This is a genomic window from Bacillus sp. SN32 (assembly GCF_002837495.1).
Taxonomy (GTDB): Bacteria; Bacillota; Bacilli; order Bacillales; family Bacillaceae; genus Bacillus; species Bacillus subtilis.
Genome location: NZ_PJCT01000003.1, coordinates 288,358 through 403,700, shown reverse-complemented (window position 1 = coordinate 403,700; position 115,343 = coordinate 288,358). Strand labels below are relative to the sequence as shown.

General features: G+C 44.6%; 114 protein-coding genes and 2 other annotated features (2 of these 116 only partly in view). Of the genes, 89 read left to right on the top strand and 25 right to left on the bottom strand.

Annotated elements, in window-relative coordinates; genetic code table 11:
* The 5 genes from ytrF to bceB all read left to right on the top strand — a co-directional run.
* A protein-coding gene (gene ytrF, locus CW370_RS15570) for an ABC transporter permease YtrF (RefSeq protein ID WP_024573097.1) crosses the window boundary here: on the top strand, window positions 1-193 show its 3' portion. It extends 1,118 nt beyond the left edge of the window; 193 of the gene's 1,311 nt are visible here — the last part of the coding sequence; the start codon falls outside the window, past its left edge; its stop codon occupies window positions 191-193.
* Between the two features lie 96 nt (window positions 194-289).
* Entirely contained in the window at window positions 290-985 is a 696-nt protein-coding gene (gene bceR, locus CW370_RS15565; protein ID WP_024573098.1) for a two-component response regulator BceR, read from the top strand.
* Complete coding sequence (gene bceS, locus CW370_RS15560; protein ID WP_024573099.1) at window positions 978-1,982, top strand: two-component sensor histidine kinase BceS; 1,005 nt, start codon at window positions 978-980, stop codon at window positions 1,980-1,982. The genes bceR and bceS overlap by 8 nt, the downstream gene beginning before the upstream one ends.
* A 101-nt stretch (window positions 1,983-2,083) precedes the next feature.
* On the top strand, window positions 2,084-2,845 hold the full coding sequence (gene bceA, locus CW370_RS15555) for a bacitracin ABC transporter ATP-binding protein BceA (protein WP_029946123.1): 762 nt from the start codon (window positions 2,084-2,086) through the stop codon (window positions 2,843-2,845).
* A complete protein-coding gene (bceB, locus tag CW370_RS15550) occupies window positions 2,835-4,775 on the top strand; it encodes a bacitracin ABC transporter permease BceB (RefSeq protein ID WP_101169793.1) in 1,941 nt (646 codons plus the stop codon). The genes bceA and bceB overlap by 11 nt, the downstream gene beginning before the upstream one ends.
* A gap of 36 nt (window positions 4,776-4,811) precedes the next feature.
* On the opposite strand, the gene CW370_RS15545 is transcribed toward bceB, so the two are convergent.
* Window positions 4,812-5,558: an LMBR1 domain-containing protein gene (locus tag CW370_RS15545; RefSeq protein ID WP_024572131.1), complete on the bottom strand. Its 747-nt coding sequence runs from the start codon at window positions 5,556-5,558 to the stop codon at window positions 4,812-4,814.
* Window positions 5,559-5,746: 188 nt separating this feature from the next.
* On the opposite strand from CW370_RS15545, the gene CW370_RS15540 reads away from it, so the two are divergent.
* The gene (locus CW370_RS15540) at window positions 5,747-6,940 is read left to right on the top strand and encodes an MDR family MFS transporter (protein ID WP_024572130.1); all 1,194 of its coding nucleotides are present in this window, start codon (window positions 5,747-5,749) and stop codon (window positions 6,938-6,940) included.
* Window positions 6,941-7,176: 236 nt separating this feature from the next.
* Here the strand turns inward: CW370_RS15540 and CW370_RS15535 are convergent, their stop codons facing one another.
* A complete protein-coding gene (locus tag CW370_RS15535; protein WP_004399022.1) occupies window positions 7,177-7,962 on the bottom strand; it encodes a blue-light photoreceptor in 786 nt (261 codons plus the stop codon).
* A gap of 404 nt (window positions 7,963-8,366) precedes the next feature.
* Between CW370_RS15535 and CW370_RS15530 the strand changes: the two genes are divergently transcribed.
* The 3 genes from CW370_RS15530 (at window position 8,367) to CW370_RS15520 (ending at window position 11,970) form a co-directional block, all read left to right on the top strand.
* Entirely contained in the window at window positions 8,367-8,702 is a 336-nt protein-coding gene (locus tag CW370_RS15530; protein ID WP_003246114.1) for a DUF4257 domain-containing protein, read from the top strand.
* Window positions 8,703-8,804: 102 nt separating this feature from the next.
* Window positions 8,805-9,019, top strand: a binding site (T-box leader).
* Window positions 9,020-9,128: 109 nt separating this feature from the next.
* Window positions 9,129-11,543 carry a leucine--tRNA ligase gene (gene leuS / locus CW370_RS15525; RefSeq protein ID WP_003246072.1) on the top strand — a complete coding sequence of 805 codons (2,415 nt, stop codon included), beginning with the start codon at window positions 9,129-9,131 and terminating at the stop codon, window positions 11,541-11,543.
* Between the two features lie 115 nt (window positions 11,544-11,658).
* Entirely contained in the window at window positions 11,659-11,970 is a 312-nt protein-coding gene (locus CW370_RS15520; RefSeq protein ID WP_004398993.1) for a rhodanese-like domain-containing protein, read from the top strand.
* A 21-nt stretch (window positions 11,971-11,991) separates the two neighbouring features.
* On the opposite strand, the gene melA is transcribed toward CW370_RS15520, so the two are convergent.
* Genes melA through CW370_RS15495 form a run of 5 tightly spaced genes read right to left on the bottom strand, consistent with a single transcriptional unit; the run spans window position 11,992 to window position 17,389 of the window.
* Window positions 11,992-13,290 carry an alpha-galactosidase MelA gene (gene melA, locus CW370_RS15515; RefSeq protein WP_024572927.1) on the bottom strand — a complete coding sequence of 433 codons (1,299 nt, stop codon included), beginning with the start codon at window positions 13,288-13,290 and terminating at the stop codon, window positions 11,992-11,994.
* 19 nt (window positions 13,291-13,309) lie between these two features.
* Window positions 13,310-14,140, bottom strand: coding sequence for a carbohydrate ABC transporter permease (locus CW370_RS15510; protein ID WP_024572928.1), 831 nt, complete (start codon window positions 14,138-14,140; stop codon window positions 13,310-13,312).
* Window positions 14,137-15,048, bottom strand: coding sequence for a carbohydrate ABC transporter permease (locus CW370_RS15505; protein ID WP_015251409.1), 912 nt, complete (start codon window positions 15,046-15,048; stop codon window positions 14,137-14,139). Before CW370_RS15505 ends, CW370_RS15510 begins: the two co-directional genes overlap by 4 nt.
* Complete coding sequence (locus tag CW370_RS15500) at window positions 15,041-16,321, bottom strand: ABC transporter substrate-binding protein (RefSeq protein WP_029946335.1); 1,281 nt, start codon at window positions 16,319-16,321, stop codon at window positions 15,041-15,043. Before CW370_RS15500 ends, CW370_RS15505 begins: the two co-directional genes overlap by 8 nt.
* A gap of 33 nt (window positions 16,322-16,354) precedes the next feature.
* On the bottom strand, window positions 16,355-17,389 hold the full coding sequence (locus CW370_RS15495) for a LacI family DNA-binding transcriptional regulator (protein ID WP_024572199.1): 1,035 nt from the start codon (window positions 17,387-17,389) through the stop codon (window positions 16,355-16,357).
* A gap of 216 nt (window positions 17,390-17,605) precedes the next feature.
* Here CW370_RS15495 and CW370_RS15490 point away from each other — a divergent pair, with 216 nt between their 5' ends.
* The 10 genes from CW370_RS15490 (at window position 17,606) to CW370_RS15445 (ending at window position 28,370) form a co-directional block, all read left to right on the top strand.
* Window positions 17,606-18,505, top strand: a complete 900-nt coding sequence (locus tag CW370_RS15490; protein ID WP_024572198.1) for a dienelactone hydrolase family protein — start codon at window positions 17,606-17,608, stop codon at window positions 18,503-18,505.
* A gap of 209 nt (window positions 18,506-18,714) precedes the next feature.
* Window positions 18,715-19,491 (top strand): 6-carboxyhexanoate--CoA ligase, encoded by a 777-nt coding sequence (gene bioW / locus CW370_RS15485; RefSeq protein ID WP_029946336.1) that lies wholly within the window; start codon window positions 18,715-18,717, stop codon window positions 19,489-19,491.
* Window positions 19,481-20,827: an adenosylmethionine--8-amino-7-oxononanoate transaminase gene (gene bioA, locus CW370_RS15480; RefSeq protein ID WP_024572244.1), complete on the top strand. Its 1,347-nt coding sequence runs from the start codon at window positions 19,481-19,483 to the stop codon at window positions 20,825-20,827. Before bioW ends, bioA begins: the two co-directional genes overlap by 11 nt.
* On the top strand, window positions 20,817-21,986 hold the full coding sequence (bioF, locus tag CW370_RS15475) for an 8-amino-7-oxononanoate synthase (protein ID WP_024572243.1): 1,170 nt from the start codon (window positions 20,817-20,819) through the stop codon (window positions 21,984-21,986). Before bioA ends, bioF begins: the two co-directional genes overlap by 11 nt.
* Complete coding sequence (bioD, locus tag CW370_RS15470; protein WP_024572242.1) at window positions 21,983-22,678, top strand: dethiobiotin synthase; 696 nt, start codon at window positions 21,983-21,985, stop codon at window positions 22,676-22,678. The genes bioF and bioD overlap by 4 nt, the downstream gene beginning before the upstream one ends.
* A 2-nt stretch (window positions 22,679-22,680) precedes the next feature.
* Entirely contained in the window at window positions 22,681-23,688 is a 1,008-nt protein-coding gene (gene bioB, locus CW370_RS15465; RefSeq protein ID WP_024572241.1) for a biotin synthase BioB, read from the top strand.
* A gap of 68 nt (window positions 23,689-23,756) precedes the next feature.
* A complete protein-coding gene (bioI, locus tag CW370_RS15460; protein WP_029946337.1) occupies window positions 23,757-24,944 on the top strand; it encodes a biotin biosynthesis cytochrome P450 in 1,188 nt (395 codons plus the stop codon).
* 76 nt (window positions 24,945-25,020) lie between these two features.
* Window positions 25,021-25,782 (top strand): NAD-dependent epimerase/dehydratase family protein, encoded by a 762-nt coding sequence (locus CW370_RS15455; RefSeq protein WP_024573268.1) that lies wholly within the window; start codon window positions 25,021-25,023, stop codon window positions 25,780-25,782.
* 206 nt (window positions 25,783-25,988) lie between these two features.
* The gene (locus tag CW370_RS15450) at window positions 25,989-26,849 is read left to right on the top strand and encodes a carbohydrate ABC transporter permease (protein ID WP_015251420.1); all 861 of its coding nucleotides are present in this window, start codon (window positions 25,989-25,991) and stop codon (window positions 26,847-26,849) included.
* A 24-nt stretch (window positions 26,850-26,873) separates the two neighbouring features.
* Window positions 26,874-28,370, top strand: a complete 1,497-nt coding sequence (locus tag CW370_RS15445; protein ID WP_024573266.1) for an extracellular solute-binding protein — start codon at window positions 26,874-26,876, stop codon at window positions 28,368-28,370.
* A gap of 40 nt (window positions 28,371-28,410) precedes the next feature.
* On the opposite strand, the gene CW370_RS15440 is transcribed toward CW370_RS15445, so the two are convergent.
* Window positions 28,411-30,729 (bottom strand): helix-turn-helix domain-containing protein, encoded by a 2,319-nt coding sequence (locus tag CW370_RS15440; RefSeq protein ID WP_101169792.1) that lies wholly within the window; start codon window positions 30,727-30,729, stop codon window positions 28,411-28,413.
* Window positions 30,730-30,944: 215 nt separating this feature from the next.
* Between CW370_RS15440 and rmgP the strand changes: the two genes are divergently transcribed.
* The 6 genes from rmgP (at window position 30,945) to CW370_RS15410 (ending at window position 35,777) form a co-directional block, all read left to right on the top strand.
* On the top strand, window positions 30,945-31,910 hold the full coding sequence (gene rmgP, locus CW370_RS15435) for a polygalacturonan/rhamnogalacturonan ABC transporter permease (protein WP_029946384.1): 966 nt from the start codon (window positions 30,945-30,947) through the stop codon (window positions 31,908-31,910).
* Window positions 31,911-31,917: 7 nt separating this feature from the next.
* Complete coding sequence (rmgQ, locus tag CW370_RS15430; RefSeq protein ID WP_154217999.1) at window positions 31,918-33,039, top strand: unsaturated rhamnogalacturonyl hydrolase; 1,122 nt, start codon at window positions 31,918-31,920, stop codon at window positions 33,037-33,039.
* Window positions 33,036-33,539, top strand: coding sequence for a rhamnogalaturonan transport/degradation protein RmgS (gene rmgS, locus CW370_RS15425; protein ID WP_080262669.1), 504 nt, complete (start codon window positions 33,036-33,038; stop codon window positions 33,537-33,539). Before rmgQ ends, rmgS begins: the two co-directional genes overlap by 4 nt.
* Before the next feature lie 11 nt (window positions 33,540-33,550).
* Window positions 33,551-34,837 (top strand): Gfo/Idh/MocA family protein, encoded by a 1,287-nt coding sequence (locus tag CW370_RS15420; protein ID WP_024573187.1) that lies wholly within the window; start codon window positions 33,551-33,553, stop codon window positions 34,835-34,837.
* A 21-nt stretch (window positions 34,838-34,858) separates the two neighbouring features.
* The gene (locus CW370_RS15415; protein WP_015251427.1) at window positions 34,859-35,527 is read left to right on the top strand and encodes a YesL family protein; all 669 of its coding nucleotides are present in this window, start codon (window positions 34,859-34,861) and stop codon (window positions 35,525-35,527) included.
* A gap of 67 nt (window positions 35,528-35,594) precedes the next feature.
* A complete protein-coding gene (locus tag CW370_RS15410; protein WP_003223398.1) occupies window positions 35,595-35,777 on the top strand; it encodes a sporulation protein Cse60 in 183 nt (60 codons plus the stop codon).
* 36 nt (window positions 35,778-35,813) lie between these two features.
* Here CW370_RS15410 and opuD read toward each other — a convergent pair whose 3' ends face one another.
* Together opuD and CW370_RS15400 are read right to left on the bottom strand one after the other, a co-directional pair.
* Window positions 35,814-37,352 carry a glycine betaine transporter OpuD gene (gene opuD / locus CW370_RS15405; RefSeq protein ID WP_003229220.1) on the bottom strand — a complete coding sequence of 513 codons (1,539 nt, stop codon included), beginning with the start codon at window positions 37,350-37,352 and terminating at the stop codon, window positions 35,814-35,816.
* A 188-nt stretch (window positions 37,353-37,540) separates the two neighbouring features.
* Window positions 37,541-38,803, bottom strand: coding sequence for an NAD(P)/FAD-dependent oxidoreductase (locus CW370_RS15400; protein WP_029946380.1), 1,263 nt, complete (start codon window positions 38,801-38,803; stop codon window positions 37,541-37,543).
* Between the two features lie 202 nt (window positions 38,804-39,005).
* Between CW370_RS15400 and murJ the strand changes: the two genes are divergently transcribed.
* A complete protein-coding gene (gene murJ / locus CW370_RS15395) occupies window positions 39,006-40,640 on the top strand; it encodes a lipid II flippase MurJ (RefSeq protein ID WP_014480588.1) in 1,635 nt (544 codons plus the stop codon).
* 68 nt (window positions 40,641-40,708) lie between these two features.
* Window positions 40,709-41,428 carry a pseudouridine synthase gene (locus tag CW370_RS15390; RefSeq protein ID WP_017695479.1) on the top strand — a complete coding sequence of 240 codons (720 nt, stop codon included), beginning with the start codon at window positions 40,709-40,711 and terminating at the stop codon, window positions 41,426-41,428.
* A 122-nt stretch (window positions 41,429-41,550) separates the two neighbouring features.
* Here CW370_RS15390 and CW370_RS15385 read toward each other — a convergent pair whose 3' ends face one another.
* Complete coding sequence (locus CW370_RS15385) at window positions 41,551-41,772, bottom strand: DeoR family transcriptional regulator (RefSeq protein WP_003152337.1); 222 nt, start codon at window positions 41,770-41,772, stop codon at window positions 41,551-41,553.
* 290 nt (window positions 41,773-42,062) lie between these two features.
* Here CW370_RS15385 and CW370_RS15380 point away from each other — a divergent pair, with 290 nt between their 5' ends.
* Both CW370_RS15380 and CW370_RS15375 read left to right on the top strand, forming a co-directional pair.
* Window positions 42,063-42,773 carry an ABC transporter ATP-binding protein gene (locus CW370_RS15380; protein ID WP_101169791.1) on the top strand — a complete coding sequence of 237 codons (711 nt, stop codon included), beginning with the start codon at window positions 42,063-42,065 and terminating at the stop codon, window positions 42,771-42,773.
* A complete protein-coding gene (locus tag CW370_RS15375) occupies window positions 42,770-43,927 on the top strand; it encodes an ABC transporter permease (RefSeq protein ID WP_042977617.1) in 1,158 nt (385 codons plus the stop codon). The genes CW370_RS15380 and CW370_RS15375 overlap by 4 nt, the downstream gene beginning before the upstream one ends.
* A gap of 39 nt (window positions 43,928-43,966) precedes the next feature.
* On the opposite strand, the gene pbuO is transcribed toward CW370_RS15375, so the two are convergent.
* On the bottom strand, window positions 43,967-45,265 hold the full coding sequence (gene pbuO, locus CW370_RS15370) for a hypoxanthine/guanine permease PbuO (protein ID WP_003229234.1): 1,299 nt from the start codon (window positions 45,263-45,265) through the stop codon (window positions 43,967-43,969).
* Window positions 45,266-45,361: 96 nt separating this feature from the next.
* Between pbuO and pepV the strand changes: the two genes are divergently transcribed.
* Complete coding sequence (pepV, locus tag CW370_RS15365) at window positions 45,362-46,753, top strand: dipeptidase PepV (protein ID WP_004399126.1); 1,392 nt, start codon at window positions 45,362-45,364, stop codon at window positions 46,751-46,753.
* A gap of 33 nt (window positions 46,754-46,786) precedes the next feature.
* Here the strand turns inward: pepV and cysK are convergent, their stop codons facing one another.
* Complete coding sequence (gene cysK / locus CW370_RS15360; RefSeq protein WP_003229237.1) at window positions 46,787-47,722, bottom strand: cysteine synthase A; 936 nt, start codon at window positions 47,720-47,722, stop codon at window positions 46,787-46,789.
* A gap of 148 nt (window positions 47,723-47,870) precedes the next feature.
* Between cysK and thpR the strand changes: the two genes are divergently transcribed.
* From thpR to CW370_RS15335, 5 genes are all read left to right on the top strand, one after another.
* Window positions 47,871-48,422, top strand: coding sequence for an RNA 2',3'-cyclic phosphodiesterase (thpR, locus tag CW370_RS15355; protein ID WP_101169790.1), 552 nt, complete (start codon window positions 47,871-47,873; stop codon window positions 48,420-48,422).
* A 25-nt stretch (window positions 48,423-48,447) separates the two neighbouring features.
* Window positions 48,448-49,362 (top strand): hypothetical protein, encoded by a 915-nt coding sequence (locus CW370_RS15350; protein ID WP_003229241.1) that lies wholly within the window; start codon window positions 48,448-48,450, stop codon window positions 49,360-49,362.
* A 48-nt stretch (window positions 49,363-49,410) separates the two neighbouring features.
* On the top strand, window positions 49,411-50,340 hold the full coding sequence (locus CW370_RS15345) for a YegS/Rv2252/BmrU family lipid kinase (RefSeq protein ID WP_101169789.1): 930 nt from the start codon (window positions 49,411-49,413) through the stop codon (window positions 50,338-50,340).
* A 25-nt stretch (window positions 50,341-50,365) separates the two neighbouring features.
* The gene (gene pulA, locus CW370_RS15340) at window positions 50,366-52,522 is read left to right on the top strand and encodes a type I pullulanase (protein ID WP_029946244.1); all 2,157 of its coding nucleotides are present in this window, start codon (window positions 50,366-50,368) and stop codon (window positions 52,520-52,522) included.
* A gap of 179 nt (window positions 52,523-52,701) precedes the next feature.
* Complete coding sequence (locus CW370_RS15335) at window positions 52,702-53,499, top strand: phosphotransferase family protein (RefSeq protein ID WP_009967993.1); 798 nt, start codon at window positions 52,702-52,704, stop codon at window positions 53,497-53,499.
* On the opposite strand, the gene CW370_RS15330 is transcribed toward CW370_RS15335, so the two are convergent.
* Window positions 53,500-53,778 carry a YtzH-like family protein gene (locus CW370_RS15330; protein WP_003237926.1) on the bottom strand — a complete coding sequence of 93 codons (279 nt, stop codon included), beginning with the start codon at window positions 53,776-53,778 and terminating at the stop codon, window positions 53,500-53,502.
* Between the two features lie 206 nt (window positions 53,779-53,984).
* On the opposite strand from CW370_RS15330, the gene trmB reads away from it, so the two are divergent.
* The 3 genes from trmB to CW370_RS15315 all read left to right on the top strand — a co-directional run bounded on the left by trmB (window position 53,985) and on the right by CW370_RS15315 (window position 57,324).
* Entirely contained in the window at window positions 53,985-54,626 is a 642-nt protein-coding gene (gene trmB / locus CW370_RS15325) for a tRNA (guanosine(46)-N7)-methyltransferase TrmB (RefSeq protein WP_021480321.1), read from the top strand.
* A gap of 69 nt (window positions 54,627-54,695) precedes the next feature.
* Window positions 54,696-55,541, top strand: coding sequence for a YtnP family quorum-quenching lactonase (locus CW370_RS15320; RefSeq protein WP_024572201.1), 846 nt, complete (start codon window positions 54,696-54,698; stop codon window positions 55,539-55,541).
* A gap of 82 nt (window positions 55,542-55,623) precedes the next feature.
* On the top strand, window positions 55,624-57,324 hold the full coding sequence (locus tag CW370_RS15315; protein ID WP_024572202.1) for an NAD-dependent malic enzyme: 1,701 nt from the start codon (window positions 55,624-55,626) through the stop codon (window positions 57,322-57,324).
* Window positions 57,325-57,376: 52 nt separating this feature from the next.
* Here the strand turns inward: CW370_RS15315 and CW370_RS15310 are convergent, their stop codons facing one another.
* Window positions 57,377-57,694, bottom strand: a complete 318-nt coding sequence (locus CW370_RS15310) for a PepSY domain-containing protein (protein WP_014477682.1) — start codon at window positions 57,692-57,694, stop codon at window positions 57,377-57,379.
* A 158-nt stretch (window positions 57,695-57,852) separates the two neighbouring features.
* Between CW370_RS15310 and CW370_RS15305 the strand changes: the two genes are divergently transcribed.
* Complete coding sequence (locus CW370_RS15305) at window positions 57,853-58,926, top strand: M42 family metallopeptidase (RefSeq protein ID WP_014480574.1); 1,074 nt, start codon at window positions 57,853-57,855, stop codon at window positions 58,924-58,926.
* Window positions 58,927-58,980: 54 nt separating this feature from the next.
* Here the strand turns inward: CW370_RS15305 and CW370_RS15300 are convergent, their stop codons facing one another.
* Window positions 58,981-59,427, bottom strand: coding sequence for a YtoQ family protein (locus tag CW370_RS15300; protein WP_003229263.1), 447 nt, complete (start codon window positions 59,425-59,427; stop codon window positions 58,981-58,983).
* 78 nt (window positions 59,428-59,505) lie between these two features.
* Here CW370_RS15300 and CW370_RS21330 point away from each other — a divergent pair, with 78 nt between their 5' ends.
* From CW370_RS21330 to motS, 13 genes are all read left to right on the top strand, one after another.
* A complete protein-coding gene (locus CW370_RS21330) occupies window positions 59,506-59,622 on the top strand; it encodes a hypothetical protein (RefSeq protein ID WP_154217724.1) in 117 nt (38 codons plus the stop codon).
* Window positions 59,623-59,660: 38 nt separating this feature from the next.
* Window positions 59,661-59,984 (top strand): thioredoxin family protein, encoded by a 324-nt coding sequence (locus tag CW370_RS15295; RefSeq protein WP_024572891.1) that lies wholly within the window; start codon window positions 59,661-59,663, stop codon window positions 59,982-59,984.
* 14 nt (window positions 59,985-59,998) lie between these two features.
* Window positions 59,999-60,808 (top strand): DUF1444 domain-containing protein, encoded by an 810-nt coding sequence (locus tag CW370_RS15290; RefSeq protein WP_009967991.1) that lies wholly within the window; start codon window positions 59,999-60,001, stop codon window positions 60,806-60,808.
* 15 nt (window positions 60,809-60,823) lie between these two features.
* Window positions 60,824-61,429: a YtpR family tRNA-binding protein gene (gene ytpR, locus CW370_RS15285; RefSeq protein ID WP_024572892.1), complete on the top strand. Its 606-nt coding sequence runs from the start codon at window positions 60,824-60,826 to the stop codon at window positions 61,427-61,429.
* A gap of 159 nt (window positions 61,430-61,588) precedes the next feature.
* Window positions 61,589-64,447: a DNA translocase SftA gene (gene sftA / locus CW370_RS15280; protein WP_024572893.1), complete on the top strand. Its 2,859-nt coding sequence runs from the start codon at window positions 61,589-61,591 to the stop codon at window positions 64,445-64,447.
* A 249-nt stretch (window positions 64,448-64,696) separates the two neighbouring features.
* Window positions 64,697-65,995 carry a UDP-N-acetylmuramate--L-alanine ligase gene (murC, locus tag CW370_RS15275; protein ID WP_003229274.1) on the top strand — a complete coding sequence of 433 codons (1,299 nt, stop codon included), beginning with the start codon at window positions 64,697-64,699 and terminating at the stop codon, window positions 65,993-65,995.
* Window positions 65,996-66,156: 161 nt separating this feature from the next.
* Window positions 66,157-66,579 (top strand): DUF948 domain-containing protein, encoded by a 423-nt coding sequence (locus CW370_RS15270; RefSeq protein ID WP_024572894.1) that lies wholly within the window; start codon window positions 66,157-66,159, stop codon window positions 66,577-66,579.
* A gap of 30 nt (window positions 66,580-66,609) precedes the next feature.
* A complete protein-coding gene (locus CW370_RS15265) occupies window positions 66,610-67,065 on the top strand; it encodes a YtxH domain-containing protein (protein WP_004398549.1) in 456 nt (151 codons plus the stop codon).
* Window positions 67,066-67,088: 23 nt separating this feature from the next.
* On the top strand, window positions 67,089-67,415 hold the full coding sequence (gene ytxJ, locus CW370_RS15260; protein ID WP_014480571.1) for a bacillithiol system redox-active protein YtxJ: 327 nt from the start codon (window positions 67,089-67,091) through the stop codon (window positions 67,413-67,415).
* 235 nt (window positions 67,416-67,650) lie between these two features.
* The gene (locus tag CW370_RS15255) at window positions 67,651-68,727 is read left to right on the top strand and encodes a bifunctional 3-deoxy-7-phosphoheptulonate synthase/chorismate mutase (RefSeq protein ID WP_003223454.1); all 1,077 of its coding nucleotides are present in this window, start codon (window positions 67,651-67,653) and stop codon (window positions 68,725-68,727) included.
* A 275-nt stretch (window positions 68,728-69,002) separates the two neighbouring features.
* Window positions 69,003-70,007 (top strand): catabolite control protein A, encoded by a 1,005-nt coding sequence (gene ccpA / locus CW370_RS15250; protein ID WP_017695488.1) that lies wholly within the window; start codon window positions 69,003-69,005, stop codon window positions 70,005-70,007.
* A gap of 62 nt (window positions 70,008-70,069) precedes the next feature.
* Entirely contained in the window at window positions 70,070-70,888 is an 819-nt protein-coding gene (motP, locus tag CW370_RS15245; protein WP_014477672.1) for a flagellar motor protein MotP, read from the top strand.
* A complete protein-coding gene (gene motS / locus CW370_RS15240) occupies window positions 70,878-71,606 on the top strand; it encodes a flagellar motor protein MotS (protein WP_003229290.1) in 729 nt (242 codons plus the stop codon). Before motP ends, motS begins: the two co-directional genes overlap by 11 nt.
* A 10-nt stretch (window positions 71,607-71,616) precedes the next feature.
* On the opposite strand, the gene CW370_RS15235 is transcribed toward motS, so the two are convergent.
* The 3 genes from CW370_RS15235 to acuA are packed head-to-tail and all read right to left on the bottom strand — an operon-like array spanning window position 71,617 to window position 74,080.
* Entirely contained in the window at window positions 71,617-72,780 is a 1,164-nt protein-coding gene (locus CW370_RS15235; protein ID WP_024572896.1) for an acetoin utilization protein AcuC, read from the bottom strand.
* Window positions 72,777-73,421 carry an acetoin utilization AcuB family protein gene (locus tag CW370_RS15230; protein ID WP_003229294.1) on the bottom strand — a complete coding sequence of 215 codons (645 nt, stop codon included), beginning with the start codon at window positions 73,419-73,421 and terminating at the stop codon, window positions 72,777-72,779. The genes CW370_RS15235 and CW370_RS15230 overlap by 4 nt, the downstream gene beginning before the upstream one ends.
* A gap of 26 nt (window positions 73,422-73,447) precedes the next feature.
* Window positions 73,448-74,080 carry an acetoin utilization protein acetyltransferase AcuA gene (gene acuA, locus CW370_RS15225; RefSeq protein ID WP_003229296.1) on the bottom strand — a complete coding sequence of 211 codons (633 nt, stop codon included), beginning with the start codon at window positions 74,078-74,080 and terminating at the stop codon, window positions 73,448-73,450.
* A gap of 159 nt (window positions 74,081-74,239) precedes the next feature.
* On the opposite strand from acuA, the gene acsA reads away from it, so the two are divergent.
* The 3 genes from acsA (at window position 74,240) to sr7p (ending at window position 77,826) form a co-directional block, all read left to right on the top strand.
* Window positions 74,240-75,958, top strand: a complete 1,719-nt coding sequence (gene acsA / locus CW370_RS15220; protein ID WP_029318255.1) for an acetate--CoA ligase — start codon at window positions 74,240-74,242, stop codon at window positions 75,956-75,958.
* Between the two features lie 54 nt (window positions 75,959-76,012).
* Window positions 76,013-76,249, top strand: a binding site (T-box leader).
* 50 nt (window positions 76,250-76,299) lie between these two features.
* Window positions 76,300-77,568 carry a tyrosine--tRNA ligase gene (tyrS, locus tag CW370_RS15210; RefSeq protein WP_024571561.1) on the top strand — a complete coding sequence of 423 codons (1,269 nt, stop codon included), beginning with the start codon at window positions 76,300-76,302 and terminating at the stop codon, window positions 77,566-77,568.
* Between the two features lie 129 nt (window positions 77,569-77,697).
* Entirely contained in the window at window positions 77,698-77,826 is a 129-nt protein-coding gene (sr7p, locus tag CW370_RS21730) for a small protein SR7P (protein ID WP_015483566.1), read from the top strand.
* 21 nt (window positions 77,827-77,847) lie between these two features.
* On the opposite strand, the gene rpsD is transcribed toward sr7p, so the two are convergent.
* Window positions 77,848-78,450 carry a 30S ribosomal protein S4 gene (gene rpsD, locus CW370_RS15205; RefSeq protein ID WP_003223474.1) on the bottom strand — a complete coding sequence of 201 codons (603 nt, stop codon included), beginning with the start codon at window positions 78,448-78,450 and terminating at the stop codon, window positions 77,848-77,850.
* A gap of 294 nt (window positions 78,451-78,744) precedes the next feature.
* Here rpsD and CW370_RS15195 point away from each other — a divergent pair, with 294 nt between their 5' ends.
* Window positions 78,745-80,484 (top strand): diguanylate cyclase domain-containing protein, encoded by a 1,740-nt coding sequence (locus CW370_RS15195; protein ID WP_024571562.1) that lies wholly within the window; start codon window positions 78,745-78,747, stop codon window positions 80,482-80,484.
* A gap of 37 nt (window positions 80,485-80,521) precedes the next feature.
* Here CW370_RS15195 and CW370_RS15190 read toward each other — a convergent pair whose 3' ends face one another.
* The gene (locus CW370_RS15190) at window positions 80,522-81,013 is read right to left on the bottom strand and encodes a GAF domain-containing protein (protein WP_014477664.1); all 492 of its coding nucleotides are present in this window, start codon (window positions 81,011-81,013) and stop codon (window positions 80,522-80,524) included.
* Window positions 81,014-81,139: 126 nt separating this feature from the next.
* Here CW370_RS15190 and refZ point away from each other — a divergent pair, with 126 nt between their 5' ends.
* Complete coding sequence (gene refZ / locus CW370_RS15185; RefSeq protein ID WP_014477663.1) at window positions 81,140-81,763, top strand: transcriptional regulator RefZ; 624 nt, start codon at window positions 81,140-81,142, stop codon at window positions 81,761-81,763.
* On the opposite strand, the gene hisJ is transcribed toward refZ, so the two are convergent.
* A complete protein-coding gene (hisJ, locus tag CW370_RS15180; protein ID WP_003229318.1) occupies window positions 81,760-82,566 on the bottom strand; it encodes a histidinol-phosphatase HisJ in 807 nt (268 codons plus the stop codon). The genes refZ and hisJ overlap by 4 nt on opposite strands.
* A 196-nt stretch (window positions 82,567-82,762) precedes the next feature.
* Between hisJ and ezrA the strand changes: the two genes are divergently transcribed.
* Window positions 82,763-84,451 carry a septation ring formation regulator EzrA gene (gene ezrA / locus CW370_RS15175; protein ID WP_014480561.1) on the top strand — a complete coding sequence of 563 codons (1,689 nt, stop codon included), beginning with the start codon at window positions 82,763-82,765 and terminating at the stop codon, window positions 84,449-84,451.
* A gap of 96 nt (window positions 84,452-84,547) precedes the next feature.
* On the opposite strand, the gene brnQ is transcribed toward ezrA, so the two are convergent.
* A complete protein-coding gene (gene brnQ, locus CW370_RS15170) occupies window positions 84,548-85,885 on the bottom strand; it encodes a branched-chain amino acid transport system II carrier protein (protein WP_003229322.1) in 1,338 nt (445 codons plus the stop codon).
* Window positions 85,886-86,079: 194 nt separating this feature from the next.
* Between brnQ and CW370_RS15165 the strand changes: the two genes are divergently transcribed.
* The 5 genes from CW370_RS15165 to CW370_RS15145 all read left to right on the top strand — a co-directional run bounded on the left by CW370_RS15165 (window position 86,080) and on the right by CW370_RS15145 (window position 92,114).
* Entirely contained in the window at window positions 86,080-87,225 is a 1,146-nt protein-coding gene (locus tag CW370_RS15165) for a cysteine desulfurase family protein (protein WP_024571563.1), read from the top strand.
* A gap of 3 nt (window positions 87,226-87,228) precedes the next feature.
* Complete coding sequence (thiI, locus tag CW370_RS15160; RefSeq protein WP_024571564.1) at window positions 87,229-88,434, top strand: tRNA uracil 4-sulfurtransferase ThiI; 1,206 nt, start codon at window positions 87,229-87,231, stop codon at window positions 88,432-88,434.
* Between the two features lie 93 nt (window positions 88,435-88,527).
* The gene (sspA, locus tag CW370_RS15155; protein WP_003223491.1) at window positions 88,528-88,737 is read left to right on the top strand and encodes an alpha type acid-soluble spore protein SspA; all 210 of its coding nucleotides are present in this window, start codon (window positions 88,528-88,530) and stop codon (window positions 88,735-88,737) included.
* Between the two features lie 178 nt (window positions 88,738-88,915).
* Window positions 88,916-90,505: an acyl-CoA synthetase MbcS gene (gene mbcS, locus CW370_RS15150; protein ID WP_015714519.1), complete on the top strand. Its 1,590-nt coding sequence runs from the start codon at window positions 88,916-88,918 to the stop codon at window positions 90,503-90,505.
* Between the two features lie 19 nt (window positions 90,506-90,524).
* Window positions 90,525-92,114 (top strand): amidohydrolase, encoded by a 1,590-nt coding sequence (locus CW370_RS15145; RefSeq protein WP_029945962.1) that lies wholly within the window; start codon window positions 90,525-90,527, stop codon window positions 92,112-92,114.
* A gap of 31 nt (window positions 92,115-92,145) precedes the next feature.
* Here the strand turns inward: CW370_RS15145 and CW370_RS15140 are convergent, their stop codons facing one another.
* On the bottom strand, window positions 92,146-92,949 hold the full coding sequence (locus CW370_RS15140) for an NAD kinase (RefSeq protein ID WP_024572158.1): 804 nt from the start codon (window positions 92,947-92,949) through the stop codon (window positions 92,146-92,148).
* Window positions 92,950-93,134: 185 nt separating this feature from the next.
* On the opposite strand from CW370_RS15140, the gene sppA reads away from it, so the two are divergent.
* The 14 genes from sppA to CW370_RS15070 all read left to right on the top strand — a co-directional run bounded on the left by sppA (window position 93,135) and on the right by CW370_RS15070 (window position 104,267).
* Window positions 93,135-94,142: a signal peptide peptidase SppA gene (gene sppA, locus CW370_RS15135; protein WP_024572159.1), complete on the top strand. Its 1,008-nt coding sequence runs from the start codon at window positions 93,135-93,137 to the stop codon at window positions 94,140-94,142.
* 12 nt (window positions 94,143-94,154) lie between these two features.
* Window positions 94,155-94,649, top strand: a complete 495-nt coding sequence (locus CW370_RS15130) for an RDD family protein (protein ID WP_024572160.1) — start codon at window positions 94,155-94,157, stop codon at window positions 94,647-94,649.
* Between the two features lie 74 nt (window positions 94,650-94,723).
* Complete coding sequence (locus CW370_RS15125; RefSeq protein WP_024572161.1) at window positions 94,724-95,404, top strand: DUF2953 domain-containing protein; 681 nt, start codon at window positions 94,724-94,726, stop codon at window positions 95,402-95,404.
* Window positions 95,405-95,417: 13 nt separating this feature from the next.
* Window positions 95,418-95,873: a GerW family sporulation protein gene (ytfJ, locus tag CW370_RS15120; protein ID WP_003223504.1), complete on the top strand. Its 456-nt coding sequence runs from the start codon at window positions 95,418-95,420 to the stop codon at window positions 95,871-95,873.
* Window positions 95,874-95,982: 109 nt separating this feature from the next.
* The gene (tpx, locus tag CW370_RS15115) at window positions 95,983-96,486 is read left to right on the top strand and encodes a thiol peroxidase (RefSeq protein ID WP_003223506.1); all 504 of its coding nucleotides are present in this window, start codon (window positions 95,983-95,985) and stop codon (window positions 96,484-96,486) included.
* 60 nt (window positions 96,487-96,546) lie between these two features.
* The gene (locus CW370_RS15110; protein ID WP_024572162.1) at window positions 96,547-97,536 is read left to right on the top strand and encodes a class I SAM-dependent methyltransferase; all 990 of its coding nucleotides are present in this window, start codon (window positions 96,547-96,549) and stop codon (window positions 97,534-97,536) included.
* Complete coding sequence (locus CW370_RS15105; RefSeq protein WP_154217711.1) at window positions 97,508-97,711, top strand: hypothetical protein; 204 nt, start codon at window positions 97,508-97,510, stop codon at window positions 97,709-97,711. Before CW370_RS15110 ends, CW370_RS15105 begins: the two co-directional genes overlap by 29 nt.
* A 172-nt stretch (window positions 97,712-97,883) precedes the next feature.
* On the top strand, window positions 97,884-99,071 hold the full coding sequence (locus CW370_RS15100) for an acetate kinase (RefSeq protein WP_003223511.1): 1,188 nt from the start codon (window positions 97,884-97,886) through the stop codon (window positions 99,069-99,071).
* A gap of 84 nt (window positions 99,072-99,155) precedes the next feature.
* The gene (locus tag CW370_RS15095; RefSeq protein WP_003229354.1) at window positions 99,156-99,668 is read left to right on the top strand and encodes a MogA/MoaB family molybdenum cofactor biosynthesis protein; all 513 of its coding nucleotides are present in this window, start codon (window positions 99,156-99,158) and stop codon (window positions 99,666-99,668) included.
* Between the two features lie 169 nt (window positions 99,669-99,837).
* The gene (locus tag CW370_RS15090) at window positions 99,838-101,049 is read left to right on the top strand and encodes an argininosuccinate synthase (RefSeq protein WP_003229357.1); all 1,212 of its coding nucleotides are present in this window, start codon (window positions 99,838-99,840) and stop codon (window positions 101,047-101,049) included.
* Complete coding sequence (argH, locus tag CW370_RS15085; RefSeq protein ID WP_024572163.1) at window positions 101,046-102,431, top strand: argininosuccinate lyase; 1,386 nt, start codon at window positions 101,046-101,048, stop codon at window positions 102,429-102,431. The genes CW370_RS15090 and argH overlap by 4 nt, the downstream gene beginning before the upstream one ends.
* Before the next feature lie 64 nt (window positions 102,432-102,495).
* Window positions 102,496-102,627: a hypothetical protein gene (locus tag CW370_RS21725; RefSeq protein WP_009967976.1), complete on the top strand. Its 132-nt coding sequence runs from the start codon at window positions 102,496-102,498 to the stop codon at window positions 102,625-102,627.
* 126 nt (window positions 102,628-102,753) lie between these two features.
* Window positions 102,754-103,521 (top strand): SDR family oxidoreductase, encoded by a 768-nt coding sequence (locus CW370_RS15075; protein ID WP_004398521.1) that lies wholly within the window; start codon window positions 102,754-102,756, stop codon window positions 103,519-103,521.
* A 62-nt stretch (window positions 103,522-103,583) separates the two neighbouring features.
* Complete coding sequence (locus CW370_RS15070; RefSeq protein WP_003245964.1) at window positions 103,584-104,267, top strand: metal-dependent hydrolase; 684 nt, start codon at window positions 103,584-103,586, stop codon at window positions 104,265-104,267.
* A 50-nt stretch (window positions 104,268-104,317) separates the two neighbouring features.
* Here CW370_RS15070 and ytlI read toward each other — a convergent pair whose 3' ends face one another.
* Window positions 104,318-105,244, bottom strand: a complete 927-nt coding sequence (gene ytlI, locus CW370_RS15065; protein ID WP_024572164.1) for a LysR family transcriptional regulator YtlI — start codon at window positions 105,242-105,244, stop codon at window positions 104,318-104,320.
* Window positions 105,245-105,396: 152 nt separating this feature from the next.
* Between ytlI and snaA the strand changes: the two genes are divergently transcribed.
* The 12 genes in view from snaA to CW370_RS15005 are tightly spaced (at most 46 nt apart) and all read left to right on the top strand, a layout consistent with a single transcriptional unit that may run on beyond the window.
* Window positions 105,397-105,933, top strand: a complete 537-nt coding sequence (snaA, locus tag CW370_RS15060; RefSeq protein WP_101169787.1) for an N-acetyltransferase SnaA — start codon at window positions 105,397-105,399, stop codon at window positions 105,931-105,933.
* A gap of 13 nt (window positions 105,934-105,946) precedes the next feature.
* On the top strand, window positions 105,947-106,756 hold the full coding sequence (tcyJ, locus tag CW370_RS15055) for a sulfur-containing amino acid ABC transporter substrate-binding protein TcyJ (protein ID WP_032722341.1): 810 nt from the start codon (window positions 105,947-105,949) through the stop codon (window positions 106,754-106,756).
* Between the two features lie 13 nt (window positions 106,757-106,769).
* Entirely contained in the window at window positions 106,770-107,582 is an 813-nt protein-coding gene (tcyK, locus tag CW370_RS15050) for a sulfur-containing amino acid ABC transporter substrate-binding protein TcyK (protein ID WP_024572165.1), read from the top strand.
* 21 nt (window positions 107,583-107,603) lie between these two features.
* Window positions 107,604-108,323, top strand: a complete 720-nt coding sequence (gene tcyL / locus CW370_RS15045; protein WP_004399112.1) for a sulfur-containing amino acid ABC transporter permease TcyL — start codon at window positions 107,604-107,606, stop codon at window positions 108,321-108,323.
* Between the two features lie 29 nt (window positions 108,324-108,352).
* Entirely contained in the window at window positions 108,353-109,060 is a 708-nt protein-coding gene (gene tcyM / locus CW370_RS15040; RefSeq protein ID WP_101169786.1) for a sulfur-containing amino acid ABC transporter permease TcyM, read from the top strand.
* A complete protein-coding gene (tcyN, locus tag CW370_RS15035) occupies window positions 109,057-109,836 on the top strand; it encodes a sulfur-containing amino-acid ABC transporter ATP-binding protein TcyN (protein WP_003229383.1) in 780 nt (259 codons plus the stop codon). The genes tcyM and tcyN overlap by 4 nt, the downstream gene beginning before the upstream one ends.
* Window positions 109,833-110,837, top strand: coding sequence for an LLM class flavin-dependent oxidoreductase (locus CW370_RS15030; protein WP_086344193.1), 1,005 nt, complete (start codon window positions 109,833-109,835; stop codon window positions 110,835-110,837). The genes tcyN and CW370_RS15030 overlap by 4 nt, the downstream gene beginning before the upstream one ends.
* 14 nt (window positions 110,838-110,851) lie before the next feature.
* Window positions 110,852-111,133 (top strand): glutaredoxin family protein, encoded by a 282-nt coding sequence (locus CW370_RS15025; protein ID WP_032726390.1) that lies wholly within the window; start codon window positions 110,852-110,854, stop codon window positions 111,131-111,133.
* Complete coding sequence (locus tag CW370_RS15020; RefSeq protein ID WP_024572706.1) at window positions 111,130-112,458, top strand: LLM class flavin-dependent oxidoreductase; 1,329 nt, start codon at window positions 111,130-111,132, stop codon at window positions 112,456-112,458. The genes CW370_RS15025 and CW370_RS15020 overlap by 4 nt, the downstream gene beginning before the upstream one ends.
* Before the next feature lie 46 nt (window positions 112,459-112,504).
* Window positions 112,505-113,197 (top strand): RNA-binding riboflavin kinase RibR, encoded by a 693-nt coding sequence (gene ribR, locus CW370_RS15015; RefSeq protein WP_024572707.1) that lies wholly within the window; start codon window positions 112,505-112,507, stop codon window positions 113,195-113,197.
* A 17-nt stretch (window positions 113,198-113,214) separates the two neighbouring features.
* On the top strand, window positions 113,215-114,465 hold the full coding sequence (gene sndA / locus CW370_RS15010) for an S-alkyl-N-acetyl-metabolite deacetylase SndA (RefSeq protein ID WP_024572708.1): 1,251 nt from the start codon (window positions 113,215-113,217) through the stop codon (window positions 114,463-114,465).
* An 18-nt stretch (window positions 114,466-114,483) separates the two neighbouring features.
* A protein-coding gene (locus CW370_RS15005) for a sulfite exporter TauE/SafE family protein (protein WP_029946073.1) crosses the window boundary here: on the top strand, window positions 114,484-115,343 show its 5' portion. It continues 43 nt past the right edge of the window; only the first 860 of its 903 coding nucleotides appear in the window; it begins with the start codon at window positions 114,484-114,486; its stop codon lies off the right edge, out of view.

The window sequence follows — 115,343 nt, the reverse complement described above, 5'->3', positions numbered from 1 at the left end:
CGTTCCGATGATTCTCGCGGCCACAAGCGGAGGCGATGCGGGCGACTTGAATTACACATTCTCCTACATCCCGGCGAGCCTTGTGATCATTGCCGTTGTGATTTGCGGAGGGGTCGCAGTCATTTCCGGAATGAACCCGGCGAGAAAAGCTACCAAAACCAACGTGCTGACAGCGTTGAGAAGAGAATTATAATGCGAACGAGCCGGCTGAGACAGCCGGCTTTTTCTATAGCGCATGCTGGCGTTTTGCTATACACTTGATAAAAAAGGAAAAAGTGCGGTGAATTGATTGTTTAAACTTTTGCTGATTGAAGATGATGAATCACTGTTTCATGAAATCAAGGATCGTTTAACGGGATGGTCCTATGATGTATACGGCATTCAGGATTTCAGTCAGGTGCTGCAGGAATTTGCGGCGGTTAATCCTGATTGTGTCATTATTGATGTACAGCTGCCTAAATTTGACGGTTTTCATTGGTGCCGGCTGATCCGCTCCCGGTCAAATGTTCCGATTCTCTTTTTATCCTCCCGGGATCATCCTGCTGATATGGTGATGTCCATGCAGCTCGGGGCAGATGACTTTATTCAAAAGCCATTTCATTTTGAAGTGCTGATCGCGAAAATCCAAGCGATGTTCCGGCGTGTGCACCATTATAATACGGAGCCGAATACGATTAAAACGTGGTGCGGCGCTGCTGTAGACGCGGAGCAGAACCTCGTCAGCAATGACAAAGGATCTGTTGAACTGACCAAAAATGAAATGTTCATTCTAAAACAATTAATAGAGCAAAAAAACAAGATCGTCAGCCGGGAAGAGCTGATCAGAAGCTTGTGGAACGATGAGCGTTTTGTTAGTGATAATACGCTGACCGTCAATGTCAATCGCCTGCGAAAAAAACTGGACGTCCTGCAGCTTGGCGCATATATCGAGACAAAGGTGGGCCAGGGCTACATCGCGAAGGAAGAGGACAAGTTCTATGATTAAAGCATTCCTTATAGAAAGGCGGAGCTGGATTGCCGCGTTTTTGTTTCAGCAGGCTTTGATGCTGTTCATTGCTTTTGTCGATCCTTCCATATCATTCGGGAATGTACTTTATATGGTGTATTTGTGCATCTTGTTTTTTATCATATTCCTTTGGTTCCGCTATCGGAAAGAAACAGCGTTTTATAAAAGCTTGAAAACATGGGAGAACAATCTCGATGTGACAGCCATAAATGAACCGGAAACGCCGTTTGAAGCAATGGTTGAAAGAAGCATTGCCGGGCAAACAGAACACTTGAAGCAGACCGCAGCACGGCATCGCTTAGCATTGGAAAATGAAAAAGATGAGCTGATGGCATGGATCCATGAGGTTAAAACTCCATTAACAGCGATGCATTTAATCATTGATAGAATGGAAGAAAAAGCACTGAAATCCCAGCTGTCATATGAATGGCTGCGTATTCACCTGCTTCTTGATCAGCAGCTTCATCAAAAACGCATTTCATTTATTGAAAACGACCTGTCAGTAGAATTCATTCAGCTTCAGCCTTTGATCTTTAAAGAAATCAAAGATTTACAATCGTGGTGTATCCAAAAAGGGATCGGTTTTGACATACAGCTCGATGCAAAAGAAGTGCTGAGCGATGCAAAATGGCTGGCGTTTATCATCAGGCAGCTGCTGACAAACGCGGTGAAATACAGCGAAGCCTCTGAAATCGAGATCAAAAGCTTTCAAAAAGGGGAACAGACGCAGCTCCAAGTGAAAGACTGTGGCAGGGGCATTGATCCAAAAGATGTACCGCGTATTTTTGATAAAGGGTTTACATCCACAACGGATCACCATGATCAAGCGTCAACTGGCATGGGGCTGTACTTGGCAAAAAAAGCAGCGGCGCCGTTATTGATCCATATTGATGTTGAGTCGGAGTTTGGTGCGGGGACAGTTTTTACATTAACCTTTCCAATACGGAATCAATTTGAACATGTCATAAGCGTGTGACGAAAATGTCACATGCTTTTCTTTTTTGTTCGCCGTATCGAAGGAAAAGCCCGGCATTCCTTTTTATAATGAGATTATCCAATATAAAGGAGACTGCGTAAATGGTGATTTTAGAAGCGAATAAAATTCGAAAAAGTTATGGAAACAAGCTGAATAAACAGGAAGTGCTGAAGGGCATCGATATTCACATTGAAAAGGGCGAATTCGTCAGTATTATGGGTGCTTCCGGGTCGGGAAAAACCACTTTGCTCAACGTTCTGTCCTCAATCGATCAGGTCAGTCACGGAACCATTCATATTAATGGAAATGACATGACAGCTATGAAGGAAAAGCAGCTGGCTGAATTTAGAAAACAGCATTTAGGCTTTATCTTTCAGGATTACAATTTGTTAGACACATTGACAGTGAAAGAGAATATCCTTCTGCCTTTATCGATCACGAAACTATCAAAAAAGGAAGCCAATCGCAAGTTTGAGGAAGTTGCAAAGGAACTGGGAATATATGAATTGCGGGATAAGTACCCGAATGAAATTTCCGGCGGCCAGAAGCAGAGAACATCCGCCGGAAGAGCGTTTATTCATGACCCGAGCATTATTTTCGCTGATGAACCGACCGGCGCGCTTGATTCGAAATCGGCCTCTGATCTATTAAATAAGCTGAGCCAGCTCAATCAAAAACGAAACGCCACGATTATTATGGTTACCCATGATCCCGTCGCTGCCAGCTACTGCAGCAGAGTCATTTTTATTAAGGACGGGCAAATGTATACACAGCTGAATAAAGGGGGCCAGGACAGGCAGACGTTTTTCCAGGATATTATGAAAACGCAAGGCGTGTTAGGCGGGGTGCAGCATGAACATTAATCAGCTCATCCTGCGAAATTTGAAAAAGAATCTTCGTAATTACTATCTGTATGTGTTTGCGCTCATCTTTAGTGTGGCGCTTTATTTCGCCTTTGTCACGCTGCAGTATGATCCAGCAATTAACGAAGTGAAGGCTTCAATCAAGGGAGCCGCGGCTATTAAAACCGCTTCGATTTTGCTTGTGGCTGTAGTGGCGATCTTCATTTTATATGCCAATACGATTTTTATTAAGAGACGGAGCAAAGAAATCGGGCTTTTTCAATTAATTGGAATGACGAAGCATAAAATTTTTCGCATCTTAAGTGCAGAAAATGTCATGCTGTATTTCGGTTCATTAGCGATCGGGGTAGCGGCCGGGTTTTCGATATCGAAGCTGGTCTTGATGATTCTGTTCAAAATTGTCGATGTCAAAGCGGATGCGAAACTGCATTTTTCTGAGCAGGCCTTGGTCCAAACGGTCATTGTGTTCTGCGGCATTTACCTTTTGATCATGATCATGAATTATACGTTTATCAAAAAACAGAGTATTTTATCTTTGTTTAAAGTAACGTCCTCCACTGAAGACAAAGTAAAGAAAATATCATTTTTCCAAATGCTGATCGGCGCTTTAGGCATCGTGTTGATTTTGACAGGATACTATGTGTCTTCTGAGCTGTTTGGCGGAAAATTTAAGACCATTAATGAACTGTTTGGTGCGATGAGCTTCATTCTGGGGAGCGTCATTATCGGGACGTTTTTGTTTTATAAAGGATCAGTTACGTTTATCTCGAATATCATTCGAAAAAGCAAGGGCGGCTACTTAAATATTTCTGAGGTCCTGTCACTGTCATCGATCATGTTCAGAATGAAATCGAACGCATTGCTGCTGACGATTATTACAACCGTTTCAGCGCTCGCCATCGGGCTGTTATCTCTTGCTTACATCTCGTATTACTCGTCGGAAAAGACCGCTGAACAAAATGTAGCGGCTGATTTTTCATTCATGAATGAGAAAGATGCCAAGTTATTTGAAAACAGATTGAGGGAAAGCAACATCTCGTTTGTAAAAAAGGCAACACCTGTCCTGCAAGCAAATGTTGACATTGCAAATATCATGGATGGAACTCCGAAAGAGATGCAGGGCGATCCCGGCAATATGCAGCTTGCTGTTGTTAGCGACAAAGATGTAAAAGGAGTCGATGTGGCGGCTGGAGAAGCCGTTTTCTCAGGATACACCGACTTGCTGCAAAAAATAATGGTTTTCAAGGACTCTGGTGTTATTAAAGTAAAAAGCAAGCATGAGGCGCAGCCATTAAAATATAAAGGATTAAGAGAAGAGTTTCTTGTATCCTACACGTTTACAAGCGGGGGCATGCCCGCTGTCATTGTGGATGACAGCCTGTTTAAACAGCTGGACAAGGATAAAGACCCCCGCATTCAGCTGGCGCAATCTACATTTATCGGCATCAATGTGAAACATGAAGATCAAATGGAAAAAGCAAATGAGCTTTTTCAACAGGTGAACAAGAAAAACGAGCATTTATCAAGACTGGATACAAGCGCTGCGCAAAAATCACTGTTTGGTATGGTGATGTTCATCGTCGGCTTCTTAGGGTTAACGTTCCTGATTACATCAGGTTGTATCCTTTATTTTAAACAAATGGGAGAAAGTGAAGATGAAAAACCGAGCTATACGATTTTAAGAAAACTCGGTTTTACGCAGGGCGACCTGATAAAGGGGATACGCATCAAACAAATGTACAACTTCGGCATTCCGCTCGTTGTCGGCCTCTTCCACAGTTACTTTGCCGTCCAATCCGGCTGGTTCTTATTCGGATCAGAGGTATGGGCGCCTATGATTATGGTGATGGTGTTATATACTGCGCTCTACTCCATTTTTGGTTTTCTGTCAGTTCTTTATTATAAGAAGGTCATTAAATCGTCGTTGTGAAACAGAAAAAGCTCCAGACATTCTGGAGCTTTTTGTTTATCGTTTTGGCGCCCGATAACCGGCGGCTTCAGCTTCTTCAACTGAGCAAAACATTTCAGCCGGATCGGTTGTCCGGTCGTAGTATGTACTGCCTGGCGTGTGGTAGATGCCGTTTTTGCTTCCTTTGATATTACAGCCTTCTGCTTTGTCAGCTGTTTTGGTTTCATCACTTTTACTCGTATTGTTTGAAGAACTTCCAGTGTCTTCATGAGAACTGGCGGTTTGGCTTTCCGTCTCTTTTAATTGATTTTCAAGCTTTGTTTTATCTTGTCGAAGTGTTTCGTTTTCAGCCTTTGCCGTTTTTGCATCTTCTTTGAGCTGCTTTTGATTTTCTTGAAGCTCTTTAATCTCAGCTTTTAATGATTTCTGAGTCTTTTTTAGATCGCTATTTTCGTTTTTAAGCTTCTCAAGCTTGTCTTGATCTTCTTTGTTGTCTTTTAATTTCTTTGCTTCGAAGCTGACAGATTTATATTCTTTCTCAAGTTCTTCGTGCTCTTTTGTGAGGTTTTTATATTCGGCGTTTAGCGCTGAATATTTTTTCTCGGCATTTGCTGCGGAAGTGTCAGGTTCTGCCAATTCTGCCCCGGTAAAGAGCAGCACAAGGCCTCCAATGAAAAGCGGCCAAAAAAGTCTCTTGGAGAAACGTTTTTCCTTTTTCAGTACATATCTGACAAGGTGATATAATCCATAGCCCAGTGAAATGAGACATGCCAGAAAACCTAAGAATGCTAATACCATTTCCATAATATGACCCCTTTTTCTATTTATTTTACATTTTTCAAACAATATTTGTTAGATTTTTTCACGTTCATCAGTTGAAAAATGTGAGAGAGACAGATAGAATGAATGTGCTATGATAACTGGATTCGTACGGAGCCGTTTTAGGTTTCGTTTTTTTCATGAGCTTTTTTAAGTAAGAAAGGGGGATGAGTATGCCGCGTGCTCTTAAAATTTTAGTCATTGGAATGTTTATCAATGTGACGGGTGCTTCTTTTTTATGGCCGCTGAATACGATTTATATCCATAATCATTTAGGAAAGTCGTTAACAGTAGCCGGACTTGTCCTGATGCTGAATTCCGGCGCCAGTGTGGCTGGTAATTTATGCGGAGGTTTTTTGTTTGATAAAATCGGCGGTTTTAAATCGATTATGCTTGGGATAGCCATTACGTTAGCAAGCCTGATGGGCCTTGTCTTTTTTCATGATTGGCCAGCCTATATTGTGCTGCTGACGATTGTGGGCTTTGGCTCCGGTGTTGTTTTTCCGGCCAGCTACGCAATGGCAGGATCGGTATGGCCTGAAGGGGGAAGGAAGGCATTTAATGCGATATATGTCGCGCAAAACGCAGGTGTGGCTGTCGGTTCAGCGCTTGGCGGTGTCGTGGCGTCTTTCTCGTTTTCATATGTATTTTTGGCGAATGCCGCGCTGTATCTGGTCTTTTTCTTTATTGTATATTTCGGATTTCGAAATATTCAGACGGGAGATGCGTCCCAAACATCCGTGCTTGATTACGATGCTGTGAACAGCAAAGCAAAATTTGCCGCACTGATCATTTTAAGCGGAGGCTATGTACTGGGATGGCTGGCTTATTCTCAATGGTCAACCACAATTGCTTCGTACACACAAAGCATTGGAATATCTCTTTCCTTATACAGCGTGCTGTGGACGGTTAACGGAATTCTCATTGTGCTCGGCCAGCCGCTCGTCAGTTTTGTGGTGAAAAAATGGGCCGAGTCGCTAAAAGCGCAAATGGTCATCGGCTTTATCATTTTTATTGTGTCTTTCAGCATGCTGCTGACTGCAAAGCAATTTCCGATGTTTCTCGCTGCGATGGTGATCCTGACTATCGGAGAAATGCTTGTTTGGCCTGCTGTGCCGACTATTGCCAATCAGCTTGCCCCTAAAGGGAAAGAAGGCTTTTATCAAGGCTTTGTCAACAGTGCGGCGACAGGCGGCAGAATGATTGGTCCCCTGTTCGGAGGAGTGCTTGTCGATCATTACGGCATTAGGGCTCTTGTTTTATCTCTGTTGGTATTGCTGCTGATCAGTATTGCCACAACGCTTCTATATGACAAACGGCTAAAATCAGCTAAAGAAACAAATAAGCAGGCATCAATCTCTTCATAATAAAAGATCCCGCTGGGTGAGCGGGATTTTTCAGCGTGTCGACAAACCCTCGCATTCGTTGTCAGGCCTGCGCTTCGGTGCTCACGAATTAGAACATTCGCTCCGCTCCTATGCCCGTCCTTCCTAGACTTCAAGGGTTTTCAATCACGCTGAAAAGATGACAAAATCCTAAAATGAAAACCATTTTAGGATTTTGTCAACAATCTGAAAGATCCCGCCGGATGAGCGGGATCTTTTTACATAATCGGAAGCACTTTAACGGCATCCTTTACATTTGAATATGTTTTCAGCGACGAAAAATTGGCATCCAGTTTATTCATTTTCATAGCCAATTCAGGTTTAATGCCGGTAATGATTAACTCAGTTCCGGTCAATTTCAGCAAATGGCTCAGCTTGAAAATTTGGTCGGCCGTTTGTTCGTTCACTTGGGCCAATCCGGATAAATCAATGATCAAATAATCATCTTTGGATGTTGATAAGATATTCGTCAATGTGCAAACGATGGAATTAAATCGCTCCTCTGTCAGGTTTCCGACTAGCGGAAGAGCCGAAATACCATTGCGAATCGGGACAATAGGAGTTGAAAGTGCAGTAATTTCCGTGAGGGAATCCTCGAGAAGCTTTTCATATTCTTTTTGCTTGGTGATATCATTCTGAATTCCGACAAAATACGTTTTATCCTCTATTTCCATTGGATCAATATTTAATTCATTCCAGAACATCGTTCCGTCTTTTTTGTAGTTTTGGATCTGAACGGTGACCGGTTCTTTATTTTGTAAAGCGGTTCTGATGTTGTCCACTTCTGCAGGATCTGTGTGTTTCCCCTGTAAGAAGCGGCAGTTCTTTCCTAAAATTTCCTCGGTCTCGTAGCCGGTCATTTGAACAAAGCCTTGATTTACGTAGACAATAGGATTATCTTCAAGTGCGGGATCTGTAATTACCACACCGACTCGCACGTGATCAAGCGCTTTTTTGATGACTTCCAGCTGTCCTGGTATCCCAAATGATTGAAAACTAGCCATATAAATCCCCCTTAGGCCGTCAGCTTGCTATGCGAAAGCCTGATATTCCCCTTTTTAAAAATGAATTCTACAGTAACCGTAGCACAACACTTGTTCTGATTCAAGCAAGTGCAGTTTGTTGTTTGTCATTAGGGCTTGTCCTCGTATACACTAAAAATAAGAACAGAATTTGAACATATGAACGGAAAGGTTTTCTGCATGCTAAATAGGTGACTAGGTCAATGTCACTGGGTGAAAAATGAATCCAATGCATCAAGCTTACCGATCATGTGTTCACATATAATGGAAGAAACAAGCTTTTTACAGATTTGCCGGTATGTAGATATCGAAAATCATCGGAATCGTTTAAGGGGGCTGGATGGCCTGAAGTCGCTTTACGAAATAAGGGCTTTAGGAAGGTGATGATGAAGATGCTGCATCAGGTACTTATTGCTTGTGTAATTGGAGGAATCATGGGGATTCTCGGTCATGTGAAAAAGAGAGGCAGACTGGAGAAGCCCAGAATGACGAAGCGGTTTATCTACCTTGGATTTTTGGAAGATTGGTTTATCGGCATGACGGCTTCCATTTTACTTGTATTATCCGCTGACCCCGATTCAGGAATTCAACTTGTCATCTTATCCATTATCTCAGGCTACGGCGGTGAAGCTGTTCTCAGAAGTTTTGACTTTGTGAGAGAACTGAACAGCGGCGGCGAACCGGCCGAGTCCAAACGTCAAACCAAAACTCCACCCGAATAATTGTCCTCAATCTCCGCCCGTTCAGGGTACATTCCCATTGTATACAAACCTGCTTGCACTTATGAACAGAATTCTATAAAATACAGTTAGATTACGGTTGCGATAAGAACAATGAAGAGGAGCAGTAAGAAACAGATATTGTTGCAGAGAGTTGACGGCTGGTGAAAGTCAATCAAGTTTGTTTCCGAACTCACCTCAGAGTTGCAGCGGTGAAAAGCCGCTGACGCATAACTGCGTTAAAAGTATCAAGTGAGTGCGGCGTATGCCGCGCTAACGAGGGTGGTACCGCGGGAAAACGAAAGTCTCTCGTCCCTTTTTGGGATGAGGGAGTTTTTTTTAGTTTGGGAATATTCTGAATATAATCCTCTCCTTCCCGTCAATACTTGAACCATACACGCCGTATTCAATCAGAAGGAGGTTTTTACTTTGAGTTTTCAGCACAAAGAGATAGAAAAGAAATGGCAGACATATTGGCTTGAAAACAAAACATTTGCCACTCTTGATAATAATGAAAAACAAAAATTCTACGCGCTGGACATGTTTCCTTATCCGTCTGGAGCTGGGTTGCACGTCGGCCATCCTGAAGGATACACAGCTACGGATATTCTGTCCCGCATGAAGCGCATGCAGGGCTATGATGTCCTTCATCCAATGGGCTGGGACGCATTCGGCCTGCCAGCTGAACAATATGCGCTTGACACAGGGAACGACCCCGCTGTGTTTACGAAGCAGAATATTGATAACTTCCGCCGCCAAATTCAAGCGCTTGGCTTCTCATATGACTGGGATCGCGAAATCAATACGACTGACCCTGAATACTATAAATGGACGCAATGGATTTTCTTAAAGCTATACGAAAAAGGCCTTGCTTACGTTGACGAAGTGCCTGTAAATTGGTGCCCTGCGCTCGGTACTGTTCTTGCCAACGAAGAAGTCATTGACGGCAAGAGCGAACGCGGCGGCCATCCGGTAGAGAGACGCCCAATGAAGCAGTGGATGCTGAAAATCACCGCTTATGCGGACAGGCTCCTTGAGGACTTGGAAGAGCTTGATTGGCCGGAAAGCATTAAAGATATGCAGCGCAATTGGATCGGCCGTTCGGAAGGCGCTCACGTTCATTTTGCTATAGATGGACATGATGATTCCTTTACGGTGTTTACAACAAGACCAGATACGCTGTTTGGCGCTACATACACTGTCCTTGCCCCGGAACACGCATTGGTGGAAAACATCACAACGGCTGAGCAAAAAGAAGCTGTTGAAGCTTATATCAAAGAAATTCAATCAAAGAGTGACCTAGAACGTACAGATCTTGCGAAAACAAAGACAGGCGTATTTACAGGAGCGTATGCGATCAATCCTGTAAACGGAGAAAAACTGCCGATTTGGATTGCGGATTATGTTCTTGCATCATACGGAACAGGTGCTGTCATGGCAGTTCCTGGACACGATGAGCGTGATTTTGAATTCGCCAAAACATTCGGCCTTCCGGTGAAGGAAGTCGTAAAAGGCGGGAACGTTGAGGAAGCAGCCTATACTGGCGACGGCGAGCACGTGAACTCTGATTTCCTGAACGGCCTTCACAAACAGGAAGCGATTGAAAAAGTGATCGCTTGGCTGGAAGAAACGAAAAACGGTGAGAAGAAAGTGACATACCGTCTTCGTGACTGGCTCTTCAGCCGCCAGCGTTATTGGGGCGAGCCGATTCCGGTCATTCATTGGGAAGACGGAACGTCAACAGCTGTCCCGGAAGAGGAGCTGCCGCTGATTTTGCCAAAAACGGATGAAATCAAACCGAGCGGAACGGGCGAATCACCGCTTGCGAACATTAAAGAGTGGGTGGAAGTCACAGACCCTGAGACAGGGAAAAAAGGAAGAAGAGAAACGAATACAATGCCGCAATGGGCGGGAAGCTGCTGGTATTTCTTGCGCTATATTGATCCGCACAATCCGGATCAGCTGGCATCACCAGAAAAATTGGAAAAATGGCTTCCGGTCGATATGTATATCGGCGGTGCAGAACATGCCGTGCTTCACCTTCTGTATGCCCGCTTCTGGCATAAGTTCCTTTATGATATCGGCGTAGTGCCGACGAAAGAACCGTTCCAAAAGCTGTACAACCAAGGAATGATTCTCGGCGAAAACAACGAAAAAATGAGTAAATCTAAAGGGAACGTTGTCAATCCTGACGAAATCGTGGCCTCTCACGGTGCTGATACGCTGAGATTGTACGAAATGTTCATGGGACCTCTTGATGCTTCAATCGCCTGGTCTGAATCAGGATTAGACGGTGCGCGCCGTTTCCTTGACCGTGTATGGCGCCTATTTATTGAAGACAGCGGTGAGCTTAATGGCAAAATCGTTGAAGGCGCGGGTGAAACATTGGAGCGCGTCTATCATGAAACGGTCATGAAAGTCACAGACCATTATGAAGGCCTTCGTTTCAACACGGGTATTTCCCAGCTGATGGTCTTTATTAATGAAGCTTATAAAGCAACAGAACTGCCGAAAGAATATATGGAAGGCTTCGTGAAGCTTCTTTCTCCTGTCGCGCCACACTTAGCGGAAGAGCTATGGGAGAAGCTTGGCCATTCTGGCACAATTGCCTACGAAGCTTGGCCTGTATATGATGAAACAAAACTTGTGGATGATGAAGTTGAAATCGTTGTTCAGCTGAACGGAAAAGTAAAAGCGAAATTACAGGTTCCTGCCGATGCAACAAAAGAACAGCTGGAACAGCTTGCTCAAGCAGATGAAAAGGTCAAAGAGCAGCTTGAAGGCAAAACGATTCGGAAAATCATCGCGGTGCCTGGGAAGCTTGTCAATATTGTGGCAAACTAAGCCTGGAAAAAATCCCCTTTGCCAAAAGGGGATTTTTTTCATCAGTCTCAGAATAGCAATCGTTCAGCTGACTTTGATATACTGAACATGATCACTGTGAATAGGAGTGTTTTCTTTGGAAATAAAAGAAATCAGCACAGCCGCTTTGAAAGAAAAAATTGAGGCGGACGAAGAATTATATTTAATTGATGTCAGAGAAGATGAAGAGGTAGCGGAAGGCATGATCCCGCAAGCCGTTCATATTCGCATGGGGGATATTCCTGAAAAAATGGAAACCCTTGATAAAGACAAAGAGTACGTATTTATCTGCCGCTCAGGAATGCGCAGCATGAACGTCTGCAAGTACCTGGATGAGCAAGGCTTTAAAACAGTCAATGTTGAAGGCGGCATGATGGCCTGGGAAGGCGAAACAAAACCAAAAAACTAGGGGAGAGCGGTCCCCTAGTTTTTATTTGTATTCCGGAAGCCAATCGCCGTGTGCTGCAAATAAATCGTCGCACATGGAGATGATGTCCTTCATGGAAAGCTCCGCGCTTGTATGCGGATCAAGCATTGCAGCTTGGTAAACCGCTTCTTTTTTCCGTGTGACAGCCGCTTCGATTGTCATCAGCTGTGTATTAATATTCGTCCGGTTTAAGGCGGCAAGCTGCTCAGGCAGTTCTCCGGCGAAGCACGGTGTAATTTTTTTTCTGTCGGCGACGCATGTCACTTCCACAACCGCTTTTGAAGGAAGGTTGGTGATCAGCCCTGTATTCAAGACGTTTCCTCCGAAGGTGAATGATTCGTTTGTTTCCATTGCTTCTATAATTCTTGAACCATATTCCTTTGAGCGTTCGTGCGTAAGGTGTTTATTATTGACGATATCATCCCGCATTTTCTCCCAATTTTCAATTTGCTTGACGCACCTTCTCGGATATTCGTCGAGCGGGATTTGCAGCTCGCTGATCAGTTCAGGGTAATTCCGTTTAATAAAGTATGGGTGATACTCTGCGTTATGTTCGGACGATTCCGTGACATAATAGCCGAACTTATCCATTAATTCAAACCGCACCATATCATGATGCTTTGTTTTTTGTTTTTCTTTCGCTCTCCTTTTGATTTCTGGATATAAATCTGTGCCGTCTTTTTTGACTTCCAAAAGCCAAGCCATATGATTAATGCCTGCGATGCGTTCCTCAATTCCGTCATGCTCCATTCCGAGAGCTTTAAATAAATCCTTCGTGCACACTTGAACACTGTGGCAGAGCCCGATTGTTTTGATATTGGTATAGCGGAGCATGGCGCCTGTAAGAGTGGCCATTGGATTTGTATAGTTTAAGAACCATGCGTCAGGGCACATTTCCTCCATATCTTTTGCGATATCAAATAAGACCGGGATTGTTCTGAGAGATCTGAATATCCCGCCGATGCCTACTGTATCGGCGATCGTCTGGCGCAGCCCATACCGTTTAGGAATCTCGAAATCGATGACTGTGCTCGGTTTGTATCCTCCAACCTGAATCGCATTGATGACATAGCCTGCGTTTTGCAAGGCGAGTTTTCTGTCATCATAGCTGTTGATGGCCACACTTGGGTTATAACGGTCTCTTAGATTTTCGAGCATGAGCTGGGATTCCTGCAGGCGTTTGGGATCAATGTCGTAAAGAGCGAACTCAAATCCATTCAGTGCCTCTGTTAACAGGCAGTCTCCCAAAACATTTTTGGCGAAAATCGTGCTCCCTGCACCGATAAATGTAATCTTTTTCATATTGCTTCCCCCTTTAATGTTAACCCTTTACCGCTCCGGAAGACAGGCCGGCAATAAAGTATTTTTGCAGCGCCAAAAACAGAACAACCATCGGCAGCATTGCCATAAGTGCCGCTGCGGCAACTAAATGAAGGTTGTTTGCGTTTTCTCCGAAAAAACCTGCCATGGCTACTGTTAATGTCTGAACCTTTTGATCTTGTAAAAAGAAAATGGCAAATTGATAGTCGTTCCAAATAAAGACACAAGAAATAATACAGATGGTCGCAGTGATCGGCTTCAGCAGAGGAAACACAATCGTAAAAAAGATTTTCAGCATGCCTGCGCCGTCAATTCTTGCGGCTTCTTCAAGCTCTTTTGGAATGGTCGATCGGATAAAGCCTGAATATAAGAATACGGTTAACGGCATGTAAGCCGCTGTATTGATGAAAATGGCGATTGCGTGTGTATTGACCATTCCGGCGTCCACGACCATTCGGTACAAAGGAACCATGGACGTTAACGGAGGGATGATCATAATGGAAATCAGCAAGGCAAAAACGGTTTTATTCAGTTTCGTTTCCCGCCGGGCAAGCGGGTAGGCGGCAAGTGAGCCGAATATAATTAATAACAAGGCAGAAAAACCTGTGATGATCATGGTGTTTATAAAAGAGTTTCCTAGCGAAGCGCGCTCCCACGCCTCTGAAAAATTATGAAAGGAGATGTCGGCTGGAAATATCCATTTCGAACTGTAGTCTCCTTTTGCTTTCAATGAAGTGGTCAGCAGGATATAAAAAGGAATAAAATGCGCACAGGCCACAATGGCTGCAAGAAGCGTAATGATCCGCATGCTTTTTGTACGGGCGGCTCTCATGACATTTCCGTCTCCTTTCTTTTAAAGTACGCAAGCGCGCAAAAGCTGATGATCAAAATGACAAATGCCATAAATATGCCTTGCGTTGCGGCATAGCCGGCATCCTGCCGTTTGAAATACAAATCATACATAAACGTGGACATGGATTGTGACGCATTTCCGGGGCCGCCTGCGGTGAGTGCAATGATCACGTCAAACAGCTTTAAGCCTCCGATAATGTTGATGACCATATTAATGGTAATGGAGGGCATTAACAGAGGCAGCGTGATGGTAAAAAACTGCTGGCCTTGTTTCGCGCCATCCATTTGCGCCGCTTCATAGTAGTCTTTCGGAATGCTTTGCAGACCGGCTAAGTAGACAACCATAGCGATCCCGACATATTGATAGGTGTTAATCATGACAATGATCCATGGATTGAGTGATGGACTGGCGAGCGCATTAATAGGGCTGATGCCGAAGACCCCGAGCAAATCATTGAGCGCGCCTCCGTCATAGGAGAAGAAAAAGTACCAAATGTAGCCCATAATGAGCGGGCTGATCATCACCGGCAAATACACAATTGTTCTTGTTACCGCTTTCGTTTTAATGCTTTGATTTAAGAGCAGAGCGTATAGAAGCCCGACCACATTTTGAAAAAAAGTGCTGCCAAGCCCGTAAAGCAGAGTGTTTTTTAAGATATGCCAAGTGTCAGGATCAGAAAACAGCCTTTCATATTGCGCGAATCCAACCCATTGGTAGACTTGTGAAAAGCCGTTCCAGTTTGTAAAGGTAATCAATGTGCCTTTCACAAACGGATAAATCATAAAGACCAGAACGGAGAGCAAAGCAGGAATGTACATCCACCAAAGTGAGGACTGCTTTTTTGGCTTAACCTGTTTCACATGAACGTCCCTTGCGATCTCACTCATTGTTTTCAGCTCCCTGTGTTTCCGATTGCTCCCGGAGTCGTTTATATTCTCTTCCCAGCTTCTGCGAAATGTCTTGAGGCGCCAAAATGTCAGCCGCGAGCTCCTGCCCAACCGTGCCCAGGACATCCCACATTCCGTTTGGCAAGTATAACCGGTCGAAGTAAGGCTCGACTTTGACATCTTGATAATGCTCATAATCGTTTGCGTAGAAAATATCAGCTTTCACATTGGTCAGCCCTGAAGGAAGCGATGTGGCTTCAGCCATTTGTTTGGCATTGGCCGGGCGGGCCATAAATGCGATAAAATCTTTTGCCTCTTTTAATTGAGGCGAATCTTTCCATGCTGCAAGCGTGTAGCGTTCACCGCCGATCCATATCGGGTCATCACCGGGATGTATGGCAGGTGTCGGGATAATGCCGACCTCGACGTTAGAGTTGATCTGGGCAACGTCTTGGCCGAGTGTGCCGCCTTGCATTGTAAAGGCGATTTTGTTTTGGGCCATTAATTCAATGAGCTGTGATTTTTTTGCCGTGACGGCGTCGATGTTAATCAATTTTTCTTTCTGCATTTGTTTGAGGATTTTCGATAAGTAAGTAAATTTATTCCATTTGAAAGTACCATTGGTGAGCTGTTTTTTTTCATTATGGGCAGGGTCTGTGATGAGAAGAGGTGTAGCGAATTGGTCGTAATATTGAGCGAATGAGCTTTTGTCATAGCCGGCAAACCAGAAGGGAACAATGCTTCCCTTGCTCTTTTCTTTAATCGTTCTCAGTGCTTTGATAAAGTCATCCATGGTTTCCGGCGGAGCAATGCCGTAACGGTCTAAAATATTGCGATTATACGCCAGACCGTCTTTTGCCTGATTGATTGGATAGGCATACACCTTTCCGCTTTTATTTTTGAGGATGCTGTTTAAATTAGGATCAAGATCTTGAGTCCATTTCATATCCCGGAGATCCGCTGTATATTCTCCGTACCTGATTTTCCCCCAGCCATGTGTATCGAATAGATCTGGCAAATCATTGGCCGCCATTCTGACACGCATCATATTTTCATAGTCATTGCCTGGGAAATGAAGGCTGACATGAATGTCACTGTGTTCCTTTTCGAATGCTGCCGCTAGTTTTCTGAACGTATCTCTTTCACTGTCGGTTGACATTGTAGAATAAATGGTTAACGTCTTTTTTGCGGTATCTGCTGAGCTTTTCTCTGCTGAACACCCGGGCAGAACAAGCAGAATAAAAGAGAGAAATAAAACAAAAGTGTGTTTCATCTTTTCCTCCTTATCATCGTGATGAATCTTTGCTTATGTCACCTCCTTTGCTATACATCCGCAGCTTTGTCTTACAATTAATGTTGTGGGCAGGGTGACATGGTGAGGAAGCGTTCGTCCATTGAGACGGTCAAGCAGCAGTTTTACGCCTGTCCGGCCCATTTCCTCTGTGTATACCTTCACCGTTGTTAAAGGCGTGCTGGCAAATTCAGCTTCCTCAATGCCGTTAAAGCTGACGATTGCAGTATCCCGCGGCACTTGCAGTCCGGCTTCCTGCAGCGCTTTTAATGCGCCGATCGCCATAGAATCGCTGGCGATAAAGAATGCTTCCGGCAGATGGCTTTGATCGATTGCTTTCTTCATCAGGCGATAGCCCTCACGCATGCTGTACTCTCCGATCAGCACATGCTCAGGCTGGGGGGCGGCTGACTCCAAAAAAGCGGTCAGGCGTTTGTCTTCAATCGTTCTGCGAATGCTTTGGCCGTCCTTCAGCGTATGCTCTTTTTCTTGTCCGCCAATGTAGCCTAACCGTTTGTAGCCTAAGTTGAAAAGGTGATCAATCGCCTGGCGTGAAGCCGATTCAAAATCGATTCCAATCGAATCGTATGCTTGCGGATCTGGTGAATGATTGATAAATACTGCATGCTCCAGCCTTCCGCTGATATGCTTAACCGCTTCATCATGAACACGGCCGATGACAATGACACCATCCAATTCCCGAAAGATATGTTCCTGAAAGGAGCCGAGATGAATCGAATTTGTAATGAAAATTTCCTGTTCAAAGCATTCCTTTTCAATCCCTTTCCGAATGGAAGAAAAGTAAGGGTCCTGCCTTTCCTGATCAGGGGACAGACAGCTCAGCACACCGATCAGCGGCTGAGCCCGCTGTTTTTGCCCGCGGGCTTTTCGGCGTTTGGCAACGGTTTGATAACCAAGTTCTTCAGCGATGTTTATGACTCTTTGTCTCGTTTCGCCCGCAACAGAAAGCGACTCATCTTCATTTAAAATTCTGGACACAGTTGCGCTGGAAACTTTAGCTTTCAAGGCGATATCTTTAATACGAACCATGGGTATCCCTCTCATCTATTTAGTAAATATTAACTCATCTGTTTTTGATAAATTGATATTATCATATAAAAGTAAGCGGTTACAATAATTGTTTTCGGAATATTTCGTTATATTTACTAAATATTTAGTAAATGATGTGATTTATGTTGGAAAAATAGAGGGGAACCCAGATCTGTCTCGTAAATGTGAAGTAAGCGAATAAGGAAGGGTGATGGGATGAGAGCCGAAAGAAGAAAGCAACTGTTTCGATTGCTTGGTGATTTGCCTGATCGGAGGCTAATCAGTGTTGAGACATTACGTATTGAAGAAAGAGAAGAAAATATCGTTGAAACGCTCCTGCTCGATTTAAATGGACATGAAAAGGTGCCCGCTTATTTTGTGAAGCCGAAGAAAACAGAAGGACCGTGCCCAGCCGTATTGTTTCAGCATTCGCATGGGGGCCAGTATGATAGGGGAAAAAGTGAGCTGATTGAGGGAGCGGATTATTTGAAAACGCCTTCTTTTTCTGATGAGCTTACTTCACTCGGATACGGCGTTCTTGCGATTGATCATTGGGGATTTGGAGATCGGCGGGGAAAAGCGGAAAGCGAGATATTTAAAGAAATGCTTCTCACCGGAAAAGTGATGTGGGGGATGATGATTTATGACAGTTTAAGTGCGTTAGACTATATGCAGTCACGCTCTGATGTTCAGCCTGACAGGATCGGAACCATCGGCATGTCTATGGGAGGTTTGATGGCGTGGTGGACAGCGGCGCTCGATGACCGGATTAAGGTGTGTGTGGATTTGTGCAGCCAGGTGGATCATCACGTGCTGATCAAAACACAGAATCTTGACAGGCACGGCTTTTATTATTACGTCCCATCGCTTGCAAAGCATTTTTCCGCATCGGAGATCCAAAGCCTGATCGCGCCGCGCCCGCACCTTAGTCTTGTTGGTGTACACGATCGGTTAACGCCGGCTGAGGGCGTGGACAAAATCGAAAAAGAATTGACAGCTGTCTATGCTGGACAGGGAGCTGCTGATTGCTACCGAGTGGTCCGTTCTGCTTCGGGACATTTCGAAACAGCAGTTATGAGGCATGAAGCTGTCCGGTTTTTGCAAAAGTGGCTGTGACTGTAAAAAGAAATCGAAAAAGACCGTTTTGTGTGAAAACGGTCTTTTTGTTTCCTTTTAACCAACTGCCATAAATCGATCCTTTCTTCTATTGACAGAAACAGGAGAGAATAATATATTCTAATTGTTAACCTTTAAATATAATTGGTTAACAATTTAGGTGAGAAGCGCTACACGTTCTTCAGTTATCAGTGAAAGGGCGAGAAATGATGCAAGAAGAAACTTTTTATAGTGTCAGAATGAGGGCTTCAATGAATGGATCTCATGAAGACGGCGGAAAGCATATATCCGGCGGAGAACGGCTTATTCCTTTCCATGAGATGAAGCATACAGTCAATGCTTTATTAGAAAAAGGGTTATCCCATTCAAGAGGAAAACCTGATTTTATGCAAATTCAATTTGAAGAGGTACATGAATCGATAAAAACCATTCAGCCATTGCCTGTGTATACGAATGAAGTGAGCTGCCCGGAAGAAGGACAAAAGCTTGCCCGATTGTTATTGGAAAAAGAAGGCGTTTCACGAGACGTGATTGAAAAAGCGTATGAACAAATCCCAGAATGGTCAGATGTCAGGGGTGCGGTGTTGTTTGATATTCATACAGGCAAGCGAATGGATCAAACAAAAGAAAAAGGGGTGCGGGTCTCCAGAATGGATTGGCCGGACGCTAATTTTGAAAAATGGGCGCTTCACAGTCACGTGCCAGCTCATTCAAGAATAAAAGAGGCCCTTGCGCTCGCTTCAAAGGTAAGCCGGCACCCGGCAGCCATTGCAGAATTATGCTGGTCGGACGATCCGGATTACATAACAGGCTATGTTGCGGGTAAGAAAATGGGCTATCAGCGTATTACAGCAATGAAAGAATACGGGACTGAAGAGGGCTGCCGAGTCTTTTTTATTGATGGATCCAATGATGTAAACACGTACATACATGATCTGGAGAAGCAGCCTATTTTAATAGAGTGGGAGGAAGACCATGACTCATGATTTGATAGAAAAAAGTAAAAAGCACCTCTGGCTGCCATTTACCCAAATGAAAGATTATGATGAAAACCCCTTAATCATCGAAAGCGGGACTGGAATCAAAGTCCAAGACATAAATGGCAAGGAATACTATGACGGTTTTTCATCAGTTTGGCTTAATGTCCACGGACACCGCAAAAAAGAACTAGATAACGCCATAAAAAAACAGCTCGGAAAAATTGCGCACTCCACGTTATTGGGCATGACCAACGTTCCAGCAACCCAGCTTGCCGAGACATTAATCGACATCAGCCCAAAAAAGCTCACGCGGGTCTTTTATTCAGACAGCGGTGCAGAAGCGATGGAAATAGCCCTAAAAATGGCGTTTCAGTATTGGAAGAACATCGGGAAGCCCGAGAAACAAAAATTTATCGCTATGAAAAACGGGTATCACGGTGATACGATTGGCGCCGTCAGTGTCGGTTCAATTGAGCTTTTTCACCACGTATACGGCCCGTTGATGTTCGAGAGTTACAAGGCACCGATTCCTTATGTGTATCGCTCTGAAAGCGGTGATCCTGATGAGTGCCGTGATCAGTGCCTCCGAGAGCTTGAACAGCTGCTTGAGGAACATCATGAGGAAATTGCCGCGCTTTCCATTGAATCAATGGTACAAGGCGCGTCCGGTATGATCGTGATGCCGGAAGGATATTTGGCAGGCGTGCGCGAGCTATGTACAACATACGATGTCTTAATGATCGTTGATGAAGTCGCTACAGGCTTTGGCCGTACAGGAAAAATGTTTGCGTGCGAGCACGAGAATGTCCAGCCTGATCTGATGGCTGCCGGTAAAGGCATTACAGGAGGCTATTTGCCAATTGCCGTTACGTTTGCCACTGAAGACATCTATAAGGCATTCTATGATGATTATGAAAACCTAAAAACCTTTTTCCATGGCCATTCCTATACAGGCAATCAGCTTGGCTGTGCGGTTGCGCTTGAAAATCTGGCATTATTTGAATCTGAAAACATTGTGGAACAAGTAGCGGAAAAAAGTAAAAAGCTCCATTTTCTTCTTCAAGATCTGCACGCTCTTCCTCATGTTGGGGATATTCGGCAGCTTGGCTTTATGTGCGGTGCAGAGCTTGTCCGGTCAAAGGAAACCAAAGAACCTTACCCGACTGATCGGCGGATTGGATACAAAGTTTCCTTAAAAATGAGAGAGTTAGGAATGCTGACAAGGCCGCTTGGGGATGTGATTGCATTTCTGCCTCCTCTTGCCAGCACAGCTGAAGAGCTCGGGGAAATGGTTGCCATTATGAAACAAGCGATCCATGAGGTTACGAGCCTTGAAGATTGATTCCTGGTTAAACGAGCGGTTAGACAGAATGAAAGAAGCCGGCGTACATCGTAACCTGCGGTCAATGGATGGAGCGCCGGTTCCAGAGAGGAATATTGATGGCGAAAATCAAACGGTCTGGTCCTCAAACAATTATTTAGGGCTCGCAAGTGATAGACGTTTGATCGATGCAGCCCAAACAGCATTGCAGCAATTTGGGACAGGAAGCAGCGGTTCACGTTTAACGACAGGCAATTCGGTCTGGCATGAAAAGCTAGAAAAGAAGATTGCCAGCTTTAAACGGACAGAAGCGGCCCTGCTGTTTTCGAGCGGTTACTTGGCCAATGTCGGTGTCCTTTCATCCTTACCAGAAAAGGAAGATGTCATTTTAAGTGACGAGCTCAATCATGCAAGTATTATCGACGGCTGCCGACTTTCTAAGGCTGATACAGTTGTTTATCGGCATATTGATATGAATGATCTTGAAAACAAGCTGAATGAAACACAGCGTTATCAGCGCCGTTTTATTGTAACAGACGGGGTATTCAGCATGGATGGCACAATCGCCCCTCTTGATCAGATCATCTCACTTGCGAAACGCTATCATGCCTTCGTGGTCGTTGATGATGCCCACGCAACAGGAGTTTTGGGTGATTCGGGTAGAGGAACGAGTGAATACTTTGGTATTTATCCTGACATTGTGATCGGCACCTTAAGTAAAGCTGTTGGTACGGAAGGAGGTTTTGCGGCAGGATCAGCGGTCTTCATCGACTTTTTGCTGAATCATGCCAGAACATTTATCTTTCAAACCGCTATTCCGCCAGCCAGCTGTGCGGCTGCTTATGAGGCTTTCAACATCATTGAAGCCAGCAGGGAAAAACGACAGCTTTTATTTTCTTATATCAGCATGATCAGAACCAGTTTGAAGAATATGGGTTATGTGGTGAAAGGAGATCACACACCGATTATTCCTGTAGTCATTGGCGATGCCCATAAAACGGTCATATTTGCTGAAAAACTGCAGGGCAAGGGAATTTATGCTCCTGCCATTCGGCCGCCGACCGTTGCGCCGGGTGAAAGCCGTATTCGAATTACAATCACGTCTGACCACAGTATGGGTGATATTGATGATTTGCTGAAAACATTTCATTCAATCGGAAAGGAGCTGCATATCATTTGAGGGGTTTTTTTGTGACGGGAACTGATACAGAAGTGGGGAAAACGGTTATATCCAGCGGTCTTGCTGCCTTATTGAAAGAACATAATAGAGATGTCGGTGTGTATAAACCATTTTTAAGCGGGATATCGCGTCATCATCCAGATAGTGATACAAGTTTGCTGAAAGACATGTCGCAGACCAGTCTTTCTCATGAAGACATTACGCCTTTTGCCTTCAAAGCGCCGCTTGCACCATACGTTGCAGGGAAACTTGAGGGAAAGACTGTCACCATGGAAGAGGTTTTAAGCCATTGGGGACGGATTAGAGAAAAACATGAATGCTTCATCGTAGAAGGTGCGGGCGGTATTTCTGTGCCATTGGGAGAGGACTATTTGGTCAGTCATGTCATAAAAGCGTTGCAGCTTCCCATGATTATTGTGGCACGTCCTCACCTTGGAACCATTAATCATACCTTTTTAACTGTCAAATATGCAGAAAGCATGGGGCTTCCAATTGCCGGAATTATCATCAATGGAATCAGTGACTCTCCTGATGAAGATGAAAAAACCAATCCTGAGATGATTGAGCGCTTATGCGGTGTTCCGATTTTAGGGGTTACGCCAAAGCTTGCCAACGTTACGAAAGAAACGGTTCTACATATGGTAAAAGACCATATCAATCTATCATTACTGATGAATCAAGTGGGGGTATGAGAATGAATCAATGGATGGAACTCGCAGACCGGGTGCTGGCTGGAGCAGAAGTGACTGACGAAGAGGCGCTTTCAATATTACATTGTCCTGATGAAGATATTTTGCTATTAATGCATGGAGCTTTTCATATCAGAAAACACTTTTATGGAAAAAAAGTAAAGCTCAATATGATTATGAATGCGAAATCCGGGCTCTGCCCGGAAAACTGCGGCTATTGTTCACAGTCTGCGATTTCGAAAGCGCCGATTGAGTCTTACCGGATGGTGAATAAGGAAACGCTGCTTGAAGGCGCGAAGCGGGCGCACGATCTGAATATCGGCACATATTGTATCGTGGCAAGCGGCAGAGGGCCGTCTAACAGAGAAGTGGATCAGGTCGTAGATGCGGTTCAGGAAATTAAAGAGACGTATGGACTGAAGATTTGTGCATGTCTTGGACTGTTGAAGCCAGAGCAGGCGAAGCGGCTCAAAGATGCCGGAGTAGACCGCTATAATCATAATTTGAATACGTCACAGAGAAACCATTCAAACATCACGACCTCACATACATACGATGACAGAGTCAGTACGGTTGAAATCGCAAAAGAATCGGGGCTGTCTCCGTGTTCAGGCGCCATTATCGGGATGAAGGAGACGAAACAGGATGTCATTGACATCGCCAAAAGCTTGAAGGCTCTTGACGCGGATTCCATTCCTGTGAATTTTTTGCATGCAATTGATGGCACGCCGTTAGAAGGCGTCAACGAATTAAACCCGCTGTATTGTTTAAAAGTGCTGGCGCTGTTCCGTTTTATCAATCCATCAAAAGAAATTCGCATTTCCGGGGGAAGAGAGGTCAATCTCCGCTCGTTGCAGCCATTAGGGCTTTACGCCGCAAACTCCATTTTTGTCGGAGACTACTTAACAACTGCCGGGCAAGAGGAGACGGAGGATCATAAAATGCTGAGTGATTTAGGCTTTGAAGTTGAATCAGTCGAAGAAATGAAGGCCAGTTTAAGTGCGAAAAGCTGAAAGAATCAATAAAAGCAATCGGTATGATGTCGATTGCTTTTATTTTTGAATAGAAAGGAGAAAATCACGTGACAATTGCATCGTCAACTGCATCTTCTGAGTTTTTGAAAAACCCATATTCTTTTTACGACACATTGCGTGCTGTTCATCCTATCTATAAAGGAAGTTTCTTAAAATACCCGGGCTGGTATGTCACAGGATATGAAGAAACCGCTGCTATTTTGAAAGATGCGAGATTCAAAGTCCGCACCCCGCTGCCTGAGAGCTCAACCAAATATCAGGACCTTTCACATGTGCAAAATCAAATGATGCTGTTTCAGAACCAGCCTGATCATAGACGATTGCGGACGCTTGCCAGCGGAGCGTTTACGCCGAGAGCGACAGAGAGTTATCAGCCGTATATCATTGAAACTGTCCATCATTTGCTTGATCAAGTGCAAGGTGAAAAAAAGATGGAGGTTATTTCGGACTTTGCTTTTCCTTTAGCAAGCTTTGTCATAGCTAACATTATAGGTGTACCCGAGGAAGATAGGGAGCAATTAAAGGAGTGGGCTGCGAGTCTCATTCAAACGATTGATTTTACCCGGTCAAGAAAGGCATTAACAGAGGGCAATCATATGGCTGTACAGGCTATGGCATATTTCAAAGAGCTGATTCAAGAGCGAAAACGGCACCCTCAACAGGATATGATCAGCATGCTCTTGAAGGGGGAAGAAAAGGATAAGCTGACGGAAGAGGAGGCGGCATCTACGTGCATATTGCTGGCGATCGCCGGACATGAGACAACGGTCAATCTCATCAGCAATTCAGTCCTTTGTCTGCTTGAGCATCCAGAACAGCTTTTGAAACTGAGAGAAAATCCAGATCTTATTGGTACCGCAGTCGAGGAATGTTTACGCTATGAAAGCCCCACGCAAATGACAGCCAGAGTTGCGTCAGAGGATATTGACATCAGCGGGGTGACGATCCGTCAAGGAGAACAAGTCTATCTTTTGTTAGGGGCGGCTAATCGAGATCCAAGCATATTCACGAACCCCGATGTCTTCGATATTACGAGAAGTCCTAATCCGCACCTTTCATTCGGGCATGGCCATCATGTTTGCTTAGGGTCCTCGCTGGCACGATTAGAAGCGCAAATTGCGATTAACACCCTTCTGCAGCGAATGCCCAGCCTTAAGCTCGCGGATTTTGAATGGCGATATCGGCCGCTTTTTGGATTTCGGGCGCTTGAGGAGCTGCCGGTGACTTTTGAATAAGCCTAAGAATAAGAGTGCCAAAAAAGTGTCAGCCCCGCCGAAAATGGGCAATCTATAAAAAAGGGGAGTGAACATAGTGAAAAAAGTGCTGATCGCCGGCGGAAATGGTGTGATTGGGAGACTGCTTGCTGAAGGGCTTATTTCAGACTATGAAGTGACAGTGCTTGATAAAGATCATTTCGATGGCAAAGCCTCTTCCATTCAGGCTGACGCGGCAAATTATGAGGAGCTGTTGAAGAAGATTCCAAAAGATACGGATGCCATCTTGAATTTACTCGCTGTTAAAATTAAATACGATATTATGGACATCGCTGAGTTTGAAAAAATGACGGATATTTTCTATAGGGCAAGCTATTATTTGTGCCGTGCGGCAGCGGAGCTCGGCATTCAAAAGCTCGTGTTCGCCAGCAGCAATCATGTCACAGATGTCTACGAAAAAGACGGGCGCTCGCTCTTAGGACGGGAAATCACAACAAGCGATTATCCGCTGTCAAAAAACTTGTACGGTGTATTAAAGCTGACCTCTGAACAGATCGGCCATTTGTTTTATTTGGAAAATAAGCTATCAGTAATCAACCTGCGAATCGGAACAGTCGTCACAGATGAAATGGATACGCTGCATGAAAAAGAACGGACGAAAAAGACACTGCTTTCTCACCCCGATCTGCTGTCGATTTTCAAAGCCGCTATTGAGACCAATATCCGGTACGGCACTTATTACGCCGTCTCTGATAATCCGGGCCGGCCATGGTCCATTGAATCTGCCGTGAATGAACTTGGGTTTTCGCCACAAACCAATACGGCTGAACTTCTGAACGAGGAGGAGAACGGAGCATAATCATTTTCTAAGATTATGCTCTTTTTCTTTTGTTATCGGTCTCAATTCGCGGCAGCCCCCGCCCGGCCGGGGACACTGTTCAAATGATTATAGACATGGCAATCACAGATTTGCTACATTTTAGACACGATATCGTCACATGCTGAGCTCGGTTTTCAAAAATATGATAACGCTTACAAAGAGAGGTGGAAGCTATCGCACATTCACTGAAAAACCGTCTGTTTGATATGTTGATTTATGGTTTCTTGCTGATGTTCGCTTTAATATGCGTACTTCCGTTCATTCATGTCATCGCAGCATCCTTCGCCACAGTAGAAGAAGTCGTGTCGAAAACATTTATTTTAATACCGACCACTTTTTCGCTAGATGCTTATCGCTACATTTTTTCAACAGATATTATTTATAAGAGTTTGCTTGTTTCTGTGTTTGTGACAGTGATAGGCACTGCGGTCAGCATGTTTCTTTCGTCACTGATGGCTTACGGGTTATCCCGCCGTGATTTAATCGGCCGGCAGCCGCTCATGTTTCTCGTCGTATTTACGATGCTGTTTAGCGGCGGCATGATTCCGACTTTCCTTGTGGTCAAATCGCTTGGATTGCTCGATTCTTACTGGGCGCTTATTTTGCCGACTGCCATTAATGCCTTTAACCTGATCATTCTGAAAAACTTCTTTCAAAATATCCCGTCAAGCTTGGAAGAGTCCGCGAAAATTGACGGGTGCAATGACCTGGGCATATTCTTTAAAATTGTGCTGCCGCTGTCTCTTCCTGCGATCGCAACGATTTCACTATTTTATGCGGTCACGTATTGGAACACGTATATGACAGCGATCTTGTACTTAAATGATTCAGCAAAATGGCCGATTCAGGTGCTTCTGCGCCAAATCGTCATTGTATCAAGCGGTATGCAGGGGGATATGTCTGAAATGGGGTCGGGCAGCCCGCCGCCTGAGCAAACCATTAAAATGGCGGTCATAGTGGTGGCGACCATCCCGGTTCTGCTTGTCTATCCGTTTATACAAAAGCATTTTGCAAAAGGAGCTTTGCTGGGATCTGTCAAAGGATAAAGAAATATGAAACGGAGGGGTACGATGGGAAACAAATGGAGGGTGCTTTTGATTGTGCTTGTACTGGCACTCGGCGGAGTGCTGGCGGGCTGTAAAGGGGCTGATCAGTCTTCGGCTGAAGGCAAAGCTGGCCCGGATTCAAAGGTAAAGCTGTCTTGGATGGCGATTTTGTATCACCAGCAGCCGCCGAAAGACAGGGCGATTAAAGAAATTGAAAAGCTGACAAATACAGAACTCGACATCACCTGGGTTCCAGACGCGGTGAAAGAAGACAGGCTGAATGCAGCGCTTGCAGCGGGCAATCTTCCGCAAATCGTGACCATCCAGGATATTAAAAATTCGTCAGTCATGAATGCCTTCCGGTCAGGAATGTTTTGGGAAATCGGCGATTATATCAAGGATTATCCCAACTTAAACAAAATGAACAAACTCATTAATAAAAATGTGACAATTGACGGCAAGCTCTACGGGATATACAGAGAGCGCCCGCTTTCCAGACAGGGGATCGTCATTCGGAAGGACTGGCTGGACAATTTAAATTTGAAAACCCCGAAAACGTTGGATGAGCTTTATGAAGTGGCCAAAGCATTTACGGAGGACGACCCGGATAAGGATGGGAAAGATGATACGATCGGGCTGACAGACCGTAATGACTTGATTTACGGCGCGTTTAAAACGATTGGCTCGTATGAAGGCATGCCGACAGATTGGAAAGAATCGGGCGGCAAATTCACGCCTGATTTCATGACACAGGAATACAAAGACACGATGAACTATATGAAAAAGCTGCGTGATAACGGGTATATGAATAAGGATTTTCCCGTCACAAGCAAAACCCAGCAGCAGGAGCTGTTTTCTCAAGGAAAAGCCGGAATTTATATTGGCAATATGGTAGATGCGGTCAATCTGCGCGACCATGCCTCTGATAAATCGATGAAGCTCGAGATCATCAACCGCATAAAAGGCCCAGATGGGAAAGAGCGGGTATGGGCATCAGGAGGCCATAACGGCGTGTTTGCTTTCCCGAAAACGAGTGTGAAAACGGAAGCTGAGCTTAAACGGATCTTGGCGTTTTTTGACCGAATTGCCGAAGAAGATGTCTATAGCCTTATGACTTATGGCATTGACGGCGTTCATTACAACAAAGGTGAGGACAAAACGTTTACACGCAAAGAAAGCCAGGTAAAAGACTGGCAGACTGATATTCAGCCGCTGTCCGCTTTAATTGCCATTGATAAAGCCTACTTAAAAAACACTGGAGATCCGCTTCGGACGGCGTACGAGGAGCTGACCGAGGACAATGAAAAGATTATCGTCTCAAACCCGGCTGAAAGCCTGTATTCCGCATCGGAGTCGGAACGGGGTGATGAACTGAAGAAAATCATTGATGACGCGACCTACAAATATATGATTGGAGACATCACAGAAAGCCAGTTCGATAAAGAAGTGGAAAAATGGGAGTCAAGCGGAGGAAAACAAATTATTCAGGAATACGAAGAAGCGTTTAAACAAGCAAAATAACATTGGAAAAACCCAAAACGCGCAAGCGGTTTTGGGTTTTTTACATGCTTCTTTTTTGCTGGCGGTAGTTTCCCGGTGTAATCCCTTCCAGCTTTTTAAATGATCTGATGAAATTTTGCGAGTTTTTATATTTCAGCTTTTCGGCAATGTCCTTGACCGCCATGTCGGTTTCGGCAAGCCAGCTTTTCGCCATATGGTGTCGGTAGCTTGAGACATACTCGCTGAATGAAATACCCATTTCTTTTTTGAAAATGCTGCTTAAATAATTTGGGTTGTAATGCAGCCTGCGCGCGATTTCGTCCAGTGTCAATTCGGATTCAAACTCATGATGGATGATATGAATGATGTTGTCGGAAATATTTTTGTACTGGGCATCCGCGCGGGCGTTCACTTTGTCTGTCATCGGATCAATAAACTCATTCTTTAGCCAGTTTTCGGTATCCTCGAACGTTTTCAGCTCAAAAATTTGGTCATACAGCATTTTGTTTTCTTCAAGCTCAAACAATTCGATCCCGAGCACATGCATCAGCTCAATCACATGGTTCAAAAAACGGGCGATGGCGATTTGAAATTGATACGGGTTGGTGTTCTGGGTGAAAATGGCTTGCAAAATCGCGTGCAGGCATTTATCCGCTTTCTCCTTGTCTCCTGCTTTGACGGCATCGAACAGCTCATGCTGAAGCTGCTTTGGAAAATGGGTTTTGAAGGTTTTTTTCTGGTCAAGGTCTTCGTAAAAGATGATCGACTTGTTTTCCGCTTTAAGCCGGTATTTCAACGCTTCTGAGCCTTCCGCATAGGCTGTTTTCGCTTTTGTCAGCACATCAAACGGCTGGCTGATGCCGATGCTGACAGACAGCTGCAGCTCAGCTTCCGCTTTTTCCTGAATCATCTTTGCAGTCTCATTCAGCTCAGCCATGAATTCTTCCTTTGTCCCGCTTTGATTGATCAAAATCGTCGCCTGCTGTTTGTCAACTACGGCGGGGGCAAGATGTTTGTCCGTCGGGATGTTGCGCTCAATCAGGCTGTTGACGGCAAACAAAAGCAAATCCATATCTTTTTTCTCATAAGGCGTATGATTCAGTGTGTCAATTTGGAGCACAAGCAAGGCAAGGTGCCGCCAATTTTGCTTTAAGCCGAGGCTTTCAAAACGGTTATCAACCTCCTCATCCGTCAGTTTTCCAAGCATAAGCCTGACCATAAAATATTGCTGCAGATGAGTGGCCTGCTGCTTCATCGTTTCTTCAAGGTCGTCATTTCTGTCCTTCAGCTGCTTAAAGCTCTGTTCAATTAACTCAAATTCATTTTGAGGAGGCTGTTGTTTCTCTTGTATGGCTCCATGTCTTGCGAATGATTCGTAAAGCACCCTGATCGGCTTGTAAAAATGGCGGGAGCCCAGCCAAGAGAACAATAATGAAAGCGTTAACAAAATAAGGCATACTGCAAAAGTGATCCAGCCGATTGATTTGGCTTCTTTTTTTAGCTCAGGCAGGGAAACGAGAGAAAAATAAGTCCATGTATTATAGTCAGATTTTTGATAGGTGACTTTATAATGAATCCGGTCAATAACTGTTTCAAACTGTCCGCTATTGGCGGTTTGCGCCAGCACTTTTTGGACAAAGCCGTCGTTATGAAGAGTTTCACCAACGTCAGACATATTGTTATGAAGGATGATGCGGCCTTTTTCATCGATGATAAACAGGTTGTTGGCGTTTGAATAGCCGGGCATATTTTTGACAAGCGAGCAGCTCGGGATGCTTGCGGCGGCCAATCCCTTTGTATTTGTGCTGTTCAAAGGAAGCTGCTTAATTAAATTGATATTGTAGCGGCAGTTTTCTGATGTGCCTTCTTTGGTTGAAATCAAATGATTGTTTTCCTCAAGCGTCCAATAGGAACGGCTCGCTTTGTGTTTCGTGTATGCTGAGGCTGCTTCATGAAGAGTATCTGTATTCAAACGGTACAAACCAGAATTGTTCATGTACCATTTTTTCGTATAACTGACTAACGTCATGTTGGACAGATCGGTATCAAAGCTTTGCAGATAATTGAGCTCTTGGTTCACTTGGTTATAGATTTGAAATTGGTCTGAGTGCAAAGGCTCGGACAATGTGCGAAGGAGAGGCGGCGAACTCACATAGTGGGTTAAAGAGTGATCGACGGTTTTCAATATATGCTCGATGCTTTGCTGGGTCTGCTGGAGTGTGTCGAATTTTTCCTCTGAAACGTTGGATATAGCCGTTTTCTGAGAGTGCTCGTACGAAAACAATCCGACCAAAATAACCGGAATGGTGCTGAGCAGGCAGAAAAACGTGATCAGTTTGTAGTAAAACTTGTATTGGCTTCTTTTCATAAAACCCCCCATTTCATAACATCCACTTCACCTTAATACAATTAATCCAAAGATTGATAGATATTGTCAATAATCATTTTCTAATATCGGTGTCTTTTTTTCAGGTGGACCGGCTGAACCCTTGATTATAAAGGGATAAAACAGGATGTGATCATATGATTGTAGACGGACTTTTGCCTGCTGCGCTACAGTGAATGCAAGAACCCGTGAAAGGAGGCTGGGAAAAAATGAAAACAGCAGAAGCGCAAGCGCCGGCTGTTGATACAGTCATTTTTAAAAAAGAAAAAAGAAAGCGCTTACTAATCAAGCTGATTCAACAAAAATATTTGTACTTGATGATTTTGCCGGGGTGTATTTATTTTTTGCTTTTTAAGTATGTCCCGATGTGGGGAATTGTGATTGCGTTTCAGGATTATCAGCCGTTCCTCGGCATTTTGGGCAGTGAGTGGGTGGGGCTGAAGCATTTTATCAGGCTGTTTACTGAGCCTACATTTTTTCTCTTGTTAAAAAACACGCTCGTGTTATTTGCTTTGAACCTGGCCATATTTTTCCCGGTGCCGATACTGCTGGCGCTTCTATTGAACGAAGTGCGGATTGCTCTCTTTAAAAAATTTGTTCAGACGCTGATTTATATCCCGCATTTTATGTCTTGGGTCATTGTTGTATCGCTTTCGTTTGTGCTTTTAACGGTAGACGGAGGCTTGATTAATGAACTGATTGTGTTTTTTGGCGGTGAAAAAATCAATTTTCTGCTGAACGAAGAATGGTTCCGGCCCCTGTATATTCTGCAGGTTATCTGGAGGGAAGCAGGCTGGTCGACGATCATTTATCTGGCGGCCATTACAGCGGTTGACCCCCAGCTGTATGAAGCGGCGAAAATGGACGGAGCGGGACGGCTGCGGCAAATGTGGCATATTACGCTGCCCGCCATTAAAAGCGTTATCGTCGTTTTGCTGATTTTGAAAATCGGAGACACGCTGGAGCTTGGCTTCGAGCATGTGTATTTGCTGTTAAATGCGACTAACAGGGAAGTGGCGGAAATTTTTGATACGTATGTTTATACTGCAGGGCTGAAACAGGGCCAATTCAGCTACAGTACAGCAGTCGGCGTATTTAAAGCGGCGGTCGGGCTGATTTTGGTCATGCTTGCGAATCGTTTGGCGAAGAAATTTGGCGAGGAAGGAATTTATTAAGAAAGGGATGGGTTCAATGGATCAATCAATCGCTGTAAAATCGCCTCTTACGTACGCGGAGGCATTGGCAAAAACCATTATGAACACGTACACAGTCGAGGAGCTGCCTCCTGCAAACCGCTGGCACTACCATCAGGGTGTATTCTTATGCGGTGTATTGCGGCTGTGGGAAGCAACGGGGGAAAAGCGGTATTTTGAGTATGCGAAGGCTTATGCAGATCTCTTAATCGATGATTATGGCAATCTATTATTTAGAAGAGATGAACTGGACGCCATTCAAGCGGGTCTCATTCTTTTTCCATTATACGAGCAGACGAAGGATGAACGGTATGTCAAAGCGGCAAAAAGGTTGCGCGGCTTATATGGAACACTGAACCGGACGTCTGAGGGCGGTTTTTGGCACAAAGACGGTTATCCTTACCAAATGTGGCTTGACGGCTTATACATGGGGGGGCCGTTCGCACTGAAATATGCCAATCTGAAGCAGGAGCCGGAGCTGTTTGATCAGGTCGTGCTGCAGGAGTCATTGATGAGAAAGCATACGAAGGATGCAAAAACCGGACTTTTTTATCACGCCTGGGATGAAGCGGAAAAAATGCCTTGGGCCCATGAAGAGACAGGCTGTTCACCGGAATTTTGGGCACGTTCCATAGGCTGGTACGTCATGTCTCTTGCTGACATGATTGAAGAGCTGCCGAAGAAGCATCCAAACCGTCATGTGTGGAAAAACACGCTGCAGGACATGATGGAAAGCATCTGCCGCTATCAAGACAAGGAGACGGGGTTATGGTATCAGATCGTTGATAAGGGAGACAGGTCCGATAACTGGCTGGAAAGCTCAGGATCCTGCCTGTACATGTACGCACTTGCGAAGGGAATCAATAAAGGCTATTTAGACAGAGCTTACGAAACAACACTGCTAAAAGCGTATCAAGGCTTGATTCAGCATAAAACCGAAACATCAGAAGACGGCGCGTTTCTCGTCAAAGACATATGTGTCGGAACGTCAGCCGGTTTCTATGACTATTATGTCAGCCGCGAAAGAAGCACAAACGACCTGCACGGAGCCGGCGCGTTTATTTTAGCTATGACAGAGCTGGAGCCTCTTTTTAGGTCAGCGGGGAAATGACAAAAAAGATACGTACGGCTTTGTGTGTGATTGTCTCAGTCCTCTTTTTGGCATCATGCTCAAGCAGGCCGGACGGAATGCATGTCATTCTCTTTTCTGATATGCAGGCTGGCGTACAGGAAAAAATAAAAAAGGCCGCCGAGCAGAATGCCGGGAAGGTCGATATCTTTCCAGCTTTTCAGGAAAAACTGCTGACTGAAATTACCGCCCATGAGGGAGATGTTTTCATCGTGCCTGAAGACATGTTTCAAGCTTACGATGATCCGGAAAATTTTCAGCCGTTAAACGGATTGCCTCCTGAAAAAACATCTCCTTATACAACTGTTAATAATAAAACAGGAGAAAAAACGATCTATGCCGTTCAGATCGAAAAAGGGAAAAAACAGCTGAACGGCTATTCTTTTCAATTGAATCGCGATATGGCGGCGTTTATCCCTGTGTATGCTGAAAAAACAGAGGAAGCGCTGCAGCTGATTTCTCAACTAACTGAAGCCCGATAGAGGTGAGGATATTGAAGAACATCGTCTTTTGCGGATTGAGCAGCAGAGCATTCAGTATGTTTATCAAACCGCTGTTGGAGCGGTTTTCAACTCATTATGAGATTACGGGATTGCTGGATGCCGATCCGAAACGTTTTGCCGTTTGCAAGAAGAAATTTCCCGAGCTGGCCCACGTGCCCGAGTTTAGCGAAGATGCTTTTGACGAGATGATGCGCGTGTCAAAGCCTGATATCGTCATTGTGGCAGGCAGGGACGATACGCATGTCACATATATTGTAAAAAGTCTTCAGTGGAATACAGATGTGATTACTGAAAAACCAATGGTGACAACAGTGGAGGATGCGAATCGGGTGCTTGAAGCGGAGGCCAAAAGCGAAGGAAAAGTCACCGTCGCGTTTAACTATCGCTACAGCCCGTTTCATCGGAAAATAAAAGAAATGATTCTGGACGGAAAAATAGGCAGGGTCACCTCCGTTGATTTAAATTGGTATATTGATACGTATCATGGCGCCAGCTATTTTAAACGCTGGAACAGGTCGAGACAGTTTTCCGGGGGCCTTTCTGTCCATAAATCAACACATCACTTTGATCTCGTCAATTGGTGGCTCGGGCAAAATCCGGAAGAGGTATTTGCTTATGGCGCCTTGAATTACTATGGGCCGGACAGTGAGTGGAACCCCTTGCCGGAAGAAGACGGGCGTTTTTGCGAAACGTGCCGGGTCAAAGAAAAATGCCACTACTATTCAAGGTGGCATCCCCGTTCCTCTAAAGCTTCTATAAAGGATGATCATCTCGAAGCAGGAGACCAGTCCAGCTTATATACTGCATACAGGCCTGACGCGTGTATTTTTGACGAGGAAATTGACATCGAGGATACGTACGTGGCGGCAGTCAAATATGATGGCGGCGCACTGTTAAGCTACTCGATTATTTTTTCGGCCCCGTATGAAGGCTACCGGTTGACGATCAACGGCACAAAAGGGCGTATTGAATCAAATGAATTTCACGAACCTTCCAGAATTCCGTTTGCTTTTCCTGAGCAGACAATCGATTACTACCCGCTTTTTGAATCAAAGCAGACGATACAAGTGGTCAAAAATGAAGGGGGGCATGGCGGAGGTGATCCGCTTTTGCTTGAGGATCTTTTTTTAGGAAAAGACCCGCTGCGCCGCTATGATATTTTAGCCGGGGCTGAAGCTGGAGCCTACTCCATCGCGGTTGGTGAGGGAATGTGGCGCTCGGTTGCCGAAAAGAAGCCGATCGGCATGAAAGAGCTTTTTCAGATGCAGAATGTATAATGCAAAAAAGGAGGGGGCGCCATGGAACATGATGGCTCACTGGGACGGATGCTGCGTTTTTGCGAATGGATTATGAGATTTGCGTATACAAACTTGCTGTGGCTGTTTTTTACGTTACTCGGTCTCGGCGTGTTTGGCATCATGCCCGCGACCGCGGCTTTATTCGCTGTCATGCGGAAGTGGATCCAGGGGCAGGACAACGTTCCGGTGCTCAAAACGTTTTGGCAGGAATATAAGGGTGAATTTTTTCGTTCAAATCTGCTCGGCGCTGTACTGGCGCTCATCGGAGTGATCATTTATATTGATTTGGCCTTCATCTATCCAAGTCATTTCCTTCTGCACATCCTGCGCTTCGCCATTATGATATTTGGCTTTTTGTTCGTATCCATGCTTTTTTATGTGTTTCCGCTGCTTGTCCATTTTGACTGGAAAAAACGTCTGTATGTGAAATTTTCGCTCTTGCTCAGTGTGGCGTATTTGCAATATACGCTTGCTATGCTTGCGCTGACTGTTGCTCTCTTTTTCTTGCTTGCGTACCTGCCGGGCATTGTCCCTTTTTTTAGCGTCAGCCTTATCAGCTACTGTCATATGCGCATTGTTTATGCCGTGCTGCTGAAAGTGGAGCAGCACGGCGGCGAGCCACAGAGGAAATCCCATATACGGAAAGCTTTTTATCCGGAAACGAGATAATCATCATTTCTCTATCATAACGCTGTTCCAAACGGAATAGATTGATAGAGAAAGGAGAGCGGATAAAATGCTGAAGGTAGCGGTATTTGATGAAGAGCATGAAAAAGACTTACAAACGGAAATCAATTCATTTTTAAAAGGGATATCGGAGGAGCAGCTGATTGATATCAAATATACGGTTTCGGCGGCGTGCGACCCAGACGGCGAGCAGCTTTACTGTTTTTCCGCCCTTATTTTATATCGCAAATAAAAAGATCTTTCCGCAGGCGCGGAAAGATCTTTTTGGTTAATATGCTTTTTTCACTCTTGGACTTCTCGGTTTATCGAGTTTCTCCGCTTTTTTGATCTCTCTTCTTTCTTTTGAGAGCGATTGATAGAGAGAGGCAATCATCAGCAGGATAACGATAGAAAACGGCAGCGCTGCCAGAATCGCTGTGTTCTGCAAAGCGGCAAGCCCTCCGGAATATAGGAGCACAGCCGCCATGGCGGACTGAATGATACCCCAGCTGAGTTTCACAGAATTCGCCGGATTTAAAGAACCGTACGATGTCTGCATGCCCAGCACGAATGTAGCTGAATCAGCAGACGTGATAAAAAATACTGCGATTAGAATCAATGCAAGGATCGATGTCACCATTGTCAGCGGATAGTGATCAAGTGTTCCGAACAGCATCGTTTCAGTGGACAGCTTTGCTACATTGAACGCGCCTTTTTGCTGGAGATCCATGGCTGATACGCCGAAAATGGAGAACCATAGAAATGTCAAAATACAAGGTGTCACCAAGACGCCGATTAAAAATTCGCGGATCGTCCGGCCTCTGGATACACGGGCGATGAAAATGCCGACAAATGGAGACCAGGAAATCCACCATGCCCAATAGAAAATCGTCCAGCTATTAATCCATTCGCGTTTTTCAGGATCGTTCGGTGTCAGTCTGAAGCTCATTTGAACGATATTTTGAATGTATTGTCCGATAGAATCTGTAAATGAGTTCATTATCAGCACTGTAGGACCGACAACGAGCATAAACAACATTAACAATCCGGCCAATACCATGTTTGTGTTGCTTAAATACTTAATTCCTTTTCCGAGTCCGCTCCACGCAGAAAGTAAAAAGAGCACTGTCACAATAATGATTAAAACCAATTGGACGATAAACGCATTCGGAATGCCGAACAGGTAATTCAAACCGCCGTTAATTTGGGTTGCGCCAAGACCAAGACTTGTTGACACCCCGACAACAGTGGCGAAAACTGCAATACAGTCAATGGCCTTTCCGATCGGTCCGTTTACTTTATCCCCGAGAATCGGTGACAGTGTGCTGCTGATTAACCCGGGTGCGCCTTTGCGGAATTGGAAATAGGCAATGCATAATGCCACAATGGCATAAATGGCCCAAGCGTGCAAACCCCAGTGGAAAAACGTATAGCGGAGTGCATCTCTGAAGGCTTGGGGGGTTTCTGTTTCACCTGATGGAGAGCTAATTGCGTAATGGCTGATCGGTTCAGCCGCACCGTAGAATACTAAGCCGATTCCCATGCCTGCGCTGAACAGCATGGCAAACCATGATAATAACCCGAATTCCGGTTTTTCATCAGGCTTTCCGAGTTTGATTTTTCCGATCGGGCTGAAAATCAAAAAGAGACAAAACCCGACAAACAAAGAGACAACTAAAAGATAATACCAACCAAATGAATCGGTAATAAATGCTTGTGCCGATTGAGACACATTTTGCAGGCTGTCAGGAGAAATAACACCCCATAATACAGCTGCAGCTGTGATTGCAATCACAATCCAAAATACACTAGATATATGTTTCAACATTTCTCACCCTCTAATTTTTTGTGTACGCCTATATCTTGCTCGCAGGCTTAGTATGGTCGTACGATGGCAGCTCATTCCTCTCTTAAAATTACCCCGCAATCAGGTGAAACAAAACAAGTCTCACCCTAACATGAATGCGGGGAATGTTCAAATGTGAGTTTGGCGGCAAGAGATTTAAAGAGTAATGATTAAGAACGGGCGTATTGCCCGGCATTTAGCCCTGCAAGCCTGCCTGTGACAAGGGCGGAGGTAATATTGTATCCGCCTGTGTAGCCATGGATATCCAGAATTTCACCGCAAAAATAAAGCCCCTCCATTTTTTTAGAAGCCATTTTTTTCGGGTCAATTTCTTTTACAGATACCCCGCCTCCCGTGACAAATGCCTTATCAAGCGACAGTGTGCCATTTGCGAGGACAGTAAACTGCTTGCAGTCCCTTACAAATTGTCTGAAAGGATCCTTCGGCAGCTCAGAAAACGATACGTTCGGAGAGATGCCGTTTTTTTCGAGCAGGAATAGGAGATAGCGCTCCTGCATCCAAGGCTTCAGCACGTTTTTAATGTTTTTTTTCGGTGCTTCCTTCAGTTCTTTATACATCTTTTGGAAAAGCGTTTCTTCATTGATATCCGGATACAAGTCGATTCTGATCGGCACTTGAGGCTGTTTTTTCAGCTCTTTTACGACAAATTGGCTGCATCTGAGAATGGCAGGTCCTGAGAGGCCGAAATGGGTAAACAGCATGTCCATTTTATGTGTGATAATCGGTTTGCCTTTTTTATTTAACACACTGACGGCTACATCTCTTAGTGATAAGCCTTGAAGTGTTTTTTGCTTAATGAACGGTTCGCCAGAAGTGACGGGAACCTCTGTCGGAAACAGCTCTGTTATGGTATGGCCCGCGGCTTCAGCCCATTCATAGCCGTCTCCCGTGCTTCCGGTATGAGGCACGCTTTTACCGCCTACAGCAATAATGACTGCCTGGCTATGGATCATTTCGCCATTATTCGTCACAATCCCTGCTGCCTGTCCATCTTCATATAAAACAGATTTAATTTTCTCGTTCGTTCTGATTGTTACGCGGAGCTGCTTTAGCCTGTTTAACAGCGCGTCAACGACACTTTGGGCTTTGTCGGTCACAGGAAACATCCGGCCGTGATCCTCTTCCTTCAATTGAATGCCGAGGTTTTCAAAAAACTTGATAATGTCCTCATTATTAAATTCAGAAAACGCGCTGTATAAAAAACGCCCGTTGCCGGGAATGTGCTTGATAATTTCTTCCACAGGAAGGCGGTTCGTCACATTACAGCGGCCGCCCCCGGAAATCGCGAGTTTCCGTCCTAATTTATTTCCTTTATCTATCAGCAACACGCCAGCGCCCTGTTCTCCTGCTGCAATCGCAGCCATCAAGCCTGAAGGGCCTCCGCCGATTACGATTACGTCATATTGTTTCATCTTTATCATCAACTTTCTTTTCATTTCGTGTGCGGACACCCCGTCCGCAGTACTATTATAGCGAAAGAAAGCCGCTCCTTAAACGTCTTTTGCCGCGGACATGAATGTTCACAGGATTGCTTTTGTATTTATTACCGTCTAAATGCCCAGTTGTGGTAAAATAGAAAAGTTGAATCTTCGTAGAAAATGGTGATGAAGAAACATGTCAAGCAAACTGTTAAGAGGCACGTTTGTATTAACGCTCGGTACATATATATCGCGGATTCTGGGGATGGTCTATTTAATTCCCTTCAGCATTATGGTCGGGGCGACAGGCGGTGCATTATTTCAATACGGATACAACCAATACACTTTATTTTTGAATATTGCTACGATGGGCTTTCCGGCCGCTGTTTCTAAATTTGTTTCCAAATATAATTCAAAAGGGGATTATGAGACAAGCAGGAAAATGCTCAAGGCGGGCATGTCGGTTATGCTCGTCACAGGGATGATAGCCTTTTTCATTCTGTATCTATCGGCTCCGATGTTTGCGGAAATATCGCTGGGAGGCAAGGATAATAACGGCCTGACAATTGATCATGTTGTTTATGTCATCCGCATGGTCAGCTTAGCGCTTTTGGTCGTACCGATTATGAGCCTTGTCCGCGGATTCTTTCAAGGGCACCAAATGATGGGTCCGACAGCTGTTTCCCAAGTCGTTGAACAGATTGTCCGCATCATCTTTCTATTGAGTGCGACATTCTTGATTTTGAAGGTTTTCAACGGCGGCCTTGTCATCGCTGTGGGCTATGCAACCTTCGCAGCGCTGATCGGTGCCTTCGGAGGGCTGGTCGTGCTTTATATTTATTGGAACAAACGGAAGGGCAGCCTGCTGGCGATGATGCCGAATACGGGTCCGACAGCAAACCTAAGCTACAAGAAAATGTTTTTCGAGCTGTTCAGCTATGCTGCTCCGTACGTTTTTGTCGGACTAGCCATCCCTTTGTATAACTATATTGATACAAATACGTTTAACAAAGCGATGATTGAAGCCGGTCATCAAGCCATCAGCCAGGACATGCTTGCGATTCTAACCCTGTATGTTCAGAAGCTCGTGATGATCCCGGTTTCCCTAGCAACTGCTTTTGGACTGACATTAATTCCAACGATTACTGAATCGTTTACAAGCGGAAACTATAAGCTGTTAAATCAGCAGATTAATCAAACGATGCAGACGATCCTGTTTTTAATTATTCCGGCTGTTGTCGGGATCTCTCTATTGTCAGGACCGACGTATACGTTCTTTTACGGGTCAGAGAGCCTTCATCCTGAACTGGGGGCAAACATTTTGCTTTGGTATTCGCCAGTCGCAATTCTGTTCTCTTTGTTTACAGTCAACGCAGCTATTCTGCAGGGCATCAATAAGCAAAAATTTGCGGTTGTCAGCCTTGTGATCGGTGTCGTGATCAAGCTTGTGCTGAATGTTCCGCTGATCAAGCTGATGCAGGCTGACGGAGCGATTTTAGCGACGGCGCTTGGATATATCGCTTCCCTTTTATATGGGTTTATCATGATTAAGCGCCATGCAGGCTATTCGTATAAGATACTTGTTAAACGAACTGTTTTGATGCTGGTCTTATCAGCCATTATGGGTATTGCCGTGAAAATCGTGCAGTGGGTATTAGGCTTCTTTATTTCCTATCAGGATGGCCAGCTGCAAGCTGCGATTGTTGTGGTGATCGCGGCCGCTGTTGGCGGAGCTGTCTACCTGTATTGCGGCTACCGATTAGGATTTTTGCAGAAAATTTTAGGCCGCCGTTTGCCAGGTTTCTTAAGGAAAGGCAGACATGCAGGCTGATGAACTAGATATGATGAAACTGAGGGCTCGCATGCTGCGGGCTTTCTTTTATAAAGGAGAGATTGGGAATGAGACTTGATAAGCTGCTTGCCAACAGCGGGTATGGTTCCAGAAAAGAAGTCAAAGCCGTTGTGAAGGCTGGAGCTGTTATGATCGACGGCAAACCTGCCAAAGATGTAAAGGCGCACGTTGATCCTGATACGCAGGAGGTGACCGTATACGGGGAACCGGTTGATTATCGAGAGTTCATTTATCTTATGATGAATAAACCGCAGGGCGTGCTGTCGGCGACTGAGGACAGCCGGCAGCAAACAGTAGTCGATCTGCTGACGCCGGAGGAGATGAGATTTGAGCCATTTCCAGCCGGCAGGCTTGATAAAGATACAGAGGGCTTTTTGCTGCTCACAAATGACGGTCAGCTCGCACATCGGCTCCTTTCTCCTAAAAAGCATGTTCCAAAAACGTATGAAGTCCATTTAAAATCACAGATTTCTCGGGAAGACATTTCCGATTTGGAAACGGGTGTCTACATAGAGGGCGGCTATAAAACAAAGCCGGCAAAAGCGGAAATCAAAACAAACGACAGTGGCAATACCGTTATATATCTGACAATTACAGAAGGAAAATACCATCAGGTCAAGCAAATGGCAAAGGCAGTCGGCAATGAAGTGGTTTATCTGAAGCGGCTTTCGATGGGACGCGTTTCCCTAGATCCGGCCCTGGCACCCGGAGAATACCGTGAGCTGACAGAGGAAGAGCTTCATTTGCTCAATGAGCCGCAAGCATGACAAAAACCCCGCATACCGAATGCGGGGTTTTATTTATAAGCACACAAAAACAAGGCTCAGTAGGTTTCTTCGCCCTGTTATCTATCGGACCGCTCTCAGGCGGCCCTATGTAATTTTTCAATTTATGAGGTAATCTTTACTTTCTTTCTCGTTGTCTCCCACTTGCCACGGCTTGGACTATGAACAAGATCATTATATGCCAACACATTTAAGTCTCTTTGAATCGTTCTAGGTGTAATGCCGAATTCGTCAACCAGTTCCTGTGTTGTCACAAGACCTTTTTCTTGGATAAACATGTAAACTGATTTGATTCGAGTTAGCATACGGTTTGTTGAAGGTTTCAAAAAACCACTCCCTATCATAAGATCGGATGGACTTGACTAACCACAACTCACGACTATCAACTGCGTACGAAATAGCAACAAAGGCAGACATCTGTAATTGTTAAAATAATTCGCCCTCATTATACACGATATTGCAGTGATGAATCTAGGGATAACTCCTATTAATTTTTTCCAATTTCGCGTTGGGCAGCCATCCTTGTTGGATTACTATGTATTTCGGCTCAATATTATTATGGTTAAAGAAACTTTTTTTATTCTGTTTCGTAGTAAATTTTGGAGGTGAGTGAGTTTTGACAAATTTACTTGAAGCTTCAATAGAACAGGCCGGGTATACAAGCCGAAAAAAAATGCTCACCGATGTTTTTCTGGAAGTAAGAAAAGGGGAACTGGTTGGACTGATCGGAGCTAACGGCGCCGGAAAAAGCACCGCAATCAAGGCGATACTCGGCCTTTCAGAAGATTTTAAAGGGCATATTGCCTGGAACGACTGTTCATTTGCATATATTCCGGAGCATCCGTCCTTCTACGAAGAACTGACGCTGTGGGAGCATTTGGATCTGATCAGCACACTTCACGGCATTGAAGAGAGTGAATTTGCGCATCGGGCCCAAAGCCTGCTGCAGACGTTTTCGCTTGATCAGGTTAAACATGAGCTGCCTGTCACCTTTTCAAAAGGCATGCAGCAAAAACTAATGCTTATCCAGGCCTTTCTCTCTAAGCCGGATATGTATGTGATTGATGAACCGTTTATCGGCCTTGATCCGATATCGACGAAACGCTTTGTGGACATGCTTAAGGCTGAAAAAGAACGTGGAGCCGGAATTCTGATGTGCACGCATGTACTCGATACCGCGGAAAAAATCTGTGACCGGTTTTATATGATTGAGAAAGGTTCATTATTTCTCCAAGGCACGTTAAAAGATGTTCAGGACAAGACCGGATTAGAGGGGCAGTCATTGCTTGACTGTTTTTATAAGGCAGTTCAAGGTGATCGGCTATGAACGGGCGTACGCTCTTTTTTCGAAGGCTGTTTGACTATTATAAGTATCAGTTTAAAGTGTTGCATGCGGTCATTGACTGGACAGTCGCTCTCTATATCGTTTTGCCGGCGATTGCTTTTGTCATCTATCAGTATATTGATTTGATGAACGGAAGAGGCCTTCTTTATGAGTGGTCTGAAGTGGCGGAATGGAGATGGCTGTATGCTGTGTGTGTGCTGATCATGTTTACAGGTTCGATTCGTACATTTTTAATGGAAGCGGACAAAGTGTTTTTGCTGCAAAAGAAGGAAATCATCTATCAGCTCAAACGGTATGCGCTTTTGTATTCTTTTCTGGCCACGCTGGCTAAATGGCTGCTTCTCTTTTTCATTGTCCTTCCCTTGATCAGTCATTCTGTTCTCATCACATTCGCAGAAAGCACTGCTCTATTGTGTTATTTGTTTGGCCTTCATATATTCTTTTTATCCTTAAAGCAAGACAGGATCAGAAAGCCGCGCTCCATTTCGAGATGGATTGGCGATACCCTTGTCAGAGCTATTCTTTTTGCTGGTTCTGCTATCCTGATTGTTTTTACTGAGTGGCACTTGCTTGCGCTTTTTGGCATTTTATATTTGCTTTTTTCAGTCGCCCGCAGTTTGAAAAAGACAGCCTCGTTCACGGCTTTTGAAGCTGAGGTGACTGAAGAGAAAAAAAGCAGGCTTGCCCTTGCAGGACTTGTGATGATGATGAGTCAGGAGGCGGGAATGCCAAAAGTAAAAGACAGGATGAGAAGAAAACCATTATTATACCGAAATTCAAAAAGGATATTTAAAAGACGAACGATCTGCACAGGCTATAAGGAGTTGTTTTTTAAAGTTATGCTGAGGAATGGCGAGTATGCAAGGCAGATGTACATGCTACTGTCAGCTTTCACTGTTCTCATATTTGTTTCCCCAATTTGGCTGAAGGTGATTGCGCTGCTGGTATACACAGGGGTTTGCCGTTATATCCTGACGCTTATTTTTGACAAGGTCATGGATGCCCCTTTTTTAATTGGCACCGATAAGGAAAGTGATGAATATTATCGGGCCAGAAAAAGCTGTATCAACATCCTGCACTATACGTTTGCCGCCTGTTGTTTTTTAGCGGCCGCTGTCTCTTTATTGTTTACATAAAAAACCCAAACGGCGACGTTTGGGTTTTTTGGTCTATCCTTATAAAATAAACAGCTGGATGAAAAACAGAATGGCGAAAACGATGACGAGTGGATGAATCTCTCTCCATTTTCCCCGCGCTGCTTTTACTATTGGGTACGAAATAAAGCCAAGCGCGATTCCTGTAGAAATGCTCGAGGTCAAAGGCATGGCTAGAATGACGAGAAACGCAGGAAATGCCTCGTCCATCTCTTTCCAATTCATATTGGAAACTGAACCCATCATCAGGCTGCCGACGATAATCAAAGCAGGCGAGGTGATGGCGGCTATACCGGACAAGGCGCTGACAAGCGGACTGAAAAACATTGAAGCCGCAAACATCACCGCGACAGTCAAAGCCGTAAGCCCCGTTCTTCCCCCGGCTGCGACACCGGCGGAAGACTCGATAAATGCAGTCGTCGGACTTGTGCCGAAAACAGCTCCTACTGTCGTCGCGGTTGAATCAGCAAGCAGCGCTTTTCGCACGTTCGGCAGCTTGTTGTTCTTCATCAGCCCGGCTTGCTCGGCAACTCCGATCATCGTGCCTGTCGTATCAAATATTGTGACTAATAGAAAAGAAAAGACGACAGCGTACAGGCCGTGATGAATGACATCGCCAAAAGCGGTAAATGGATTTGAGATCATCAATCCTTCCGGCAAATGAGGAAGCGACATAAATCCCTTTGAAAAATGGAGCTGACCGGTGAAAAAGGCGATCAAAGCGGTAGCTGCCATTCCGATAAATAAAGCGCCGCTTACATTCAGCACCATCAGGACCACACTGATCAAAAGGCCAACCAGCGTTAAGATAACACCAGGTGAATGCAGATTGCCGAGAGTGACCAGGTTTGACTCATCAGCTGCCACAATTCCCGCTTGACGCAAACCGATAAAAGCAATAAACAGCCCGATCCCTGTTGTGATCCCGTATTTTAAATTGTTTGGAATCGCTTCTATAAGTTGTTTTCTTAAAGGCGTTAACGATAGAATAATGAAGAGAACCCCTGCTGTAAATACTGCGCTGAAAGCTGTTGCGTACGTGATGCCGCCATCGCTTGCGCTTACGACATGAAAGGCTAAATAAGCGTTCAAGCCCATGCCGGGCGCAATAGCAATCGGATAATTTGCTGCCAGGGCCATCCACAGCGTTCCGACAATGGAGGCAATAATCGTTGCGGTGAAAACCTGGTCGAAAGGAACCCCGGCGTTAGCCAGAATGACCGGATTGACCACGACGATATAGACCATTGTGAAAAAGGTCGTCAGCCCTGCTATGATTTCTTGCTTTATGGATGTTTGCTGCTCTTTTAGATGAAACATAGTATCCTCCAATTACGAACGTTTTAACAAAACACCATTAATATTATTCGTTTTATTTGGTTTTTGCAAGTCATTTCTTGCGGAAAGGGGATCATTATGAACTGGGAAGTTGAAGTGATCAGAAAAAAAGAGGATTTAATTCGTGATACACAGGAATTTTTGAGAATCAACAGTGTCATGGACGAAACAACCGCCGGACCCGGTAAACCGTTTGGAGAAGGGGTAAATGCCAGCCTGACTTCATTGCTGGAGCTTGGAGAAAAAGAAGGCTTTACAACAAAAAATCTTGACGGCTTCGCAGGTCATATTGAATGGGGGGAGGGCGATGACATTATCGGCGTACTTTGCCATGTTGACGTCGTGCCGCCGGGAGATGGGTGGACGAGTGATCCATTTTCAGCTGAAATCCGCAACGGACGGATTTATGCAAGGGGCGCCATTGATGACAAAGGCCCGACAATGGCGGCATTCTACGCGCTGAAAATCGTGAAAGACATGAATTTGCCCCTGTCCAAGCGAGTCAGAATGATTATCGGAACAGATGAAGAAAGTGATTGGAGATGCGTAGAGCATTATTTCAAGCATGAAGAAATGCCAACAATGGGCTTTGCGCCTGACGCCGATTTTCCGATCATTAATGCGGAAAAAGGGATCATCGATGCTTCTTTACTTATTCCGCACCGCCCAAATCAAGCTGAACCAAAGGCAGTGCTTGTCTCGTTTCAATCAGGCCTTCGCTTAAACATGGTGCCCGACGCTGCGGAAGCTGTCATTGAAGGGCCGAAAAATGAAGAGATTCTGTCTTCATTTAAAGACATGCTCCGCACGACGGACCAAAAAGGGGAAGCTGCAATAGAGAACGGACAGCTCATTTTGCGTATGTACGGTCTTTCCTGCCATGCGATGGAACCGAACAATGGGATCAATGCCGGCATTTTATTGTGCGAATTTCTCCAGCAGACTGAGCTTGACGATGCAGGAAAGCGGTTTGTGCAAGTTGTGACAGATAAGTTCTCAGGTGATACAAGAGGAAAAAAACTGGACATTGACTGTGAGGATGAAATCAGCGGAGAGCTGACATTAAATGTCGGAACACTGCGCTATAAAGAAGGGCAAGGAGGCGAGCTCGGGATCAATATCCGCTATCCTGTGACAGCAGAAAGCAAAGTGATCCGCGATACATTCGAAAGCGCATCTGAATTTGAGCTGGGAGAATTCAAAGACAGCAAGCCGCATCACGTGTCCGCAGATCATCCGTTAGTCAAAACCCTGCAAAAGGTTTATGAAGGCCAGCTGGGTAAAAAAGCTGACTTAATCTCAATCGGCGGGGGGACTTATGCGAGATCCTTAAAAGCCGGTGTCGCGTTTGGCCCGCTGTTCCCCGGACGCCCTGACAGCGCACACCAAAAGGATGAATATATCGAAATTGATGACCTGCTGAGATCGACAGCGTTATATGCTCAGGCCATTTACGAGCTTGCAAAATAAAAGGACCGGCTTCTGCTGAAGCCAGTCCTTTTTTTAAATAAATGACCATAAATCAGTTGATAAGTACCGTTCTCCTGTATCAGCTGTCATGCAGACCACAACTTTGTCAGGAGAGAGGCGTTTCGCTGTTTCGATTGCCGCGAAGCAGGCAGCGCCTGATGAAGGACCGACAAGAATTCCTTCTTCAGCAGCAAGCCGTCTTGTCGTCGTATACGCGTCTTCATCAGAGATTTTGATAATTTCATCATAAACGTCTTCATTTAAAATCGGCGGTATAAAGCCTGGGCTCGTTCCTACAAGTTTATGAGCGCCAGGTTTTCCGCCGGATAATACAGGCGAACCCGCTGGCTCAACAACATGGACCGTGATATCCGGAAAAAGCTCTTTGAGCGCCTCACCTGTTCCGGTAATGGTTCCGCCCGTTCCAGAGGAGGCTACAAAAGCGCCGAGCGGTTTTCCGATTTCCTCTATTGCCCGGGCGATTTCAGGCGCTGTTGTTTTCCGGTGCGCATCAGGATTGGCAGTGTTATCGAACTGCATTGGAATATAGCTGTTCGGAATTTGTTCGGCAAGCTCCTTCGCTTTTTTGATGCTGCCCGGCATTCTTTCCTCTCCGGGAGTTAATACAACCTCTGCGCCGTAAGCTTTAAGCAGGTTGATCCGTTCCTTCGTCATTGTATCAGGCATCACTAAAATTGCTTTATATCCGCGTGCTGCCGCATTCATGGCGAGCCCGATGCCGGTATTTCCGCTTGTCGGCTCTATAATAACTGATCCCGGCTTGAGTAAACCGTTTTGTTCAGCTTCTATGATCATTTGATATGCGGCTCTGTCTTTCACACTGCCGCTCGGATTGAAAAATTCAAGCTTTAAATAGACTTGTGCCGCATTTTCCGGCTGAAGCCGATTCAATCTCACTAGCGGTGTATCTCCTATCAGATCAGCTGTGTTTGCAACGATTTTCAACATTGTCATTCCTTTCTGAATAAAACAAGTGTCATATAATATCCTAACATAATAAACGTTTGTGCGAGAGTGTTTTCATACACTATTCCTCTATCCGCACAGCCTCTTTATTGATAAAATAATAGCTGTCAAAGAAGGGAGTGTCAGACGGATGCCAGATATACGGCCTCATTATTTCATCGGCGTTCCCATACCTGAGGGAATTGCAAATCCGATCTACCAGGCTGCGAAAAACGAACCGATATTGACGTTTCAAAAATGGGTGCACCCGCTTGACTATCATATCACGTTAATTTTTCTCGGAGCGGCGGATGAGACACAAATAAAGAAGCTTGAAGGTTCGCTAGCCGAGATTGCTTCAGAAATCGATCCATTTTCAATTGAGTTTGGCAAGATAGATGTATTCGGCGACCGCAAAAGGCCGCGCGTTTTACATCTGGAGCCAAAGAAAAACAAAACGCTTGATAGACTGCGGGAACATACGAAGCAGGCTGTACTTCAGGCCGGCTTTCAAGTGGAAAAAAGACCGTATCATCCTCATATGACGCTGGCAAGAAAATGGACAGGCGAAGATGGATTTCCAGCTCATGTTCCGTTTGAAAGCGGCGAGGTTTCGATGATGGCTGAACGATTTTCGCTCTTTCAAATACACTTGAACCAATCAACAAAATACGAGGAAATATTCAAATTTCAATTATCTTAATTCATTGCGGAGTGGAGAAACAAACATGGCACAAATCATCAAAATTCATGATTATATATCGAGATATGAGCTTGATCCGTACCATTATATCAACCAGTTTGTACGTTTGAAAAAAGAGCGCTGGCTTTCACTAGTAGAAGCAGCGGAGCGCCAGCATGAAGAAAGGCAAGCCAGTGCTGAAGAACCGGAACCGGTGCAGAAACGAAAAAAATTTTCATTGAAAAGAAGAAAAGAAGAGATAAAAGCCGATATACAAGAAGAGAGACACCAATGGTTTGAGGACGAAGAAGATATTCATGTAAGGCTCCCGAAGAGCAGGGTGGCGCTTGCTTCTTTTTATAAAAGGCATTTATATGATTTTCAGCTCAAATGGGCAAGCTCTACTCTTTCAGAAATATCTCAACTCTCAAACCAAGTGAAGCAGGACCGCATTTTGCGTTATCTGACCCAGCAGCTGCCTGATTCTTATTTTATTATGTATAAGCCTGTGCTGAAAATTCAGCAGGCGGCGGTTGAATTAAGCATTGTGATTATTTCTCCTCTGGAAATTTATTGCGTTTCTTTTTTAGAGGCTGAGGAAGACAGTGTCTACATAGGGTCTAAAAATCGTTTTTGGGACAAGAAAACAGCCTCTCAGACTGCATCAGTGTTAAATCCAGGGCTTAGCCTGTTTCGTACGGACTCGGTTGTGTCAAAGATCGTAAAGGAAAAACAGGCTGAGATTCCGGTTCGAAAATTGCTTCTGAGCAGAACGTCGTACATCGATTACCCGGAGCCGCCATACGGCTTAGAAATAGCGGATAAGCGGAGCGCGGAAGAATGGATTGAGCGGCAGAAGAAAAACACTGCTCCGATCAAACATCATCAGGTAAAGGCTGCAAAGGCTCTATTGTCTTACTGCATGTCTGACTCCTATCGCAGACAGGAGTGGCTGGAGTAAAAGAGAACGATTTGAGCGGTTTTCTCATAACATAAGCAGGTGAGAAAGATGAGCCATTGGTTTTTTATTATTAATCCGACAGCAGGACATCGAAACGGCCTGCGTGTTTGGAAGTCCATTCAAAAAGAATTGATCAAACGAAAGGTTGAGCACCGTTCATTTTTAACTGAACATCCGGGACACGCGGAGGTGCTCGCCAGACAGATTTCAACGATACAGGAATATAAGCTGAAGCGCCTGATTGTCATTGGCGGAGACGGAACCATGCATGAAGTTGTCAACGGGCTGAAAGATGTTGACGATATTGAGCTGAGCTTTGTGCCGGCGGGCGCGTATAATGATTTTTCGCGAGGATTCTCTATTAAAAAAATCGATCTGATACAGGAAATCAAGAAGGTAAAGCGCCCGTTAACAAGAACCTTTCATTTAGGGAGCGTCAATTTTCTTCAGGATAAATCACAGATTCTTTATTTTATGAATCATATCGGGATCGGGTTTGACGCATATGTCAATAAAAAGGCGATGGAATTTCCGTTGAGACGGGTTTTTCTTTTTCTCCGCCTTCGATTTCTTGTGTATCCGCTTTCTCATTTGCACGCTTCGGCAACCTTTAAGCCGTTTACGTTAGCTTGTACGACGGAAGACGAGACGCGCGAATTTCATGATGTCTGGTTTGCCGCTGTATCCAACCATCCGTTTTACGGGGGAGGCATGAAGGCTGCGCCCCTAGCAAATCCGCGCGAGAAGACATTTGATATCGTAATCGTTGAAAACCAGCCGTTTTTGAAAAAATATTGGCTTTTATGTCTCATGGCATTTGGAAAACATACAAAGATGGATGGCGTTACGATGTTTAAAGCGAAGGACATTACATTTTACACGAAGGACAAAATCCCGTTCCATGCTGACGGAGAAATCATGGGCACTACCCCGTTTCGTCTGGCATCTAGTCCTTCACCCCTAAGAATCAAAACATAAACGTGTTTGGAGGAGAGAGCTTCCGATGGTCAGCATCCGCCGCAGCTTCGAAGCGTATGTCGATGACATGAATATCATTACTGTTCTGATTCCTGCTGAACAAAAGGAAATCATGACACCGCCGTTTCGGCTTGAGACAGAAATAACAGATTTTCCTCTGGCTGTCAGGGAGGAATACTCCCTTGAAGCAAAATACAAGTACGTCTGCGTATCCGACCATCCTGTGACATTTGGAAAAATCCATTGCGTCAGAGCATCCAGCGGCCACAAAACGGATCTCCAAATTGGCGCGGTCATCCGGACGGCAGCGTTTGATGACGAATTTTATTATGACGGAGAGCTGGGCACCGTTTATACCGCGGATCATACCGTATTTAAAGTATGGGCGCCTGCTGCAACCTCAGCTGCTGTCAAGCTTTCACACCCCAATAAAAGCGGGCGCACATTCCAAATGACTCGGTTGGAAAAAGGCGTCTATGCCGTTACGGTCACAGGTGACCTTCACGGATATGAGTATTTGTTTTGCATCTGCAACAATTCAGAATGGATGGAAACCGTTGACCCGTATGCCAAGGCTGTGACTGTAAATGGAGAGAAGGGCGTCGTCTTGCGCCCGGATCAAATGAAATGGACTGCTCCTCTTAAACCATTCTCACACCCTGTGGATGCCGTCATCTATGAGACGCATCTTCGTGACTTCTCCATCCATGAAAACAGCGGCATGATAAACAAGGGAAAATACTTAGCATTAACGGAAACTGATACACAAACCGCAAATGGCAGTTCTTCTGGACTGGCGTATATAAAAGAGCTCGGTGTTACACATGTGGAGCTTCTGCCGGTGAATGATTTTGCCGGAGTTGATGAAGAGAAGCCGCTTGATGCATACAATTGGGGATATAACCCGCTTCATTTCTTTGCCCCTGAGGGAAGCTATGCCTCAAACCCTCATGATCCTCAAACGAGAAAAACAGAGCTGAAACAAATGATCAATACCCTGCATCAGCACGGTCTGCGAGTCATTCTGGATGTTGTTTTTAACCATGTGTATAAGAGGGAGAATTCCCCCTTTGAAAAGACAGTGCCAGGTTATTTTTTCCGGCACGACGAATGTGGGATGCCGTCAAACGGCACCGGCGTTGGCAATGATATTGCATCAGAAAGAAGGATGGCAAGAAAATTCATTGCGGATTGCGTGGTCTATTGGCTTGAAGAATACAATGCCGACGGCTTCCGCTTTGATCTCCTCGGGATTTTAGATATTGACACCGTGCTTTATATGAAAGAGAAAGCAACTAAGGCAAAGCCCGGAATCCTGCTTTTTGGAGAAGGGTGGGATCTGTCTACACCGCTGCCGCATGAACAGAAAGCTACTTTGGCGAACGCGCCAAGAATGCCGGGCATCGGTTTTTTTAATGATATGTTTCGTGACGCTGTAAAAGGGAACACCTTTCACCTTATGGCAGCAGGGTTTGCGCTCGGCAGCAGTGAATCAGCACAAGCTGTGATGCATGGAATTGCCGGGTCTTCCGGATGGAAGGCATTAGCACCGATTGTTCCGGAACCAAGCCAGTCCATCAATTATGTCGAATCACACGACAATCACACCTTTTGGGATAAAATGAGCTTCGCGCTTCCTCAAGAAAATGACAGCCGAAAGCGAAGCAGGCAAAGGCTTGCAGCCGCGATTATTTTGCTTGCCCAAGGGGTGCCGTTTATTCACAGCGGCCAGGAATTTTTCCGGACGAAGCAGGGAGTGGAAAACAGCTATCAATCCAGTGACAGCATCAACCAGCTCGACTGGGATCGCCGTGAAACGTTCAAAGAAGATGTTCACTATATCCGCAGGCTGATCTCGCTGAGAAAAGCGCATCCTGCATTCCGTCTTAGGTCCGCTGCAGACATCCAGCGCCATCTTGAATGCTTGACGCTAAAAGAACACCTTATCGCATACAGGCTTTATGATCTTGACGAGGTTGACGAATGGAAAGATATCATTGTTATCCATCACGCGAGTCCAGACTCCGTCGAGTGGAGGCTGCCAAACGACATACCTTATCGGCTTTTATGTGATCCATCAGGATTTCAGGAAGACCCGGCAGAAATCAAGAAAACGGTTGCAGTAAACGGCATCGGAACGGTTATCTTATATTTAGCATCAGATCTTAAGAGTTTTGCTTGACGAAGTTTGTGCTATAGCGCTAAAATTTAAAGGACGGCTATTGATTAGCATATGAGACTCTCAATAGCTGTCTTTTTTATTTTTATACGATTCGTACGAAAAAGGCATTCGCTGGATAGACTAGAAACGATTAGCCTTAATTCTAAAATATTTTAAGAAATGATGGGTTGAACATTGATATGAACTGGTTGGGACAATTACTAGGTAGCGATTGGGAGATCTTCCCCGCCGGAGGAGCTACAGGAGATGCATATTATGCGAAACATAACGGGCAGCAGCTTTTTTTAAAACGTAATAGCTCACCTTTTTTAGCTGTTTTATCCGCCGAAGGCATTGTTCCGAAGCTGGTTTGGACAAAACGGATGGAAAATGGGGACGTCATTACGGCCCAGCACTGGATGACCGGCAGAGAGCTGAAGCCTAAAGACATGAGCGGACGGCCCGTTGCTGAATTGCTTCGTAAAATACACACATCAAAAGCCTTGCTGGACATGCTGAAGAGACTTGGAAAAGAACCGCTGAACCCGGGGGCTCTTTTGTCTCAGCTGAAGCAGGCTGTATTTGCTGTGCAGCAATCTTCGCCGCTGATTCAAGAAGGGATCAAGTATTTGGAAGAACACCTGCATGAAGTGCATTTCGGTGAGAAAGTCGTTTGCCATTGTGATGTCAATCATAATAACTGGCTATTGTCTGAAGACAACCAGCTGTATTTAATTGACTGGGACGGCGCCATGATCGCTGATCCGGCGATGGACCTCGGGCCTTTGCTGTACCACTACGTCGAAAAGCCAGCTTGGGAGAGCTGGCTGAGCATGTACGGCATAGAGCTGACAGAAAGCCTTCGGTTGCGAATGGCTTGGTATGTGTTATCTGAAACAATTACTTTCATTGCCTGGCATAAAGCAAAAGGCAATGACAAGGAATTTCATGATGCAATGGAAGAGCTGCATATCCTCATGAAACGAATTGTTGATTAATCAGGAATACGAATCCATTTGCTCTACCCATTGAGACAGGCTGTTCTGATGCTCTTGTATGTGTGAGTCGATGGATTTGGACGATATTCCTGATTGGCTGTAGCGGTAAACATCTTCAAGCACGTTTTTGAAATTTGAATCAAGCTCGGTGTTTGCCATCAGTGATTTAATCACACGCTCAAGCTGCTCGTACTCTGCGACTGTTCCGCAGCAGTCCAATTGATGGTCAGTCAAGATATCCTTCAATAAATGAACTTGATGCTCATAATGTAAACCCATAACGGTACACATCCCTTCAGTATCATACGGGTTAAATTGTTCAAAACAGAGCGTTTTTATACATGTGAAAGGAGTGTTCCAGCAGACGGGACCCTCTTTTTTTATGCGCTCGGCCTTAAGAGAGATACACTGGAAAAACGAGCTTGCGGGTCTTTTTAATTCATGGTATGTTGTTAGTCGAAATAATAGATAGAGGTGTCAATCATATGAGAATGCGCCACAAGCCTTGGGCTGATGACTTTTTGGCTGAAAACGCAGATATTGCCATCAGCAATCCTGCTGATTATAAAGGGAAATGGAACACAGTGTTTGGCAACGACAATCCGATCCATATCGAGGTTGGTACAGGAAAAGGCCAATTTATTTCTGGTATGGCCAAACAAAATCCCGACATCAATTATATTGGTATTGAGTTATTTAAAAGCGTCATCGTGACAGCCGTCCAAAAAGTAAAAGACAGCGAAGCGCAGAATGTAAAGCTTCTGAATATAGATGCGGACACGCTGACGGATGTGTTTGAGCCGGGGGAAGTGAAACGGGTCTACTTGAACTTTTCTGATCCTTGGCCGAAGAAACGGCATGAAAAACGCCGCCTGACATATTCCCACTTCCTCAAAAAATATGAAGAAGTAATGGGCAAAGGCGGAGCGATTCATTTTAAAACGGACAACCGAGGTTTATTTGAGTACTCTTTGAAGAGCTTCTCTGAGTACGGCCTCCTGCTGACATACGTCAGTCTCGATTTGCATAACAGCAATCTGGAAGGCAATATTATGACAGAATATGAAGAAAAATTCTCTGCACTCGGCCAGCCGATCTATCGGGCTGAGGTTGAATGGAGAACGTAAAGACAGACTCTGACAGGAGTCTGTTTTTTTTATGGGCCGTTTGCTACCATGATGACAGGGGGGATGAAAATGGAAACAATGAAAATTGGTAATATCACGTTGACCTGGCTTGACGGGGGCGTGACGCATATGGACGGAGGTGCCATGTTCGGCGTCGTTCCAAAGCCGCTTTGGTCTAAAAAATATCCAGTCAATGAAAAAAACCAGATTGAACTAAGGACAGACCCTATTTTGATTCAAAAGGATGGGCTCAATATCATCGTTGACGCCGGAATTGGGTACGGCAAGCTGACTGATAAACAAAAACGAAACTATGGCGTGACACAAGAGTCGAATGTGAAACCATCATTAGCAGCACTCGGATTAACGGTTGCCGATATAGATGTGATCGCAATGACACACCTTCATTTTGATCATGCATGCGGTTTAACGGAATATGAAGGTGAACGGCTCGTCTCTGTCTTTCCGAATGCAGTGATTTATACATCAGCTGTTGAATGGGACGAAATGCGCCATCCGAATATCAGGTCGAAAAATACGTATTGGAAAGAAAATTGGGAGGCTGTAGCTGGCCAAGTCAAAACCTTTGAAGACACCTTAACGATCACAGAGGGTATTACAATGCATCACACCGGAGGCCATAGCGACGGACACAGCGTCCTGATATGCGAGGATGCGGGTGAAACTGCCGTACATATGGCAGATCTGATGCCGACACATGCCCACCGCAATCCGCTATGGGTGCTGGCTTACGATGATTATCCGATGACCTCTATCCCGCAAAAGCAGAAATGGCAGGCGTTCGCAGCAGAAAAAGACGCTTGGTTTATTTTTTACCATGATGCCGAGTATCGCGCCCTTCAATGGGAGGAGGACGGAAGCATCAAAAAGTCAGTTAAGCGAATGAAGCAATAGCATATTTTTATGTTTACCCTGCATGTTTTCCGGCTAATAATGCAAACCTAGTACTAATTATGCTCAGAAAGGAAGAGGCAGGGTGAAACAATTCAGAGTAACAAACGAAGGAGACATTCAAACAACATTAAGAGGCCTTGAAGTGCTCTCTGTTCCTTTTTTGAACAAAGGTGTTGCTTTTACTGAGGAAGAAAGAAAAGAACTTGGTTTAAAAGGCTTTCTGCCGCCCAAGGTATTAACAATTGATGATCAGGCGAAAAGAGCGTATGAACAATATTCCGCACAGCCTGACGATTTGAGCAAAAATGTCTATTTAACGGCGCTGCACGATCGGAATGAAACGCTGTTTTACCGCCTGTTAAATGACCATTTAGGGGAAATGCTCCCGATTGTCTACACACCGACAGTCGGAACGGCAATCCAGAGATACAGCCATGAATACAGAAAACCACGAGGGCTCTATCTGTCAATCGATGACCCGGACGGTATGAAAGAAGCATTTAAACAGTATAAAGATCAAAGTGATACGATCGATTTAATTGTTGCAACTGATGCGGAAGGAATTTTAGGAATCGGTGACTGGGGCGTCGGAGGAATCGCGATTTCTATTGGCAAGCTGGCGGTTTATACAGCGGCTGCGGGCATTGATCCGAGCAGAGTGCTGGCTGTTGTTTTAGATGCGGGGACAAATCAGGAGAGCCTCTTGAACGACCCGCTTTATGTCGGCAACCAGCATTCCAGAGTGCGCGGGGAACGTTATGACCAATTTATTGAAGACTACGTTGCGCTGGCGAGAGAAACATTTCCGAATGCATTGCTGCATTGGGAGGATTTCGGGGCGAAAAACGCGCGAAGCATTTTGAAACGCTATAAAGATAAAGTGTGTACCTTCAATGATGATATCCAAGGAACTGGCGCTGTTTCTTTGGCCGCAGTCTTATCCTGTGCAAAAGCGTCTAAAGTTCCGCTGAGAGATCACAGAGTTGTTATATTCGGAGCGGGAACGGCAGGAATCGGAATTGCCGAACAGCTGCGGGAAGCATTGGTGCGCGAGGGACTGAGTGAAGAAGAATCATACAAGCGCTTCTGGTGCATAGACAGAAACGGGCTGTTAACAGATGATATGGATCAGCTTCTTGATTTCCAAAAGCCGTATGCTCGTTCGGCTGAAGAAGTGAAGGATTATCAGCGGAACGGAGACGGCGGAGGCATTGATCTTCTTGAAGTGGTCCGGCAGGCGAAACCCACGATCCTGATCGGCACATCTACGGTTTCCGGCGCTTTCACTGAAGAAATTGTAAAAGAAATGGCGTCACATGTGAAACGGCCGGCGATTTTGCCAATGTCAAATCCGACAACTCTTTCTGAAGCAAAGCCGGAGGATTTAATCGAATGGACAGAAGGCCGTGCGCTGATCACGACAGGAAGCCCGTTCCCGCCAGTTGAATATAACGGAGTTACGTATCATATCGGGCAGGCAAACAACGCGCTTGTCTTCCCTGGTCTCGGTCTTGGTACGATTGTTACCAAATCAAAATTAATTACCGACGGCATGTTTGAAGCATGTGCCCGGGCAATCGCAGGTATGGTCAATGTCGGGGTGCCTGGCGCGCCGATGCTTCCAAAAGTTGAAGATTTGCGCACTGTTTCGGCAACCGTTGCTGTTGAAGTTGCAAAAACCGCAATGAAGGAAGGCGTCGCTACGGAAGAGCCTGAAGACATTATACAGGCAGTGCAGGATGCGATGTGGTATCCGGTATACAAACCGATTCGCGCGATATAATAAAAAAGAGCCGCTGCGTGGGCAGCGGCTTCTATTTTTTGCTTGTCTGGTGTTAAGAGGCGATTGTATCAATGACATCAACAATTTCTCCCGTTTTCGCATCCACCATGACTTCATACTGTTCTAATTCTCCGAAAGCTGATCGTGTAATGCCGGTTTTGTATACCTGTACCGTTTCTCCGTTAATATTGTAAGGCTCCGGCTGGGTGTAAATCCATGATCCGTCAATCGGGCCCCGCTGCTTAAAAGCAGACTTTACAATTCGAAGCGCTTTTTCTGAAGAAATATAAGGCTTCATCACATATTGTTTCACAACGACAGCCGTACAAATTCCAAGTCCTGCACCTAAAAGAAGATGACGCAATTTCAAAATAAAGCACCTCCTGGTTGATCGTACTTTTCATTATACAGAAACAGCCAAATCCTGTTAAGCAATACGCGGCTGATCGAGCAGATTCGGTCAGGGTGCTTGGAAAACTTCATTGTTTCTAATAAAATAAAAGGACTACATAGAAATGAGGGGAAAACATGAATCAAGAAACGAAAGCGCTTTTCCAAACACTGACGCAGCTTCCCGGCGCGCCGGGCAATGAGCATCAGGTTCGTGCTTTTATGAAGCAGGAGCTAGCCAAATATGCCGATGACATCGTTCAGGACAGACTGGGAAGTGTTTTCGGAGTCAGACGAGGCGCAGAGGACGCACCGAGAATTATGGTAGCCGGGCACATGGACGAAGTCGGCTTCATGGTGACATCCATTACAGACAACGGGCTGCTCAGATTCCAGACGCTCGGAGGCTGGTGGAGCCAAGTTTTGCTTGCGCAGCGGGTTGAAATTCAAACAGATAACGGGCCGGTTCCGGGTGTAATTTCAAGCATACCGCCGCATTTATTGACAGATGCGCAGCGAAACCGTCCGATGGATATCAAGAACATGATGATCGACATTGGAGCGGATGATAAGGAAGACGCCATCAAAATCGGCATTAAACCGGGACAGCAGATCGTGCCTGTTTGTCCGTTTACGACGATGGCGAATGAAAAGAAAATTTTATCAAAAGCATGGGATAACAGATATGGATGCGGCTTAAGCATTGAACTTCTGAAGGAATTACACGGTAAAGAGCTTCCGAATACACTCTATGCGGGTGCAACGGTTCAGGAAGAAGTAGGGCTAAGGGGCGCGCAGACGGCTTCTCATATGATTAAACCGGACTTGTTTTTCGCCCTTGACGCCAGCCCGGCAAACGATATGAGCGGAGACAAAAATGAATTCGGCCAGCTTGGAAAAGGCTTTTTGCTGCGCATTCTTGACAGAACGACAGTCATGCATCGCGGAATGAGGGAATTCGTTCTTGATATGGCTGAAACGCATGATATTCCATATCAATATTTTGTATCCGGCGGGGGAACAGACGCAGGCAAGGTTCATATTTCGAACAGCGGTGTGCCGTCAGCGGTTATCGGAATATGTTCCCGCTATATTCATACAAACGCTTCTATCATTCATATTGATGATTATGCTGCTGCTAAAGAAATGCTCATCAAACTTGTAACAGCCTGCGATAAGCAGACAGTGGATGCGATTAAAGAAAATATGTAGGTTTCATAAAAGCTTGTTGAACGAGCAGTAAGCCCGGATCGACAAGCTTTTTTCTTATTCTGTTTCAAATAGATAGGAAAGGGCCTTAATGGCTTGGTTAACGGTTTCGACCGTTATATTCGCTTTATTGGAAAGCTCTTTTAAAGGATGGTGGAGCGATTCTGGCCGGATGATAATCAGGGGTTTTCCTTTTGCGATCGCATATGATGCATCCATTGCCGTGTTCCACTGTTTGTACTTTTCGCCAAACAGGGCGATCACAAAGTCTGCTTTATTCATCAGGACGGCGGTTCTGAAGTTGTTGATGTCAGAGGCTTTGTCATCCTTTAAAACGGCATTTGGCTGTACGCCCATAATTTCTTCACCAATATTGTCTGAGCGGTCGTGATTCTCCATCGGGCCAACAAACGTAATCGGGAGTTTCAGTGATTTTGTTTTCTCTTTGATTTCCTCGCGCCAATTGCTGTGGATTTCTCCTGCTAAATAGACGATAAACTCCATATTAAAATCCCTCCTTATGTATGTCCATCTGTAAATTTTACCCTCATGTACACGATGTTAAACGAAACGAGCTTGATAATGCAAATAAAATATGATAATGATAATGGGAAAGCCAATCTTACATATTCATTCGTTGCATATAAGTGGTTTTGCCTCAAGCAGTTTGGTATGATCCAATTGGACGAGTATCGATAAAAAACATGTAAGAACTTAAACAACTGGAGGGATATGAAATGAAAAAAATTGAATCAACTCAAGAGCTGGAAAAAGCGGTACAGGATGATTGGGCTGTATTTATGTTTTCTGCCGATTGGTGCCCGGATTGCCGTTTTGTAGAGCCTTTCCTGCCTGAACTGGAAGCGAATTTTCCTGAATTCACCTACTACTACGTAGACCGTGACAAATTCATTGATACATGTGCAGAGTGGGAAATTTACGGAATCCCAAGCTTTGTGGTGTTTAATGAAGGAAAAGAAGTAAATCGTTTTGTGAGCAAAGACCGCAAAACAAAAGAAGAAATTGAACAGTTTTTAACAGACTCTCTCGCTAAAGCGTAAAGGAGGACATCGGTTTGAAAATGACCTCAAGGAAGCTGTCAGATATACTGAAACAGCGCCTTCAGCACGAGAATCGCTCCTTTCTGTTTGACAGAGAAAAAGACACCCTCCGTGTTGAGGATCAAACGACTAAAAAAGGGATTACGCTCGATTTGCCGCCGATTATTGCAAAATGGGAACTGAAAAAAGACGAAGCCATTGATGAGATCGTGTACTATGTCTCCGAAGCGATGACGGCAATGGAAGGGAAGGCTCAGGAAATGACCGGGAAAGAAACTCGCATTTATCCGGTCATCCGCTCGACTTCCTTCCCGGACAAGTCCAGCGAAGATATCCCGCTCATTTATGACGATCATACCGCAGAGACAAGAATTTATTACGCGCTAGATCTCGGGAAAACCTACCGTTTAATTGACCAGCGCATGCTTGAGAAAGAAAACTGGACAAAAGAGCGGATCAGAGAGACGGCCGCATTTAATCTCCGTTCTCTGCCGACGGTTGTCAAAGAGGATACGGTTGCCGGCAATTACTTTTATTTCTTCAGGGCAAACGACGGATACGACGCAAGCCGGATATTGAACGAAGCGATCTTAAATGAATATAAGCAGCATGCAGAAGGTGAGCTGGCGATCTCTGTTCCTCATCAGGACGTTTTGATTCTTGCTGACATCCGAAATGAATCGGGGTATGATATTCTAGGACAAATGTCGATGAGCTTCTTTGCAGGCGGCACCGTCCCGATTACCGCCCTATCATTTTTGTACAATGAAGGAAAGCTGGAACCGGTGTTTATCCTGGCGAAAAGCCGTCCGAAAAAGGATTAGAAAGGATTTTTACTTATGAACGCTTTTTATAATAAAGAAGGTGTGGGAGACACGCTCCTGATCTCTCTTCAAGATGTGACACGCGAACAATTAGGCTATGAAAAACACGGCGATGTCGTCAAAATTTTCGATAACGAAACAAAAGAAACAACGGGCTTCAACATTTTCAATGCGTCTTCTTACTTGACCATTGATGAAAACGGCCCTGTTGCGCTCTCAGAAACATTCGTGCAAGATGTGAATGAGATTTTAAACAGAAACGGCGTTGAAGAAACATTAGTCGTTGATTTATCTCCGAAGTTTGTTGTGGGTTATGTAGAATCAAAAGAAAAACATCCGAATGCGGATAAATTAAGCGTATGTAAAGTCAACGTAGGAGAAGAAACGCTTCAGATCGTCTGCGGCGCGCCTAACGTTGACCAAGGCCAAAAAGTTGTCGTTGCCAAAGTCGGTGCTGTGATGCCTAGCGGACTTGTCATTAAGGATGCAGAGCTTCGTGGCGTTCCGTCAAGCGGGATGATCTGCTCAGCGAAAGAGCTTGATTTGCCGGATGCCCCTGCTGAAAAAGGAATCCTTGTGTTAGAAGGAGACTATGAGGCGGGAGACGCATTTCAGTTTTAGACTCCCATAAATCCGCCAAAAAAAACGAATCATGTGAAAAGCCGCTAAGCCCTTGTTTAGCGGCTTTGTTTCTGCTGATAGCTTAATCTTTTCTGGGCCGACCAGCAGTGGTATACTAAAAACCGTCCCAGAAAACTATAAGGGAGTTAGAGATAAATTATGAGTTGGCTTCATAAATTTTTTGATTTGTTTTTAGGCGAAAGCGAAGAGGATGCTGAACGGGAGACAAAACCCGCTCAAATTCCGCAGCAACAAGAAGTACATCATCCTGAAGGACAATTAAAAAGATTGGAAGATCCTAAAATATATTATGAATATCCAAAAGGCAAATTCCGTTTTCCAGTCGTGCCTGACGGATACAAAAATCATGACCTGAGAAGGCGCCGCACACCATCGGACGAACCGAAATCCGCGCCTCGTCCAAGTGCTGCACCTTACAGAGAGCGTCCCAGAAATGAAGAAGAGCAGCATACATATCAAGCAGCAGAGCCGGCGAAGAAACCGTTTAAACCGACAAATATCCCTTCGCCTGTCTATGGATTCAATCAAAAACCATCTGTTAAAAAGGATGTGCCGAAAAAGCCTTCTGAAACATTGAACGAACCGGATAAATCGGTAAAAGAGAAGGTAACACTGCTGTCAGAAGAGATCGAACGTGAACGCGGCTATCCTGCTTCAGACACACAGGCGCATTCCAAAAAAGAAAGTCCTTTCTTCCCGGATACCCAATTTGAAAAACAGCCTTCTGGCGTTTTAAACAGAAAGGATACGGAGCATGATGAGGCGCTGGCGAAACGGCCAGCCGAGCCGTCAGGTAACAAAGTGCCATTTGAGTCAGGCGTTCAACAGCCGGAAAAAGAGGAGCCTTTCTTCCCAGCTGAACAAGCCGAAGAGCAAACACCGCCTGAGATGCTCACAGATACGGCGGCTGATGGGCTTTCAGACAGTGAAGTAGGCCGCGAAGAGTCTGCAACGGCTGAGGAAGAACAAAGGGAGCAGCAGTCAGAGAAATTTGAAGAGCCTGTTTTCTCCGCTGAACTTGATGAAGAGCAAACAGCTCCTGAATCTCAGACAGAGGCAGTATCTGAGGATGAAAAAGCAAAAGAGCCGTCAGACAGCCCAGTATACAATCATCATGAAAACGCGGAAGAAGGTGCTGAGTCCCCGTTCGTTCAAGAAGAACAAATGGACATTCGTCAGGAAGAGCCTTTATTTACTGATCATGAGTATTCATCAGAGGCTCTGGCTCAAGCAGAAACTGTGGCAAAAGAATCAGAAGAGCCATCAGACAGCATAATAAATAATCATTATGACATCCTGGGAGAGGCTCAGGAAACGAAGATAGATGTTCAGCCAGACAGCCATACAGATCTTGGGAAAACTGAACACATGGAGCAGGGTTCCAAATCGTTTTCTGCAACTCTTGAAAATCGGCAGGAAATTCGCGCAGACAAACCTCGCGAAGCTTCAGAAGAGCCGAAAAAAAGGCCTGGTGTACAGGAGAAAAGGACCGAACAAAGCGCATCTTCTCAAAAAGGGCCATCCGTTCCTTTTAATGTGATGATGCTGAAAAGAGATACGCATAAACAGCAAAAAGCAGAGGAGCGCCGCGGCAGCTATGTATTTCCGAATGTTGCACTGCTTGATGTCCCGCCAGCGCAGGTTCAAGATGATACTGCGTGGATCGAAGAACAGCGTCAGCTTCTTGATTTAACCTTGAAAAACTTCAATGTCCGCGCCAATGTGGTCCATGTAACCCAGGGTCCGTCTGTCACGAGATTTGAAGTGCATCCTGAACCAGGTGTAAAGGTGAATAAAATCACCAACTTGTCCGATGATATTAAACTCAGTCTCTCAGCTAAAGATATTCGGATTGAAGCGCCGATTCCGGGGAAAAACACGATCGGAATTGAAGTGCCGAACCGCACGAGCAAGGTGGTTGATTTGCGCCAAATGATTCGCAGCTCAGCTTTCAGGACAAGCAAGTCACCGCTCACAGCTGCGCTGGGATTAGATATTTCAGGAAATCCTGTTGTTATCGACTTGAAGAAAATGCCGCATGGCTTGATTGCCGGCGCTACAGGCTCCGGAAAAAGCGTATGCATCAATACAATATTAGTCAGCCTGCTTTATAAAGCTGACCCGAGTGAGGTAAAGGTGCTGCTGATTGATCCGAAAATGGTAGAGCTGGCCCCTTACAATAAAATTCCTCACCTCGTCAGCCCGGTCATTACTGATGCTAAAGCGGCTACAGCTGCTTTGAAATGGGTCGTTGAGGAAATGGAGCGCCGCTATGAGCTTTTTGCCCATTCAGGTGTCCGCGACATTGACCGCTTTAATCAATTAACCGCTGAACACCAAATGGGTGAAAAGCTGCCATATTTAGTTGTCATTATTGATGAGCTTGCAGATTTGATGATGGTGGCTCCAAACGATGTGGAAGAAAGCATTGCGCGGATCGCCCAAAAAGCCAGAGCGTGCGGTATCCATCTTCTCGTCGCAACTCAGCGTCCGTCAGTCGATGTCATTACAGGTCTGATTAAGGCGAATATCCCAACGAGAATCGCCTTTTCTGTTTCAAGCCAGGTTGATTCCCGAACAATTATTGACATAGCCGGTGCAGAAAAGCTTCTCGGAAAAGGGGATATGCTCTTTTTGGAAAACGGATCGGGAAAACCGGTTCGTCTGCAAGGTAACTTTGTGTCAGACCGGGAAATCGACCGCGTCGTTTCCCACGTCAGAAGCCAAATGCCGCCGACCTATTTATTTGAACAAGAAGAGCTCGTAAGACAAGGATCAGCCCTGAAAGAAGAGGACGAACTGTTTTACGAAGCGTGTGAGTTTGTTGTAGAGCAAAACAGTGCGAGCACTTCAAGCCTGCAAAGAAGATTCAGAATCGGTTACAATCGTGCGGCAAGGCTGATCGACATGATGGAAGCGGAAGGCATGATCTCTGAGGCAAAAGGAAGCAAGCCTCGGGAGGTGCTGATCACAGCAAGTGATTTAATAAACGAATAATATGGGTTCATTTTCACACCAAACATGGTATGATAGTGTTTAGAGCATTTAACAGCTATGCCGCTTTACAGCAGCTGTGCATAGACAAATCTTGATATCTGGGTTTAATCGGAAAGAAATAACCTGATACTAAACATAACAAAACATATAAAATACGCCGCTAAGGGAGGCTTTTCAGCCGCCGCGGTCGCAAATTGAAATGAGCGTCATATACTGGGGAACAGATAGACGTTTGTTGGAGGTACAATTATGACTGTTTATCATTTTGTTGGAATAAAAGGGACCGGTATGAGTCCGCTTGCCCAAATACTTCATGATAATGGATATACTGTCCAAGGATCGGATATCGAAAAATTTATTTTTACGCAAACAGCGCTTGAAAAAAGAAATATTACGATTCTTCCTTTTAGCGCGGAAAATATTAAACCCGGCATGACAGTCATCGCCGGAAACGCATTCCCAGACACGCATCCTGAAATAGAAAAAGCGATGTCTGAGGGAATTCCGGTGATACGTTATCATAAGTTTTTAGGCGACTACATGAAAAAATTCACGAGTGTTGCCGTTACGGGCGCACACGGCAAAACGTCGACTACGGGTCTGCTGGCTCACGTGATCCAAAACGCAAAACCGACGTCTTTCTTAATCGGAGACGGAACAGGCCAGGGAAATGAAAACAGCGAATACTTTGTGTTTGAAGCGTGCGAATACCGCCGCCATTTCTTAAGCTATCAGCCAGATTACGCGATTATGACGAATATTGATTTTGATCACCCTGATTACTTCTCAAGCATTGACGATGTATTTGACGCTTTCCAAGAGATGGCTCTTCAAGTCAACAAAGGCATTATTGCCTGCGGAGACGATGAGCATCTGCCGAAAATCCATGCGAACGTCCCGGTTGTGTATTACGGCACGGGGGAAGAAAATGATTTTCAAGCCAGAAACATCGTAAAAAGCACGGAAGGGACAACTTTTGATGTCTTTGTCCGCAATACGTTCTATGATACGTTTTATATTCCTGCGTACGGCCACCACAATGTATTAAACTCATTGGCGGTCATTGCGTTATGCCATTATGAAGAAATTGATTCCAGCATCATTAAGCATGCTCTCAAATCCTTTGGGGGCGTCAAACGCAGATTCAATGAGAAGCAGCTTGGGGATCAAGTGCTGATCGATGACTATGCTCATCATCCGACAGAAATAAAAGTGACAATTGAGGCGGCAAGACAGAAATATCCTGATCGGGAAATTGTCGCGGTATTCCAGCCTCATACATTTACACGGACGCAGCAGTTCCTTGACGAATTTGCAGAAAGCCTGAGCGGCGCTGACTGTGTGTATTTATGCGATATTTTCGGCTCAGCCCGTGAGAATGCCGGAAAGCTGACGATCGGCGATCTCCAGGGAAAAATTCATAATGCCAAGCTGATTGAAGAAGATGACACATCTGTTTTAAAAGCTCATGATAAAGCCGTTCTCATCTTCATGGGAGCAGGAGATATCCAAAAATATATGAGAGCCTACGAAAACGTCATGGCATAATAAAAAGCAGTGATCTCACTGCTTTTTATTTATCTGATGGAAAAGCTTATTAAAGGATTTTCTTACATAACGGAGAATAGTATGTATACAGCCCAGTACACATGTTTATGATTGAAGAAAACGGGTAAACAGCAGTATATCCTGCAGCAAGGAGGTTTGAGATGATTATTATTCTTTATTTGAGCGTTGCACTCATCGCAGTTGCATTTCTCGTATTAGTGATCTACTTGTCTAAAACATTGAAGTCACTGCAGCTGACACTAAAAAACGTCGCATCCACTCTTGAAGGGCTGGAGGGACAAATGAAGGGCATCACAACTGAAACAGCCGAGCTTTTACATAAGACCAACCGCCTGGCTGAAGATATTCAGGAAAAATCAGAAAAGCTGAATACGGTCGTTCATGCTGTTCAAGGAGTGGGAACTTCTGTACAGCAGTTCAATACATCCATGAAACAAGCGGCAGGGTCTGTATCGGCATCAGTTAGAGAAAATCAAGATAAGATCAATCAAGTTGTCACATGGAGTCAAGCAGCAATGGAAATTTGGGAGAAATGGAAGCAAAAGAAAAAATCAGCCCTATAAGAGAAAAAAATACTAAGAGGAGGAATAATGATGAGCAAAGATGGAATTAATAGTAAAGATTTTTTAATCGGAACTTTAATCGGGGGAATCATCGGTGCCACTACAGCTCTTTTTCTAGCGCCTAAATCAGGCAAAGAACTTCGCGACGATCTTGGCAGCCAAGCTGTTGCTTTACGGGACAAAACTGATAAAATGACGGCAGATGCGAAGGAAAAAGGCACGCAATATGTCAGCATCGCAAAAGACAAAACTTCCAACATCACACAGCTTGTAGCGGATCAGTCTGGGCAGATCATGAACAAGGTAAAGGATTTAAGAGACCGTTCCAAATCTGACAAAACGGATTCATCGACTGCAATGCAAGATATGAGGGAAGAAGCGATGCAGGCAGCCGATGAAACAAAAGATCAAGTCCTCCAGACGAAAGAAGATGTAAAAGACGAACTGAAAGATGCACAAAAACAGGCTGAGCAGTTGAATCGCTGAGCAGGGAAGGAAGAGCTTGAGTCATGGCTAAACAGCTTATTCAATCTGAGGAAGAATTTAAACGGATTGCAGAACAGGAAGGCGCTTTCGTCTTCTTTAAACACAGCACCACATGCCCGATCAGCCAGGCAGCATTTCATGAGTTTGATGCCTTTGCAAATCAGCATGAGGATGTGCCGGCTTACTATCTTCAAGTACAAGAAGCCCGGCCGCTGTCCAATTTCATTGCAGAAACATACGGGGTCAAGCATGAAAGCCCTCAGATATTCATCATCCAGAACGGTGAAGTGAAATGGCATACCTCACATTCACAAATTACAGAAGCCGCTATTGAGCAGCATTTGTCATAGAAAAAAGCGTCCAGATATCATCTGGCGCTTTTTTTTGTAAAAAACCCTTGAACATTGCCCTCACATCATGTAGGATAGCTTCATAGATTACTTTATCACTTAAAAGCGTTTGGGTAATAAAGTAGAGTTTTTATAAAATTTTTTGTATTTCAGTATTTCCATTTGGAATTACTTATAGTAAGATGCATGATAACTACAAAATAAAAAATGAATGTGCAGGGAAAGGATGAAAAAAATGAGCAACACAGAGTTAGAGCTTTTAAGGCAGAAAGCAGACGAATTAAACCTACAAATTTTAAAACTAATCAACGAACGCGGAAATGTTGTAAAAGAGATCGGTAAAGCGAAGGAAGCACAGGGTGTCAACCGATTTGACCCTGTCAGAGAACGCACAATGTTAAACAATATCATTGAAAACAATGACGGGCCGTTCGAAAATTCAACCATCCAGCACATTTTTAAAGAGATATTCAAAGCCGGTTTAGAGCTTCAGGAAGAAGATCACAGCAAAGCGCTGCTTGTCTCCCGCAAGAAAAAACCTGAAGATACAATTGTTGATATCAAAGGCGAAAAAATCGGAGACGGCCAGCAAAGATTCATTGTCGGCCCATGTGCGGTAGAGAGCTATGAGCAGGTAGCTGAAGTCGCTGCAGCTGCGAAAAAACAAGGGATTAAAATTTTGCGCGGTGGAGCCTTTAAGCCTCGTACGAGCCCATACGATTTCCAAGGGCTTGGTGTTGAAGGCCTTCAAATTTTAAAACGTGTAGCGGATGAATTTGATCTGGCGGTTATCAGTGAAATCGTAACTCCGGCTCATATCGAAGAAGCGCTGGACTACATTGATGTCATTCAAATCGGAGCGCGCAACATGCAAAACTTCGAATTGCTGAAAGCGGCCGGCGCAGTGAAAAAGCCAGTGCTTCTGAAGCGCGGTCTTGCTGCAACGATCTCTGAATTCATCAATGCTGCTGAATACATCATGTCACAAGGAAATGACCAAATTATCCTTTGTGAGCGCGGAATCAGAACATATGAAACAGCAACGAGAAACACGCTGGATATTTCAGCTGTGCCGATTTTGAAACAAGAAACGCATTTGCCAGTCTTTGTTGATGTTACGCATTCAACAGGCCGCCGTGACCTCTTGCTTCCGACAGCTAAAGCCGCTTTAGCGATCGGTGCAGACGGCGTAATGGCTGAGGTTCACCCTGATCCGTCAGTCGCACTTTCTGACTCTGCTCAGCAAATGGCGATTCCTGAATTCGAAAAATGGCTGAATGAACTGAAGCCAATGGTGAAAGTCAACGCTTAATTGAACAATCCAAAAGGCCGCGCCTGCGGCCTTTTTTTATGCTTTCTCGTTTATTTAGTTATAAAAACCAAGTATACGTTTTCATCATCTATAAAAACGTGTATAATTTCATGAGAAGTAATTAAATTTGATGAATAATGAAAAATAATGTACACTACTGACTTACGCTTACAAATCATAAACGACATAAATTCGGACATTATGACATTTCTCTACATAAAGTGTTTATGCTATAGATAAGGATAAGTGTATCCAGTAAAAGGAGTGGTTTTAGGATGAGCAATATTACGATCTACGATGTAGCGAGAGAAGCTAATGTAAGCATGGCAACCGTTTCCCGTGTCGTGAACGGCAACCCGAATGTAAAACCGACAACGAGGAAAAAAGTCTTGGAAGCCATTGAACGTCTCGGTTACCGTCCAAACGCGGTGGCAAGAGGACTGGCAAGTAAAAAAACAACAACTGTAGGTGTCATCATTCCCGATATCTCAAGCATTTTCTATTCAGAGCTTGCACGCGGAATTGAAGATATCGCGACAATGTATAAATACAATATTATTTTGAGCAACTCTGACCAAAACATGGAGAAAGAGCTGCACTTGTTAAACACAATGCTCGGCAAACAAGTGGACGGCATCGTGTTTATGGGCGGAAACATTACGGACGAGCATGTGGCGGAATTTAAGCGTTCCCCAGTGCCGATTGTACTTGCCGCTTCTGTAGAAGAGCAGGAGGAAACACCGTCAGTCGCTATCGATTACGAACAGGCGATTTATGATGCTGTGAAGCTTTTGGTTGATAAAGGACACACAGACATCGCGTTCGTTTCCGGACCAATGACAGAACCGATCAACCGTTCGAAAAAACTCCAAGGCTACAAACGTGCGCTTGAAGAAGCGAACCTTCCGTTTAATGAACAATTTGTAGCTGAAGGGGATTACACATATGATTCCGGACTCGAAGCACTGCAGCATCTGATGAGCCTGGATAAAAAACCGACAGCCATTCTTTCTGCAACTGATGAAATGGCACTCGGCATTATCCATGCCGCTCAGGATCAGGGCTTATCCATTCCGGAGGATCTCGACATTATCGGCTTTGATAATACAAGATTAAGTCTCATGGTTCGTCCGCAGCTGTCAACAGTTGTTCAGCCGACATACGATATTGGCGCCGTTGCGATGAGATTGCTGACGAAGCTCATGAATAAAGAGCCGGTTGAAGAGCATATCGTCGAACTGCCGCACCGTATCGAGCTAAGAAAGTCAACCAAGTCATAAGAAAAACAAAGAGCAAGCTTCACCTTTATGGTGAATTCTTGCTTTTTTCATGGGGAGAAATGATGAAACGTTTTGATTATCTTACACCTGTTGGATTTGTGTTAGGAACGATTATTATTGTTATCGGGATTATTTCGGGATCGGGAGTAAGCGGTTTCCGCTCTTTTCTTGATCTGACCTCTTTCTTTATCGTAACAGGGGGACTTTGCGCCGCTGTTTTTATCAGTTTTCCGCCAAGAGAGCTGAAAAAAGCGCCCTCTGTGTTAAAGCAGGCATTCATCCGCCAGGAAGACAATGTGAAAGATCTTGTGAAAACCTTTGTCTCCCTTTCCGATCACGCGCGAAAACACGGGCTTTTATCATTGGATGATCAGGCTCGGGAAATCAAAGATCCATTCTTGAAAAAAGGGCTGCTTTTAGCAATTGACGGCTGGGATGAAGAAACGATTCGGCTCGTCATGGATTCAGAAATCGCAGCAATGGAGGAACGGCACCGAAAAGGGCGGCGTGTTTTTGAAAAAGCGGGAGAATTCGCTCCGGCGTGGGGAATGATCGGAACACTCGTCGGGCTTGTGCTGATGCTCAAAAACTTAAATGACCCGCATATGCTTGGACCAAACATGGCCATTGCGCTTCTGACGACTTTATATGGTTCATTACTGGCAAATATGGTCTTCAACCCGATCGCGGCTAAGCTTGAAGAGAAAACAGAAAGTGAAATTTTCATCAAGCAGGTAATGGTGGAAGGGATTATCGGTGTTCAATCCGGAAAAAACCCGCGCAACCTTGAAAGCCAGCTGGTCGTTTTCAGCTCACGGGAAGAATGGCAGAAGCAGCCAAAACAAGTAAAAACAAAAAAGGGATCTGTACATGAAGCTTAGAAGAGAACGTTTTGAAAGAAGGAATGGAAGCGGAAAAAACAGTCAATCTTCATCCAGCTGGATGGTAACCTTTACAGATCTGATCACCTTGATCCTTGTGTTCTTTATTTTACTCTTTTCGATGTCCCAAATCGATCTGCAAAAATTTAAAGCAGCAGTGGACTCGATCCAGAAGGAAGGCAACGGGCTTCAGCCGGACCAAACATCCATAGAAAAAAAGAATACATCCCCATCTGATACGAAGAAGCAAGAGGATCAGCAGGATCAGCTTCTAAAGAAAGTAAATACATATATAAAAGACAATCATTTGAAGGCCCAAATGACAGCCAAACGGGATGAACGCGGTGTCGTGCTCGTTCTTCAGGAGGCTGTGCTGTTTGATACAGGTGAGGCAAAGGTGCTGAAAAATGCCGAAACACTTCTTCACCAAATTGCCGTTCTTCTTCAAACCATTCCAAATGACATTCAGGTGGAGGGGCATACAGACAGCCGAAACATTTCGACATACCGATACCCGTCGAACTGGGAGCTATCAGCAGCACGGGCGAGTGGAGTTATTCAATACTTCACGTCTAAAGAGAAGCTTCCCTCCAAGCGCTTTATTGCTGTCGGTTATGCGGATACAAAGCCGGTAAAGGATAACAAGACAAATGAACACATGAAGGAAAATCGGCGTGTGGAAATAGTGATCAAAAAATCAAAAACGACCTCTTCGTAAAGGTCGTTTTTTACTTTGTTCTTTGCTGTTCAGAACGTATCGCATATAATGCTTTGCTGACAGTTTGGGCATTTTTTTCTGTAATTTCAGGCTTGCGGGGAATCGGAGGATATAAATCAGCCGGATCGCTCCAGCTCGACGGAAGGGCCACGGGGCATTGTTTTTGCCATTTAGCAATCCATTCCGGCGGGATCTCGTGTCCCGGATCAATTCCCTTCATTTCAAGCCATATTCTGGCCCAGGCGCGGGGCACGACACGCCAAATATCATATCCGCCGCCTCCGACTGCAATCCATTTCCCTCCGCAATATTGATGAGCCAAAGTGTGTGCAAGACGGGGGATTTCTTCGTATATATTGATTGTTGCTGATAAATGCGTCAGCGGGTCGTAGTAATGGGCATCGGCGCCGTTTTGGCTGATAATGACATCGGGCTCGAAATACGCGGCGACTTCTGAAGCTGCTGTCCGGTAAGCCTCAAGAAAAGAATCATCCTCTGTAAAAGCGTCAAGCGGGATATTAAAGGAATAGCCATATCCTTTTCCGCTGCCTTTTTCTTGGATCTGGCCGGTTCCAGGGAATAAATACCTTCCTGTTTCATGAATGGACAGCGTGCATACGTCAGGATTATCGTAAAATGTAAATTGCACACCGTCCCCGTGGTGGGCGTCCGTATCAATATAAAGCACTCTGGACCTATATTTTTTCTGGATATATTGAATCGCCACAGCGCTGTCGTTGTATATGCAGAATCCTGATGCTCTCCCGCGAAAGCCATGATGAAGCCCTCCACCAAGGTTTGCCGCATGCAGGGCTTGTCCTGACATGACCCAGTCTGCGGCCGTTAAAGTGCCGCCGACCAAGAGTGATGCCGCTTCGTGCATGCCGGCAAAGACGGGTGTGTCTTCAGTGCCGAGCCCGTAGCTTTCTCCTTCTTCAGCGGGAAGCTTTCCGGCGCCCGCAAGCTTTACGGCCTGAATGTAATCGTCCGTGTGGACAAGGGAAAGCTCCTCTTCTGAAGCGAGTCTGGGGGTGACAATGTCTCCATCATCAAAGGCATTGATCGTCTTAAGCAAATCATATGTTAACAGAACCCGCTGCTGATTAAAGGGATGCTCCTGATGAAACATATAGGTTTGGTAGGATGGAGAATAGATAAATACACTGTCTCTCATAGCAGATCCCTTTGCTCTGACGGCCATACGACGTGGTGTCCATTTCTTTGTAATGCCTGCAAAAACGGCAGCGGATTCATCGTTTTTACACGGAAGACAAGCACTTTTACACCGGGATCGTCATGCGGATAAACAAGCACGCTTAATATTTTCACTTGAAGGTCTTGGCAAAGGCTGCTGATCTCAGCGAGGCTTTTGGTGATGTCGTTTACTTTTATTTCAATTTGTGATCCCGGCTGGTCAGCGCCTGTCAATTTGACAAACGTCCGCAGCAAATCGGTTTTTGTTAAAATGCCTATTAATTTTTGATGGTGTACCACTGGAAGGCAGCCGATGCCATGCTCGTAGAACACGGCTGATATTTCTTCGACAAAATCTAACGGGTGGGCGCAGACAACATCCTTTTTCATAATTGAATCTACGCTTCGTGTGAGAAATAGGCTTCGTTTGTTTTCTTCAAAAATACTCGGGCTGGCCTGTTTCATGTCTCTGTCTGTAATCATGCCGATCACGTGTCGTTCTTCATCTACAACAGGCAGATGTCTGATATGGAATTCCTTCAGTTTGCATATGGCTGTTTCAAGCGTATCCGTCTTCGTTAATGTAATGACATCTCTTTTCATGATTTGCTCAACAATCATTATTTTTTCCCCTTTGCCAGTGTCAGTTAATACATATAACGATGATAAAAACGGAGCCTGTCAAATTGCTCAATTGATTCTTGGCTGACGTTTTTTCCAATGCGGGCCATCAGACAGTTTGCAGGGTGGGAGCTGATCTCCGGCTCATCCGTTGCAAACCAGACCAATCCGCCTGCATTCATCATCTTTTCCATGATCTTTCTGTATTCCCACACATCTTTTTTCATCCCTTTTAAATCCCAATGCCAGTAATATTCTGTCGTCATCACAATGTAGTTTTCCATTTGTTCATCCATCATGCTGACGGTCAGGAGCGTCTTTCCGACAGCGCATCCCCGATAGTCCGGCGCTACTTCAATGGCTCCGAGCTCAATCAAATCCTCCATATTTCCTTCAGACCATCTTTCGAGCGGGTCAGGATATAAATACGTGACATAGCCGACAATGGTTCGGCCGTCTCTGGCAATAATAATGCGCCCTTCGGGAAGGCCTGCAATGTCGACTAGCGCTTCATGCTGCTCGCGAGGCGGGCGAAATGCGGTTAAATCTTTATGAAACTCATAACCTGCCAAATCCTCTGGAGAGACAGGCCCTTCTATCAGTAAAGAGCCGGTTGCTGTTTTGATGTTTGCTGAATGGTATGTTTTATGATGTTCCACTAATTCACCGTCCCATCAATTCATATAAAAATACATGCCTTCTTTAAGAATACCAAATTATAAAGCGTTTTCAACATGGTTTATATTTTAAAAATTGAGAAGAATATGAATATATACTATAATAATTGTGACAACTTCAGCAAAGGGGGATGTTTGGGCATGAATTTGAAAGCGTTACCAGCAATAGAGGGGGATCATAACTTAAAAAACTATGAAGAAACGTACCGGCATTTTGATTGGGCCGAGGCAGAGAAACATTTCTCTTGGCATGAGACAGGTAAACTGAATGCGGCGTATGAAGCGATTGACCGCCATGCCGAATCGTTTCGAAAAAACAAAGTAGCGCTTTATTATAAAGACGCAAAAAGGGATGAAAAATACACATTTAAAGAAATGAAGGAAGAATCAAACAGAGCCGGGAATGTGCTGAGACGGTATGGAAATGTGGAAAAAGGGGACCGCGTTTTTATTTTTATGCCAAGATCACCCGAGCTTTATTTTATTATGCTTGGCGCAATCAAAATTGGCGCCATCGCCGGGCCGCTGTTCGAAGCATTTATGGAGGGAGCGGTGAAAGACCGGCTTGAAAACAGTGAGGCAAAGGTTGTTGTCACAACGCCTGAGCTGCTGGAGAGAATACCGGCAGACAAACTGCCTCACTTGCAGCATGTCTTCGTAGTCGGGGGAGAGGCTGAGAGCGGCACGAATATCATCAATTATGATGAAGCAGCGAAACAGGAAAGCACAAGACTGGATATCGAATGGATGGATAAAAAAGACGGCTTTCTGCTTCACTATACATCAGGTTCCACTGGTACGCCAAAGGGCGTGCTGCATGTCCATGAAGCGATGATTCAGCAATATCAAACAGGAAAATGGGTCCTTGATTTAAAGGAAGAAGACATTTATTGGTGCACAGCTGATCCAGGCTGGGTGACAGGTACGGTATACGGCATTTTTGCACCGTGGCTGAACGGAGCGACAAATGTCATCGTCGGCGGTCGTTTCAGCCCGGAAAGCTGGTATGGAACGATTGAACAGCTTGGCGTCAATGTCTGGTACAGCGCGCCGACCGCTTTTCGGATGCTGATGGGAGCGGGAGATGAAATGGCTGCGAAATATGATCTAACTTCACTACGGCATGTGCTCAGTGTCGGTGAGCCGCTAAATCCGGAAGTCATCAGATGGGGACATAAAGTTTTTAACAAACGAATCCATGATACCTGGTGGATGACCGAAACGGGCAGTCAGCTCATCTGCAACTATCCTTGCATGGATATTAAACCGGGTTCAATGGGTAAGCCGATTCCAGGAGTGGAGGCAGCGATCGTTGACAATCAAGGCAACGAGCTACCGCCGTACCGAATGGGCAATCTCGCCATCAAAAAGGGCTGGCCTTCCATGATGCATACCATTTGGAATAACCCTGAAAAGTATGAATCGTATTTCATGCCGGGCGGCTGGTATGTGTCTGGGGATTCTGCTTACATGGATGAAGAGGGATACTTTTGGTTCCAAGGCAGAGTTGATGACGTCATCATGACCTCCGGTGAGCGCGTCGGCCCATTTGAAGTGGAAAGCAAGCTTGTGGAACATCCGGCTATTGCAGAAGCAGGCGTAATCGGAAAGCCTGACCCGGTGCGTGGAGAAATCATTAAAGCCTTTATTGCACTCAGGGAAGGATTTGAGCCGTCTGATAAACTGAAAGAAGAGATCCGCCTATTTGTAAAGCAGGGTCTTGCAGCCCATGCGGCTCCGCGTGAGATCGAATTTAAAGATAAACTTCCGAAAACCCGAAGCGGAAAGATCATGAGGCGCGTGCTGAAGGCATGGGAGCTTAATCTGCCGGCTGGAGATCTGTCAACAATGGAGGATTAAAAGGCGGCGTTGACACAGGATTTTATTTATGTTAAAAATGATATAGCTTCATATGAAAAGGTAAAGATTGAGACAAGTAGAATATCCTTACGTTCCAGAGAGCTGATGGCCGGTGAAAATCAGCACAGACGGATATATCGAATACACTCATGAACCGCTTTTGCAAACAAAGCCGCCCAGGCTTTCAGTAGTGAAAGAACGGACCTGATCCGTTATCAGGCAAAGTGATAAGACGAATGTTTGCATTCTCTTATTAGTAGGGTGGTACCGCGATAATCAATCGTCCCTTCGTGTAAACGAAGGGGCGTTTTTTATTTTAATCAAAAAAGGAGCTTTATCTTATGACAAACTTACTTGAAGACTTATCCTTCCGCGGATTGATTCAGCAAATGACAGATGAAGAAGGGTTAAATAAACAGCTGAATGAAGAAAAAATACGCTTGTACTCAGGCTTTGACCCGACAGCAGACAGCTTGCATATCGGACACCTGCTGCCTATTTTAACACTTCGACGTTTTCAGCTTGCAGGGCATCATCCGATTGCGCTTGTGGGCGGCGCGACGGGCCTCATCGGTGATCCAAGCGGAAAAAAAGCAGAGCGTACATTAAACACCGCTGACATCGTATCCGAATGGTCCCAAAAAATCAAAAACCAGCTGTCCAGATTTCTAGATTTTGAAGCAGCAGAAAACCCAGCTGTCATCGCGAACAACTTTGACTGGATCGGCAAAATGAATGTGATCGATTTCCTTCGTGACGTTGGTAAAAATTTCGGCATCAATTACATGCTGGCAAAAGATACGGTCAGCTCAAGAATTGAATCCGGCATCTCGTACACGGAATTCAGCTACATGATTCTTCAATCTTATGATTTCTTAAATCTTTACAGAGACAAAAACTGTAAACTGCAAATCGGCGGAAGCGATCAGTGGGGCAATATCACAGCGGGTCTTGAACTGATCAGAAAATCAGAAGAAGAAGGAGCAAAAGCGTTCGGCCTAACGATTCCGCTTGTCACAAAAGCAGACGGCACGAAGTTCGGAAAAACGGAAGGCGGCGCGATCTGGCTTGATAAAGAAAAAACATCGCCATATGAATTCTATCAATTCTGGATCAACACAGACGACCGTGACGTTGTCAAATACTTGAAATACTTTACGTTCCTTTCAAAAGAGGAAATTGAAGCATACGCTGAAAAAACAGAAACGGCGCCAGAAAAACGTGAAGCACAAAAACGCCTGGCAGAAGAAGTGACATCACTTGTTCACGGACGCGAGGCGCTGGAGCAAGCCATCAACATCTCCCAAGCGCTGTTCAGCGGCAATATTAAAGAGCTTTCTGCTCAAGACGTAAAAGTAGGTTTTAAAGATGTTCCTTCTATGGAAGTTGACAGCAGCCAAGAGCTTTCACTTGTAGATGTGTTGGTGCAATCTAAATTATCTCCTTCTAAACGCCAAGCGCGTGAAGACATTCAAAACGGAGCTGTTTACATTAACGGTGAACGCCAGACGGAAATAAATTATACCCTATCAGCTGAAGACCGTATCGAAAATCAATTTACTGTTCTGCGCCGCGGGAAGAAAAAATACTTCCTTGTGACGTATAAATAAGAAAAAGATCTTTTGCCCCTGATGGCAAAGGATCTTTTTGTTTACGGCATAGGAATGAAAGGAAAAGAGTATATTAGATAGGGCAAACACGACCAATCACCACCTTTTAAATGAAAGGAGCACTAAAGCGTGAATCTCATGTGTACGATTGCAAAAGAACGGCTGCAGCGGGATTATTGGGAGCAGCAGGCGCAGGATAGTGTTGGCCAGCAAGAGGCAAAAGACAAAATAGACGATAAAAAAACCCCGACCGCATAGCGGCAGGGGTTTTTAAAACGATTAACGAGAGTAGAACTCAACGATAAGCGCTTCGTTAATTTCCGGAGCAAGTTCAGAACGCTCAGGAAGACGAGTGAAAGTACCTTCAAGCTTTTCAGCGTCGAAAGTAAGGTATTCAGGAACGAAGTTGTTTACTTCAACAGATTCTTTGATGATAGAAAGGTTTCTTGATTTTTCACGAACACCGATTGTTTGACCAGGTTTTACTTGGTAAGACGGGATGTCAACGCGGCTTCCGTCTACAAGAATGTGACCGTGGTTAACCAATTGGCGAGCTTGACGGCGAGTACGTGCTAAACCTAGCTTGTACACAACGTTATCAAGACGAGAATCTAAAAGAATCATGAAGTTTTCACCGTGTTTACCAGCTAGTTTGCCAGCTTTGTCAAACAAAGTGCGGAATTGACGTTCGTTTACACCGTACATGTGACGAAGCTTTTGCTTTTCTTGCAATTGCAAACCGTATTCTGATAATTTTTTACGTTGTCCTGGGCCGTGTGGACCTGGAGCGTAAGGGCGTTTTTCTAATTCTTTTCCTGTACCGCTAAGAGAGATTCCTAGACGGCGGGACAGTTTCCAAGATGGACCTGTATAGCGAGCCATAATGTGACTCCTCCTTTGGTTTTATTTTTGTGGAAAATAAAAACCGTCTGCTCTATTCGACCATGCACATTTTGTTTTCATGTATCCTCGCTCCAGCAGCAGAGAGTTACACGATACACCTTATTGATAAGGAACAAAATGAAAACATAGAAGCTGAACAAAAAGGCTGCAATATTTCACACAAAGGTCATTATATAATTTATTTGTTTTGAAGTCAACCATTCCTCCATTATTGCTTCACCGTTTATGATATAATAAACAAAAATTAGTGGTAAACTTTTAGGTGATAAAAACATGGTAGAACAAACTAAAGATCAATTATCCGCCTTTCATTATCATATGCTCGATTTTTTATTAACCAAATCTGAAAAAGTCACATTCACCGACTCTTTCATATGGCTGACTTCGGCTATTCAAACCTATTTTTCAACCCTTTGTGTTTCGCTTACACCGTCACCATCAGACTTTGTGACAAAACTGGCAGATGGTGAAGCGCGTTTTTCCGCTTCAAAAATAAACGCTTCATGTTATCTGATTGAGGACGGCTCTGGCAGGCGTTTCCATCTTGCATGCAGGCAGGATGAAGAGATTCCTGAAGGGCTTCCGAACGTGGTTGCTTCATTTTTAAACCAGTCGATGAAACAGGAAAGACTCTATAACAAAACGATCTACCAAAAAAAGATATACAAAATGACAGAGCTGTTCCATTCACTGCTTGATCAGACAGATGTGCTGAAGCAGCTTTTAGAAAGCTTGACCAGCACATTTTCTCTTTTTGAGTTTTCTTTATTTATATCGCACGATCAAGACCAATGTTTAGGGATTCCTGCAAAAGAGCTGTATATGGAAGGGGAAAAATCCGATTCCTTTGCGCTCAAAGTGTATTTGTCCGGAGACATTTTGCGGAAAAATGAATCTGCCGCCTATATTCCGATCAAAGGACAGCAGGGCACATACGGGGTGTTGAAGGCTGAGGGAACGGGTGACAGCTTTCTTGCTGATGCCTGCCTTGATGAAATGTCGCTGTTAGCAAACGCCGCGGGAAAAGCGTTTGAAAATGCCCAGCTCTACGAACAATCCAAAGCAAGCATCGCAAATTTGGAATTGATTAATGAAACATCACGCCGCCTGAATCAGCGGCTGACACTGACTGATACAATGAATGATCTGGCTGTGAGAATGGCAGAATCGTTTCAGGCAGAAGAAGTGGGATTTTTTCATATAGACCATTTTGAAAACCTAACATTGCTTCCAGGCAGCACAGCATTTTTTAAAGAAGCGAAGCCGTCAGATTTTTATAATGAGCTGAAAGAAAAGCTGTATGAAGGTGAAAAAGGGGTTTTCATCGGGAATGGCCAGTCTGTTTTTGGGAAGGCGGGGTACGGCTCGCTGATGGCTGCTCCGATGATTCAAAACGACCGGCTTTTAGGCTTTGCGGTTTTATTGAAACAGGAGCTGTACGCTTTTACATTTGAAATGTACAAGCTGTTTCAGGCGCTGATTCATCACGCGACACTGGCTGTAACCAATTCAATGCTTCGCGACCGCCTTGAGCATCTCGTGAAAACAGATCAGCTGACTGAACTGTATTCACGAGCGTATTTAGATGAAAAAATTCAATACAGCATGAAAATCCACCAAAAGGGTGTTTTTATTCTTGTTGATATTGATAATTTTAAGAATGTAAATGATACGTACGGCCATCAGACTGGGGACGAGATTTTAATTCAAGTCGCTTCAGTGATTAAAAGCAACATCCGAAAGCATGATGTCGGTGCCCGCTGGGGAGGAGAGGAGCTGGCGATTTATTTGCCAAATGTGCCGGTTGCAGTGGGGAAACGGATTACCGAGCGACTGGTTTATGCGGTCAGAAAAAATACGAAACCCGAGGTAACCATTTCCTGCGGTATCTCCTGCTGGACGACAGAAACAAAAAAGTCGCTGAAAGAGCTTGTGCATGAGGCAGATGAAGCGCTCTACAGCGCGAAACGGAGCGGGAAAAACCGCTTGATGGTTCATGACTCAATAAAATAAAAAAAGCCCAAAACGATATCAGTTTTGGGCTTTTATATTACTGCGCTAACGCTTTTTCTAGCGTTTCGGCAAATTGAGTTAAGTATTTTTCATCAATTTCGTCGAAACGGTTTTTCACTGGGCTGTCGATGTCCAAGACGCCGACAATTTTTCCGTCTACACGAATCGGAAGCACAATTTCTGATTGGGACGCTGCATCGCAGGCGATATGTCCAGGAAACGCGTTTACATCCTCAACACGTTCCACTTTTCCGTTTGCGTACGCTGTGCCGCAAACCCCTCTGCCGAAAGGAATCCGAACACATGCCGGGAGGCCTTGGAACGGACCTAACACAAGCTGTCCATCCTCTTCTTTGGCAAAATAGAAACCCGCCCAGTTGACTTCAGGCAGCGAATGATACAGCAGTGCTGAGGCATTTGCATAGTTAGCTATTTGGTCTGTTTCGTCTTCGGTCATGGCTTCGAGCTGTTTTAGCAGAAGCTGATAGTCTTTTTCTTTATCTCCAGATTGTTTTTCGACATGGAACATGGAAAACCCTCACTTTTTCTATAATATAAAACAAAGTTCCGGCTTTTCTGCCGGCATTTGTCGATAAGTTCTTACAGGAACAGCGGCTTTCTGCTTGAATAGTATCAAGAGGAAGGAGTGAGCCGTATGAAAGTAAGCACCAAAGACAAAATTATTGAATCTGCTGTCATGCTTTTTAACCAAAAAGGATTTTCTGGCACGTCTGTCCGTGAAATCGCAAAGTCAGCTGATGTAAATGTTGCGCACATCTCCTACTATTTTAAAGGCAAAGGAGGCTTGATGGAACACTTAGTTTCAGAGTTTTACGAAGGCTACAGCAAAACGCTTGAAACAGCGGCAAGCAATATCTCTTCTCAAAGCACTCAGGAACAGCTTCTTCAATTGGTTTTCGATATTTTATCCTATCAGCATAATCATCGTCAATTAACTCGTTTTGTCTACCGGGAAGTCACAATTGACTCCACATTAATCAGGGAAATTATGTCGACATATCTAATGAAGGAAAAGTATATCTTCCAGCTGATCATTGAGGAAGGAGAAAAACAGCGTGAATATTTAACGCTGCCGCTGCCTCATTTTATTCTCCAATTAAAATCTCTCTTGATGATGCCCTATCTCCAGCCTCAATATATTTCAGAAGTACTCTACATGCAGCCGCACGAGCCGTATTTTTATAAAATGTATTTTGAAGAAATCAAGATTTGGATCAGAAGCGTCTTCCGGACAGGGGACGTGGCGCTCACCAACTAGCACCGTTCCAAAAACGCCTCATACGCATATCCGACATCTCCCGCTTGATGGGCATCTGACCCAAACACAAGCGGGATCTTCTTTTGCTTCGCTTCATTCAGCATCCAATCCTCGATATAAATACCGCCAGCGTAAGTTTTTCTTAAGCCGGAAGTATTGAAATCGAGCTCCATTCCGTTTTCTTCAATGGCATTCAGGCACAGGGAAACGAGGCCGCGAATATGTTCTGACATGCTGTATGGAAACAGCTTGATGAATTTTTGGACGAGTGTGATGTGACCGACTCTTTTTGGCTTATAAACGCCGAGAGATGCTACAATGGAAGAATAGATACTCCGGTAATATTGTTCATATACCGCTTCAATGCTTCCGCAGGCTGAAATCAGCTCTTTGAAGGTATGCTCGTCATAATCAAGGCATAGATAGGAAGAGTCTGTGCGCAAAAAATGAACGGATAAGATGCTGTCATCTAAATATGGCCCGTATGTGTCTAGGAATAATGTAATTTCGTCTTCAAATTCAGCGATATAATCGACTTCAAGCCCTGTCCGTATGCTAAGCTGTCCGCGATATTCTTTTTTTAATCCGGAAATTTCATGAATATAGCGTTCCAAAGAAGCTTGCGCCATCGCGCTGTCTTTCAGCGGCGTGGGATCGGTAAAAGAGGGCGGCAATGGGGCGTGTTCGGTAAAAGTAATCGATTCGAACCCTTTTTTTAAGGCTTCTTCTGCATATTGTCTGAGTGTGTCATTGGAGCCGTGAGGGCAAAATGGTGTGTGAATATGTCCGTCTCGCTTTTGCATTGATGTCACCCCATGAAAAAATAGTCAAATCCTGCCGATTTTGCACAAAAAGTTTTTGATTTCTGGTCAAAAAATGTTTGTTACATGGTATCATAATAACAATGAAAACGACAGTTTTTCTCAATACATATCCTGAAATCTTTCTGAATAAATAAAACACCCTGACAGATTAAGGTAAACAGCAAGGGGGCTCATTATGGAGTTTGTCATTGGATTATTAATTGTACTGCTTGCGCTGTTTGCGGCAGGCTACTTTTTCAGGAAAAAAATCTACGCCGAAATCGACCGGCTGGAATCGTGGAAGATTGAAATTCTGAATCGGTCGATCGTGGAAGAAATGTCTAAAATAAAACATTTAAAAATGACGGGTCAGACAGAAGAGTTCTTTGAGAAGTGGCGTGAAGAATGGGATGAGATTGTCACAGCCCACATGCCGAAAGTTGAAGAGCTCCTTTATGATGCCGAGGAAAATGCAGACAAATACCGGTTTAAAAAGGCCAATCAAGTGCTCGTTCATATCGACGACCTGCTGACAGCGGCTGAATCAAGCATTGAAAAGATTCTTCGGGAAATCAGCGATCTTGTCACAAGTGAGGAAAAGAGCCGTGAAGAGATTGAACAGGTGAGGGAGCGCTATTCGAAATCTCGAAAAAACCTGCTGGCTTACAGCCACCTTTACGGGGAGCTTTATGACAGCCTTGAAAAGGATCTGGACGAAATTTGGAGCGGCATCAAACAATTTGAAGAAGAAACAGAAGGCGGAAACTATATTACTGCACGAAAAGTACTGCTTGAGCAGGACCGCAATCTTGAACGGCTTCAGTCATACATAGATGATGTGCCGAAGCTGTTAGCTGACTGTAAACAGACGGTGCCCGGACAGATTGCAAAGCTCAAGGATGGCTATGGCGAAATGAAAGAAAAAGGGTACAAGCTTGAGCATATCCAGCTTGATAAGGAATTAGAAAATCTGTCAAACCAGCTGAAACGAGCGGAACATGTCCTGATGACTGAGCTGGATATTGATGAAGCGTCCGCAATCCTGCAGCTCATTGACGAAAATATTCAATCTGTTTATCAGCAGCTGGAGGGCGAAGTTGAAGCCGGTCAATCCGTACTAAGCAAAATGCCTGAATTGATTATTGCTTACGACAAGCTTAAAGAAGAGAAAGAGCATACGAAGGCGGAAACTGAGCTGGTGAAGGAAAGCTACAGGCTGACAGCCGGTGAGCTCGGCAAACAGCAGGCTTTTGAAAAGCGCCTTGATGAAATTGGAAAGCTGCTATCATCCGTTAAAGATAAGCTTGATGCAGAGCATGTCGCTTACTCACTTTTAGTAGAAGAAGTTGCTTCAATAGAGAAGCAAATTGAAGAAGTGAAAAAAGAGCATGCCGAGTATCGTGAAAATCTGCAAGCGCTGAGAAAAGAAGAGCTTCAGGCGAGGGAGACGCTCAGCAATTTGAAAAAAACAATTTCTGAGACAGCTAGACTGCTGAAGACTAGCAACATTCCAGGGATTCCGAGCCATATTCAAGAGATGCTGGAGAACGCGCATCATCATATTCAAGAAACAGTCAATCAACTAAACGAACTTCCATTAAATATGGAAGAAGCCGGAGCCCATTTGAAACAAGCAGAAGAAATCGTCAACAGGGCAAGCCGGGAATCAGAGGAACTTGTCGAGCAGGTCATCCTCATTGAAAAAATCATTCAGTTCGGAAACCGGTTCAGAAGCCAGAATCATATTTTATCTGAACAGCTGAAAGAAGCGGAAAGACGTTTTTATGCTTTTGATTATGACGATTCTTATGAAATTGCAGCTGCCGCTGTAGAAAAGGCTGCGCCAGGTGCAGTTGAAAAAATCAAAGCAGACATATCCGCTTAGATAATCACGACTATGAAAAAGAGCCCGCAGTGTAATGAGCAGGCTCTTTTTTTTCATTGCAAAACGCCTGCGCAATAACGCAGGCGTTCTGTGACATTAACTTATTTCATTAAGCTGTTTGGATGGTCCGATGAATAAGGTAAGCACATAGCCGATAACCGCTCCGACGATTCCTGGAAGCACCCAGCCGATGCCGAGGCTGTAAAGAGGAAGATTCGCATTTAGAAACACATCTAAAGATCCAAGTGAAAAACCGGCTGCTTTGATACCGTCTAAAATACTGAAAAGTCCTGTACCAATCAAGCAAGCGATGTACACTTCGCGTCTTTCTTTAAAGATCTTATCGATGAAGGAAAGAACGATAATGACAATGGCAAGTGGATAGATAGCTGATAAAATAGGAACAGAAAACGCGATAATTTGCGCGAGTCCGAAATTCGCAATGATCAAGCTGAATAACGTGACAATCGTAACGACAATTTTATATGATAATGCCGGAATAAGTTTTGAAAAATATTGGCCGCAAGATGTGACAAGGCCGATGCTTGTTGTTAAACATGCGACTGTAATCGCTGCTCCGAGTACGATGTTGCCCAATGAACCGAATAAATAATGGGAAGACGCAGATAAAATTTTAGCTCCTTCACCAACAGGACCGATGGCATTTGTGCTTGTTGCACCTAAATAAGCAAGGGATACATAAATGAAAGTCAGCCCTAAAGCGGCAATCACACCTGCTTTAATGCAGGCTGCAGCAAGAGCTTTAGACTGTGTAACGCCTTTGCTTTTTACAGCATTTACAACGACAACGCCAAATACAATTGAAGCAAGTGCGTCCATTGTTTTATAGCCTTCTAAAAATCCTTTAAAAACCGGTGTTCCTTTATATGCTTCTGTCACGGCGCCCAATCCGCCCATCGGTGTGAAGATGGCTTTGAGAACAATGATTAAAATAATTGTGAATTTGATGGGAGTCAGAATTTTTCCGACTCGATCGACAACCTTAGATGGGTTTAACGCTAAATAGTACGTAACGCCGAAAAAGATAAGTGTAAATATTAATAAAGAAAGTCTTTCTGGTACGCCAGTCAAAAACGGAACAGCGCCAATTTCATATGAAACAGTTCCTGTTCTCGGGATGGCGAATAATGGTCCGATTGATAAATAAAGCACGACAGTAAAGATTGTGCCGAAAACAGGGTGCGCTTTGTCAGCAAGGCCTTTAGCGTCCTTACCGGTTAATGCGATGGCGATAATGCCGAGAAGCGGCAGGCCTACCCCTGTCAGTAAAAATCCGCCGATGGCCTTCCAGACGTTGTGTCCGGCTGCTTGTCCAAGTTCCGGCGGATAAATCATATTTCCTGCTCCAAAGAATAACGCAAATAGCATGAAACCAATAATAATGGTATCTTTGACAGGCAGTGAGTGTTTCATGAAAAAAATCCTCCTAATAATTATGTTAAAATATTCTGTCAATTAATTGTCAGATAATATGACGAAACGAACAAATCTTATTATATGGTAAAAAAATTAGAAGTCAATACTAGTTTTTCGTAATTTTCTATTAAATTTTGTTATGGTAACATAAATATCATACCTTGTACCGCTTTCATAAAGGAGTAAAAAAGATGATATATTTAGATAATAGTTCAACGACGAAGCCTTACGATGAAGTCTTGAACGTGTATGAACAGACAAGCAGCCGATACTTTGGCAATCCTTCATCTTTGCACCGATATGGAGCCGAAACGGAACAGCTGCTTCAAGCAGCCAAAAATCAAATCAAAAGGTCCTTAGGCCTAAAAAAATATGATATTGTATTTACGTCAGGCGCCACAGAAGCCAATAATGCGGCTTTAAAAGGAGCGGCTTTGTCAAAGATAAAAACAGGCAAACATATCATTGCCACTTCTATTGAACATCCATCTGTTACGGAATCGTTAGAACAGCTGAAAGAGTTGTTCGGGTTTGATATCACTTATCTTTCTGTAAATGAAGACGGATTTGTTTCTATTGAAGAACTAAAAGCAGCCATCCGTCCCGATACCGTGCTTGTCAGCATGATGCATGTGAACAATGAAGTCGGTTCCGTGCAGCCGATTGAAGCGGCAGGAGATGTGCTGAAAGAGCACTCGAACATTTTGTTTCACGTCGATTATGTGCAGGGCATCTATAAAGTGCCCTTGGCAATTGAAAAGGCCGGCATTGATCTATGTTCAATTTCCGGGCATAAATTTCACGGGCTGAAGGGGACAGGCGCACTTATTGTAAAAGAAGGAACACGCCTTATTCCGCTCATAACGGGAGGCTCTCAGCAAAAAGGCATACGGGCCGGAACAGAACATACTGCTGGTGCGGTTTCGCTTGCCAAGGCCATTAATCTTGCCTCTGCTGATTTTGACACACGGCTTGACACGATGACTGCCGCAAAGGAATTGTTTATGAAAAGGCTGAGTGAAATTGAGGGCGTCGTTATCAACACGCCTCAAATGAATAGCGCGCCGCACATTATTAATTTCTCTGTACCGGGGATTAAAGCGGAAGTGCTTTTACACATGCTTGAGGAACAGGATATTTTCGTCTCCACAACATCGGCTTGCTCGGCAAAAGAACATAAGCCCAGCAAGGTTCTCTTAGAGATGGGCAAAGGAGAGCAGATTGCCGGAAGCAGCATCAGAATCAGTTTAAATTACAGCCAGACAAGCGATGTGGCAGAACCGTTTATGAACGCGCTTCGTCCTGGTATCAAAAAATTAAGGGAAATGATGAGGTAGAACATGAATTACGATCATATATTAATTCGTTTTGGGGAAATTTCGACCAAAGGCAAAAACAGAAAAAGCTTTATTGAGCGCTTAAAACAAAACATCAGACTCGTTTTGAAAGACTATCCGAATTTAAAATACTTTTCCAACAGGGATCGTATGACGATTACATTAAATGGAGAGGATCCTGAGGCTCTTTTTCCTCATTTAAAGCAAGTGTTTGGCATTCAAAGCTTCAGCCTGGCAATTAAGTGTGACAGCCGCCTTAATGATATTAAGGAAACCGCACTAAAGGCTATCAAAGATCAATATAAACCAGGTGATACGTTTAAAGTCGCGACAAAGAGAGCGTATAAGCAATTTGAATTAGATACAAACCAGATGAACGCTGAAATCGGCGGCCATATTTTACGAAATACAGAAGGATTGACGGTCGATGTTCGCAACCCAGATATCCCGCTCAGAATCGAAATCAGGGAAGAAGCAACATTTTTGACAATTCGTGATGAAAAAGGTGCAGGCGGGCTGCCAGTTGGTTCAGCAGGAAAAGCGATGCTGATGCTTTCCGGCGGTTTTGACAGCCCTGTGGCCGGTTTTTATGCGATGAAACGGGGACTGTCGGTAGAAGCTGTTCATTTCTTCAGCCCGCCATACACTAGTGAGCGCGCAAAGCAAAAGGTAATGGAGCTGGCGAAATGTCTGTCCCGTTTTGGGGGAAGCATGACACTTCATATTGTTCCATTTACAAAAACGCAAGAGCTCATCCAAAAACAAATTCCTGAAAATTACACAATGACGGCAACCCGACGCCTCATGCTTCAGATCGCCGACAGAATCAGAGAAAAGAGAAACGGGCTTGCCATTATTACGGGAGAAAGCCTCGGTCAGGTAGCGAGCCAAACGCTTGAAAGCATGTATGCAATTAATGCGGTGACGTCAACACCGATTTTGCGTCCATTAATCGCCATGGACAAAACAGAAATCATCGAAAAATCACGGGAAATTGGCACATATGAGACAAGCATTCAGCCGTTTGAAGACTGCTGCACGATCTTTACACCGCCAAGCCCGAAAACACGCCCTAAAAAAGAGAAAATTGAACACTTTGAAAGCTTTGTTGATTTCGAGCCGTATATTCAAGAAGCGGTAGATAACATTGAGACAATGACCCTTTATAGCGAACAAGAAGCTAACGATAAATTCGCTGAACTCTTTTAAATCAATTTTCAGCTCCTGTATACAATTACCAAAGTTTTTCTGAATGAAGCCATGTGTTTTGACACATTCTATACTCACAAGGAGGTGAGACACATGGCTAACAATAACTCAGGTAACAGCAACAACCTTTTAGTACCAGGAGCTGCTCAAGCGATCGACCAAATGAAATTAGAAATCGCTTCTGAATTCGGTGTAAACCTTGGAGCAGACACAACTTCTCGCGCTAACGGTTCTGTTGGAGGAGAGATCACAAAACGTCTTGTATCTTTTGCTCAACAAAACATGGGCGGAGGACAATTCTAATTTACAATTTCACATAATGGCTTAGGAGTGGGGGTATCCCCACTCCTTTTCATTTTTTACATATAAAAAAGGACCAGCGGCCTATAAAATCTATGTTTACAGAGGTTGCTTTTAGGCATATCCTTACGGAAAGAGCCTGTATTTATGTATAATGGGTGGAGAAAGTGAGGAGTTGTTCGTGTTAAAACGTGAAGATTTAATTGCCCCTATGCAATATAATTTAGTGAATGAAATGGAAAAGTTCAGTGCCGCTGGACAAAAAACCGCTCTTCTGTGGGAGGACGAGTCGGGTAAGCAAGAATCTTGGTCGTATGAAAAGCTGATGGAAGAAACAAATAAAATCGGAGCGGCCTTAGCTGATCTTGGATTTAAAAAGGGAGACAAGCTGATTGTAATGGTTCCGCGGGTGCTTGAAGCCTATGCTGTTTATTTGGCTATCCTGAAATCAGGAATGGTTGTCATTCCGTGCTCCGAAATGCTTCGTGCGAAAGATCTTGAATACCGGATTGAACATGCAGAGGTAAAAGGCGCTATCGTCTACTCCGAATTTATTGGCGCTTTCCGGGATGTCAGTACGGCTGACAAACTGATTACACTGTCTATTGGTGAAAATGATGCCGGCTGGAAAAACCTCTTATCAATTGAAGCGGACGGAAGCCAATTTAAAACAGCTGACACAACAAGAGATGATATGGCTTTCTTATCTTATACATCCGGGACAACAGGTCAGCCGAAAGGTGTTGTACATACACATGGATGGGCATTTGCTCATTTAAAAACTTCTGCCGGCGCTTGGCTTGACATTTCTGAAAAGGATATCGTCTGGGCAACTGCTGCCCCTGGCTGGCAAAAGTGGGTATGGAGTCCGTTTTTAGCGGTGCTTGGCAGCGGAGCAACCGGTTTTGTGTACCACGGCAGATTCAAAGCAGAAAAATATCTAGAGCTTTTAAATCGCTACAAAATCAATGTTTTCTGCTGTACGCCGACAGAATACCGCTTAATGGCGAAGGTCGAGGGCTTGGACCGCTTTGATCTTTCTGCCCTGCACAGCGCTGTTTCCGCAGGTGAGCCGCTCAACCGTGAAGTCATTGATGTTTTCCAAAAGCACTTTGGCATTAAGGTACGGGACGGATATGGCCAAACAGAAAGCACGCTTTTGGTTGGTGTTTTGAAAGATACGCCTATTAAACCGGGAAGCATGGGAAAACCGACACCGGGAAATCAGGTGGAGATCATAAATGAAGACGGTGAAATCTGCAAACCTGGTGAGGTTGGCGATATCGCTGTTCACCTCAGTACGCCTGCGCTCTTTAAAGAGTATTTTAAAGATCCGGAAAGAATGAAAACACAAATTCGCGGCGATTATTTCCTAACGGGAGACAGAGCAAGAAAAGATGAGGAAGGTTACTTCTGGTTTGAAAGCCGAAATGACGATATTATTATCAGCTCCGGCTATACGATCGGGCCTTTCGAGGTGGAAGACGCGCTTGTTAAGCACCCAGAAGTAAAAGAATGTGCTGTTGTCGCAAGCCCTGATGAAATCAGAGGCTCCATCGTAAAGGCATATGTTGTCCTGCAAAATCATGAAAAACGCAGTGATGAGCTTGTCAAAATGCTGCAAAACCATGTGAAGACGATTACCGCTCCATACAAATATCCTAGAGAAATTGAATTTGTGGAAAGCCTGCCGAAAACGGCTTCTGCAAAAATCAGACGAGTGGAATTAAGAAAACGTGAAGAACAGCTCAAAGCCAATAAAAAGGCGTAAAGAAAGAGAGTGAACGTGAATGAAGGCGATATGGCACGGCGGTTTCATTTATACGATGCTCGAAGAAGGCGATCGGACTGAGGCAGTTTATGTTGAGGATGGTGTTATAAAAGGCACCGGCAGCTATGAACGTTTGAAGGAAAAGTACGGGTCACCGGAAACAGAAGAAATCAGCCTGAACGGTGCAGTGATGTTCCCCGGTTTTGTTGACAGCCACCTACATTTGATCGGCCACGGTGAGAAACAGCTTCAGCTCGATCTGTCCGCACTGACGTCGAAAGATGCAATTTTACAGGCTGCGAAGGAAAGAGAGCGGCAGCTTCCTAAAAACGATTGGCTCATTGGAGAGGGCTGGAATGAAAATCAGTTTGAGACACCTGACTACTTGACTAAGCATGATCTTGATCGCCTGTTTCCAGACAGGCCCGTCTTGCTCAAGCGTATATGCCGGCATGCAATAGCTGTCAATTCTGCGGCTCTTCAAGCAGCGGGAATTTCAAGAAATACTCCTGACCCTGATGGCGGAGTCATCGTGAAAGATGCAAATGGAGAGCCGTCCGGACTCCTGTTTGATAAGGCGCAGGATTTGATTCTGAAGGCTGTCCCGCCAGTCTCTCAGCACTATGTTGATGAGGCATTAACGGCTGCAATAAAGGATTGCTGGACAAAAGGCCTGACGGGCGGTCATTCGGAAGACTTGTCCTATTATGGTGATGTTTCGGTGCCGATGAAAGCTTATGAGAAAGCTGCCGCTGGCGGAAAGTATCCGTTTCGCTGCCATTTGCTCGTTCATCATGAAGCTGTCGATCGATGGGAGCAGCTGGAGAAGCTGTCCGGCCCGTATGTGGAGTTCGGTGCTATGAAAATCTTTGCGGACGGGGCGCTTGGCGGGAGAACGGCTTTATTGAAAGAACCATATCAGGATGATCCATCAACAAATGGTGTTCAGGTTCACGATGACGAAACCCTTGGCCGGCTCATTCGCAAAGCGAGAGAAAAAGGGATGGAGGTTGCTGTTCATGCAATCGGCGATCTTGCTTTTGAAAAAGTGCTGAACGCAATAGAAAAGCATCCGCCCAAAAACGGCCGGCATGATCGGCTTATTCATGCCCAAGTGCTTGATAACGAATTAATCGAGAGAGCAGCACGCATGCCGATCGCACTTGACCTTCAGCCGCACTTCGTTGCAAGCGACTTTCCGTGGGTCATTGACCGTCTCGGAAAAGACCGGATGAAGACTGCATTTGCCTGGAAAACCCTCATATCTAAAGGCATTTTATGCGCTGGCGGTTCAGACGCCCCGATTGAGCCTGTTGACCCGCTTCTAGGGATCCAGTCCGCGGTCCTCAGGAAAAGCAGTCATGAGCAAAACGGGCCAAGCTATAATGAAAGTGAATGTTTACCTGTATATGAAGCGATAAAGCTTTATACAGAAGGTAGCGCCGGTATCATTTATAAAGAGAAGTCACGCGGAAAAATTGCGGAAGGCTATGACGCGGATTTTACAGTTCTCAGTGGTGATCCGTTTGCCATTGCCCCCGCACAGCTTCATCTTTTAGAGATTAAAAAAACCGTGATTAACGGCCAGATTGTATATGAGAAATCATAAAAGGACAGGCAGCAGCCTGTCCTTTTATTTTCTATAAAAAAGTACGCTTCACTTTTTCCCAAAATGAATTGTCCTTTAGTTTGACTGTTTTGATTTTCTTATTAGACAGTTTGATTTCGATCGTTTTCACATTTCTCGTGCTGAGTGCTTCATTGTCCAAGCCGATGATTGGGTGTTCGTTGCCGTCCTGCACCACACGAAGGGTCAGCTTTCGGTCAGAGCTGAGAACAAATGGCGAGCCGAGTGTCCGGTAGGTGTTATTGTTAAGGGATGCAAGCTCTGATACCTGCATGCATGGAAGCAATGGATCAACAACCGCTCCTGCAACAGACTTGTTATAGGCGGTGCTCCCTGTAGGCGTTGAGATAATCATTCCGTCACCTCTAAACGTTTCAAAGTGCAGATCGTCAATCAGCACGTCCATCACAAAGGTTTTAATGATGCTTGAGCGGATGGATACCTCGTTTAAGCAGTGAAAAGGACTGGCATGATCCACTGTCACTTCAATCAGCGGATATTTTCTCACTTCAATTTGTTCAAACGTCATTGCATCGACCATTTTTTCTCGCTCATCACTATGAAAGTCGCAATATAAATGAGCTTTCCCCTTTTTGGTAATGCCGACGTACAAGCAGTCATCACGAAAATTCGTCTTTCTGACTGCCTGCAAAAATGTGCCGTCCCCGCCAATGCTAGCGATAATATTGGCGTCTGAGTGCTGGTTCACAACGGTAAATCCATGCTCTTCAGCCAATTGTGTTAACGAGCGGGCTTGTTCGTTTGTTTCCAGATCCTGTTTGTGAAAAAAATAAACATTACGGCGTTGATCGGTCATATCCCATTTCCCCTTTGCTGTCATATTTAAGTTTTTCTGCCATCCAGTATTTGTGATAAAATACCTTTGGCCATAAGTGTACCACGTTTGCCGGCAGCCCGTTAAGCCGGAGCTTTCTCATTAATTGAAACATTTTTCATATTGAATCGTATAATGAGAGAGTTTGGGAAAAAGGAGGAGAAAAAATGAATGCAAAAAGATGGATTGCATTAGTGATTGCTCTGGGGATTTTCGGCGTGTCTATTATCGTCAGCATCTCTATGAGTTTCTTTGAAAGCGTCAAAGGCGCTCAAACGGATCTCACATCACTGACGGATGAATCGCAGGAAAAGACGCTGGAAAACGGCAGTCTCTCAAGTAAAATTGCCGTATTAGAGGTCAGCGGCACCATTCAGGATAATGGGGACTCAAGCAGTCTGCTTGGTGCAGACGGATATAACCACAGAACGTTCTTAAAAAACCTTGAGCGCGCAAAAGATGACAAGGCGGTCAAAGGTATCGTTCTGAAGGTGAATTCTCCGGGTGGCGGAGTGTATGAAAGTGCTGAAATACATAAGAAACTGGAAGAAATCAAGAAAGAAACTAAAAAACCGATTTACGTGTCAATGGGTTCGATGGCAGCATCAGGAGGCTATTACATCTCAACAGCGGCTGATAAGATTTTTGCGACACCGGAAACCCTGACCGGGTCACTCGGCGTCATTATGGAAAGCGTCAATTATTCAAAGCTTGCCGATAAGCTTGGCATTTCTTTTGAAACGATTAAGAGCGGGGCCCATAAGGACATTATGTCTCCTTCCCGTGAGATGACGAAAGAAGAAAAAAACATCATGCAATCGATGGTTGATAATTCGTATGAAGGCTTTGTTGATGTCATTTCAAAAGGGCGCAGCATGCCGAAAGCAGAGGTAAAGAGAATTGCGGACGGCCGCGTGTATGACGGACGGCAGGCGAAAAAACTGAACCTCGTTGATGAGCTTGGTTTTTATGACGATACCATTACGGCGATGAAAAAGGATCACAAGGATTTGAAAAACGCCTCTGTCATTTCTTATGAGGAAAGCTTCGGATTAGGCTCACTGTTTTCCATGGGTGCGAACAAAATGTTTAAAAGTGAAATTGATTTTTTGAATATGAGAGAAATTCTATCGCAATCCGGTTCGCCGAGAATGATGTATCTCTATGCGAAGTAGGAGGGAACAATAATGGACGCGACATATGAAGAGTTAGAGCGCAATGACATCAAAGGCCCGCAAGAAGCGGAGCAGCTGACACATGCCTATGCTGGCTTTTGGGTTCGTTTCTGGGCTTTCCTGCTTGATTGGCTCGTGATATGGGGATTAAACCATTTGCTCGTTTCTCCCCTCTTTACCGTATTGGATCTGCCGAAAACATCCGGCATGTTTACCTTCTCGGCCTTCAGTGTGACAACGCTTATTGTGTATCTTGCCTATTTCGCACTAATGACAAAATACTTCAGGCAGACGCTTGGTAAAATGGTGTTCGGCCTCAAAGTGGTTTCTGTGAAGCAAGAAAGCAAGCTGACATGGAGTACAGTGATTTTTCGTGAAGTGGTTGGACGGTATATTGATAAGATTTGGATTTTATATATCGTTGTTGCTTTTTCACCTACAAAACAAGGGATTCATGATTACATCGCGGATACCACCGTGGTGCATGAAAAATTATACCGCAAATAACCGATAACCCGGACCTCCGTCCGGGTTTATTTTTTTAGGAATTGGCGATAATGCTCCTAGAGGAAGTGAAGAATATGGTGTATGTACTGACAGCCATTCTTATTCTCATAGGGATCGTACTGCTTCTCAGAATGAAAATCCATGTCGCGCTGGAGTATCTTCATGCCGATGATAATGACAAATTGACCTTGAAGATTACGGCGCTGTTTGGCCTTATAAGGATCAAAAAAACAATCCCGGCGATTAAGGTGAACAATGAAGACGGAACAGTGGATATCAAACAAAAAACTGAATCCAAAATGAAAAAAAGCAGCGGAAAGAAAAAAATTACACAAAACGATGTGCAGCAAAGCATTAATAAAATCGAAATGCTTTTGCATCAGGTCACCAGACTACGGAAAATCAGCGCGTCTTTTCTCGCGCATTTACATATCACAAAACTAGAATGGGTTACAGTAATCGGAATTCAGGACGCGGCAGTGACAGGTGTGTTAACAGGTGCTGTATGGGGTGTGAAGGGCGGTATCGCAGCAATGCTCTACGACCACCTGGACTTTGTGAATAAACCTGTCTATGAGGTGATCCCGTCGTTTCAAGTCCCTGTTTCCAAGACCCATTTTCAGTGTATATTCTTTTTTCGCTTTGGACATGCTATGCTTGCAGCTTTCAAATTCGTCAAATACGGACGGGAGCTATCCGTATTAAAGAAGAATCCGTCGGCTAGAATGACTTCAAAGAATGATTCATCAGTTTAAGGAGGAAGCGTATATGGCAGACCATCCCATCCAAGGTTTAATGAAAACCGCAATGGAAAACTTGAAGGAAATGATTGATGTTAACACCATCATCGGAGATCCAGTAGAAACGCCTGATGGAAGTGTGATTTTAACTGTTTCTAAAGTTGGATTCGGATTCGCCGCAGGCGGAAGCGAGTTTGGCGGAAAGCCGGCCGAAAAGAAATCGGAAGACGATGAGACAAGAGAACAGAAACTTCCTTTCGGAGGCGGAAGCGGGGGCGGTGTGTCCATTACGCCGATCGCGTTTTTAATTGTCGGATCGACAGGCATCAGAATGCTTCATTTAGATGAAAATACCCATTTAATAGAGAAAATTTTAGACGCAGCCCCTCAAACACTCGAACGCATCCAGCAAATGTTCAAGAAAAATAACAAGAACCAAGGCCAGGGCCAAAATCAAAACCAAATGAACAATATGAATTATTAAAAAAAGGTTAACTGCGCTGGCCGCAGTTAACTTTTTTTTGGCATAAACTTTGCAGTTTGCAGGAAACTTTACTATGATAGAGACATACATACAAAAGGGAGGAATTATAATGGCTGAAATTACATTCAAAGGCGGTCCGGTTACACTTGTCGGACAAGAAGTGAAGGTAGGAGATCAAGCTCCTGATTTCACAGTGCTGACTAACAGCCTTGAAGAAAAATCGTTAGCTGACATGAAAGGAAAGGTAACGATTATTTCTGTTATCCCTTCAATTGATACAGGTGTTTGTGATGCACAAACACGCCGTTTTAACGAAGAAGCTGCAAAGCTTGGAGATGTCAACGTCTACACAATCAGTGCAGACCTTCCATTCGCGCAAGCGCGCTGGTGCGGCGCTAACGGAATTGACAAAGTGGAAACACTGTCTGACCACAGAGATATGTCATTTGGTGAAGCGTTCGGTGTGTATATTAAAGAACTTCGTTTGCTTGCGCGTTCCGTATTTGTCCTTGATGAGAATGGAAAAGTCGTTTACGCTGAATATGTAAGCGAAGCAACAAACCACCCGAACTATGAAAAGCCAATTGAGGCTGCTAAGGCATTAGTGAAGTAAGCAGGGAAAAAAGCTCCAGGCTGACGCCGGAGCTTTTTTCATGGCAAGGAGGAACACAATATGCAAAACGACCATGTAGGTGCGGTGTATGAGCTGTTAAACGAAGCAGCGATTATGATAAAGAATGAATTGCAGATTTCATATATAGAGGCGCTGGCCGAAGCAGGAGAAATGTATTTTCTTGAAAAAACGGATCAGCTGAAACTGCCTGCTGATCAGAAAACCAAACAACTTCAGGCTCTGCTTGAAAAAGCGGATTTCGGCACGTATGAGCATGAGTGGGTACGCAAGGCTTTTCAGCTTGCCGTCCTTAAAGGAATGAAAGATATCTCCCATCCAAACAGACAAATGACGCCGGATACGATCGGGCTTTTCATCAGCTATTTGGTGAATAAGTTTATGGCGGACAAAAAGGAACTGACCATTCTTGATCCAGCCTTGGGAACTGGGAACCTTCTGTTTACCGTGCTGAACCAGCTGTCTGAAAAAACGGCAAACAGCTTTGGCATTGAAATTGATGATGTGCTCTTGAAGATCGCCTATGCCCAAGCGAACCTTCTGAAAAAAGAGCTTGAGCTTTTCCACCAAGACAGCCTTGAGCCGTTGTTTATCGATCCAGTTGACACGGTCATTTGTGATCTGCCAGTCGGCTATTATCCGAATGACGAAGGAGCAGAAGCGTTTGAGCTTAAAGCTGACGAAGGCCATTCCTTCGCTCATCATCTGTTTATTGAACAGAGCGTCAAGCATACCAAACCGGGCGGCTACTTATTTTTTATGATTCCGAATCATTTGTTTGAGAGCTCCCAAAGCGGCAAGCTGAAACAGTTTTTCAAAGATAAGGTTCATATCAACGCACTGTTGCAGCTGCCAAAATCTATTTTTAAAGACGAAGCTCATGCCAAAAGCATCCTTGTGCTTCAGAAACAAGGAGAGAATACGAAAGCGCCGGGGCAAATTCTGCTTGCGAATCTTCCGTCTTTCTCCAATCAAAAGGCGATGCTTGATATGATGGCTCAATTTGATGAATGGTTTAAAAAAGAAAAGTAAGTGTTTTAAAAGCAGCTTAGGCAGCCGTATGAGGTCGATGCCTAAGCTGCTTTTATTTATGCTTTTGAAGACCGGACTTGACGAATTGAATCCAGCTTTGAAACACAAAATACAGAGGGGAAAACCGCAAATTGTAAGCGTTCATCAATACAAAACCTATAGGGAATGTGTCTGAAAATAACGACTTCTTATTGTAAGCGTTATCAATACGCAAGTTGACTTGAAAAGCCGACATGACAATGTTTAAATGGAAAAGTCAGATATTTTTCGGAGAAGATGTTGATATTCACCGGGAAAAAAGTACGAAAAACGAAGTTGTTGATACAGAGTATAAAGGAGCGTCAATCATGTCCAAAATTATTGCAATTAACGCAGGAAGCTCGTCTTTGAAATTTCAGCTTTTCGAAATGCCTTCAGAAACCGTTTTAACGAAGGGTTTAGTTGAACGAATCGGTATCGCCGACAGTGTATTCACAATTTCTGTGAACGGCGAAAAAAATACAGAAGTAACTGATATTCCGGATCATGCGGTAGCTGTTAAAATGCTGCTGAATAAGTTAACGGAATTCGGCATTATTAAAGACTTGAATGAAATTGACGGAATTGGCCATCGTGTCGTTCACGGCGGAGAAAAATTCAGCGATTCTGTTTTATTAACGGATGAAACCATTAAGGAAATCGAAGATATTTCTGAATTGGCACCGCTTCACAATCCGGCAAATATCGTTGGAATTAAAGCGTTCAAAGAAGTGCTTCCAAATGTTCCTGCGGTAGCTGTATTTGATACGGCATTCCACCAAACAATGCCTGAGCAGTCTTACCTGTACAGCTTGCCGTATGAATACTATGAAAAATTCGGCATCCGTAAATACGGCTTCCACGGCACTTCACATAAATATGTAACTGAGCGTGCGGCAGAGCTTCTCGGCCGTCCGTTAAAAGACTTGCGCCTGATTTCCTGCCACCTTGGAAACGGAGCAAGTATTGCGGCTGTTGAAGGCGGAAAATCAATTGACACATCCATGGGCTTTACGCCGCTTGCCGGTGTAGCAATGGGTACACGTTCTGGAAACATCGACCCTGCCCTGATTCCATACATCATGGAGAAAACAGGCCAAACGGCTGACGAAGTATTGAATACATTAAACAAAAAAAGCGGACTGCTCGGCATTTCCGGTTTCTCAAGCGATCTTCGTGACATCGTCGAAGCAACGAAAGAAGGAAATGAGCGCGCGGAAACGGCTCTTGAAGTATTCGCAAGCAGAATCCACAAATACATCGGTTCTTACGCTGCAAGAATGAGCGGTGTAGATGCGATCATCTTTACTGCCGGTATCGGTGAAAACAGTGTGGAAGTCAGAGAACGCGTTCTTCGCGGTTTAGAATTCATGGGCGTATACTGGGATCCTGCGCTTAATAACGTGCGCGGCGAGGAAGCTTTCATCAGCTATCCGCATTCTCCAGTAAAAGTCATGATCATTCCGACTGATGAAGAAGTCATGATTGCGCGCGACGTTGTTCGTTTAGCAAAATAAATCGCATGAAAGCACATTCTCTTGAATGTGCTTTTTTGTTGATGCATGATAGTGACAGACAGAAAACATAAAAGAGGTGGGCCTATGAGCGTTCAAGAGCATAAACAAGAAGCTCCCGATATCGTTCGGTGCAAAGTGATTACTGTCAGTGACACGAGGACAGAGGAAACCGATAAAAGCGGCAAGCTGATGATCTCATTTTTAGAAGAAGCCGGTCATCATATTGCTGCATATGAAATTGTAAAAGACGAAAAGGATGCTTTGCAGCGGTCAGTGCTTGCGGGCTGCATGGATGAACAGACAGACGCGGTACTCTTAAACGGAGGGACAGGCATAGCAGATCGTGATGTCACAATTGAAGCCATAACGCCGCTGTTTTCGAAAGAATTGCCCGGCTTTGGAGAAATATTCAGGATGCTGAGTTATACAGAGGATATCGGCTCTGCCGCAATCATGTCGAGAGCAACTGCCGGCGTCATTCAGCATACCGCTGTTTTCTCAACGCCAGGCTCAAGCGGCGCAGTAAAGCTGGCAATGAATAAGCTGATTATTCCCGAACTTGCACATGTGGTCAGAGAAATCAGAAAAGACAAGTAAATGAATAAATACTATGAAACTTCACCTGAAATTCAGGTGAAGTTTTTTTTATAAAAGGCTTGAAAAAACGAAACGTACTTGTTAAAGTGTATACATACAAAATGTATTTTTATTAAATATAATTTATTTTTATACAAAATAGAAACACGGTTGAGAGGGGATTTTTATCATGTCAGAACAGAAAAAAGTCGTATTAGCATACTCAGGAGGTCTTGATACTTCCGTCGCAATAAAATGGCTTCAGGAGCAAGGATATAATGTAATCGCCTGCTGCCTGGATGTCGGTGAGGGCAAAGATTTGGCATTTGTTCAGCAGAAAGCGCTTGAAGTCGGCGCGACAAACTCCTACGTGATCGATGCAAAAGAAGAATTTGCACAGGATTACGCGCTTATCTCTTTGCAGGCCCACACGATGTATGAAGGAAAATACCCGCTTGTTTCGGCATTATCTCGACCGCTGATCGCGAAAAAACTGGTTGAAATTGCGGAAAAAGAAGATGCACAGGCGATTGCCCACGGATGCACAGGGAAAGGAAATGACCAGGTTCGTTTCGAAGTCTCCATTAAATCATTAAACCCTGACCTAGAAGTCATCGCGCCGGTTCGCGAATGGCAGTGGTCACGTGAAGAAGAAATTGAATATGCGGCTAGCCGCGGCATTCCGATTCCGATCAATCTTGACAGCCCGTATTCTATCGACCAAAACCTCTGGGGACGCGCCAATGAGTGCGGTATTTTAGAAGATCCATGGGCGGCGCCGCCAGAAGGTGCATACGATTTAACAGCTCCGCTGGAAAAAACGCCGGACACGCCGGAAGTGATTGAAATTGCATTTGAACAAGGCGTGCCTGTCTCCATTGACGGTGTTTCCTACTCGCTTTCTGAGCTGATCTTGAAGCTGAATGAAATGGCGGGCGCGCACGGTGTCGGACGTATCGACCACGTGGAAAACCGCCTCGTTGGCATTAAATCCCGGGAAGTATACGAATGCCCTGGTGCGATGACACTGATCAAAGCGCATAAAGAATTAGAAGATTTGACACTGGTGAAAGAGGTAGCCCACTTTAAACCGATCATCGAGCAAAAAATGTCAGAAATCATTTACAACGGCTTATGGTTCTCACCGTTAAAAGACGCGCTGCACGCTTTCTTAAAAGAAACGCAAAAGCATGTCACAGGCATTGTCCGCGTGAAGCTGTTTAAAGGCCATGCAATTGTAGAAGGACGTAAATCGGAATACTCTCTATATGATGAAAAACTTGCAACATATACAAAAGACGATGCATTTGATCACCATGCAGCAATCGGATTTATCGAGCTTTGGGGACTTCCGACAAAAGTGAACAGCATCGTGAAAAAGAAGGAGCAGATTAAAGCATGAAGAAGCTTTGGGGAGGCCGATTTCAAAAAACACCGGAAAAATGGGTCGACGAGTTCGGCGCGTCCATATCATTTGACCAAAATTTAGTTGCTGAAGACATTACAGGGTCTCTCGCACATGCTGCCATGCTGAAAAAATGCGGTATTCTGACAGCAGAAGAAGAGCTGAAAATCCGAGAGGGCCTGAATACCCTTTTGCAAAAAGCAGACGAGGGAGCATTGGAATTCTCAGTCGATTATGAGGATATTCATTTGAATATTGAGAAAATGCTCATTGACGAAATCGGTCCTCTTGGCGGCAAGCTGCATACCGGCAGAAGCCGGAATGACCAGGTGGCGACTGACATGCATTTATACTTGAAGAATCATGTCGGCCACATCATCGAGCTGATTGAGGCATTCCAAAGTGCGCTGATCGAAAAGGCGGAAGCGAACGTTGAAACGATTCTGCCGGGCTACACACATTTGCAGCGCGCCCAGCCGATTTCATTCGCTCACCATCTGCTTGCGTATTTCTGGATGCTTGAGCGCGACAAGGAGCGTTTTCAGGATTCGATGAAGCGGATTAACAAATCTCCGCTCGGCTGCGGGGCGCTCGCGGGAACAACCTTCCCAATTGACCGTGATTATTCAGCAGAACTGCTCGGCTTTGATTCCATTTATGAAAACAGCTTGGACGGCGTCAGCGACAGAGACTTCATTTTGGAGTTTTTAAGCAACAGCAGTATGCTGATGATGCACCTATCCCGTCTCGCTGAAGAAATCATTTTATGGTGCTCGCAGGAGTTTAAATTCATCGAGCTTGACGATACGTACGCAACAGGAAGCAGCATGATGCCGCAAAAGAAAAACCCTGATATGGCGGAGCTGATTCGCGGCAAAACAGGGCGCGTATACGGCGATATGATGGGTCTGTTTACGATCATGAAAGGACTTCCGCTCGCTTACAACAAAGATCTGCAGGAAGACAAAGAGGGCATGTTTGACACGGTGAAAACGGTGGAGGGCAGCCTGCAAATCTTCACAGGCATGATCCAAACAATGACTGTAAACAAAGACGTCATGAAGCAAGCAACAAAACAAGACTTTTCAAACGCGACGGAACTGGCCGATTATTTAGCTAAAAAAGGAATGCCGTTCAGAGAAGCGCATGAAGTGGTCGGGAAACTTGTGTACACATGCATCGAAAGAGGGATCTATTTAAGTGATATGCCGTTTGGCGAGTTTCAGCAGGCGAGCACACTATTCGAAGAAGATATTTACACTGTGTTAGACCCTTACTACGCAGTTGAAAAAAGAATGAGCGCCGGGGGCACCGGATTCAAACAGGTGGAACAGGCGCTTGAAAAAGCGAAAGCTTGCGTGGCAGCAGGAGTTTGTTAAAATTTCCTTCATAAAATCCCGTCATTATAGCCAACCTACCTCTATAATGATGGGAGGCAGAATGATGAAAAAAGAACCGGAACGCTATATTTATGATGAACAAGAAAGCCAGGAGACAACAAGGCTCATTTCAGAAGCATATCAAAGCGGTTATGTCGATATGCCTGATCAGGAGTCTTCATCTCCTGCAGAATAAGCTGTCTGTACAGACAGCTTTTTTTGTATGCCAAAGTGTAAAAAGTGATATTGCAAGCCTTTTATAGTAAAGTAGAAGAAGAAACACTTTATTGAAAGCGGCGACGTTGCTTTGGGAGGTATTCATGTGCGACATGCTTTAATTACTGCCGGTTCGAAGGGTTTAGGCCGCAAAGTGACTGAAACGTTGCTTGCAAAGGGGTATTCAGTAACAGTCAATTACAGACAGGATGAGGAGGCAGTCAGCCGCCTGAAGGAAGCCTGTCCCGATTGTCTTGACCGGCTGCAATTTGTAAAAGGTGATGTCACCAAAAAAGAAGATCTGCTGCGTATTGCAGAGGCTGCCTTAAACCGCTTCGGAAGGATCGACTTTTTGATTAACAACGCGGGACCATACATATTTGAACGTAAAAAGTTAGCCGATTATACTGATGATGAATGGTATGGCATGCTGGAAGGAAATTTAAGCGCCGTCTTTCATTTATTCAAAGCGGTTATTCCTATTATGAGAAAACAGCAATTTGGACGCATCATTACGTACGGATTCCAAGGTGCGGCTCACGCGCCCGGCTGGCTTCACCGATCGGCATTTGGCGCTGCGAAAGTGGGCTTGGCTTCTTTGACGAAGACAATCGCCATTGAAGAAGCCGAATTCGGCATAACCGCCAACATGGTTTGCCCGGGAGACATTGTCGGCGACATGAAAGAAGCATCGATAGAGGAAGCCAGAATGCGAATTGGCAAAGAAAAAACGCCGATAGGAAGATCCGGTACAGGCGAGGATATCGCCCGGATTATCGCTTTCTTGTGTGAGGAGAACTCAGACCTTGTGACAGGGACTGTCATTGAAGCCACCGGAGGCCTCAATGTCATTAACAAGAATCAAACAACATAAGTTTTTCAGCTTTTTAAAAAGGGAAAATAAAAAAATCAAAATCATGTGACGAGGTGAAAGAAATGAAAGTGACATATCACGGACATTCTGTAATCACAGTGGAAACGAAGGACCATCATATTATTTTTGATCCGTTTTTAACAGGGAATTCATTAACGGATATAAAGCCGGAGGATGTAAAAGCGGATGTCATCTTACTAACGCACGGCCACAATGACCATGTCGGTGATACTGAACAAATCGCCAAGCAAAATAACGCGCTGGTTATAGCACCGAACGAGCTCGCTGTGTACTTAGGCTGGAAAGGCTTGAATGTTCATCCAATGCACATCGGCGGCTCCCGCCAGTTCGATTTTGGAAAAGTGAAGCTCACACAGGCCTTTCATGGATCAGCCATCACAGATGAAGAAAACAAAACGATCACTTACACAGGCATGCCTGCCGGTATTTTGTTGACTGTAGAAGATAAAACGATTTTCCACGCGGGCGATACGGCTCTTTTCTCTGATATGAAACTCATTGGCGAATTGAATCATATCGACCTTGCTTTCCTGCCGATTGGCGATAACTTTACGATGGGGCCTGAAGACGCCAAGCTTGCCGCTGAATGGCTGCGCGCAAAACAGGTCGTGCCGGTGCATTACAATACATTCCCGGTCATCGAACAAGACCCAGAAGCATTCGCTGACAGCCTGCCGGGCGGAGTCGGCAAAGTCATGTCGGTCGGTGAGACGATCGAGCTTTAAACCGTGAAACCATCTCCTGATGAATCAGGAGGTGGTTTTTATTTTTTCAGTTATCCTGTAATGGTCTTATCAGAGGTTCCTTCCAATTCTTTGCTGCGCTGCTGAAAACGTTTGGTTATCCGGGCGATCAAGTCCTTCGTGGCGCGGTCAAAATGAACTTCTTTTTGATTTGTCAACAGCCCTATGGGCGGGGTGATATCCAGGTTCAGAATTGGAATAACTTTAGTGCCGTTGAACGGTTTAGAATGTGCGGTGCTGGTAAAGATTGAAATTCCGATGTTTTCACGTACGTAATATTCATGTGACATGCTGCTTGTGAGCTCCATTTTTTTGTAGCGATTCCCGAGTTCTCTATGTAAATGCTGTTCAATTTGTAAGCGAATGGGGCAATTGGCGGGCGTAAATATGAAGCGCTCTTCTGCTAAATCAGACAAATGGACAGCCTTCTTCTCAGCGAGCGGATGTTGATCAGATATAATCACATTTAATGTGTCATAAAAAAATGGATGGTAGTAATTTTCAAGAATCAGCTCCGGCTCGCCGCAGACTGCAAAATCAATCGTCCCGTCTAAAAGCTTTTGACTGCAGGTATTGGCGTCATCAACCTTGATATTAACCGTTATCTTTGGGTAATCCTTTAAGAAATCCTTTAAAATCTCGGGGAATATCAGACTGGCGGTTGGCTCTGAAACCCCTATGTTGATAATGCCTGCCTCTTCTTCCTTTAAGTCGGAGAGGTTGTGTTTAAGCGCCTCGTATTGCATCAAAAGATCTCCTGTTCGTTCATAAAAAAGCTTCCCTGCTTTTGTCAACTGCAGGCTTTTTCCTCTTTCAAACAGCAGTACGCCTAAATCCTGCTCCAATTGCTTCATACGCATCGATATCGTCGGCTGCGAGTAGTTGAGTATTTCTGCAGCTTTATAGAAGCTTCCAAATTTTACAATCGTATGAAACGTTTTGATTGAGCGTAACTCCAATGTGCTCCCTCCTGTTTTTCATCATTAAAATTACTGAAGTGAAGGTTTACTTTTTTTGATTAGTCAAAGATCAGAGTATGCTTTATAGTATAAACAATAAAAGCTTAGTAAACAAATAGGAATTATATATTTTGTGAAGAGGAGTGACAAAAATGAGTGAGGATATTTTTCGACTGGCAACTGTTGAAGATGCATCGGAGCTGTTGAAACTGGTTAACAGCGCATTTCAGCCCATTCGGCAGCTGGATATTGATTGGCCATCCACGAGAGCTGATATCCAAATGGTATCAGAAAATATTGAACATCATTCAGCGATTGTGCTGGAGCGGGATGGGAAGCTGATTTCAACGATTACAATCAGGTTCCCGTGGGAGAGTGAGGCGCCACCTTCAAAATATCCGTTTGTGTGGTGGTTTGCGACACTGCCGGAATATAAAGGGCAAGGCGCCGGAAGTAAGCTGCTTACGTATGTTGAAGAAAAAGTGCTTCGAGATATGCTGAAGGCTCCTGCGCTGACACTCGGCACATCCGCGCGCAAGCATCCTTGGCTTGCTGACATGTACAGAAGGAGAGGGTATGAAGTGTATTTTGAGCAGGAAAAAGACGGGGACATAGGTGTGATGATGCACAAGGTTCTGATTCCGGAACGATTTAACCCATCGCTTTTAGGTGCGCCCAGCTGGGCATGATGTGAGGCAGCCTATGAATAAGCGTAAAGGATTGGTTTTGCTGCTGTCAGTGTTTGCATTACTTGGCGGGGGATGTTCGCAAACAAATAACAAAACAGATCGTCAGGCTCAAACAGTCATAATCGGCACTGGAACAGATTTTCCGAATATTGCGTTTTTAAATGAAAAAGGCGATTTGACCGGGTATGACATTGAAGTGATGAAAGCCATCGATAAGGAGTTGCCTCAATATACATTTGAATTTAAAACGATGGATTTCTCAAATTTGCTGACGAGTCTCGGAAATAAAAAAATTGATGTGATTGCGCACAATATGGCCAAAAATAAAGAACGAGAAAAGCGTTTTTTGTATCATAAAGTCCCATATAACTACTCGCCGATGTACATCACGGTGAAAGAGGATAATCACAAGATTCATACATTAAAAGACTTACACGGAAAAACAGTCATAGTTGGCGCCACGTCAAATGCGGCAGATTATATTACAAAGTACAACAAAACGCACGGCAGCCCAATTCATTTGAAATATGCGGGACAGGGAAGCAATGACACCGCCAATCAAATTGAAACCGGGCGCGCAGATGCAACGATAGCTACACCGTTTGCCGTCGATTTTCAGAATAAAACGCACGCCTTTCGCCAAAAGACAGTCGGTGACGTGTTATTAGATACCGAGGTGTACTTTATGTTTAATAAAGGCAGCCAAACCTTGGCGGATGACACGGATCAAGCGATTAAAAAGCTGGAGAAAAACGGAACGCTAAAAAAACTAAGCCGAAAATGGCTCGGGGCAGATTATTCAAAATCAAGTTTTGAAAAATAAATGGGGCGATGAGATGAAAACGAAAGCAGCATTCATGGCAATATTATTTTCGCTTATAACAGTTCTGTCAGCTTGCGGTGCAGGCAGTCAAACGACGGGAGCCGGGCAAAAGAAGGTACAGACGATCACGGTCGGAACTGGAACCCAATTTCCGAATATTTGCTTTATCGATGAAAAAGGCGATTTAACCGGTTATGATGTCGAACTGATCAAAGAGCTTGATAAGCGCCTGCCACATTATAAATTCACATTTAAAACGATGGAATTTTCCAACCTGCTTGTCAGCCTCGGACAGCATAAAGTCGATATCGTGGCACATCAAATGGAGAAAAGCAAAGAGCGTGAGAAAAAATTTCTGTTTAACAAGGTTGCTTACAACCATTTTCCTTTAAAAATTACTGTGCTTCAAAATAACGATACGATCCGTGGAATTGAAGACTTAAAAGGAAAACGGGTGATTACGAGTGCAACCTCCAACGGAGCGCTTGTACTGAAAAAATGGAATGAGGATAATGGACGGCCGTTTGAGATTGCCTATGAGGGCCAAGGCGCAAATGAGACTGCGAATCAGCTGAAATCGGGGCGTGCGGACGCAACGATCTCAACGCCTTTTGCAGTAGACTTTCAAAACAAGACGAGCGCTATTAAAGAAAAAACCGTCGGTCATGTGCTTTCAAATGCCAAAGTGTATTTTATGTTTAACAAAAATGAACAAACGTTAAGTGACGATATTGATAAAGCCTTACAGGAGATCATTGATGACGGAACGCTGAAAAGGCTCAGTTTGAAATGGCTTGGTGACGACTATTCCAAAGAGCAGTATTAGGTAAAAAGAGAGGGAGCAGTGATGGAAAAAGCGTTTGATATGAACATGATTGGAGATTTTGTGCCGACGTTAACCGCTTATTTACCGGTTACATTATACATTTTAACACTGTCCTTGCTTTTCGGTTTTGTATTAGGACTCTTTCTGGCACTGCCCCGCATCTACAATATTCCAATTGTAAATCAATTGGCAAAAGTGTATATCTCATTTTTCAGGGGAACGCCTATCATGGTGCAGCTTTTCATCGTGTTTTACGGAATCCCGGCGCTTACGGGGCTTATTGGGATTGATACATCAAAAATGGACCCGTTTTATGCTGCTGTCGCAACCTATGCGTTAAGCAATGCAGCGGCAGCCGCAGAAATCATTCGAGCGGGGGTGGGCAGTGTAGATAAAGGCCAAACGGAAGCGGCGTACAGTATTGGCTTAAGCGGTAGTCAGGCCTTCAGGCGAATCGTTCTGCCCCAGGCACTTGTCCAGGCGTTTCCGAATATGGGAAACATGGTGATCAGTTCTTTAAAAGATACGTCTCTAGCCTTTTCAATTGGTGTTATGGATATGTCCGGAAGGGGCCAAACACTGATTACCTCAAGCAACCATTCTCTTGAGGTTTACATTGCGCTATCGATTGTTTATTATGCTGTTGCAGTTTTATTCGAATGGTTCTTTCGAGTGGCAGAAAAACGAATCAAGAAGAATCAAACAAGGATTGTTACTGTTTTTGACATGAACATACATTGATATATTTCTTCGGATGAGGGGGGAGAAGATTGCAATTTGACTTTCCATTTATCGTTTCCGCCATGAAAGAAATGGTAAAGACCATTCCTCTGACATTGATGATGGCTGTTTTGCCGATTGTGTTTGGATTTCTCGTGGCTCTTGGAAATATAATTGTTAGAATTTTTAGAATTAAGGGCTTGGTGGCTTGCTCAAGGTTTTATGTGTCTTTCTTTCGAAGTACACCTGCAATCCTTCACATTATGTTGATTTATTTAGGGATACCTCCTGTTGCAGATCAAGTCAGCAGTTTTTTTCATCTCGGCTGGTCCGCCAATGAGATACCGGTCTCCATGTTTGTCATCATGGCCTTGTCTTTAACTGCCGGAGCTTATCTGACAGAAATCATCCGGTCGGGCATTCTGGCGATGGATACCGGACAGGTCGAAGCGGCTTATTCAATCGGCTTGACACACAGCCAAACCTTTTGGCGTGTAATATTGCCGCAGGCGCTGATGGTTTCCATCCCAAACTTCACAAATTTGGGTATCGGCTTTTTGCATACCACCTCTATCGCGGCTATAGTGGCTGTCCCAGAGATTACAGGGACGGCGACTATCGTTGCTTCTGATAATTATGCATTTTTAGAAGCGTTTATCGGAGCAGCGATTATCTATTGGGTGCTGACTCTAATCCTAGAATCCGTAAATGGAGTATTAGAGAGAAAGGCAGCCAGATTTCAAGGAGGCACTTTATGATTGAGATTAAAAATATCCATAAACAGTTTGGCATCCACCATGTATTAAAAGGGATAAATCTCACGGTACGCAAGGGAGAAGTTGTGACGATTATCGGGCCGAGCGGATCAGGGAAAACCACCTTTTTACGGTGCCTGAATTTATTAGAACGTCCAGACGAAGGGATCATTTCTATACATGACAAAGTGATTAATTGCAGCTTTCCGTCGAAAAAAGAGGTTCACTGGCTCAGAAAACAGACGGCAATGGTATTTCAGCAATACCACCTGTTTGCTCACAAAACGGTAATTGAAAATGTCATGGAGGGCTTGACGATTGCCCGGAAAATGAGAAAGCAAGACGCGTATGCCGTAGCGGAAAATGAACTGAGAAAGGTCGGGCTTCAAGATAAATTGAACGCTTATCCGAGTCAGTTATCGGGAGGACAAAAGCAAAGGGTTGGGATAGCAAGGGCGCTTGCCATTCATCCTGATGTGCTGCTGTTCGATGAGCCGACGGCAGCGCTTGACCCGGAGCTGGTCGGTGAAGTGCTTGAGGTAATGCTGGAAATCGTGAAAACCGGAGCCACCATGATTGTTGTTACACATGAAATGGAGTTTGCAAGAAGGGTCTCTGATCAAGTTGTTTTTATGGATGAAGGAGTCATTGTTGAACAAGGAACCCCGGAGGAAGTCTTCCGCCATACCAAAAAAGACAGAACGAGGCAGTTTCTCCGCCGTGTTTCGCCGGAATATTTATTTGAACCAAAAGAACACATAAAGGAGCCGGTGATATGATCCGCTTAAGTATTTTAGACCAAAGCTTGATAGGTGAAGGGGAGACAGCAGCTGATACATTACAGCATACAGTGAACTTGGCACAAATGGCTGAAGAGTGTGGATATCACCGATTTTGGGTGGCCGAACATCACAACAATGATGAGATTGCAGGGTCTGCACCCGAGGTTCTTTTAGGCTATCTTGCTGCAAGCACAAGAAAAATTCGTTTAGCATCAGGCGGAGTGATGCTGCAGCATTACAGCTCTTATAAAGTAGCGGAGCAATTCCATCTTCTATCAGCGTTAGCTCCCGGCCGTATAGATCTTGGAGTGGGCAAAGCGCCCGGCGGGTTTCAGCTGTCCACAGACGCACTGCAGGCCGATTATGAAAAACCGGTGCGTCAGTTTGATGAAAAACTGGAGGAGCTTACTCATTTCGTACGGGATGATTTTCCTGATACCCACCGCTATGCAGCATTGCGTCCTAGGCCGCAGGTTGATCGGGAGCCGGGTATTTTTCTATTAGGAGGAAGCACAGAGAGTGCCATTTCGGCTGCAAAACTGGGAATCTCTTTTGTCTTTGCTTACTTTATTAACGGTGAAGAGGAAGTGCTGAAGGAAGCCCGCCGAGCATTTGACGCGCATCTCCCCCCAGGATCTGAGGCTGAATTTCATCTTGCTCCCGCTGTTTTTGCGGCACATACAAAAGAAGAAGCGGAAAAACATATTGTGTCGCGTGAATCGATAAAAGTGATTTTGAAAGACGGGCGTAAGGTCAACGTCGGTTCCCGCGAACAGGCTGAGGCTTATCTGGAAAACGTCACAGAGCCCTATGACATCATCGTGCAAAAAACCGGGATTATTGCCGGAACAAAGGAAGAAGTGGCAGAAGAATTAACACGTTTATCAGGCACATACAAAATCAATGATTTTGTTATTTTTACACCGATCAAAAATGCTGAAGAAAAACAGCTGTCTTATCAGCTGCTGAGCGATGCAGTTTTAGCTGCAAAACGTTAAGGAGGGACAGAAGAATGAGTGATGTTTTGAACATTGTGGTTTGGAGTAAAAAAGGCTGTTCGTATTGTGAGGAAGTCAAGAATTATTTGAATGAAAAAAGGTTCCCGTTCCAAAATATCGATGTTTCAGAGAAAGAAAAGCTTCGGGATATTTTACAGGTGAAATATGGGGTGCGCCATGTGCCTGTGGTCGAAATCGGGCGCGGCAATCAGTATCAAGGGATAACTGAAATCGGCATTGAACACCTTGATCTTGCACTTGCTAATCATGCACAGATAAAGGAGGCAAAAAGATGACACGTTCAGATTTTATTCAGTTTGGAGCCATGATTCACGGTGTCGGGGGCACAACTGACGGCTGGCGTCATCCCGATGTTGATCCCTCGGCCAGCACGAATATTGAATTTTACATGAAAAAGGCGCAAACAGCTGAAAAAGGTTTGTTTAGTTTTATTTTCATTGCAGACGGCTTATTTATTTCTGAAAAATCGATTCCTCATTTTTTAAACCGTTTTGAACCGATCACCATTTTATCTGCGCTGGCATCGGTTACCAAAAATATTGGTTTAGTAGGGACGTTCTCTACATCTTTTACTGAGCCATTCACTATCTCCAGACAATTGATGTCGCTGGACCATATCAGCGGGGGCAGGGCTGGCTGGAATCTTGTTACTTCTCCACAGGAAGGAGCGGCGCGCAACCATAGTAAGTCTAATTTGCCAGAACACACTGAACGTTACGAGATCGCACAAGAGCATTTGGATGTTGTGCGCGGGCTGTGGAATTCCTGGGAGCATGACGCATTTATACACAATAAGAAAACAGGGCAGTTTTTCGATCCGGCGAAGCTTCATCGCCTGAATCATAAAGGAAAGTATTTTCAAGTAGAGGGGCCCTTGAATATCGGGCGCTCTAAGCAGGGAGAGCCTGTAGTGTTTCAAGCGGGTTCATCAGAAACAGGCCGGCAGTTTGCTGCTAAAAATGCGGATGCGATTTTTACCCATTCCAATTCATTAGAAGAGACAAAAGCGTTTTATGCGGATGTGAAAAGGCGAGCTGCTGATGAAGGGCGTGATCCTTCAAGTGTGCGGATTTTTCCAGGGATCAGCCCGATTGTGGCAGATACGGAAGAAGAGGCGGAAAAGAAGTATCGTGAATTTGCAGAATTGATACCGATTGAAAATGCTGTTACTTATTTGGCCCGTTTTTTCGATGATTATGATCTGAGTGTTTACCCGTTGGATGAGCCATTTCCCGATATTGGCGATGTGGGAAAGAATGCGTTTCAAAGCACAACAGACCGGATTAAGAGAGAAGCAAAAGCCAGAAACCTGACATTGCGGGAGGTAGCACAGGAAATGGCTTTTCCACGGACTCTATTCATCGGAACACCAGAGCGTGTCGCATCCTTAATTGAAACTTGGTTCAACGCTGAGGCGGCGGATGGGTTTATCATTGGGTCGGATATACCGGGAACACTTGATGCTTTTGTAGAAAAGGTGATTCCGATTCTTCAAGAAAGAGGGCTTTATCGTCAAGATTATCGCGGCGGGACATTGCGGGAAAATCTCGGTCTTGGCATTCCGCAGCATCAATCCGTTTTACATTCATCACATCATTAGGTTTCGTCTGATCGAATGCGGAAGCTGAGAGGGGAGGCTGACTTTTTTGACGATCATTGCCGGTACGGTTGTGAAAGGAAAACAATTAGGCAGAAAACTTGGATTCCCCACGGCAAATGTAGATGCAAAAATGCATGGGCTGCGTAATGGAGTTTATGGGGTTCTGGCGACAGTCAATCATCAATTTCATTTAGGGGTTATGAATATCGGTGTGAAACCGACGGTCGGCTCTAACCTTAAAAAGACATTGGAGATTTTTTTGTTTGACTTTCATAGAGACATCTATGGAGAAAAAATCGAATGCAGCATTCTCTTTAAAATTAGAGAAGAAAGAAGGTTTGATTCTTTGGAGTCTTTAACAAAGCAAATTAAAAAGGATATTTCGTGCGTTGCAAAACGCTTTGAGCTGATTGGGATTATGGCACCGAACAAAAAAGAAAGCCTGCTTTCCCATCAAGAGTTAAATCTTCCGGATCTCTGCTTTTACAAGAAATGTAACAACCTATATGGCGTCAACCGAGGCGTATACAATGTCATTGATAACTGGTTTTTTGAGTACGGAATTACACAAGTAGCTTACAGGCGCATTTATATTTTATCTTTTTTAAGTTTTTTGAAAGAAGATAATCCGAAAGTTTCCAGCAAGTATATAAGATTTGGGGCGGGTGGTCTTGCTGATAAATTGAACCGATTTATTTCATCTTATGTTGAAGAGTCTGAAGAAAATATATTGGGATAGGGAAAGGAGCGGAACATATGTCTTTGGATTATTGGAGAAATATAGAAGGCTCCTATCCATATCAGACTACAGGAAATGACATCCTGAAGTTGAAAGGGGAGTATAATCCCGTAAATCTCTCAACGCTAGAAAAGCAGCTCATCGGCATTCGCCGGCACCTGCACCAATATCCTGAACTGTCAAAAGAAGAATTTGAAACAACTGCTTTTATAAAAAAATGCCTTAAAGAAAAGGGGATACAGATTCGCCCTACTGCTCTAAAAACGGGTGTGTTCGCAGACATAGCAGGGGAGTCAGAAGGTCCGGCGATTGCTTTGAGGGCTGATATTGACGACTTGCCAATTGAAGAAAAAACAGGATTGCCTTATGCGTCTAAACATAAAGGGATCATGCATGCGTGCGGTCATGATTTTCATACGGCAGCGCTTCTTGGTGCGGCCTTTTTATTGAAGGAAAATCAAGACAGTCTGAAAGGAAAGATTCGTTTATTATTTCAGCCGGCAGAGGAAGCGGGTGCAGGCGCTGCAAAAGTGATAGAGGACGGCCAACTGGATGGCATTGATGCGGTTATTGGACTTCACAATAAACCGGATATCGCGGTTGGGACTGTAGGGTTAAAAACAGGCCCGCTTATGGCTGCTGTTGACCGATTTAAAGTAGAGATAGAAGGGAAAGGAGCTCATGCAGCATTGCCGCATAATGGTTTTGATCCAATTGTCGGCGCCTCTCAGCTTATCGTCGCCCTGCAAACGATTGTAAGCAGAAATGTAAACCCGCTGCAAAGCGCGATTTTAACCGTAGGGAAAATCAACGGCGGCAGCACTTGGAATGTCATTCCGGATACAGTTGTCATTGAGGGCACTGTTCGTACATTTGATTCAGAGGTTCGTGATCAAGTGAAACAGCGTTTTTTGGCAGTCACAGAACAGATTTCTGCCGCTTTCTCGTTAAAGGCAAATGTGAAGTGGCATTCCGGACCGCCGCCGCTTTGTAATGATGAGGCAATTACGGGGCTGGTGCGAGACGCTGCGCATAAAGCGAAACTTCAAGTCATTGATCCCGCCCCATCAACCGCGGGGGAAGATTTTGCTTATTATCTTGAGCATATTCCGGGATCCTTTGCGTTTTTTGGAACAGACGGTGATCATGATTGGCACCACCCTGCATTTACAATTGATGAAACTGCCATTATCAAAGCCTCTTATTTTTTATATGAAAGCGCCAAGAGATTGTTAGATTCGAATGAAGAGTCAAAAATATCTGATTGATATAGATGGGGTGTTCTGATGAAGAAATTAATCGTTTTTGCATTTATTGGTTTATTGTCGCAGTTAATAGACGGTTCGTTAGGTATGGCTTATGGGGTTACCTCAACTTCTTTGTTATTGGCGTTTGGCATCACACCTGCTGTGGCTTCAGCTTCTGTCCATTTAGCGGAAGTCGTAACGACTGCCGCATCGGGAGTGTCGCATATTAAATTTGGCAATGTTGACAAACAAACCGTTTATCAGCTTGTCATTCCCGGCTCTATAGGCGCTTTTTTAGGCGCGGCATTCCTCAGCCAATTACCTGGAGATGTGGCGAAACCCTATATTTCTTTGTTTTTGCTCCTTCTGGGCGGATATGTATTGATCAGGTTTTTATTTCAATATAAGCCGGCTCTTGAGAAGAAGCATGTGCCGTTAAACCGAAAACAATCCATCCCATTGGGCATGATCGCTGGTTTTGCAGATGCCACAGGCGGAGGCGGCTGGGGACCGGTGACCACTCCGATTTTATTATCCCGCAAAGGCTTGAGCCCGAGGAAAGTTGTCGGGACTGTAGACACAAGTGAATTTGCCATCGCGGTATCTGCAACTGCCGGTTTTCTTATTTCATTAGGATGGGAGGACGTCAATTGGTTATGGGTGTTTTCACTAATGGCCGGCGGAATTATCGCTGCCCCTATCGCAGCATGGCTGGTGCAGAAGTTTCATCCGCAATTGATGGGTGTGCTTGTTGGAGGGTTTATTATTCTGGTAAATGCCAGAACATTAATAAATGAATGGATCGCAAACACAGCTGTTTATCCATTGATCTATACGGCCATAGGGGCGATATGGCTATTTGCAGTTTTATTTGTTTTATCTAAAATAGGGAATCGAAA

What these genes read in the sequence shown, in the direction of transcription:
- bceS (WP_024573099.1), top strand. Translation starts at nt 978, where the DNA reads ATGATTAAAGCATTCCTTATAGAAAGGCGGAGCTGGATTGCCGCGTTT.
- bceA (WP_029946123.1), top strand. Translation starts at nt 2,084, where the DNA reads ATGGTGATTTTAGAAGCGAATAAAATTCGAAAAAGTTATGGAAACAAG.
- bceB (WP_101169793.1), top strand. Translation starts at nt 2,835, where the DNA reads ATGAACATTAATCAGCTCATCCTGCGAAATTTGAAAAAGAATCTTCGT.
- CW370_RS15545 (WP_024572131.1), bottom strand. Translation starts at nt 5,558, where the DNA reads ATGGAAATGGTATTAGCATTCTTAGGTTTTCTGGCATGTCTCATTTCA.
- CW370_RS15540 (WP_024572130.1), top strand. Translation starts at nt 5,747, where the DNA reads ATGCCGCGTGCTCTTAAAATTTTAGTCATTGGAATGTTTATCAATGTG.
- CW370_RS15535 (WP_004399022.1), bottom strand. Translation starts at nt 7,962, where the DNA reads ATGGCTAGTTTTCAATCATTTGGGATACCAGGACAGCTGGAAGTCATC.
- CW370_RS15530 (WP_003246114.1), top strand. Translation starts at nt 8,367, where the DNA reads ATGAAGATGCTGCATCAGGTACTTATTGCTTGTGTAATTGGAGGAATC.
- melA (WP_024572927.1), bottom strand. Translation starts at nt 13,290, where the DNA reads ATGAAAAAGATTACATTTATCGGTGCAGGGAGCACGATTTTCGCCAAA.
- CW370_RS15510 (WP_024572928.1), bottom strand. Translation starts at nt 14,140, where the DNA reads ATGAGAGCCGCCCGTACAAAAAGCATGCGGATCATTACGCTTCTTGCA.
- CW370_RS15505 (WP_015251409.1), bottom strand. Translation starts at nt 15,048, where the DNA reads ATGAGTGAGATCGCAAGGGACGTTCATGTGAAACAGGTTAAGCCAAAA.
- CW370_RS15500 (WP_029946335.1), bottom strand. Translation starts at nt 16,321, where the DNA reads ATGAAACACACTTTTGTTTTATTTCTCTCTTTTATTCTGCTTGTTCTG.
- CW370_RS15495 (WP_024572199.1), bottom strand. Translation starts at nt 17,389, where the DNA reads ATGGTTCGTATTAAAGATATCGCCTTGAAAGCTAAAGTTTCCAGCGCA.
- CW370_RS15490 (WP_024572198.1), top strand. Translation starts at nt 17,606, where the DNA reads ATGAGAGCCGAAAGAAGAAAGCAACTGTTTCGATTGCTTGGTGATTTG.
- bioW (WP_029946336.1), top strand. Translation starts at nt 18,715, where the DNA reads ATGCAAGAAGAAACTTTTTATAGTGTCAGAATGAGGGCTTCAATGAAT.
- bioA (WP_024572244.1), top strand. Translation starts at nt 19,481, where the DNA reads ATGACTCATGATTTGATAGAAAAAAGTAAAAAGCACCTCTGGCTGCCA.
- bioB (WP_024572241.1), top strand. Translation starts at nt 22,681, where the DNA reads ATGAATCAATGGATGGAACTCGCAGACCGGGTGCTGGCTGGAGCAGAA.
- CW370_RS15445 (WP_024573266.1), top strand. Translation starts at nt 26,874, where the DNA reads ATGGGAAACAAATGGAGGGTGCTTTTGATTGTGCTTGTACTGGCACTC.
- CW370_RS15440 (WP_101169792.1), bottom strand. Translation starts at nt 30,729, where the DNA reads ATGGGGGGTTTTATGAAAAGAAGCCAATACAAGTTTTACTACAAACTG.
- rmgP (WP_029946384.1), top strand. Translation starts at nt 30,945, where the DNA reads ATGAAAACAGCAGAAGCGCAAGCGCCGGCTGTTGATACAGTCATTTTT.
- rmgQ (WP_154217999.1), top strand. Translation starts at nt 31,918, where the DNA reads ATGGGTTCAATGGATCAATCAATCGCTGTAAAATCGCCTCTTACGTAC.
- rmgS (WP_080262669.1), top strand. Translation starts at nt 33,036, where the DNA reads ATGACAAAAAAGATACGTACGGCTTTGTGTGTGATTGTCTCAGTCCTC.
- CW370_RS15415 (WP_015251427.1), top strand. Translation starts at nt 34,859, where the DNA reads ATGGAACATGATGGCTCACTGGGACGGATGCTGCGTTTTTGCGAATGG.
- CW370_RS15410 (WP_003223398.1), top strand. Translation starts at nt 35,595, where the DNA reads ATGCTGAAGGTAGCGGTATTTGATGAAGAGCATGAAAAAGACTTACAA.
- opuD (WP_003229220.1), bottom strand. Translation starts at nt 37,352, where the DNA reads ATGTTGAAACATATATCTAGTGTATTTTGGATTGTGATTGCAATCACA.
- CW370_RS15400 (WP_029946380.1), bottom strand. Translation starts at nt 38,803, where the DNA reads ATGAAACAATATGACGTAATCGTAATCGGCGGAGGCCCTTCAGGCTTG.
- murJ (WP_014480588.1), top strand. Translation starts at nt 39,006, where the DNA reads ATGTCAAGCAAACTGTTAAGAGGCACGTTTGTATTAACGCTCGGTACA.
- CW370_RS15390 (WP_017695479.1), top strand. Translation starts at nt 40,709, where the DNA reads ATGAGACTTGATAAGCTGCTTGCCAACAGCGGGTATGGTTCCAGAAAA.
- CW370_RS15375 (WP_042977617.1), top strand. Translation starts at nt 42,770, where the DNA reads ATGAACGGGCGTACGCTCTTTTTTCGAAGGCTGTTTGACTATTATAAG.
- pbuO (WP_003229234.1), bottom strand. Translation starts at nt 45,265, where the DNA reads ATGTTTCATCTAAAAGAGCAGCAAACATCCATAAAGCAAGAAATCATA.
- pepV (WP_004399126.1), top strand. Translation starts at nt 45,362, where the DNA reads ATGAACTGGGAAGTTGAAGTGATCAGAAAAAAAGAGGATTTAATTCGT.
- cysK (WP_003229237.1), bottom strand. Translation starts at nt 47,722, where the DNA reads ATGTTGAAAATCGTTGCAAACACAGCTGATCTGATAGGAGATACACCG.
- thpR (WP_101169790.1), top strand. Translation starts at nt 47,871, where the DNA reads ATGCCAGATATACGGCCTCATTATTTCATCGGCGTTCCCATACCTGAG.
- CW370_RS15350 (WP_003229241.1), top strand. Translation starts at nt 48,448, where the DNA reads ATGGCACAAATCATCAAAATTCATGATTATATATCGAGATATGAGCTT.
- CW370_RS15345 (WP_101169789.1), top strand. Translation starts at nt 49,411, where the DNA reads ATGAGCCATTGGTTTTTTATTATTAATCCGACAGCAGGACATCGAAAC.
- pulA (WP_029946244.1), top strand. Translation starts at nt 50,366, where the DNA reads ATGGTCAGCATCCGCCGCAGCTTCGAAGCGTATGTCGATGACATGAAT.
- CW370_RS15335 (WP_009967993.1), top strand. Translation starts at nt 52,702, where the DNA reads ATGAACTGGTTGGGACAATTACTAGGTAGCGATTGGGAGATCTTCCCC.
- CW370_RS15330 (WP_003237926.1), bottom strand. Translation starts at nt 53,778, where the DNA reads ATGGGTTTACATTATGAGCATCAAGTTCATTTATTGAAGGATATCTTG.
- trmB (WP_021480321.1), top strand. Translation starts at nt 53,985, where the DNA reads ATGAGAATGCGCCACAAGCCTTGGGCTGATGACTTTTTGGCTGAAAAC.
- CW370_RS15320 (WP_024572201.1), top strand. Translation starts at nt 54,696, where the DNA reads ATGGAAACAATGAAAATTGGTAATATCACGTTGACCTGGCTTGACGGG.
- CW370_RS15305 (WP_014480574.1), top strand. Translation starts at nt 57,853, where the DNA reads ATGAATCAAGAAACGAAAGCGCTTTTCCAAACACTGACGCAGCTTCCC.
- CW370_RS15300 (WP_003229263.1), bottom strand. Translation starts at nt 59,427, where the DNA reads ATGGAGTTTATCGTCTATTTAGCAGGAGAAATCCACAGCAATTGGCGC.
- CW370_RS21330 (WP_154217724.1), top strand. Translation starts at nt 59,506, where the DNA reads ATGCAAATAAAATATGATAATGATAATGGGAAAGCCAATCTTACATAT.
- CW370_RS15295 (WP_024572891.1), top strand. Translation starts at nt 59,661, where the DNA reads ATGAAAAAAATTGAATCAACTCAAGAGCTGGAAAAAGCGGTACAGGAT.
- ytpR (WP_024572892.1), top strand. Translation starts at nt 60,824, where the DNA reads ATGAACGCTTTTTATAATAAAGAAGGTGTGGGAGACACGCTCCTGATC.
- sftA (WP_024572893.1), top strand. Translation starts at nt 61,589, where the DNA reads ATGAGTTGGCTTCATAAATTTTTTGATTTGTTTTTAGGCGAAAGCGAA.
- murC (WP_003229274.1), top strand. Translation starts at nt 64,697, where the DNA reads ATGACTGTTTATCATTTTGTTGGAATAAAAGGGACCGGTATGAGTCCG.
- CW370_RS15270 (WP_024572894.1), top strand. Translation starts at nt 66,157, where the DNA reads ATGATTATTATTCTTTATTTGAGCGTTGCACTCATCGCAGTTGCATTT.
- CW370_RS15265 (WP_004398549.1), top strand. Translation starts at nt 66,610, where the DNA reads ATGAGCAAAGATGGAATTAATAGTAAAGATTTTTTAATCGGAACTTTA.
- ytxJ (WP_014480571.1), top strand. Translation starts at nt 67,089, where the DNA reads ATGGCTAAACAGCTTATTCAATCTGAGGAAGAATTTAAACGGATTGCA.
- CW370_RS15255 (WP_003223454.1), top strand. Translation starts at nt 67,651, where the DNA reads ATGAGCAACACAGAGTTAGAGCTTTTAAGGCAGAAAGCAGACGAATTA.
- ccpA (WP_017695488.1), top strand. Translation starts at nt 69,003, where the DNA reads ATGAGCAATATTACGATCTACGATGTAGCGAGAGAAGCTAATGTAAGC.
- motP (WP_014477672.1), top strand. Translation starts at nt 70,070, where the DNA reads ATGAAACGTTTTGATTATCTTACACCTGTTGGATTTGTGTTAGGAACG.
- motS (WP_003229290.1), top strand. Translation starts at nt 70,878, where the DNA reads ATGAAGCTTAGAAGAGAACGTTTTGAAAGAAGGAATGGAAGCGGAAAA.
- CW370_RS15235 (WP_024572896.1), bottom strand. Translation starts at nt 72,780, where the DNA reads ATGAGAGACAGTGTATTTATCTATTCTCCATCCTACCAAACCTATATG.
- CW370_RS15230 (WP_003229294.1), bottom strand. Translation starts at nt 73,421, where the DNA reads ATGATTGTTGAGCAAATCATGAAAAGAGATGTCATTACATTAACGAAG.
- acsA (WP_029318255.1), top strand. Translation starts at nt 74,240, where the DNA reads ATGAATTTGAAAGCGTTACCAGCAATAGAGGGGGATCATAACTTAAAA.
- tyrS (WP_024571561.1), top strand. Translation starts at nt 76,300, where the DNA reads ATGACAAACTTACTTGAAGACTTATCCTTCCGCGGATTGATTCAGCAA.
- rpsD (WP_003223474.1), bottom strand. Translation starts at nt 78,450, where the DNA reads ATGGCTCGCTATACAGGTCCATCTTGGAAACTGTCCCGCCGTCTAGGA.
- CW370_RS15195 (WP_024571562.1), top strand. Translation starts at nt 78,745, where the DNA reads ATGGTAGAACAAACTAAAGATCAATTATCCGCCTTTCATTATCATATG.
- CW370_RS15190 (WP_014477664.1), bottom strand. Translation starts at nt 81,013, where the DNA reads ATGTTCCATGTCGAAAAACAATCTGGAGATAAAGAAAAAGACTATCAG.
- refZ (WP_014477663.1), top strand. Translation starts at nt 81,140, where the DNA reads ATGAAAGTAAGCACCAAAGACAAAATTATTGAATCTGCTGTCATGCTT.
- hisJ (WP_003229318.1), bottom strand. Translation starts at nt 82,566, where the DNA reads ATGCAAAAGCGAGACGGACATATTCACACACCATTTTGCCCTCACGGC.
- ezrA (WP_014480561.1), top strand. Translation starts at nt 82,763, where the DNA reads ATGGAGTTTGTCATTGGATTATTAATTGTACTGCTTGCGCTGTTTGCG.
- brnQ (WP_003229322.1), bottom strand. Translation starts at nt 85,885, where the DNA reads ATGAAACACTCACTGCCTGTCAAAGATACCATTATTATTGGTTTCATG.
- CW370_RS15165 (WP_024571563.1), top strand. Translation starts at nt 86,080, where the DNA reads ATGATATATTTAGATAATAGTTCAACGACGAAGCCTTACGATGAAGTC.
- thiI (WP_024571564.1), top strand. Translation starts at nt 87,229, where the DNA reads ATGAATTACGATCATATATTAATTCGTTTTGGGGAAATTTCGACCAAA.
- sspA (WP_003223491.1), top strand. Translation starts at nt 88,528, where the DNA reads ATGGCTAACAATAACTCAGGTAACAGCAACAACCTTTTAGTACCAGGA.
- CW370_RS15145 (WP_029945962.1), top strand. Translation starts at nt 90,525, where the DNA reads ATGAAGGCGATATGGCACGGCGGTTTCATTTATACGATGCTCGAAGAA.
- CW370_RS15140 (WP_024572158.1), bottom strand. Translation starts at nt 92,949, where the DNA reads ATGACCGATCAACGCCGTAATGTTTATTTTTTTCACAAACAGGATCTG.
- sppA (WP_024572159.1), top strand. Translation starts at nt 93,135, where the DNA reads ATGAATGCAAAAAGATGGATTGCATTAGTGATTGCTCTGGGGATTTTC.
- CW370_RS15130 (WP_024572160.1), top strand. Translation starts at nt 94,155, where the DNA reads ATGGACGCGACATATGAAGAGTTAGAGCGCAATGACATCAAAGGCCCG.
- CW370_RS15125 (WP_024572161.1), top strand. Translation starts at nt 94,724, where the DNA reads ATGGTGTATGTACTGACAGCCATTCTTATTCTCATAGGGATCGTACTG.
- ytfJ (WP_003223504.1), top strand. Translation starts at nt 95,418, where the DNA reads ATGGCAGACCATCCCATCCAAGGTTTAATGAAAACCGCAATGGAAAAC.
- tpx (WP_003223506.1), top strand. Translation starts at nt 95,983, where the DNA reads ATGGCTGAAATTACATTCAAAGGCGGTCCGGTTACACTTGTCGGACAA.
- CW370_RS15110 (WP_024572162.1), top strand. Translation starts at nt 96,547, where the DNA reads ATGCAAAACGACCATGTAGGTGCGGTGTATGAGCTGTTAAACGAAGCA.
- CW370_RS15100 (WP_003223511.1), top strand. Translation starts at nt 97,884, where the DNA reads ATGTCCAAAATTATTGCAATTAACGCAGGAAGCTCGTCTTTGAAATTT.
- CW370_RS15095 (WP_003229354.1), top strand. Translation starts at nt 99,156, where the DNA reads ATGAGCGTTCAAGAGCATAAACAAGAAGCTCCCGATATCGTTCGGTGC.
- CW370_RS15090 (WP_003229357.1), top strand. Translation starts at nt 99,838, where the DNA reads ATGTCAGAACAGAAAAAAGTCGTATTAGCATACTCAGGAGGTCTTGAT.
- argH (WP_024572163.1), top strand. Translation starts at nt 101,046, where the DNA reads ATGAAGAAGCTTTGGGGAGGCCGATTTCAAAAAACACCGGAAAAATGG.
- CW370_RS21725 (WP_009967976.1), top strand. Translation starts at nt 102,496, where the DNA reads ATGAAAAAAGAACCGGAACGCTATATTTATGATGAACAAGAAAGCCAG.
- CW370_RS15070 (WP_003245964.1), top strand. Translation starts at nt 103,584, where the DNA reads ATGAAAGTGACATATCACGGACATTCTGTAATCACAGTGGAAACGAAG.
- snaA (WP_101169787.1), top strand. Translation starts at nt 105,397, where the DNA reads ATGAGTGAGGATATTTTTCGACTGGCAACTGTTGAAGATGCATCGGAG.
- tcyJ (WP_032722341.1), top strand. Translation starts at nt 105,947, where the DNA reads ATGAATAAGCGTAAAGGATTGGTTTTGCTGCTGTCAGTGTTTGCATTA.
- tcyK (WP_024572165.1), top strand. Translation starts at nt 106,770, where the DNA reads ATGAAAACGAAAGCAGCATTCATGGCAATATTATTTTCGCTTATAACA.
- tcyL (WP_004399112.1), top strand. Translation starts at nt 107,604, where the DNA reads ATGGAAAAAGCGTTTGATATGAACATGATTGGAGATTTTGTGCCGACG.
- tcyN (WP_003229383.1), top strand. Translation starts at nt 109,057, where the DNA reads ATGATTGAGATTAAAAATATCCATAAACAGTTTGGCATCCACCATGTA.
- CW370_RS15030 (WP_086344193.1), top strand. Translation starts at nt 109,833, where the DNA reads ATGATCCGCTTAAGTATTTTAGACCAAAGCTTGATAGGTGAAGGGGAG.
- CW370_RS15025 (WP_032726390.1), top strand. Translation starts at nt 110,852, where the DNA reads ATGAGTGATGTTTTGAACATTGTGGTTTGGAGTAAAAAAGGCTGTTCG.
- CW370_RS15020 (WP_024572706.1), top strand. Translation starts at nt 111,130, where the DNA reads ATGACACGTTCAGATTTTATTCAGTTTGGAGCCATGATTCACGGTGTC.
- sndA (WP_024572708.1), top strand. Translation starts at nt 113,215, where the DNA reads ATGTCTTTGGATTATTGGAGAAATATAGAAGGCTCCTATCCATATCAG.